This window comes from Streptosporangium sp. NPDC002721, from assembly GCF_042888905.1.
GTDB lineage: Bacteria > Actinomycetota > Actinomycetes > Streptosporangiales > Streptosporangiaceae > Streptosporangium.
Genome location: NZ_JBIAQI010000015.1, coordinates 1 through 114,192 on the forward strand (window position 1 = coordinate 1; position 114,192 = coordinate 114,192).

Consider the following 114,192-nt stretch of genomic DNA (forward strand, 5'->3'; position numbering starts at 1 on the left):
CAAGAGATACAGAAGGTCTTCACACAATGGCCACGATGCCACCGCAATAACGTTCCGTCATCCCATCACGAAAATCTTGCCAGATCCCACTTCTCCACCAAGTCGCGCCGCTACTCCACCACCCTCGGCGACCTCCGGCAGGTACGCACCGCGCACAGGGCCACCGAAGCACGCGAACGGCACGGACTCGCGGCCCTCGGCGACGAGACGACCCTCGTACTCGGTCACTGGCGGTTCGCCGGATCGGGCTACTCCCCCGGTGAGGCGATCATGGCCGAGCACATCCGCCAGAAGGTCGCCACCGCTCGGAAGATCGCCACCGAGCGGGAGGACGGGTGACAGCACCCGGACCGCCCGGCGAACGGCGGCTCTACCGCATATGCGACGCCATGCACCTGCTCAGCATGAGTCGCAGCGTGATCTACGAGCAGATCAGGGCGGGCCGTCTGCGCTCCGTCACCCAGGGTCGTACCCGGCTCATCCCGGCCTCGGCCATCTCCGACTACATCGCTCTACTCGAACGGGAAGCGAGGGCATCATGACCGCACGACGCAGCCGGGGAGACGGCGGCCTGCACTGGGACGAACAGCGAGAGCGCTGGATCGCCTCGGTGACGGTCGGCTACACCCCCGCCGGGAAGCGCATCGTCAAGAAGGCCAGCGGCAAGAGCAAGACGGAGGCCAAGGAGAAGCTCAAAGAGATCATCCGCGACTACGACGACGGCCTGGCCATCGCACCGGCGAACTACACGGTGACCGACGCCGTGAAGTACTGGCTGCAACATGGCCTGGCCGGACGCTCGGCGACCACGGTGAAGATGTACACCACGTTCGCCGACAAGCACGTGATCCCGGCGGTGGGAGCGCGCAAGCTGCGTGACCTGTCGGTGGAGGACGTCGACCGGTGGCTGGCCAGCAAGACGGGTGAGCTGAGCACCCGTTCTCTCAAGCTGATTCACGGCATCCTCAACCGGTCGGTGAAGAGCGCCATGCGCCGCGACAAGGTGAAGCGGAACGTCGTCGATCTCTGCGAGATCCCGGAGGGGCGCGAGGGTCGTACCTCCAAGGCACTCACGCTCGCGCAGGCCGGCTCCATCATCGCCCTGGCGGAGCAAGCCAATCCGCGCATGCGGGCGTACGTGGTGCTGTCGCTGCTGATCGGTGCTCGTACGGAAGAACTCCGCGCGCTTCTCTGGTCTCACGTCGTCGCGTTCGACGAAGAGCGCAAGGCGTGGTTGCCGGTCACCGAGACGGGCTGGGAGAACGAGCAGTTTGCGATCTACGTGTGGCGGTCCGTGCGGCAGAAGGGAGACACCAAGACCGTCAAGTCGCGTCGTTCTCTCAAGCTCCCTCGGCGGTGCGTGGACGCACTGCGGACTCTCCGGGAGGAGCAGGAGAAGGCTGGGACGGAAGCGGATCTTGTCTTCTCCACCTCGAAGGGCACCGCCATGAGCGCGGGCAACGTGCGCCGCGACGTGCGGAAGATCATTGAGAAGGCGGGACTCCGTGGCACCGACTGGACCCCTCGCGAGATGCGGCACAGCTTCGTCTCGCTGCTGTCGGACTCCGGCGTCCCGATCGAGGACATCTCCCGGCTCGTCGGGCACCGCAACACGGTGGTCACGGAGACGGTCTATCGGAAGCAGATCCGGCCGGTGCTCATGCAGGGGGCGGAGGCCATGGACGACATCTTCGGGAGTTAGTCACCCAGTTAGTCACTCACGCCCCGTCCTGAAGATCAGGAACGGGGCGTTTTGGCTGGTGGGCACTACTGGGTTCGAACCAGTGACATCTCGCTTGTAAGGCGAGCGCTCTACCGCTGAGCTAAGCGCCCGGGGAAATCCCGTTGGACAGACGGGATAACACTTTACGGCACCCGGGGGGACTTCAGTACATCGAGAGACCACGTGGTTCCCGCGTCGGTGAAGCCGGCGGCGCGCCAGCCGAGGAGGGCGGCGCCGAGCATGCCCGCTGACATGCCGAGGGCGGCCTGGCGCAGGGGTGGGGCCTGGCGGAAGGTGAGGCGTTCCTGGAGCCGTTCGGCCAGGGGGTCGGAGAGCAGGGGGCCTGCTTCGGCGAGGCCGCCGCCGAGGACGACGGCGGAGGGGTCGAGGAGAAGTGTGTAGGTGGCCAGGGCGAGGGAGAGCGCCTCGACCGCGTCTCCCCACACCTCCATGGCGAGAGGGTCACCGGAGGCGGTCAGGGCGGCGACCCGCTCGGCGGTGACAAAGACGGCGGCGGGAGAAGAGACAGCGGGAGAAGAGGAGGCGGCGGCGCGGGTGGAGTAGCGGCGGGCCACGGCGGAGGCGGAGGCGTAGGTCTCCAGGCAGCCGATCTGGCCGCAGGCGCACGGTTCGCCCTGCGGGAAGACCGGGATGTGGCCGATCTCGCCGCCCCAGCCGGCGCTCCCGCCGTACGGCTCGCCGTGCAGGATCGTGGCGCCCGCGATGCCGGTGCCGATGGGCAGGAACAGGAAGTCGGAGAGCTCGCGGCCGGCGCCGAGGACGCTCTCGGCGAGACCGCCGGTGCGGACGTCGTGCCCGAGCATGACGGGGACGTCCAGCGGGACGAGATCCGTCGCCGGGACGTCGCGCCAGCCGATGTTGGCGGAGTAGAGGGCCGCTTCGGCGGTGACCAGGCCGGGTACGGCGAGGCCGACCCCCTCCGGCGTGCCGCCCCCCGCGGCGGCGAGGTCGTCGATGAAGGAGCGGATCGTCGCGATGACGGCCGCCGGCCCCCTGTCGCGCGGGGTGGCGCGGCGGTCGGTGCGGAGGATCTCGCCGGAACGGGTGACGAGGCCGCCCTTCATCGATGTTCCACCGACGTCAAGGGCCACAACGAAGGAGCTCATGCACCTGTCCAGCGGATCGAAGGGGCGGGCCGAGCCCGACCCTAGCGCACGCCTGGCAGGCCGGAATGAGGGGATCTCCCCTCGCGTGAGGGATGCGTGAGTTACGCCGGATGAGCCGGATACGTGAGTGACGGCGGTGAGTCGCGCATCGCACCGGGGGCCTGTCTCGTCCGACCGGGACACGCCCGTGTTCGACGCGCGCGGCCAGGGGACCTCGAAACGGCCGACAGCTCAGGAAAGGGCTCGGGTGGCTCCAGGAAGAACGGCCGGGACGAACAAGATCCTTCAGGGGACCCGGCGCAGGACCCTGGCCAGGGCGGCCTCCACCTCGTCGGCCAGGCCGGGCGCGCAGGAGGCGGCCAGCCTGCCGTCGCCTCGCGCGAGCCGCACCGACCCGCAGGAGCGGCACTCCACCTCGCCCAGCCGGCAGATGAGCGCGACGGAGCCGCACGAGGAGCACCTGTCGAGGTCGGTTTCGTGGGTGCGCCGGCAGTCCGGGCAGATCAGCACCTGCGTCTCGTCGCGCACCCCGCGCGTCCACGGGCTGGCGCCACGGATCGGGTCGGTCTGCCTGGCCCCGCAGGAGAAGCAGGGCATGATCGCCTCCGAGAGGTCGGACCGGCAGGCACCTCGCGAATGGGCGTCCGCCGGATCACCGCTTAGGGAAGTTCGGCGAGCACCTTGTGGTACTCGGCGACGTCACGGGCCCGCGAGATCGGGTTCATGACGCGCCAGCGGACCACGCCCTCGCCGTCGATGACGAAGGTCCCGCGTCCCGCGCAGCCCTTCTCGTCATCGAACACACCGTATGCCCGCGCGACCTGTCCGTGCGGCCAGAAGTCGGAGAGCAGCGAGAAGGTGTAGCCCTTCTGGTCCGCCCACGCGCGGTGAGCGAAGATCGAGTCAACCGAGATCGTAAGAACTTTAACGTCTTCGGGCAGGTCGGCGACGAACTCGTCGCGGACGGCGTCGAGCTCGCTGCCGCAGACGCCGCTGAAGGCGAAAGGGTAGAAAATCAGCACGATCTTTTTGCCCCGATGCTCGGAAAGCTTGACCGGGGTGCCGTGCTGATCCCTCAGCTCGAAGTCGGGGGCCTGGCCACCCACCTCGATCGCCATGATCGGGGATCCTTTCGTCGGCTGACGGCAGGCGTCATCATCCTGCCGTACGGCCCGCGCGAGCCGTACGGCAGGGCGGACCCTTAGCGGCGCGCCTTGGGCGTCGCCAGACGCGTCCCCGACCAGTCGGGAGCGGCACTGATGCTGCTGGTCTGCGAAAGACCCGCAGTGGTCGCGTCTTCCCCGATGTCGCTCGGCTCCACGTGCCCGTCCCGGCCGGCTTTGGGAGTGAGCAGCCAGATCTGGCCGCCGTCGGTGAGGTTGGTCACCACGCTGCTCAGAGCGTCGAACAGATCGCCGTCACCGTCACGCCACCAGAGCAGCACGACGTCGACGACGTCCTCGAAGTCTTCATCGACCAGCTCGTTGCCGGTCAACTCCTCGATGGAGTCGCGCAGATCGTCGTCGGTGTCCTCATCCCATCCGACCTCCTGCACCACCTGACCCGGCTTGAGGCCGAGTCGTTCGGCCAGGCCGCGTTCGCCCTGCGCCTGACCCGCGGTCGCGCTCACGTTTGTCCCTCCTGCTTGAATGGCCCCGCAATCACACGGTGCTCAGAGTGCTTCGGCACAGTCCACACGCTGTGACCCTCAGTCGTCAACGGTCGCCACGGCAACGACTGGGCTACGTATGAATTAGTCCGACAAAAATGACAAACGGACCTGGCGTTCCCGATTGTCGACGTTGAGATCCACCACGGCGATGGACTGCCAGGTTCCCAGCGCGAGCCGCCCGGCGAGAACCGGGACGGTGGCGTACGGCGGAATGAGGGCGGGCATGACATGCGACCGTCCATGCCCTCGTGATCCGTGCGCATGCCTCCATCTGTCGTCGGCCGGAAGCAGATCCTCCAGGGCCGCGAGCAGATCGTCGTCGCTGCCTGAGCCCAGCTCCAGCAGCGCGACCCCCGCGGTCGCGTGGGGCACGAAGACGTTCAACAGGCCGTCGCCCCCACATGACCGGACGAAGCTCTCGCACTCGGAGGTGATGTCGTGCACCCGTTCCCGGGAACCCGTTACCACCTCGATCGTCTGAGATCTCACATACCGATCCTACGATCCATCGTGAGCTGCGATGACGGCCGCACCCGGTCCCGGGGACGCCGGGCGCCTCCGCCGCCGCCCGATCTCCCGCCGGCACGGAGACAAGATCGCTGTGTCCGGCTCCCGGAATGTCCCGGCCTGGACCGTTCCTCCGGTGGGAGAGGGCAGGGGGACGGTTTCTGAACATTCCACATGTCCTGGCCACGAGGGCGGGTGGTGACCTCGCGGACGGGCCGGTGCCCGCGGTTCCCGATCTCGCGTCACGCGGCGCCGTCCCCGGCCGGTGCGGGCGCGCCGGACCGGAGGTCTCTCCGCGACCGGAAGCGGCCGGGGAACGGCCGGGGAGCGGCCGGGGAGCGCCTCGCGGCCTTCCCGTCCCGGTGCGGGCCGGGGATCCCGGTGCGAGCGGGGGATCCCGGTGCGGGCCGAAGATCCCGGTGCGGGCCGGGGATCCCGGCACGAGCCGGGGATCGTCCTCCTGGCAGGGGGGCGAATCGTTACCACTTCGGCACGCAGCCCCACGGCCCCGGGCACCTTCCCCGCCTCCCGCCGCGTTCCTCCCCGTGAGAAGCCCTGTGAGAAGCCCCGTGAGAAGCCCCGGAGAAAGCCGATGCCCCCTCCCCGGGAAAACAGTGGGAAACAGGGCGAAAGCCGGTGTGGAAGGCTCCCGGTGGGCACTTCGGGAGAGGGTCGTACGTTGCGTGTGGGAAGGGTCTCGACCACGATGTCCGGACACGTCGCGCGACGGCGAGAGGTGCTTCCCCGATCCCGGGAGGACCCCGTAGGGGTCGCCCCCAGGACCCGCGGGACGGGCGCCGGGACAGGCGAGACGCGGGTCCCGGATTCCTAGGGGGTGGGGAACCTGTAAAAAGGGTGGAACCTCGATGTAACCTTTGGTGGCGATTCGTCCTACCATCGGTGGTCTAGGCCACTTTCGTATCACTGCCAGCAGGGATCTCCTGGTTACCGGTAAGTAGAGATGCACTTTCCGGGGTAAGCGACCAGGATGGAAGACGACCTACACCAGACAAAAGTCCATCCTCGGAAGGCGAGACCCAGTGGCTTCCGGACGCCAGCGTTTCTCGATCATCAGCGACGGCCTACCCAGCCAGCTTCCTGATGTCGACCCCAGCGAGACCCAGGAGTGGCTCGAGTCGCTCGACAACGTCATCAAGACGGAAGGTCGCACTCGGGCCCGTTATCTGATGCTCCGGCTCTTGGAGCGCGCCCGCGAACACCAGGTCGGGGTCCCCGGCCTGCGCAGCACCGACTACATCAACACCATCCCGCCGGAGCGCGAGCCCTGGTTCCCCGGCGACGAGTACGTCGAGCGCCGGATCCGCGCCTACACGCGCTGGAACGCGGCCGTGATGGTGACCCGGGCCAACGCCCGCACCAACGTCGGTGGGCACATTGCCACCTACGCCTCCGCCGCCTCGCTCTACGAGGTGGGTTTCAACCACTTCTTCCGCGGCAAGGACCACGGCGAGTCCGGCGACCAGGTCTTCTTCCAGGGCCACGCCGCACCGGGCATCTATGCCCGAGCCTTCCTGGAGGGCCGCCTCAACGAGGGCCAGCTCGACGCCTTCAGGCAGGAGCTCTCGCACGGGTTCAAGGGACTGCCCTCCTACCCCCACCCGCGCCTGATGCCCGACTTCTGGGAGTTCCCCACGGTCTCCATGGGTCTCGGCCCGATCGGGGCGATCTACCAGGCCCGGTTCAACCGCTACCTGCTGAACCGGAAGATCAAGGACACCAGCCGCAGCCACGTCTGGTGCTACCTCGGCGACGGCGAGATGGACGAGCCCGAGTCGCTCGGCGCGATCGGCCTGGCCGCCCGCGAGGAGCTCGACAACCTCACCTTCGTCATCAACTGCAACCTGCAGCGTCTCGACGGCCCGGTACGCGGCAACGGCAAGATCATCCAGGAGCTGGAGTCCTACTTCAGGGGCGCCGGCTGGAACGTCATCAAGGTCGTCTGGGGCCGCGACTGGGACCCGCTGCTCGCGGCCGACGTCGACGGCGTGCTGGTCAACAAGATGAACACCGTCCCCGACGGCCAGTTCCAGACCTACTCCGTCGAGGCCGGCGGATACATCCGCGAGAACTTCTTCGGTGACGACCCGCGCCTGCGCAAGATGGTCGAGCACCTGTCGGACGAGGACATCCGCAAGCTGTCGCGCGGCGGCCACGACTACCGCAAGGTGTACGCGGCCTACAAGGCGGCCCGCGAGCACGTCGGCCAGCCGACGGTCATCCTCGCCCAGACCATCAAGGGCTGGACCCTCGGCAAGGACTTCGAGGCGCGCAACGCGACGCACCAGATGAAGAAGATGTCGAAGGCCGACCTGAAGGAGTTCCGCGACCGGCTCTACCTGCCGATCCCCGACTCCGCGCTCGAGGGCGACCTCCCCCCGTACTTCCACCCGGGCGAGAACGACCCCGAGATCCAGTACATGAAGGAGCGGCGCGCGGCCCTGGGCGGGTTCCTGCCCAAGCGCGTGACGCGGGCCAAGCCGGTCAAGCTTCCCGGCGACGCCGCCTACGCGCAGCTGAAGAAGGGCTCGGGCAAGCAGAACGTCGCCACCACGATGGCGTTCGTCCGCCTGCTCAAGGACCTCATGCGCGACAAGGAGCTCGGCCACCGGTTCGTGCCGATCATCCCGGACGAGGCGCGCACCTTCGGTCTCGACGCGATCTTCCCGACGGCGAAGATCTACTCGCCGCACGGCCAGACGTACGAGGCGGTCGACCGCGAGCTGCTGCTGTCGTACAAGGAGTCGACCGAGGGTCAGATCCTGCACGAGGGCATCAGCGAGTCGGGCTCGATGGCCTCCACGATCGCGGTCGGCTCGTCGTACGCCACGCACGGCGAGCACATGATCCCGATCTACATCTTCTACTCGATGTTCGGCTGGCAGCGCACCGCCGACCAGATGTGGCAGCTCGCCGACCAGATGGGCCGGGGCTTCCTGCTCGGCGCCACCGCCGGCCGCACCACGCTGAACGGCGAGGGCCTGCAGCACGAGGACGGCCACACCCCGCTGATCGCCTCGACGAACCCGGCCGCGATCTCGTACGACCCCTCGTGGGGGTACGAGGTGGCCCACATCGTCAAGGACGGCCTGCGGAGGATGTACGGCGAGGAGCAGGAGAACGTCTTCTACTACCTGACCGTCTACAACGAGCCCTACCTCCAGCCCGCCGAGCCCTCGGACCTGGACGTGGCGGGCCTGCTCAAGGGCCTGTACAGGTTCGCCCCGGCTCCGTCCGTCTCCGGGCCGAAGGCCAACATCCTCGCGTCCGGCGTGGCCGGGCCGTGGGCGGTGGAGGCCCAGCGGATGCTGGCCGAGGACTGGGGCGTGGCGGCCGAGGTGTGGTCGGCCACCTCCTGGGCGGAGCTGCGCCGCGACGCGCTCGCCGCCGAGGAGCACAACCTGCTCAACCCCGAGGCCGAGAAGCGCGTGCCGTACGTCACGCAGGCGCTGTCGGCGGCCCAGGGGCCGTTCGTGGGCGTGAGCGACTACATGCGGGCGGTCCAGGACCAGATCGCCCAGTGGGTCCCCGGTGACTGGACCTCGCTCGGCACCGACGGCTTCGGCCTGTCGGACACCCGGTCGGCGCTGCGCCGCCACTTCCACGTGGACGCGGCCTCGATCACCCTGGCCGTGCTCACCCAGCTGGTCAACCGGGGCGAGCTCGACCAGGAGGTCCTGGGCGACGCCATCTCCATGTACCACCTGAAGAACGGCGTCACCGAGGCCGCGGGCGCCGAGAGCAACGACACCCAGTCCATGGGAGTTTGATCGTCCCCGGGCGGGTTCTCCTTTTCCATGGAGGGCCCGCCCGGTTAGTGTTGAATCGCTTCCCCCGGCGAACGATTCCAGGGGAGAGCTGTTCCATGGCAAGAATCCTTAGGGCGGCCGCGACGGTCACGGCCCTGTCAATCGCGCTCTCCGCCTGCGGCGGCGGTCCCGGCGAGGACGACGCCGGTGGCGGCGGTACCGGCCAGGGCAGTTCCGTCTCGGGCACCTCGGGACCGGTCGCCACCCCGACGACGACCACGGCCACCCCCGGTGAGGCGATCGCCTGGGGCCCGTGCACCGACATCAGGCGGCCCGGCGCCGAGACCCCCGCGAAGCCGGACCCCGCGCAGCAGTGCGGGAGGCTCAAGGTCCCGCTCGACTACGCCAGGCCGGACGGCGAGTCCATCGAGATCGCCGTCATCCGCGTCAGGGCCACCGACCCCGGCAGGCGGATCGGCTCGCTGGTCTTCAACTTCGGCGGTCCCGGCGCCTCGGGCGTCGACACCCTGGCCCAGGCCGCCAAGGCCTTCACCACCCTGAACGGCCGCTACGATCTGGTCAGCTTCGACCCGCGCGGGGTCGGCCGCAGCTCCGGCGTCCGGTGCGGGGACAGCGGGGTGATCGAACGGTTCACCGCGATGGACACCCTGCCCGCCAACGAGGCCGAGCGCGCCAGGAGCCGGGAGACCACCAAGGAGTTCGTGACGGCCTGCCAGCGGACCTCCGGCAGGCTGCTGCCCTACATCGGCACCGTGAACGCCGCCGCGGACATGGACCGCCTGCGCGCGGCCCTGGGCGAGCAGCGGCTGGACTACTTCGGCATCTCGTACGGGACACAGCTCGGCGCGGTCTACGCGACCAGGTTCCCGAAGAACGTGGGCCGGTTCGTGCTGGACGCCCCGCTGGACCCGAGCGTCACCCTGGCGACGCGCACGATGGTCCAGACGAAGGGGTTCCAGCACGCCTACGACGCCTTCCTGAAGGACTGCGCGAAGCAGCCCCGCGAGTGCGAGATCGGCAGCGACGCGACCATCGCCAACAAGAACGTCATCAAGCTCATGGACGACCTGAACGACAAGCCGCTCAAGGTCGGCAAGCGCCTCCTGACGCAGGGGCTGGCGGGCACCGGCATCGCCGCCGCGCTGTACTCGCGGATGACCTGGCCGCTGCTGGACCAGGCGCTGGCCCAGGCGTCGAAGGGCGACGGGCGGATCCTGCTGGCGCTGGCCGACAGCTACAGCGGCCGCCAGCCCGACGGGAGCTACACGACGCTCATGAGCAGCTTCCCGGCGATCAGCTGCGCGGACACCACGGAGCGGCCCACCCCCGAGCAGCTGAACGCGCTGGAGGACGAGACGCTGAAGGTCTCCCCGCTGTTCGGCGGCGCGGGGATGGGCCTGATCTGCTCGATGTGGCCGACCCCCGGCGACGACGCGGCCAGGCGGATCAACGCCACGGGCTCGGCGCCGATCCTGGTGGTCGGCGGCACCGGCGACCCCGCCACACCGTACGAGTGGGCCCCGAAGCTGACGGCCGAGCTCAGGACGGGCGTGCTGGCGACCTACAAGGGCGAGGGACACGGCGCCTACCTGTCGGGGAACGCGTGCATCAAGAAGGTGATCGACGCCTACCTGATCGACGGCAAGGTCCCGGAGCGGGGGGTCGTCTGCACCGGCTCGTGACCGGGCCTCCCCCGAACCGCCCGGCGGACCTCGGCAGGCCCCCGGGCGGGGCGGCCCGGTCCTGGAACGGGCGGATCCCAGCGGGCCCGGACCGGTCTCAGCAGGTCTCCAGGCGGGGCAGGTCGGTCTCGAAGCGGAAGCCGACCCTGCCGAGGTGCTTCTCGAGCAGGTCCTTCATGGTCCCGTCGGCGTACATCGAGGTGATCACTTCGTTGATCCTCCGGCAGGCCACGGGGTCCCCGGACCTGAGCGCCACGCCGTACCTCTCGGTGGTGAGCCCGAGCCCGGCGACCTCCAGCTTCACATCGCGCAGGCGGGCGCCGAAGCCGGCGATCAGCAGGTCGTCCCCGGCCATGGCGTCGGCGCGGCCGTCGGCCACCTGGGACGCGCACTGCGAGGGGTCCTTCCCCTCCACGGTGACGAAGTCGACGCCCTTCTCGCGGATCAGCGTGCCCGTGGTCTGGCCCGGGGACAGGCAGATCCTCCTGCCCCGCAGGTCCTTCAACGTGTCGATCTTCGCGCTGGCGCGGACGAGCACGTCGCGGTGGGCGATGTAGTACGGCCCGGCGAAGGCGACGCGGTCGCGGTCGGCGCCGTCGATGGAGAAGTTGGCGATCACGAGGTCGACTTTGCCCCGCTCCACCGCCTCCTCGCGGACGGTGTGCCCCACCGGCACGAACCTGAGCCCGTCGCCGGGCACCCCCAGGGCCGTGGCGAGGTGGGCGGCCACGTCGATCTCGAACCCCCGGGGCGGGTCCTCGCCCAGCGAGACCCCCGGCAGGCCCTTCCTGAACCCCACGCGGAGCCTGCCGGTCTCCCTGACCCGGTCGAGCAGGGGCGAGCCGGTGGAGACCTCCGGAGGCGAGGCGGACGGGGACGGGGAGAGGGGCGTGGGCGGGTGGGAGAGCGGGCGGGTGGGCTCGGCCCGCCCGCCCCGCGCGACGCCGAACTGGGAGAGCAGCACGGCGCCCGCCACGCCGAGGACCGCGACCCCTCCGGCGACCGCGGCGACGACCGCGGACCGGCGTCGCGCGGGCCGGACCCGCTTCTTCGGCCGCGTCAGGTCCCCGGTGGCGGCCCGCGCGCCCTCGGCCAGTTCCTCCTGCGAGGCCTCGAGAGTCTCCGCCCCGTCCACCGGGTGGCCGAGCAGGCGCTTCAGCAGCGTGTCGGAGGTGGGCCTGAGCGTCTGGTCCTTGTTCAGGCAGTCGGCGACGACCTCGCGCAGCCCGTCGGGCAGTCCGCTCAGGTCGGCCTCGTGGTTGATGACCCGGTTGAGCGTCGCCACGATCGTGTCGCTGCCGAAGGGGGCCCTGCCGGTGGCGGTGAAGACGATGGTCGAGCCCCAGGCGAACACGTCGGCGGGGAAACCCACCCGCTCTCCGGCGATCTGCTCGGGCGCCATGTAGGCGGGGGTGCCGACCGCGCGGGTGGTGATCGTACCGCTCTCGTCGATGATCTTCGCGATGCCGAAGTCGACGACGCGGGGGCCGTCGGCGGCGAGCATGACGTTGTCGGGTTTGAAGTCGCGGTGCGCGATGCCCGCGTGGTGGATGGCGGTGAGGGCGGTGGCGGTGCCGACGGCGAGGCGTTCGAGCGACTCCCCGTCGAGCGGCCCGTCGCGCTCGACGATCTCGCGCAGCGAGGGGCCCTCGATCAGCTCGCTCGCGATGTAGGGCGCCTCGCCGTCGAGGTCGGCGTCGAGCACCCTGGCGGTGCAGAAGGCGGCCACCCTGCGGGCCGCCGCCAGCTCGCGGGCGAAGCGGGAGCGCGCGTGGGTCTCCTCGGTGAAGCGCACGTGCAGCAGCTTGACGGCGGCGCGCTCGCCGTCGTCGGACTCGCCGAGGTAGACGACCCCCTGCCCGCCCTCCCCCAGTCTGCCCTTGAGCGCGTACGTCCCCAGCCGAGGCGGGTCCCCCGGCCGCAACGGTCTGATCTCCGGCACCGCGGACCCCTCGTTCCCTGTGCTTTGCCAGCACATTACACATCGGGACGGCGGTGATCGCCCCCCCTTCACCGGACGGCTGACGTGAGGACGATCCAGGCGAATTCGCTCAAGGAGTGTTCGCCATGCCCGTTCCCTCCCCGAAGGGAACTGCGCATGAGCGCCGCGCCGGCCGTCACTCGCTCCCGAAGCACTTCCGAAGCACTTCCGAAGCACTCCCTGAGCGCTCCCGGGGCGCCCGCGAGCCGCCGGGCAGGTGCGGCGCTCACGCGCCGCCCCGCGCGGGCACCTGTGGTTTCCCACGCGGACGAATTCCCGTGAAAGATTCGGATGACGGTTGAACAGACAAAACCACCTCGATAGCCTGTGGCGACGCATCTCATTGGAGCTCGATGGCCGCACGACCAAAACACCCAATGGCCTCACCACAGAGTCCTTCGGGCAAAACACCCCAGAAGTCCTCGGGTTTCAAGGCCTCTAAAGTGGTCACCCTCACCGGGATCGGTGTCGTCTCCCTGCTCCTGATCGGTTACTGCTCCGCGCAGGAGGACTACGAGGAGGTGGGCGCCGAGTGCGTCGACCTCAACAGCCGCCAGCCGGACGGCACCTACGCGGTCGTGGACGAGGACCACTGCGACGACGACCGCCACTACTACGGGTCACGCGGCGCCTACGGCTGGTACTACGGTGGCGTCAGATCCGGCACCCACATCCGGCAGGGCACCACCGTGCGTCCCTCGGACGTCCACATCACCAGCCGTAAGGGCACGGTGATCCAGCGGGGCGGCTTCGGCGGGCGCGGCGGATCGGGTGGCGGGAGCTGATCCGCCCCGATGAGCAGCAGGTGAGCAGGAGATGAGACGCGAGACCTCGCTCCCCCGCGACGACTGGGAGAGCGTCATCGAGGGCCACGGCCTGGCCTACCACCGCTCGGCCCACCCCGAGGGCCTCACCCGCCCGTACTGGGACGAGGCCGTCCAGTACGTCTTCTCCATGGACGAGGTCCTCGACCTGGAGAACCAGGTCGAGGAACTGCACCGGATGTGCCTGCACGCCGTGGAGCACGTCGTCGCCAAGGGCCGCTACGCCGACTTCGCGATCCCCGAGTGGCTCGCCCCGGAGATCGCCGCCTCCTGGGAGCGGAACGACCCGCACCTGTTCGGCCGTTTCGACCTGCGCTACGACGGCACCGGCCCCGCCAAGATGCTGGAGTACAACGCCGACACTCCCACCAGCCTCCTGGAGAGCTCGGTGGTGCAGTGGTTCTGGCTGCGCGACCGCTATCCCGACGACGACCAGTGGAACTCCATCCACGAGCGGCTGATCGCCAGGTGGCAGCAGATCTCGACCGGCCTGCCCACCGGGCCCACCCACTTCGCCTGGACCAACATGGACGAGTCGGGCGAGGAGGTGATGACCCTCGCCTACCTGCAGGAGACCGCCGACCAGGCGGGGCTCAAGACCGTCGCGGTGGCCATGGAGGACATCGGCTGGGACGACCTCAACCTCCGCTTCGTCGACATGGAGCGCAGGGTGATCCGCTCGCTCTGCAAGCTGTACCCGTGGGAGTGGGCCGTCGCCGACCCGTTCGGGACGCGGGCGGTGCGCCAGCAGGTCTCGACGACCTGGATCGAGCCGCTGTGGAAGATGCTGCTGTCCAACAAGGCGCTGCTCGCGGTGCTCTGGGAGCTGTACCCGCAGCACCCGAACCTGCTGCCCGCCTATCTCGACGGTCCCCGCGACATGTCCTCGTACATCGTCAAGCCGCTGCTCGGCCGCGAGGGCGCCAACATGCGGATCGTCACCCCCGGCGAGCACGTCGAGACCCCCGGCGGCTACGGCGCCGAGGGATACGTCTACCAGGAGTTCCGGGCACTGCCCGTCTTCGAGGGCTGGCGCCCCGTGCTCGGCGCCTGGGTCGTCCACGACGAGGCGGCGGGTGTCGGCATCCGCGAGACCTCGGGGTTCATCACCGACGACACGTCGTCATTCGTCCCGCACCGCATCGAACTCTGAGTCCCGGAAAGAGAAACAACACATGAGTCCCACCCCCGCGCCGGCCCTGACGTCCGTGCCCGCCGTGCCCGACGTGACGATCTCGCTCGCCGAGACCCTCGGGCGCGGCGCGCTCGCGATCGCCTCGTACGCCGCCCTCGGCGTGATCCTGCTGATCGTCGGCTTCTACGTGATCGACCTGGTCATCCCCGGCAAGCTCAGCAGGCTCATCAAGGAGGAGCGCAACCCCAACGCGACCCTGCTCACCGGCTCGGGGCTGGCGGCCGTCGGGCTGATCGTGGCGGCCTCCATCTGGTCCTCGGGCGGCGCCCTGCACGAGGGCCTGCTCGCGACGTTCGTCTTCGGCCTGGTCGGCATCGCCGTGCAGACCGTGGCGATGGTCGCGTTCGACAAGGTGGCGGGCATCTCGGTGCGCGAGCTGGTCACGGAGTCGGAGCTCCAGCCGGGCGCCCGGCTGCTGGCGGTCACCCACCTGGCCATCGGCCTGATCACCGCCGTCGCGGTCATCTGAGCCGCCGCACCGTCCGCACGTCCACACCCCGGCGGGCGCGCGGGACCCGTTCACGCGAGACGTGCGGAACCTGGTCGCGTGAGAGGTACGGGATCCGTTCACGCGAGACGTGCGGGGCCCGTTCGTGCGAGACGTACAGGATCCGGGTGCGCGCGCTGTTCCCGACCGCGGCTGGCGCATCTCGCGCGACCTGGCACTCTTAGTGGCGTGAGGGAGCGGAACGCACGAGGGTTCAGGAACGGCGGCGTCGTGACCGGGGAGGACGAGAGTGATCTCGACTCGGACCGGGTCCGGGAGGACACCACGCGCCGGTTGGAGCGGGCCATGGGCACGCTGGGCACGGCGGCCATGTCCCGGATGGACGACCGGCTCATGTGGTTCCGCGCGCTGTCGGCCGAGGACAGATCCTGGGTCGGGCTGGTGGCCCAGGCCGGGATCGCCGCGTTCGTGGAGTGGTTCCAGCACGCGGGCGAGGGCCGGCCGACGCCCAGCATCGAGTTCTTCGGCACCGCTCCCAGGGAGCTGAAGCGGTCCATCTCGCTGCAGCAGACCGTCGACATCGTGCGGGTCGTGGTCGAGGTGGTCGAGGCGCAGACCGGGGAGCTGGCCGCGCCGGGCGGGGAGGACCAGCTCCAGCAGGCGATGCTCCGCTACACCCGCGACGTCGCGTTCGCCGCCGCGCAGGTGTACGCGCGGGAGGCCGAGGCGCGTGGGGCCTGGGACGCGCGGCTGGAGGCTCTCATCGTGGACGCCCTGGTCCGGGGTGAGGTCGACGACGGCCTGCACTCGTGGGCCGCCGCGCTCGGCTGGACCTCCGCGCCCGTCGTGGTGCTGGCCGGGCAGACCCCCGACGACGACCCGCAGGCCGTGATCGACGCGCTGCGCGACCGGGGCCGCAGGTCGGGCCTGGACATGCTGGCCGGGGTGCAGGGGGACCGGCTGATCGTGATCGTGGGCGGGGCGGACAGCGTCGCCGCGGCGGCCAGGCACGTGGTGCCGCGCTTCGGCCCCGGCCCGATCGTGATCGGGCCCGAGGTCGCCGACCTGCACTCGGCCGCCAGCTCGGCACGGGCGGCGATGGCCGGGCTGCGGGCCGCCGCGGGGTGGCCGGACGCGCCCAGGCCGGTCCACGCCGAGGACCTGCTGGCCGAGCGGGCCATCGACGGCGACGCCGACGCCAGGGCGCAGCTGGTCGAGAACGTCTACCTGCCGCTGATCGGCACCCCGCTCCTCGACACCCTCGCGACCTACCTGGAGCAGGGCACCTCCCTGGAGGCGACGGCCCGGCTCCTGTTCGTCCATCCGAACACGGTGCGCTACCGTCTTCGTAAAATCACGGAGCTGACCGGCTACCAGCCGACCGAGGGACGGTCCGCCTTCACCCTCCAGGTGGGGCTGATTCTCGGACGTCTGTCCGAAACGCCGGCGACCTAGAGCTCTTTACTTAACCTTGACGAAACTCCCGCTGTAGCTTCCCTACAAAGAAGTAGGGACAAACTTCGTCTGGATCTCCATCCATGTAGTGAACCTCTACAGGGCAGGCTGGATTTTGTGCTCGTCATCGTCGCTCCGGGCCAGGGTGCCCAGACTCCAGGCTTTCTCAGCCCATGGCTCGAACTACCGGGCGTGGCCGATCGGCTGACCGCATGGTCGGATCTGGCCGGCCTCGATCTGATCGCCTACGGGACCACCGCCGACGCGGACGAGATCCGTGACACCGCCATCGCGCAGCCACTGCTCGTGGCCGCCGGCCTGGCCGTCGCCGAGGTTCTCGGGGCCTCCCCCGACCTCGTCGCCGGGCACAGCGTGGGCGAGTTCACCGTCGCCGCCCTGGCCGGAGTGATCACTCCCGAGCAGGCCGTCGGCCTCGTCCGCGAGCGCGGCCAGGCCATGGCCAAGGCCGCGACGATCACCGAGACCGGCATGTCCGCCGTCCTCGGCGGCGTCGAGGAGGAGGTCCTGGCGGCCATCGCCGACAAGGGCCTCACCCCCGCCAACATCAACGGCGCCGGGCAGATCGTGATCGGCGGCACGCTGGAGCAGCTGGCCGCCTTCAAGGCCGAGCCGCCCGCGCGGGCCCGGGTGATCGCACTGTCGGTCGCCGGCGCGTTCCACACCGAGCACATGGCCTCCGCGGCCGGCCACCTGCGCGAGGCCGCCGCGGGCATCACCCCGGCCGACCCCTCCGTCACGCTGCTGTCCAACAGCGACGGCGCGGTGGTCACCAGCGGCGCCGAGTTCATGGAGCGCCTGGTCACCCAGGTCGCCAACCCGGTGCGCTGGGACGCCTGCATGGCCACGATGGCCGAGCGCGGCGTCACCACGATGATCGAACTTGTCCCCGGCGGCACGCTCACCGGCCTGGCCAAGCGTGCTCTGCGCGGGGTGACGACCGTCGCCCTGAAGACCCCCGACGACCTGGAGGCCGCGCGAGCCGCCCTTGAGTCGAATGAGGAGCGGTGATCGACGAATGAGGATCTCACAGGGCTCGCCGGGCGCGAGGGTTCTGGCCTTCGGCCACTACCAGCCCTCCAACGTGGTCACCAACGACGACCTGTCGGCGACCATGGAGACCAATGACGCCTGGATCCAGAGCCGCGTCGGCATCAAGGAGCGCCGGATCGCCCCGGACAGCGAGTCCGAGATCGACCTGGCCGTGCAGGCGGGCGGCAAGGCCCTCGCCGCGAGCGGCCTGTCGGCCTCCGACATCGACCTGGTGATCGTCGCCACCTGCACGCTGGAGACGCAGATCCCCAACGCCGCGGGCCGGGTGGCCACGCGGCTCGGCATCGACGCCCCCGGCGCGTTCGACGTCAACACCGCCTGCTCTGGCTTCTGCTACGCGCTCGCGGTCGCCAACGACGCGGTCCGCGCGGGCTCGGCGACCCACGTGCTCGTCGTCGGCACCGAGAAGCTCTCCCAGTGGATCGACTGGACCGACCGGGCCACCGCGGTGATCTTCGCCGACGGCGCGGGCGCCGCGGTCGTCGGCCCCTCCGACACCCCGGGCATCGGCCCCGTGGTGTGGGGCAGCGCCGGGGACAAGTTCGACGCGATCATCATCAAGGACCGCGACTCCTTCCTGCACCAGGAGGGCCAGACCGTGTTCCGCTGGGCGACCACCACGCTTCACCCCATCGCCAAGGAGATCTGCGACCGTGCCGGGGTGGATCCGGCCGACCTCGCCGCCTTCGTACCCCACCAGGCCAACCTGCGCATCATCGAGACGATCGCCCGCAAGCTCGGCGCGGACAACGCCGTCGTCGCCAAGGACATCGTCCTGGCGGGCAACACCTCCGCCGCCTCGATCCCGCTCGCCCTGTCCCGGATGATCGAGCGTGGCGAGGTGCGGTCGGGCGGGCTCGCCCTGCTGCTGGGCTTCGGCGCGGGCCTGACCTACGCGGGCCAGGTCATCGAGATCCCCTGAAGAATCCCCCCAGAACTTCCGCGCGGCCCCGCCGCACGGGAAACAAGAAGAAACCTCATTCCAAGGAGAACACGCGACATGGCTCTCACCGAGCAGGAGATCCTCGCCGGCATCGGCAAGATCATCAATGAGATCACCGGGATCCCGGCCGCCGAGGTCACCCCGGAGAAGAGCTTCGTCGACGACCTCGACATCGACTCGCTGTCCATGGTCGAGATCGCCGTCGCCGCTCAGGACGAGTTCGGCGTCGAGATCCCGGACGACCAGCTCAAGCACCTCAAGACCGTCAAGGACGTCATCAACTTCATCCAGAACTGAGACGTCCCCGCTCTTTCCCCCGACCGATTTGACCAGCGATTCACAAGGAGCGCAGCAGTGAGTACAGACCAGGTACGTGTCGTCGTTACCGGGCTCGGCGCGACCACGCCCCTCGGTGGGGACGTCGCCTCGACCTGGTCGGCGCTCCTCGCCGGTCAGTCGGGGGTAAGCACCGTCACCGCCGACTGGGTCGACTCCGTCCCGGTGAAGTTCGCCGGTCTCGCCGCCGTGGACCCGACCGAGGTCCTGCCCCGGCCGGAGTCGCGGCGACTTGACCGGGCCGAGCAGTTCGCACTGGTCGCGGCCCGCGAGGCGTGGGCGCACGCCGCGATCGACAAGGTCGACCCCGAGCGGCTCGGCGTCGTCGTGGGCAGCGGCATCGGGGGCATCACCACGATCCTCGCCGCCTACGACACCTTCAAGGAGAAGGGCTGGCAGCGGCTCTCGCCGTTCACCGTTCCCATGCTGATGCCGAACGGCTCGGCGGGCTGGATCGGCATCGAGGTCGGCGCGCGCGCCGGCGTCCACGCCACGGTGAGCGCCTGCGCCACCGGCGCCGAGTCGATCGGGTACGCCATCGAGATGATCCGCTCCGGCCGGGCCGACGTGGTCGTGGCCGGAGGCACCGAGGCGGCCATCCACCCGCTGAACATCGGGTCCTTCGCCGCCATGCGCGCCATGTCCACCCGCAACGACGAGCCTCAGCGCGCCTCCCGTCCGTGGGACAAGGGCCGCGACGGCTTCGTCCTCGGCGAGGGCGCGGGCATCCTGGTGCTGGAGTCGGAGGAGCACGCCCTCGCGCGCGGCGCCACGATCTACGCCGTGGCCGCCGGTGTCGGCTACTCGGCCGACGCCCACCACATCGCGCAGCCCGAGCCCACCGGCGCCGGGGTCATGCTGGCCATGCGCCGCGTCCTGGAGAACGCCGGTCTCACCGGCCAGGACATCAAGCACGTGAACGCGCACGCCACCTCCACCCCCGCGGGCGACGTGGTGGAGACGATGGCCATCAAGGAGGTCATCGGCGACCACCCCCTGGTCAGCGGCACCAAGTCGATGACCGGGCACCTGCTCGGCGGCGCCGGCGGCATCGAGTCCGTCTTCACCGTCCTCGCGCTGCACGAGCGTCGCGCGCCCGCGACGATCAACGTGGACGACCTCGACGACGGCGTGGAGGTCGACATCGTGCGCGACGAGCCGCGCGCCCTGCCCGACGGCCAGATCGCCGCGATCAACAACTCCTTCGGGTTCGGCGGGCACGACGTCGCCGTGGCCTTCACCACCATCTGACGGTTCACCACGATCTGGCAGGGAGCCGGCCTGACAGGGGCCGACCCGACGAGGGCCGGCCTCCCTTCCGTGACGCGCGCCGGGGAGTTCCGGTCTCACCGGCCGGGCCTCCTCCGCTTCGCGGGTGATCGGATCGGAGGGCCGGGACCGGGATCCCACCCGGCTTCCACGGGCTTCGGGCGGCAGGTCCGGCGGCCCGGTTCTCCCCCGCCGGACGGCCGGACCCTGCCGACACCGCGCGGCGAAGCGCCGCGTTTCCCGCCCAGGACCGAGATCCAGGGTCTCCCACGCTGGAGGTAGCCGATGACCGTGCTCGACAACAGGGCGGTGAGCGAGGGGTCCGAACAGGATCCTCCCGATCCCCGTGACCCCCGGGCGCGTCTCTCCGCCCTGTTCGACGAGGGCTCGCTGCGCCTGATCTCGCCGGCCGACCGCAGCGGCGTCCTCGCCGCGACGGGCCGCGTGGAGGGGGTGCCGGTCGTCGCGTTCGCCAGCGACGCCCGCGTCCAGGGCGGCGCGATGGGCTCCGAGGGGTGCGAGCACATCGTGCACGCCTACGACGTCGCGGTCCGCGAGCGGGTTCCCGTCATCGGCGTCTGGCACTCCGGGGGCGCCCGCCTCGCCGAGGGAGTGGAGTCGCTGCACGCGGTCGGCCGCGTATTCGCCGCGATGACCCGCGCCTCCGGCGTGGTCCCGCAGCTGTCGGTGGTCGTCGGCCCCGCGGCCGGCGGTGCCGCGTACGGCCCGGCGCTGACCGACATCGTGATCCTGGCCGACGAGGGGCGCATCTTCGTCACCGGCCCCGACGTGGTGCGCAGCGTCACCGGCGAGCAGATCGACATGGCCGGTCTGGGCGGTCCCGAGCCGCACAGCAGGCGCAGCGGCGTCGTCCACGTGGTCACCAAGACCGAGACCGACGCCTACGTGCAGGCCCGCCGCCTGGCGGTGCTCCTCGGCCACCAGGGCCGGGTGCGCGCCGAGGTCGAGGAGGTCGACTTCTCCGGCCTGCTGCCCGACAACGTGCGCCGCGCCTACGACGTGAAGCCGCTCGTCACGGGACTGCTGGACGAGCCGGGTGTGGAGCTGCACGCCAAGTGGGCGCCCAACGTCGTCACCACCCTGGGCCGCCTCGGGGGCCGGACCGTGGGTGTGGTGGCCAACAACCCATTGCGCCGGGGCGGCTGCCTCGACTCCGCCTCGGCGGAGAAGGCCGCACGGTTCGTCCGGATGTGCGATGCCTTCGGGGTGCCGCTGGTCGTCCTGGTGGACGTCCCCGGCTATCTGCCGGGAGTCGGCCAGGAGCACGACGGCGTGGTCCGCCGTGGCGCCAAGCTCCTGCACGCCTTCGCCGAGGCCTCCGTGCCGCGCGTCACCCTGGTGACCAGGAAGGCGTACGGCGGCGCCTACATCGCGATGAACTCCCGCTCGCTGGGCGCGACCAGGGTGTTCGGCTGGCCGACGACCCAGATCGCGGTCATGGGCGCGGTCGCCGCGGTGCGCGTCCTCAAGCGCCGCGAGCTGGCCGCCGTCCCGGAGGAGGATCGCGCCGCCCTGGAGGCCAGGCTCGCCGAGGAGCACGAGATCCTCGCCGGCGGCCTCGACCGGGCCATCGAACTCGGCGTGGTCGACGAGGTCATCAAGCCCGAGGAGACCCGGGGCGCCATCGCCAGGGTCCTCGCCCAGGCGACCCCCGCCAGGGGCGCCCACGGCAACATCCCCCTCTGACGGTCGTTCGACGAGCCCCCGCCGGTCCCCCGGCGGGGGCTCGCCCGTTTTCCCGCCGCCCTTCCCCGCGCCGGGAAAGGGCGGCGCGCGGTGCCCCCCTTCCCGGAACGGGACGATCGTGGCCGGAGCCTTCGGGAGCTGCCCGCCCAGGAGGCCACAGGCGATCACGAAGGCCGTAGATGACCACAAAGGTCACAAAGGCCATAAAAGAGCCTGGAAGGTCACGAGAGGCCACAGAGGGCCGCGCCGAGGGTCGGCGTGACGGCTCCCGGGCACGTTCCAAAACCCCGTCCGGGGCGGCCGTCCTCCGCGAGGGAGCGGACGGCGCCGGCAGGACAGGCCCGATCAGACGGCGGCGTGCAGCCAGCGGACCGGAGCGCCCTCGCCCGCGTAACGGAACGACTCCAGCTCGGCGTCCCACTGCTTGCCCAGCAGGCGGTCGAGCTCCTCCTCCAGCACCACGCGGCCCTGGCGGGCCATCAGCATGGCGGAGCGCAGCCGGTCCTCCGGGATCAGGATGTCGCCGGTGGCCCCGACCACGGCCGTGAAGGCGCCGAGGGAGGGGGTGTAGGCGTGCCGGGTCCCGTCGGCACCCGGCGAGGCGTCCTCGGTGATCTCGAATCGGATCCGCTGCCAGCCCATCAGCGACGAGGTGATGGCCGCCGCGGTACCGACACGGGCCTCCCACTCGGCCTGCGCGCGCACGTGGCCGGGCGCGGCGGGCTGTGGCGTCCAGGTCAGGTCTACGGGCACGCCAAGGACACCTGCGACCGCCCATTCAATATGAGGGCACAGCGCAGGCTGAGCCGAGTGGACGTAAAGCACGCCACGAGCAGACACCGGACCTCCCGTTTCGTACGAGGTGCGCCTTCCCCAACGGCCTCATACCAGGATGATCACAAGTGACTGAAGGAGAGACTACCGTCGGTTGTGACGCCGCACCAGAGGGGGGTCATACCGAGATGTTGCGGCGCCGGCACTTGGCCGGGGCATCCTCGGGAATGAAGGAAACCCACCAACTGGTGATCGCCCCCCGGAGGACCAGATGCATACCGGTATCGAACGGGTCGAACCCATCCCCGATTCACCCGCCCTGATCAGGAAGGGCCAGCTGCTCACCGACGCCTCGGGGCTCGCGGCCACCGCCCGCTGGGCCGACGCCGTCACCGAGACCGGGGGAATCTACCGGGTGCGCCTCTCACCGGGCGTGGACGTCTGCGACCTGGTGGCGTCGGTGCGGGCACGGGGCGTCCGGGCCTCCCCCAACCACGTCCTGACGGGCCAGCCGCTCTATTTCGGCGGCCCGGCCTCACGCCCCTTCCCCAGCGCCGCCCTCCCAGCGCCCGAGCCCGCCCCGGCCGGGCCCCCGGCGAGCGCCGTGACCGTGGCCCTGGCCGACACCGGCCTGGCGGAGCACCCCTGGTGGCAGGAGAGCCCGTGGTTCCTGGAGCGGGGACGGGAGTCCGCCGAGGTCCCCGACTCCGACGGCGACGGAGAGATGGACCTCCAGGCGGGGCACGGCACGTTCGTCGCGGGGCTGGTCCTGCGATCGGCTCCCCTGGCACGGCTGCGGCCGATGCGGGTGCTGGACGGCCACGGGATCGGGGACGAGGCCGGGCTGCTGCACGTCCTGGGGCGGCTGCGGGCCGCGCCGCCACGGGTGCTCAACCTGTCCTTCGGCGGGCACACCTTCGACGACCAGCCCTCCCCGCTCGTGGAGGCCGCCCTGGAGGAGCTGGCCGGTACGGTCACCGTGGCCTGCGCGGGCAACACAGCCTCCGACCGCCCCTTCTGGCCCGCCGCGTCGCCCCGGGTGATCTCCGTCGGAGCGCTGGACGCCGCGGGGGAGGCGAGGGCCCCGTTCTCGGCGTACGGCCCGTGGGTGGACGCGTGCGCCCGCGGCGAGTGGCTGTCCAGCACCTTTCTCGAACACGGGGCGTTCCAGGGGTACGCGCGCTGGAGCGGAACCTCCTTCGCCACCGCCCTGGTGAGCGGGGCGATCGCCGCGGCGTGCGCGGACCGCCCCTCCCCCGAGGCCGTGAAGCACGTCCTCGCCCCGTCCGGGGTCAGGCGGATCCCCGATTTGGGAGCCGTCGTGCCCACGCCCGGCTAAAGTCTCACCCAAAGTCTTCACACGAACACTCAGAGTGTTCTACGCGGTCATGGAGGTGCCGGTGGGCGACCAGCACACGATCGACGCCGTCCTGGTGAACGACCAGGTGGCCTGGGACGAGCTGGTCGTCCGTTTCCAGGGGCTGCTGTGGTCGGCCGTGCGCGCCTACGACCTGAGCCCGGCCGACGCCGCCGACGCGGTGCAGGGCACCTGGTTGCGGCTGCTGGAGAGCCTGCACACCATCCGCGACCCCGACAGGATCGGCCCCTGGCTGTTCACCACGGCCAAGCGCGAGGCGTCCCTGCTGAGCCGGCGGCACCGGGGTGAGCGGCTGGTCGCCGACCCTGCGGACGCCGAGCACGCCCACCTCGCCCCGGCCGGTGCCGGGCACGCCCACGCCGATCCCGCACTGGCCGTGCTGAGCGCCGACGAGGGCCGCCGCCTGTGGCAGGCCGTCGACGAGATGCAGGAGCCGTGCCGCTCGCTGTTCCGGCTGATGGCCACCGCCCCCGACGCGGGCGTCCACCAGTTGGCCGGGCGTCTGGGCATGCCCAGCGGCAGCTACGGCCCCACCCGGGGCCGCTGCCTGAACCGACTCCGCACCCTGCTCACCGCCCGGGAGGCGACACCGTGACGCGACATCCGACGGCGATCGACGACGAGTCCCTGATAGCCGCGCTGCGCCTGGCCTCGGGGAGCGACCCGGTGCCCGCGCGGGTGACGGCCGCCGCGCGCGCGACCTTCGGCCTGCGGCTGCCCGACGCCGCCACGGCCCGCCCGGTGGCCACGCCCGTGCCGCGAGGTGTCCGGTCCGCCGAGGAGCCCCGGTTGCTGAGGTTCACCGCCGGCGGGCTCACGGTGGAGCTGGAGGTCACCTCCCTGGACGGCCTGGTCGACCTGGCGGGCCAGGTCTCCCCCTGTCCCGAGGCGGGCACGCTGGTCGAGATCCGCACCCTGCATCTCACCGAGTCACGCGCGCTGTCCCCGACGGGCCAGTTCGCCGTCACCGGCCTGCCGCCGGGCTGGTTCAGCGTGGTGTGCCACCGGCCCGAGGGCTCTCCCGTGGTCACCAGCTGGACCCGGATCCGCCCGTAGGTGACCGCCGACGAGGCGCTCGCCGCCGCCGAGCACGCGGTCGACCTCTCGGGCAGCGACCCGGCCCGCGCCCTCGCGCTCGCCCGCACCGTGCTCGCCGCGCTCCCCGCGTCCTGCCGGGAGGCGTCCCGCCGGGCCGTCCCGGCGGGCGCCCCGGACGGCACTTCGGATGGCGTTCTAAGTGACGGTGTCCCGGAGGGCAGCACCCCCGGCAGCGGTTACTACGGCACTCCGGGGGGCGTTCTGGACGATGGTGTTCCGGTCGGCGGTGCCCCGGAGCGCGACCCGGAGGGCAGCACCCCCGGCAGCGGTTACGACGACGGCTACGACGGCGGCCCTGGTGGCGGCGCGATCTCGGGCCGGGTCGCGGGGTGCGGGCACTGCGAGGTCGAGGTGGTGGCGCACCGGGCGGTGGCGGTGGCGGCGCGCGAGCTGGGCGACCTGCCGTTCGCCGAGGAACGGCTGGGCCGGGCGGTGCGGATCGCGCTCTCGGCGGGATTGCCGCACCGGGCGGCCCAGGCGCGGCTGTCGCTGGTCCACATCCGTACGGAACTGGGGCACCCGGAGCAGGCACTGGCCGTCGCCGCGGACGCCGAGCCCGGTCTGACCCCGGCCGAGGTGGGCAAGCTCGGCGTGCACCGGGCCGTGGCCCTGGCGCGGCTCGGCCGTTACCGCGAGGCCGTCGACCACTGCGACCTGGCCGTTCCCGTCCTCGGCGGCGACGTCAGGTTCCTGGCCGGGGCGATGCTGAACCGCGGTCTCGCCCGGGTGTTCCTCGGGGAGTTCGAGGCCGCGGAGGCCGACCTGAGCCGGTGCGCGGAGCTGGCCGGGGAGGCGGGCCTGGAACACGTTCTCGCGCTCGCCGAGGGCAACCTGCCGTTCCTGGCCGCGCGGCGCGGTGACCTGGCCGCCGCGTTCAGCGCCTACCGGCGTGCCGAGAGCATCCTGGTCGGTTATCCCGAACGGCTGGCCACGGTGCGGTGCGACCTGGCCGAGGCGCTGGTCGGCGCCCATCTGCCCGGCGAGGCGCGGGTGTTGCTGGAGATGGCGGTTCCCGAGCTGGCGGCGGCGGGCGCCGGGACGGCCCTGGCCGAGGCCCTCCTGCTGCTCGCCAGGGTCGAGCTGCGCACCGGTGATCCCCGCCGTGCCCGGGAGAGCGCGGAGCTGGCCGCCCGCGAGCTGGCCGCGCAGGGACGGACGGTCCTGGTCCCGGTCGCCGACGAGATCGTCCTGCGGGCCCGGCTCGCGCTGGCCCCGCCTTCGGCGGAGCTGCCCGCGGCGATGCTCTCGTGCGCCGACGCCCTCGACGCCGCCGGGCACCGGGACGCCTCGGCGGCGCTCAGGCTCACCGCCGCCGAGGTCTCGCTCGGCCTGGGCGACCGGCCGTCCGCCGAGGAGCAGCTGGCCCTCCTGTCCCGCCCGGGCCACGGGGTGGTCGCCCTCCAGGCGACGGCGCTGCGGCGATCCCTGGCGGGAGACCGGCGGGGGGCGTTCGCCGCGGTGCTGGCCGGGCTGGCGGAGGTGGGCGCCGGGACGAGGACGTTCGAGGATCCGGTGGTGCGCGCGCACGCCGCCAGGGCCGGTGAGCCGCTGGCCGGGTTCGGGCTGGCCCTGGCCATGCGGACCGGGCGGGGTCGCGCGGTGCTGGCCTGGGCCGAGCGGTGGCGGGCGGTCACCGGGGGTGCGGGCCGGCCGCTCGCGCCCGGCCTGGCCGCGCTGCGGGCGGCGCTCGGCGAGTCGGTCCTGGTGGAGTTCGTCCGCCACGAGGGGGATCTGGCCGCCGTCGTGGTCACCCGGGACCGTGTGACGCTGCACCGTCTCGGCCCGTTCCCCGCCGTCGCGGAGGCCACCGTCCGCCTCCGGTACGGGCTGCGCAGGACGCACCTGCTCGACGGGAGCGCCGCCGAGCCCGGCGCGGAGGCCGCGGAGCTGGAGCGGCTCCTCTTCGGCTCGCTGCGTGACCGGCTGGGCGACCGTCCGTTGGTGATCGTGCCGACGGGGACGCTGCACACCCTGCCCTGGCCGCTGCTGCCGACGAACGCCGACCGGCCGGTGACCGTGGCGGCCAGCGCCGCCGCCTGGCTGGCCGGGCGGCGGGTGCCGGCCGTACGGGCCGGGAGGGACGCGGCGGTGCCGGTGGCGGTGGCGGGACCGGGGCTGCGGTACGCGGAGGCCGAGGTCCGCATGGTCGGCGAGTGTCACGCGGGGACCGAGCGGGTGGCGGCGCGGCGGGCGGAGGTGATGGCCGCGCTGGAGCGGGCCGACATGATCCATCTGGCCGCCCACGGGATGTTCTCCCCGCGCAGCCCGCTGCTGTCGAGCATCGACCTCGACGACGGCCCGCTGATGGCGTACGACCTGCTGCGGCTGCGCACCCCGCCCGCGCTGGTGGTGCTGTCGGCGTGCGACGCGGGGATGGCGCACGCCCCCGCGGACGGCGCGCCCCTCGGGCTGGCGGGGACGTTCCTGTCGCTGGGGACGCGGTGCGTGGTGGCGAGCCTGGTGCCGGTGCGCGACGAGGAGACGCTGACGCTGATGACCGCCTTCCACCGGGCACTGGCCGCCGGCGACCCGCCCGCGCGAGCGCTGGCCCTCGCGAGCGGGAGGACCGGCGTGGCGGGCTTCGTCTGCTTCGGGTGCGGCGACGGGCCGGTGGCGACCGGCCCGGAGGAGCCGGTCGCCTAGAGCGGCAGGCCGGAAGGGACTGGTCACCTGGAACGGCCGGCCGGCGGTAACCGGCCCGGAGCGGTCAGCCTGTGGCGGGCGACACGGAGGGCCCGGTCAGCCGGTGGCGACCGGCCGGGAGGGGTCGCTCACCCAGTCCGACCATGACCCGACGTAGAGCGCGGCCGGGATGCCCGCCACCTCCAGGGCCAGCACCTGGTGGGCGGCCGTCACACCGGACCCGCAGTAGGCGCCGACCTCCACGCCGGGGACGACGCCCAGGGTGTTGAAGCGTTCGCGCAGGAAGTCGGGCAGGTGGAAGCGGCCGGCGGCGTCGACGTTCTCACCGGTGGGGGCGCTGACCGCGCCCGGGACGTGCCCGGCGACCGGGTCGATCGGCTCGACCTCGCCCCGGTAGCGCTCGGCGGCGCGGGCGTCGAGCAGCACCCCGTCGGCGGCGAGCTCACCGGCCCGCGCGGCGTCGAGCAGCGGCATCCCGCCCGGCCGCGCCTCGAAGTCGCCGGGCTCGGGACGGCTCTCCTCGGTGGAGACGGGCAGGCCCTCGGAGACCCAGGCGCGCAGGCCGCCGTCGAGGACCCGCACGTCGGGGTGGCCGAAGTAGCGCAGGAGCCACCAGGCGCGGGCGGCGGCCGCGGTGGAGTCGGCGCCGTCGTAGACGACGACGGTCCGGGAGCCGGACACGCCGAGCCGGCGCATCGCCTCCTGGAACGCCTCGGCGGAGGGCAGCGGGTGGCGGCCTCCCTCGCCTCCCGGCCCGGGGTGGGCCGTGAGGTCGGTCTCCAGGTCGCAGAAGACCGCGCCGGGGATGTGCCCCTCACGGTAGGAGTCGATCCCGGCCGGACCGGTGGGCAGGACGGCGAGCTTCCAGCGCACGTCGAGGACACTCGCCCCGGTCAGGCCCTCCAGCTCGGCGGGAGTGATCAGCGGGCTCATCGAATACCTCCGGCGTGAAGATCCCGGCTCTGGCGGTGGGGAGACGTCAACGGGTGCTCACCTCGAGAAGGGGGACGTGCTGCTCGGCGGGTGTCAGCGAGCCGTGGCAGCCGATGAACCCCGCCTCGTGCGGCTCGGCGACCGAGGCGACGAGGGCGCAGTCGGTGTACGGCACCGCGAGGACGTCGCCGATCCTGGGCAGCCATTCCGCGCGGACCCCCGGCCCGAACCAGCCGGACTCGACCGCCTCCTCCCGGGAGGCCACCCAGGCCTTCCCCGCGAGGACGTCGCGCCAGGTGTCGAGGACCGCCTCTGCGGCTCCGGGGACGGTGTAGAGGTGGCGGGCCCTGGTCTCCCCGCCGAGCAGGTCGACCCCCTCGCGCAGCTCGGGGAGGGCGTCGACGTCGACGCGGTCGGTGATGTTGATCATGCCGTGGTCGGCGGTGACGTACATCGCCGAGCCCGGCGGGAGCGTCTCCGCCAGCCGCTCGGCCATCCGGTCGACCAGGGCGAGCCGGTCGAGCCAGACCGGGGAGCCCCAGCCGGTGACGTGGCCGGCGGCGTCGAGGTCGCCGTAGTAGACCGAGACGTGGGCCCGGGGCTCGGCCAGCGCGCGGCGGACCCCGGCGATCCGGTCGTCGATCTCGTCGGCCCCGACGAAGCGCACGCCCCGGTAGACGGCCCGGTTGAAACCGGTGGTCTCGAACTTGGCCGGGCCGACGTAGCTGACCTGGACTCCGGCCGCCGCCGCGCGCTCGTAGACGGTCGGGGTCGGCTGCCACTCGCCGGGCTCGACGAGGGGGCCCGGGGCGGTCCAGCGCAGGCAGTTGAGCAGGTAACCGGCGCCGGGCACGGCGAGCTGGTAGCCGAGCATGCCGTGCCCGCCCGGCGGCAGGCCGGTGCCGAGGGTGCTCAGGCTGGTCACGGTCGTGGCGGGGAAGCCCGCGGTGAGCACCCCGCCGGACACCCCGCCGGACAGGGAGGACAGGAACGGGGCGACGCCGGGGTGGGCGCGGAGCAGCTCGGCGCCCATGCCGTCGACGAGGAACAGCAGGACCCGCCCGGCCGGGGCGAGATCCAGCGGGTTGTCGCCGTCCACCCCGACCGCGGCGAGCAGCGAGGAGGACAGGTCCGCGAGCGAGGCCGTCCCGTACGCGGGAACCAGGGGGTTCACGAGGCGGTACGGGCGGTGGCCTCCGACAGTGCCTTGGCGAAGGCCAGCACGTGGGAGACGGCCTCCGGCCCGTCGGCCGCCTCGCTCACCCGCAGGGAGAGGTCGTCGGCCGTGATGGCGCCGGTGTATCCGTGGTCGGCGTCGCAGTTCTCGTCACCGCAGGTCGCCGGTTCCAGGTCGACGTGGGAGATGGCCCCCCAGCCGATGGTGAGCGTGACCTCCGTGGGCGGCACTCCGGGCACGTAGGAGGCGGGGTCGGGGACGACCCGGGTGACCGCGACCGACTGGATCCGGCTGAGACGAACCGCCTCGGTGGTCGTGGAGGCGTGGGACGCCGACACCCCCTCCACCGGCGGGTGCTCGTCGGTGTGGCAGACGAGCAGCCGGGTGGGGGAGAGCACCAGCACGGTGACGTGCCTGCGCACCTCCATGGCCGGGTCGAAGGTGGCCTCGTGGTGCACGACGTAGGCGCCCACCTGCTCCTTGCCGAGCGCGGACTCGACCGCGTCGGCGACCAGGTCGGGATAGTAGCCACTGCGGTCGATGGCGTCGCGCAGGCCGGCGGACGAGAGTCGGGTTTCCCTCATGGGTCCATCCTGCCCTGTCCGGGGCAGCGCTTTCACCGGGAGCACGTGACCTTCGGCCGGCGGTGCAAATCGTGATGCGGCCCGCCATCGGCTTCTTCCGGCCGGGAAAACGTCATCGGGGGTGGTCGGGGAGCCCTTTCCTGCCCGCGACTTTACCTCTCGCTCGGTTTGGCGCGGCCCCATCGGGGTTACCGGGAGCAGTGGTGGTGGCGTACGTGTGCCGTCCCGAACAGCGGTAACGGGCGATTCTCGGCATACATCGCCTTGTTTTACATATCTGGGATATGCGGCGCACCGCGCCGGAATCGGAAACGGTGAATTCCTACCGGAATCAGGGGCGAGGAAATATGGCCGGTGAGGATACGGATCCAGCGGAACGGGCCGGAGTGGCTTGGCCGGGGTGGCGGGCCGGCCTCTCGCGCCTCGCGATGGCCGTCCCGGTGACCCTGGTGACGACCGCGATGACGACCGCGGCGACCGCCGTGGGCCCGCCCGCCTGGAGAGCGCACCTGCCCGTTGACCTGATCCTCACCACGGTCCACGACGGCCCGTTCGAGGCGGGTGGCGCCGGTACGTTCTCCATCGACGTCACGGCGGCCCCCGGTTCCGCCGGGATCACCCGTCCGACGGGGGTGACCTACCACTTCCCCTCGGGCCTGACCCCGGTGAGCGCCTCGGGTACGGGCTGGAGGTGCCGGATCACGGCCGGGATCGTCGGCTGCGGCACGCGTGACCTGGCCGCCCCCGGGTTCCAGCTCCCCCGGATCACGGTCGGCGTGGCCGTGTCGCCGGACGCCTCGGGGACGCTGACCGCGTCCGGCCGGGCCGTCCACTTCGCCCGGGAGGGCACGGACACGGCCGAACCCGCCGTGGAGCCCGGTCCCGCGCCCGCCACCGTCGCCAGCACCGTCCAGATCGTCCCCGCGACCCGGCGAACAGGCTAGGAGGTTCCGTCTGGATCATCGCGTACCAAGGACCGGAAAGGGATCTCGCATGCGGAGCCGGGCCGGAAGGAGGCCGGTGACCGTGACGGGTGGGGCGAGCGGGGCGCTACCTCGGCAACACGGTCCCGGACGTCGTCCAGCCCCTGCCGGGAAGCGGCGAAAACGCCGCATGTCACATCCCGCCGAGCTGTCCCGTCCGAAAGGTGTGACCACCGACAACGACAAGGAGTACGCCATGGACGCCCGCCTGAACCTCTACGACAACCCGGTCAGCGCCAAGGTCCTGAGGTACGTCACCTCCGCCAACAAGGCGGTCGTGGACTCGACGCTGCCGGCCGCGACGCAGGAGCTGGTGAAGATCCGCGCCAGCCAGATCAACGGCTGTGGCTTCTGCACCGACATGCACACCAAGGAGGCCGCGCACGCCGGGGAGACCCCGGCGCGCCTGAACCTGATCGCGGCCTGGCGGGAGGCCAAGGTGTTCACCGAGGCCGAGCGCGCCGCCCTGGAGCTGACGGAGCAGGGCACCCGCATCGCCGACGCGGCAGGGGGTGTCACGGACGACGCCTGGGCGAACGCCGCCAAGCACTACGACGAGGACCAGCTCGCCGCCCTGGTGTCGCTCATCGCCGTCATCAACGCCTTCAACCGCGTGAACGTCATCGTCCAGCAGCCCGCCGGCGACTACCAGCCCGGCCAGTTCGGATAGCGGGGAGCTGCCAACCGCCCCCCGGGACGACCTACCCGAGGCGCCGGGGGCCGCCGTCAGGACGGGGGCCCTCGTGGCTGCGGAGCACGGCCCGGGCACCCAGCACGATCACCCCGGACTCCCCCACCAGCACCGGGTCGAGGGTGAGCCGCGCCACCTCGGGGAGGTCGTCGGCCAGCCGCCCGAGCCGGATCAGCAGGTCCTCCAGGGCCTCGACCGCGACCGGCGGGTAGCCGTACTCCCCGAGGAGCAGGGGCGCGGCCCGCGGCGACCTCACCAGCGCCGCGGCGTCCTCGCGGGTCAGCGGGGCCAGCCGGTACGCCTCGTCGCGCAGCAGCCGCGCGGTGATCTCGCCGAGCCCGAAGGAGACCACCGCGCCGAAGGCCGGGTCGTCCGTCACCCCGGCCACGGTCGGCACCGCGGGCTGCGGGGCCATGCGCTGCACCGCGAGCACGGCCTCCGGTTCGAGCTGGCGCGTCAGGTCGGCGTAGGCGTCGCGCACCCCGTCGGGCCCGGACAGCCCCAGACGCACTGTCCCGGCGCGCATGGCCGCCTCGGGGCCCGCCGCCTTCAGCACGACCGGCCACCCGAGCCGCGTCGCCGCCTCGACGGCCTCCTCCGCCGACCCCACCGTCTCCGACGGCCAGACCTCCACCCCGTAGCGGGCGAGCAGCTCCGCGGCGTCGATCTCGGCCGGGGCGTCTTCGAGCGTCGCGAGCACGAGGTCGCGCGCGGCGGCGGTGTCGACGCCCTCGATCTCCTCGGGCACCCCCGCGGGCCGCTCCAGCCAGCGCGCGTGCCGCACGACGTGGGCGAGCGCGCGGACCGCCTCCTCCGGCGCCGCGTACGAGGGGATGGAGCCGCGTTCGGGCACGGTGCCGACCCGCAGCTCGTCGAGCATGCCGATCTTGCCCTCGAAGGTGGCCAGCACCGGCTTGCCGCAGTCGCGGGAGGCGCGCAGCAGCTCGGCGGCGACCTCCGCGCCGGCACCCGGGACGGGCGGCATGTAGATCGCGACCACCGCGTCCACGTCCGGGATCACCGAGGTCAGGGCCTCGCCGAACTCCCGCGCGCAGGCCCGCGCGCCGAGGTTGACCGGCGGCCGGGGCTCCAGGCCCACCCGCACGCAGGCGTCGGCCGCGAGGAGCGCCATCGCGTCGGAGTTGCTGACCAGGCCGACCCTGGACCCGGCGGGCAGCGGCTGGTAGGCCAGCAGCTGCGCCACGTCGAACTGCTGGATCAGGTCGTCGACCCTGATCACCCCGGCCTGCTCGAACAGCGCGCTGAGCGCGGTGTCGGGCAGGCCGAGCACGGGCGCGGCGTGGCCGGTGGGCACGTTCTGGGTGGTGCCGCCGCTCTTGACGACCACGATCGGCTTGCGGCGCGAGATGCGCCGCGCGAGGCGGGCGAACTTGCGGGGATTTCCCAACGACTCCAGGTAGAGCAGGATCACGTCGGTCCGCGGGTCCTCCTCCCAGTACTGCAGCAGGTCGTTGCCCGACACGTCGGCGCGGTTGCCCGCCGAGACGAACGAGGAGATGCCCATGCCCCGCTGGGCCACCCGTTGCAGCAGCGCGGTGCCCAGGGCGCCCGACTGGCTGAAGAAGCCGACCCGGCCGAGCTCGGGGAGGGTGGCGGCGAGGGTGGCGTTCAGCCGTACGGCGGGGTCGGTGTTGGCGATGCCGAGGCAGTTGGGGCCGACGACCCGCAGGCCGTACGCGCGGGCGATGCGCGCCAGCTCGTCCTGCCTGGCCCGGCCCTCGGGGCCGGTCTCGCCGAACCCCGAGGAGACGACGATCAGCCCGCGCACGCCCTTCTCCGCGCACTCCTTGACCACGTCGATCACCCCGTCGGCGGGCACGGCGAGCACGGCGAGGTCCACCTCGCCGTCGATGGCCGTCACGCTCGGGTAGGCCCGCACCCCCGCGAGGGACCGCGCCTCGCGGTGCACGGGGTAGACGGGGCCCGCGAAGTCGGCGCCGAGCAGGTTGCGCAGCACGGTCTGGCCGATGCCGCCCGGCTCGCGGCCCGCCCCCACGACCGCCACCGAGCCCGGCGAGAGCAGCCGTTCGATGGAGCGGGACTCGGCGCGGTGCTCGCGGGAGGCGGTCACCTCCTGGGCGGTCTCGGTCGGGGTGAGGTCGAGGGTCATCCTGACCACGCCGTCGGCGAAGCGGCTCTGCGCGGTGTAGCCGACCTGCTTGAGCACCGCCATCATCTTCTGGTTGGCGGGCAGGACGTCGGCGACGAAGCGGGCGATGCCCTTCTCCCTGGCGGTGGCGGCCAGGTGTTCGAGGAGCACCGAGGCGACCCCCCGGCCCTGGTGGGCGTCCTCGACGAGGAAGGCGACCTCGGCCTCGCCGGGCTCGATCCGGTCGTAGCGGATGACCGCCACCATCTCGGTGCCGATCGTGGCGATCAGCGCCACGCGGCTCTCGTAGTCGACGTTGGTGAACCAGGTGATCTCCCGCTCCGACAGCCGCGGCCGGGGACCGAAGAAGCGGAAGTAGATCGACTCGTCGGACAGCCGGCCGTAGAAGGAACGCAACCGGTCGGCGTCGGCGGGCCGAATCGGGCGTACGTGGGCGGTGCCGCCGTCCGACAGGACGACGTCCGCCTCCCAGTGAGCGGGATACTGAGCAGCCTCCACAGTCCCGAGAGTAGACGCGAATCTCATCCGGCAGACCACCCGGACGGATTCACGCAACGCTTGTGCATCGACTATGGTCCGGTGTCCGGTCAAGACCCCATACGCTGGCCGGAAGCTGTTAAGTTTTTCGCGGTTAGAGGCACGGCCAGAGGTATGGCTTGAAGCATGTCTAGAGGCACGTCGGCATCGAAGGCAGCAAGGTGGTGACATCATGACGCGGGTGGTCGTGGTGGGCGATCTCATGACCGACGCGGTCGCGCGGGCTCGCTACCCGTTGGCGAGGGCCAGCGACACACCGGCGATCGTCACCATGCACGGCGGTGGTTCGGGTGCCAACATCGCCTCCTGGCTCGCCGTCGAGGGCACCGAGGTCGCCTTCATCGGGCGGCGCGGCGCCGACATCACCGGCCGTAACCGCGACATGGAGCTGATGGGCTACGGCGTCGACGCCCGCCTCGTCATGGACCCCGAGCGCCCGACCGGCACCTGCGTGGTGCTCGTCACCCACAAGGGCGAGCGCACCATGCTGTCCGACCCCGGCGCGAACGCGGCCCTGTCCCCCGAGGACCTGCCCCGCGACCTGTTCTCCCAGGGCGGGCACCTGCACCTGTCCGGCTACACCCTGATCAACGAGGGCTCCCGCGACGCCGGGATGGCCGCCCTGGAGATGGCCCGCCGCTCGGGGATGTCCGTCTCGGTCGACTGTTCCTCCTCCGCCCCCCTGGAGCGCACCGGCGCCGAGCCGTTCCTGGAGTGGACGCAGAGCGCCAAGCTCCTGTTCGCCAACGCCGACCAGGCCAAGGTCCTCACCGGCCGCGACGACCCCGCCGCCGCCGCCAAGGTCCTCACCGCCTGGTTCCCCCAGGTCGTCGTGAAGCTCCGCGACGAGGGCGCGCTCTGGTACGCCAACAACCGCCCCGACCCGATCAAGGTCCCCGCCGAGTCCGTGGAGCGCGTGGTCGACGGCACCGGTGCCGGTGACGCCTTCACCGCCGGTTTCCTGCCCGCCTGGCTCGGCGGCAAGCCCCCGGCCGAGGCCCTCGCCTCCGGCTGCCACCTGGCCTCCCGGGCCATCTCGCACCTGGGCGCCCGTCCCCGCCTCTGACCGCCCGTCCGCGCCGGGTGCGCCCCCGGGGCTTTCTCGCTCCCCACGGCGATCCAATACTGTGGTCGGACCATGTTCGCGGCGACCCCTGGAGTGACGCATGCCGGAGCCCCGCCCCCTGCGGCCGGGCGACCCGGAGCTGATCGGCCCGCACCGGCTGGTCGGGTTCCTCGGCGAGGGCGGCCAGGGCGTGGTCTACCTCGCGCGCACGCCCTCGGGTGAACGCGTCGCGCTCAAGGTGCTGCACGCCAGGCTCTCCGACGACGCGCACGCCAAGCGGCGCTTCCAGCGGGAGGCCGACGCCGCCCGGCGGGTCGCCCCGTTCTGCACCGCCCGGGTGCTGGAGGCCGACGCCACAGGCGACCGGCCGTACATCCTGAGCGAGTACGTCGACGGCGAGTCGCTGCAGCAGATGGTGTCCAGGGAGGGGCCGCGCGACAGGTACGCGCTGTTCAGGCTGGCCGTCGCCACCGCCACCGCGCTGGCGGCGATCCACCGCGCCGGGATCGTGCACCGCGACCTCAAGCCCAGCAACGTCCTGCTCGGCCCGGACGGCCCCCGCGTCATCGACTTCGGCATCGCCAGGGCACTGGACGCCGCGTACAGCCTGACCACCGACCTGGTCGGCACGCCCGCCTACATGGCGCCCGAGCAGTTCCACGACCAGGAGGTCGGACCGGCGGGCGACGTGTTCGCCTGGGCCGGGACCATGGTGTTCGCGGCGACCGGGCAGCCGCCGTTCGGGCTGGGCAACCTGGCCGTGGTGATGCGCCGGATCCTCGTCGCGGAACCGGACCTGTCCGGGGTGCCGGAGTCGCTGCGCCCGCTGCTGGGCGCGGCCCTCACCAAGGACCCCCGGTCCCGGCCCGGCTCGGCCGAGGTGCTGGACATGCTGCTGGACGCGGGCGCTCCCGCCCCGGCCCCGGCCTCCGGAACGTTCCCTCCACCCGCGCCTCCCCCGCCGGAAACGGCCCGGCCCTCCTCCGAGGGCCGGGCTTCTTCCGTGCCGCCCCGCGCGCCGGAGAAGGCCCCGTCCTCCTCCGGAGGCCCGGTCCCCGCACCGCGCCGCACGCCGGAAACGGCCCCGTCCTCCTCCGGAGGCCCGGTCCCCGCACCGCGCCGCGTGCCGGAAACGGCCGGGTCCCCGGCGCCGTCCCCGGCGACGCCCTCCACCGGGTTCTCCTCGCCGTTCCCCGCCCGGCTCGCCCGGCTCCCCGCCCTGCTCCCCGCCCGGCTCGCCGGTACGGCCGGGGGCCGCCGGATCCTGACCGTCGCCTCGACCCTCGCGGCCGCCTGCGTGCTGGGCGTCGCCACCTGGCTGGTCCTGCCGTCCGGCGAGCCGGACGCCGTCTCGCGGGTGACGCCGAAGCCCGCGCCGACCGGCCTCGACGCGGCCTCGGCCTCGGTCGTCAACCCGTCTACACGCAGGGGCGGGACGATGCGGTTCGGCGCGGGCTTCGTCGCCGACTCCTTCGACCCGGGCAACACCTACTACCCGTCCATGTGGAACGTCGCACGGCTCTACGGGCGCTCGCTGATGATGTACCGGCCCGCTCCCGGCGCCGGGAGCCGGGAACTCGTGGGCGACCTGGCGGAGGGCCCCGGCGTGCCCGGCAACGGGGGCAGGACGTGGACGTACCGTCTCAGGGCGGGCCTGAAGTACGAGAACGGCACGCCGATCGTCGCCGCGGACGTCAAGCACGCCGTGCTCCGCGCGATCGGCAAGGACACCCTCAGCCGGGGCCCGTACCACTTCGAGCAGCTGCTGAACCTGCCCTCCGGCTACCGGGGCCACTTCGCCTCGCCGAAGGCCGACACCGACGGGGCGATCCAGACCCCGGACGACCGGACGGTCGTGTTCCACCTCAGAAAGCCCCACGGGGCGTTCGACCACGTCGCCCAGGTCACCCAGACCATGCCGGTCCCCGAGGCGAAGGACACCGGCGCGACGTACGAGAAGCACGTGCTCTCCTCGGGCCCCTACCGGTTCGAGAGCGCGGAGCGGGGCAAGCGGCTCGTCCTGGTCCGCAACCCCCACTGGTCCCCGGCGACCGACCCGAACCGCCGGGCGCTCCCCGACCGCTACGAGATCACCTTCGACATGGACCAGGACGCCGTCGACAAGGGTCTCGTCTCGGGCGACCTCGACCTGGACCTCGACTCGGGCGCGAGCGCGAGCCTGCCCGAGCGCATCGCGGCCGACCCCGCGCTGAAAGCTCGCGCCGACACGCCCACGATCGGCTGGCTGCGGTACGTCGCGATCAACCCGCAGGTGTTGCCCTTCGACAACGCGGCCTGCCGCAGGGCCGTGTTCGCCGCCGCGGACCGGGAGGCCCTGCGCGACGCCTACGGCCGCGGCCTGCGCGCGGGCACGATCGCCACCGGGCTGCTCCCGCCGACCATCTCCGGATACCGCCCGCTGAACCTGTACCAGACCGGCAAGGGGGACGTGGCCGCGGCTCGCGGGCAGCTGGCCGCGTGCGGGCGGCCCGGAGGCTTCTCGGCCACGATCGTCTTCCGGGCCGCGCAGCCCGCCGAGCGGAAGGCCGCCGAGGCCCTGAAGACGGCCCTGGAACGCGTCGGGATCCGGCTCACGCTCAAGGGCCTGTCCCCGGCCGAGCACACGGCCCAGCGCGGCGGCACCCCCTCCTATCTGAGGAAGGAGAAGATCGGCCTCTCCATCCGGGCCTGGACCGCCGACTGGCCGGAGGGCGCCAGCTATCTCCCCTACCTGGCCGACAGCCGGGAGATCCTGGAGGACGACCTGTCGTTCAACGTGGGCGTGCGCCTGCCCCAGGTCGACCACCTCATCGACCAGGCCGGCGCCGAGCTCGACCCCGCCCGGCGCGAGGAGCTGTGGTCGCGGGTCGACCGCACGGTCATGGAACAGGCTCTCGTGCTGCCCGTCCAGTGGGACACCCGCGTCCTGCTGCGCGGCAAGAGGCTGACCAACGTGCACGTCAGCCACGCCTTCTTCGACTACGACTACATCGACCTCGGGCTCTCCTGAGAGCCCGCCCTCCCCGGGAGGCGCCCTCCCGAGGGGTGTGCCCTTCTGAGAGCCCGCCCTCCCCGGGAGACGCCTTCCCGGGAGCCGGCCCCGGGTGAGCGGGTCTAGCTGGTGACCGCGAGGGCGAGGGGCAGCACGGCCGGGGCCCCGGCGTGGCGGAGCATGGCGGCTCCCAGCGTCATCGTCCAGCCGGTGTCGACCAGGTCGTCGACCAGCAGGACCGGGCCCCCGGCCCCGGCGACGGCCGCGCCCAGGGCGGCGGGCATCGCGAGGGTGCCCCTGATCGCCTGGACGCGCTGCGCGCTGTTGAACTGCCGTCCGGGCGGCCCCGACCGGTAACCGAGGTCGCCCAGGTAGGACAGTCTCCCCACCTGGGCCAGCCGCTCGGCCAGGCTGCGGACGAGCAGGGGGCGGCCGGCCGAGGGCACCGCGACGACGCCGACCGGGCGCCGAGCCCAGTCCCAGGACGACAGCACCTTGATCACGGCGGCGAAGACGTCGTCGGGGACCGGCCCGTCGGGGGCGCCGTCGGAGAGCAGGCCGCGCAGGCGGTTGCCCCAGCCGATGTCGGTGAGCCTGCCCAGCACCCGGCCGGGCTCGGCGCCCAGCTCCGGCTTGATCCGGCCCTTGAGGTCGGTGAGCCCGGTCGGCCACTGCTTGCGCGCCTCGATGTCCACGCCGGGCCGCTGGAGCCGGTCGGCGGCCGACCGTACGGCCCCCTCGTCCACCTCGGGCGAGCGGTGGGCGCCGGTGCAGTTGTCGCAGCGCCCGCAGGGGGAGGCGGTGTCGTCGTCGAGGCGGCGGCGCAGGAACTCCTCGCGGCAGCCGGTGGTGTCGAGGTATTCGAGCATGGCCCGCTGCTCGGCCTCGCGCTCGGCGGCGACCCTGGCGTAGCGCGGGGCGTCGTAGCCCCAGGGCTCGCCGGTGGACTCCCAGCCGCCCTTGACCCTGCGTACCGCGCCGTCGACGTCGAGGACCTTCAGCATGGTCTCCAGGCGGCTCCTGCTGAGGTCCACCCGGTTCTCCAGGGCGGCCGTGGACATCACGCCACCCTCCTCCAGCGCGGCCAGCACCGCGCGTACGACGGGCTCGGGCGGGAAGGCCAGCGAGGCGAAGTAGGCCCAGATGTCGCGGTCCTCGGCGCCGGGCAGCAGGATCACCTCGGCCCGCTCGACCCCTCGGCCCGCGCGGCCCACCTGCTGGTAGTAGGCCACCGGGGACTGGGGCGCGCCGACGTGCACGACGAAGCCGAGGTCGGGCTTGTCGTAGCCCATGCCGAGCGCGGAGGTCGCGACCAACGCCTTGATCTTGTTGTCGAGCAGCGCCTGCTCGGCGGCGAGCCGCTCGGCCTGCTCGGTCTGCCCGGAGTAGGCGATCACCTCGTGGCCCTGCTCGCGCAGGTAGGCGGCGATCTCCTGGGCGGCGGCCACGGTGAGCGTGTAGACGATGCCCGACCCGGGAAGCTCGTGCAGCGCCTGGGCGAGCCAGGCCAGCCGCTGCTCGGCGCCGCGCAGGCGCACGACCCCGAGGTGGAGGCTGTCGCGCTCCAGCGCGCCGCGCAGCACGAGCGTCTCCTCGCCCATCTGCTCGGCGACGTCGCGGGTGACCCTGGCGTTGGCCGTGGCGGTGGTCGCGAGGATCGGCACGCCCTCGGTGAGCTCCTCGAACAGCGTGCGCAGCCGCCGGTAGTCGGGGCGGAAGTCGTGACCCCAGTCGGAGATGCAGTGCGCCTCGTCGACCACGATCAGGCCCGCGCTCTCGGCCAGCTCGGGCAGCACGTGGTCGCGGAAGTCGGGGTTGTTGAGCCGCTCGGGGCTGACCAGCAGCACGTCGACCGCGCCCTCGGCGACCTGGTTGTAGACCTGCTCCCACTCCTCGGGGTTGGCCGAGTTGACCGTGACGGCGGTGATCCCGGCGCGCTCGGCGGCGGCGATCTGGTTGCGCATCAGGGCAAGCAGCGGCGACACGATGACGGTCGGCCCCTCGCCCAGCTCGCGCAGGAGCGCGGTGGCGATGAAGTAGACCGCCGACTTGCCCCAGCCGGTGCGCTGCACCACGAGCACCCGGCGCCGGTCCATGACCAGCGCCTTGATCGCCGCCCACTGGTCCTCGCGCAACCGGGCGTGCTCCCCGGCGAGCGCCCGCAGCCGCTCCTCGGCCTCTTCGCGCAGCATCAGCTCTTCGCTCACCCGGTCATTGGTACCAGGTCTCGCCGACTGTTTTTCCCCGGTACGGCATACACGGGCGGCACATGCCGTACCGGACAGGAGCTCGGAGGGGTGATCGGCAGTCTCCGGGCACAGGACGGGCGCCACCGGGCCCGTGGCGCCGGGAGCGGGGACCTGGGGGCCTCCGAGCCGTGATTTGATGCATCCACTATGGACGTCACCACCTGGTACCTCGAACAGACCTCGCGTTCGGACCTGTTGCCCGCCAAACCGCCGTCGATCGAGGTCGACGTCGTGCGCGCCGAGCTGCCCTCGCCCGAGTTCAGCCGGTTCCTCACCACGGCCGTCGGCGGAGACTGGCACTGGACCAACAAGCTGCCGTGGACCTGGGACGAGTGGGCCGACTGGCTGGCCGGCGGCGTGGAGACCTGGGTGGCCTACCACCGGGGCACCCCGGCGGGCTACGTCGAGCTCGTCCCGCAGGACGGCGGGACCGTCGAGATCGCCTCCTTCGGCCTCCTGGCGTGGGCGATCGGCAAGGGCGTCGGCGGTCACCTGCTGGAGACCGGCGTGGCCAGGGCCTGGGACCTGGCCGACCGGCAGCCGGAGCGGGAGCCGACCCGGCGGGTGTGGCTGCACACCTGCTCCCTCGACAGCCCGGTGGCGCTCGCCAACTACAAGGCGCGCGGCTTCAGGGTCTACGACACCAGGGTGAACGTGCCCGGCGACGAGCACGAGGGCGAGACCCCCGGCCCCTGGCCGGGAGCGGGCCCCCGGACCCGCCCTCTCCCGGGCGCCGGCGCCACGGCCGCCCCGGGAGCCCCTGCCGTCCCCGGCACCCCGCCGGAACGGCCCCGGCACCCTTAGGCAGGCCGGGGAGGGCCCGGAAGTGTCGGATGGGCTGGGTATGGTATCGAGTCTCGGTATGATGCCCGGTCGCCCCCGTCACCGGGTTCCCATCGGACATCCCGGCCAAGGCTCCCCGGAGAGCCGGCGCCGACGGTTGGACCACGAAGACAGAAGGAGGATGCGCCTCCCTCCGGCCTGACGGCCGGGGCGCGCGCGCAGGAAATCAGATGGCTCGACGGACGACCACACCCCCGACCGACGAGGGCTTCGAGGAGCGGATCGTCGACATCGACGTTTCCACCGAGATGCGCACCAGCTTCCTCGAATACGCATATTCGGTGATCTACCAGCGTGCGCTGCCGGACGCCAGGGACGGCCTCAAGCCGGTCCAGCGCCGCATTCTCTACTCGATGAGCGAGATGGGCCTGCGGCCCGACCGGGGCCACGTCAAGTCCTCGCGCGTCGTCGGCGACGTGATGGGCAAGCTCCACCCGCACGGCGACACCGCCATCTACGACGCGCTGGTCCGCATGGCCCAGCCGTTCTCGATGCGCCTGCCGCTCATCGACGGGCACGGCAACTTCGGCTCCCCCGACGACCTGCCCGCCGCGATGCGCTACACCGAGGCCCGGCTGGCCTCGGCGGCGATGGCCGTGGTCCAGTCGATCGACGAGGACACGGTCGACTTCAAGCCCAACTACGACGGCCAGGAGACCGAGCCCACGGTCATGCCGTCGGCCTTCCCCAACCTGCTGGTCAACGGTGCCACCGGCATCGCGGTCGGGATGGCCACCAACATGGCGCCGCACAACCTCGTCGAGGTCGTCGCCGCCGCCCGCCATCTGATCAAGAAGCCCGACGCGACGCTCGACGACCTGATGCGGTTCGTCCCCGGCCCCGACCTGCCCACCGGTGGCACGATCATCGGCCTCGACGGCATCCGCGACGCGTACGCCAAGGGCCGGGGCACCTTCCGGATGCGCGCCAAGTGCGCCGTCGAGCAGGTCAGCCCCCGCCGCAAGGGCATCGTCGTCACCGAGCTGCCCTTCAACGTCGGTCCCGAGCGCGTGGTCACCAAGATCAGGGAGCTGGTCACCGCCAAGAAGCTCCAGGGCATCTCCGACCTCAAGGACCTCAGCGACCGGCACAAGGGCCTGAGCCTGGTCATCGAGATCAAGAACGGCTTCATCCCCGAGGCCGTGCTGGAGGAGCTCTACCGGCTCACGCCGATGGAGGAGACCTTCGGCATCAACAACGTCGCCCTGGTCGACGGCGAGCCGCGCACGCTGGGCCTGCGCGAGCTGCTCCAGGTCTACGTCGACCACCGCATCGACGTGGTGCGCCGCCGCTCCCTCTACCGCAGGCGCAAGCGCGAGGAGCGCCTGCACCTCGTCGAGGGCCTCGTCGTCGCCCTGCTCAACATCGACGAGGTCATCCAGGTCATCCGTTCCTCCGACAACTCCGCCCAGGCCCGCGAGCGCCTGACGGAGATCTTCGAGCTGTCGGAGACCCAGGCCAACTACATCCTCGACACCCCGCTGCGCCGCCTGACCCGCTACGACAAGCTGGAGCTCGACCGCGAGAGCCAGACCCTGCGCGACGAGATCGCCGAGCTGACCGCGATCCTGTCCTCCGACGACAAGCTCCGCAAGGTCGTCTCCGACGAGCTCGCCCAGGTCTCCAAGACCTTCGGCACCCCGCGCCGCACGGTGCTGCTGGAGTCCTCCGGGGTCGCGAGGAACGTCTCGGTCCCCCTGGAGGTGGCCGACGACCCCTGCCTGGTGCTGTTCTCCTCCACCGGCCTGCTGGCCCGCACCTTCGACGCCTCGCCGCTGGCGGGCGACGGTGACCGCTCGTCCCACGACGTGCTGGTCTCCGCCGTGCGGAGCACGGTCAGGGGCGAGGTGGGCGTGGTCACCAACCAGGGCCGGATGATCAGGGTCCAGGTGGTCGACCTGCCCACGCTGCCCCGGTCGGCCAACCCGCCGTCGCTGTCCGGCGGCCACCCGGTCGCGGAGTACGTCACCTTCAACCCGGGCGAGACGGTCGTCGGCATCGGCTCGCTCGATCCCGACGGTCCCGGCCTGGCGCTGGGCACGGCGCAGGGGGTGGTCAAGCGGGTCGTGCCCGACTACCCGGCCAACCGCGACGACTTCGAGGTGATCACCCTCAAGGAGGGCGACACGGTTGTGGGCGCGGTGGAGCTGGAGAGCGAGGACCACGATCTCGTCTTCATCACCTCCGAGGCCCAGCTGCTGCGCTACTCCGCCTCCGTCGTCCGCCCGCAGGGCCGTCCCGCGGGCGGCATGGCCGGCGTGCGGCTGGACGGCGGCGCCACGGTGGTCTGGTTCGGCGCGGTCGACCCGTCGCGCGAGTCGCAGGTGGTGACCATCGCCGGTTCCTCGACGGCACTGCCCGGCACCCAGATCGGCGGCGCCAAGATCTCCGACTTCGCCGAATACCCGCCGAAGGGCCGGGGCACCGGCGGCGTCCGCGTCCAGCGGTTCCTCAAGGGCGAGGACGTCCTGCTGCTCGCCTGGGCGGGCCCCGGCCCGGCCCGCGCGGTCTCGGCCGTCGGCAAGCCGGTGCCGCTGCCCGAGGAGCTGGGCCGCCGCGACGGCTCCGGCGTGCGCCTCACCCACACCGTGTCGGCCGTGGGCGGCGCCCTCGGCGCCGGGGGCGGCGAGGAGGGCTCGGCGGCTCCCGCCCCCGAGGAGTGACCCCCATCGTGTGACAGGGCCCCGGAGGCCCCCGCCAGGACGGCGGGGGCCTCCGGGGCCCTGTCGGTGGAGTTCCCCAGGGCGGCCGCGCCGGGACCGCCCTGAACGCCCGGTCAACCCGAAAGCCCCGGCACCGCACGGGACGTCCGATCAGCGCGAAGATCCCGAGATCACGCGAGATGCCCGGCCGGCACGAGAGCCCCGGGGTCAGACCGGAGGCCCGGAGGCCCTGAGATCGATCAGGAGGGTCAGTCGACGCACAGGCAGAACGGGTGCCCGGCGGGGTCGAGATAGACCCGGAAACCCTCGTTCTCGCCCGGCTGGTACGGATGTTTGGTCGCGCCCAGCGCCAGCGTCTCCTTCTCGGCCTCGTCGAGGTTCTCGACCGTCAGGTCGAGGTGGAACTGCTGGGGCCGCTCGGTGCCGGGCCACTCCGGCGGCCGGTGGTCGAGGACCCGCTGGAAGCAGAGCCGTCCGGGCCTGCCCCCGGTGACCACCACCCAGTCGTCCTCGACGCTGGCGACCTTCCAGCCCAGGAGCGCGCTGTAGAAATCGGCCAGTTGCTTGGGGTCTGGACAGTCGAGGACGATCGACCTCAGCTGCGCGATTCCCATGTTTCCTCCCAAACTCGGCACCGACGAAGATCCTATGGCGGTGTCACCGGGAGCCTCAATGGCCGCCGTGCCGATCGGTCCGGTGCCACCCCGGCCCCGGTTCGCCTTTCCCCGGCGGACGGGCCGAAACCCGGGATCTCAGGTGAGCGCGCCCTGGAGCGCGAACCGGATCGCCATCAGCAGCTGCCAGGGCTCCCCCGACTCCCAGAAGCGGACGACCCTCGCGACCCGGTCCGTCGGCTCGAACTCGCCGGTTCCCCGGGGACCGAAACACCCCGCCTCCGCGAGAACGGCCACGAACGGGTCGTCGTCCTTGAGTGATCGCGTGTAGACCGCCGCGTCGAGCAGGGACAGCGCCGAGCGCGCGTTGCGCCCCCCGTCCCTGACCTCGACCCGGTCCAGCTTCCGCCTTCCCTGGTCACGCAGATAGTCGGCCAGCGATTCGGTCCTGCTCATCAGCCTCTCCACACTTCCGGACGTCGGGTGACGACATAATGACCCACGGTGATGAGCGGTGGTGGGATCTTGGTGAAGTCGTCACCCGGTACGCCCCCGCCCATGTTCCGGGAACGGGCATGAAGCATCATTAGTCCGTTGATCGCACCGACCGAGGGATGCGCACGTGAGTGCTTTTGACGACCTGCTGACCGCCAACGAGAAATTCTCCGCCACGTTCACGAACGCCGGACTGACCGGCACGGCCGCCCGCGGCCTCGCCCTGGTCACCTGCATGGATTCGCGGATCGACCCGCTGGGGCTCTTCGGCCTCAAGCCGGGCGACGCCAAGATCCTCCGCAACGCCGGGGCCCGGGTCACCGACGACGTCCTGCGCACGCTCGTCCTGGCGGTCAATCTGCTGGGAGTGGAGCGGGTGCTGGTCATGCCGCACACCGACTGCGGCATGACCAAGGTCACCGACGAGGAGGTGCACGCGATCGCCGCCCGGCGCGGCGTCGACACCCGCAGCCTGGACTTCCACACCGTCCCCGACCAGGACGCGGCGCTCCGTCACGATCTCGTACGGATCAGGACGAGCCCGTTCCTGCCCGTCGGCATGCCGGTCGGCGGGGCCATCTACGACGTACGCACCGGCAAGCTGATGCCGGTCGACGTCTGAACCTCGTGGTCCGGCCCCGGCCGGGGCCGGGCCACGGTTTCACGACCGGCCGTGCTTCCCGGCGTCCGAGGACGCCGGGCACGGTGAGGGACACGCGGGCACACGCGATCGGCGGCGCTTCGATCAGCCGCCCGTTGTCGTGGGAATCCGCCGGGAGATCACCCGGCGGGGGCGGTCACGCGTCGATGTGGTCGCGGTCGATCTCGGCCGCGCTGCTCACGATGAACTCCCGGCGCGGGGCCACGTCGCTGCCCATCAGGAGGGCGAAGATGCGCTCGGCCTCCTCGATGTCCTCGATGCGGACCCTGCGCAGGGTGCGGTGCCGGGGCTCCATGGTCGTCTCGGCCAGCTGGTCGGCGTCCATCTCACCCAGGCCCTTGTAACGCTGGATCGGGTCCTTCCAGCGCTTGCCCCGGCGCTCCAGGTCGCGCAGCACCCGCTGCAGCTCGGCGTCGGAGTAGCAGTAGACGTACTTGCCGTGACCGCGCGTGGGGTTGATCACCTCGATGCGGTGCAGCGGCGGCACGGCGGCGAAGACCCGCCCGGCCTCGACCATCGGCTTCATGTAGCGGTGGAACAGGGTCAGCAGGAGGCAGCGGATGTGCGCCCCGTCGACGTCGGCGTCGGCCATCAGGATGACCTTGCCGTAGCGGGCGGCCTCGATGTCGAAGGAGCGGCCCGAACCCGCGCCGATGACCTGGATGATCGCGGCGCACTCGGCGTTCTTGAGCATGTCGGCGACGGACGCCTTCTGCACGTTCAGGATCTTGCCCCGGATCGGCAGCAGCGCCTGGAACTCCGAGTTGCGGGCCGCGCGGGCGGTGCCCAGCGCCGAGTCTCCCTCGACGATGAACAGCTCGCTGCGGTCGACCTCGTCGCTGCGGCAGTCGACCAGCTTGGCGGGGAGCGCCGAGTTCTCCAGGGCGGTCTTGCGGCGCTGGTTGTCGCGGTGCTCCCGGGCGGCGATGCGGGCCTTGGCCGCCGCGACGATCTTCTCCATGACCGCGCGGAGCTGCGCCTTGGCGTTGCGCGACGGGTTGGCGAGCAGCTCCTTGAGCTCTCGCGAGACGACGTGGGCGACGATCCTGGAGGCCGCGGAGGTGCCCAGGACCTCCTTGGTCTGGCCCTCGAACTGCGGCTCGGGCACCCGGACGGTCACCACGGCGGTGAGGCCCTCCATGATGTCCTCGCGGGTCACCGGGGCGTCGCCGTTCTTGAGCAGGCGGGTCTCGCGCAGCTGCTCGTTCAGGGTGCGGACGAGGGCGCGCTCGAAGCCGTTGACGTGGGTGCCGCCCTTGGGGGTGGCGATCACGTTGACGAAGGAGCGGACGGTGCTGTCGTAGCCCTTGCCCCAGCGCACCGCCACGTCGACGGTGAGCTCGCGCTGGACCTCGGTCGGGGTCATGTGCCCCAGGTCGTCGAGGACCGGGACGGTCTCGTGGAAGTGGCCGACGCCCTGCAGGCGCAGCACCTCGCAGACGGCCTCGTCGCGGGCGAGGAACTCGGTGAACTCCGAGATGCCGCCGTCGAAGTGGAACTCCTCCTCGACGGCCTCCTCGCCGCGGCTGTCGCGCACGGCCAGGGTGAGGCCGGGGACCAGGAACGCGGTCTGGCGGAGGCGGACGTGGATCTCGTCGAGGGAGACCTCGGCCTCGGGCAGGAAGATCTGGTGGTCGACCCAGAAGCGCACGCGGGTGCCGGTGACGTTCTTCGCGACGGTGCCGCCGTCGCGCAGGCCGGACTTCTTCTTGAACTTGGCCTTGGGGCCGTCGCCGTCGAAGACGCCGGGGACGCCCCTGCGGAAGCTGATCTCGTGGACCCGGCCGTCGCGGTCGACCTCGACGTCCAGCCGCGAGGACAGGGCGTTGACGACGGAGGCGCCGACGCCGTGCAGGCCGCCCGAGGCGCCGTAGGAGCCGCCGCCGAACTTCCCGCCCGCGTGGAGCTTGGTGTAGACCAGCTCCACGCCCGCCAGGCCGCTCTTGGGCTCGACGTCGACGGGGATGCCCCGGCCGTCGTCGCGGACCTCGATGGAGCCGTCGGGGTGGAGCTCGACCTCGATGCGGCTGCAGTAACCGGCCAGGGCCTCGTCGACCCCGTTGTCCACGATCTCCCACAGGCAGTGCATGAGACCGCGGCTGTCGGTCGACCCGATGTACATGCCTGGACGCTTGCGGACGGCTTCGAGACCCTCCAGCACCGACAGGTGGCGGGCCGTATAGCCCGTCTCCGCGCTAACTGCGGTCACGCCCACTCCCACTCTGTCGAACACGTGTGCGCAGCTTACCGTTCTTCCCACCACGACGCGCACAAGCTTGCCATCCGGGGGGCGCGGGTGTTACATCCGGCGTGATCATCGTTACTTTCGGACACTTTCCGCTCTGGGCGTAGCAGGGGGTCGGTTGGGAACGTTCGTATCGGGTTAGATGTTCTCTCAAGTGACTGACGCCAGATCCTCCACCTCAGGGGATGACCTGAAAGGCGATACGTGACTGGAACCCTCGCCCCCGCCAAGCAGCTCACAGCTGCTGACCGCTGTGACCGGTGCGGCGCCCAGGCTTACATCCGCGCGACCCTGCCCGTAGGTGGGGAGCTGCTGTTCTGCGCCCATCACGGGCGGCAGCACGTGGCCGTGCTGAGAGACAAGGGCGCCAACATCCAGGACGAGTCCGCTCGTCTCAGCGACGCCCCGGCAACGGCAGGCAACGACGAACGATAACCAGACGAATGGAGCCATCATCGGACCCGATAGTGATATCGGCCCGCCACCGTGAAGCCCTGCCGCTCGTAGAGCGCCCGGGCAGCGGTGTTCGACTCCACTACGACTAAATATGCCCGCTGTGTGCCCTGCGCCCGCGCATGCGAGAGCAGGGCACGCAACATCTTCAGTCCATGACCCTTGCGCCGCGCGTGCGGCGGCACGGCCATGGAGTAGATCCCGAACCACTCCCCCTGGATCACGCCCCGTCCCACGGCCTCCCGGCCGAGCGAGGCGTATACGGCGGGCACGCCGGTGAGGATTCGCGCGGCCGTCGCAAGACCGTCGTCACCGAACCTCCCGTCCACGCTCCACCAGGCGTCCAACCACGCCTGTGAGGGCGCCTCAGCGAGCTCGACCCTTTCCCCGGGCCCCTCGTTTCCGGGTACGAGGGGCGCTGTCATGATCAGTGTGGGGTCCACCACCCGATAACCGCGCGCCCGCAGCGACGCGTCCAGGCCGGGCGTGGCGCCGCCTCCCACCGAGAAGACGCAGGGCAGGCCCCGGTCGGCGTAGAACTTCTCGGCCCTCTCGACGCCCGCTCGAAGATCCTCCGGCTCGCCCAGCGGCAGCACGGAGTTGGCCCGCTTGGTCACCCCGTCCGAGGCGCGCAGCGTCCAGCCTCCCGCGCCCACCCGCTCCAGCGCCGGCCAGGCCTGGTCGACCAGCCGGTCGAAGACCTCATCGATCATGCTCAAGGATCCTAACCTCCCGATCGCCCCACTACGCTCGGCCAGTGTGCTGATTCTGCTGCCTCCGTCCGAGGGGAAGGCCGCGCGAGGCGACGGCCCTGCCGTCGACCTGCCCCGACTGAGCTTTCCCGCTCTCGGCCCGTCCAGGGAGATCGTCCTGGACGCGCTCACCGCGCTGTGCCGCGAACCCGCCGCGCGCGACACGCTCGGCCTGTCGCCGGGGCAGGCCGACGAGGTCGGCAGGAACCTGCTCCTGCGGACCGCGCCGGCGCTGGCCGCGGCCGATCTGTACACCGGCGTGCTCTACGACAACCTCGGCCTGGCCTCGCTCTCCCCGGAAGCCTCGGCGCGGGCCTCGGAAAGCCTGCTGATCTTCTCCGGCCTCTGGGGCCTGCTGCGGATCGGCGACCGCGTGCCGCCGTACCGGCTGTCGATGGGGGTCCGGCTGCCGCCTCTCGGCGGCCTGGGCGCCTTCTGGCGCCGCTCGGTCACCCCGCTGCTCGACGCCGAGCCCGGCCTGGTCGTGGACCTGCGCTCCAGCACGTACGCCGCGGCGTGGCAGCCGGGCGGCCGGGCGGTGGCGGTACGGGTGCTCAAGGACGGCAAGGTGGTCAGCCACATGGCCAAGGCCACCCGCGGGGTGATCGCCCGCTCCCTGCTGGAGGGGGGCGTCGATCCTGGGAGCCCCGAGGAGCTCGCCAAGGTCCTGGATCACCTGGGCCACTCCGTCACCCTCTCCGCGCCGCCCACGGGGAAGCGGCCGTGGACCCTCGACGTCATGGTGTGATCTTCCGCGACCGTGCCGGGAACGTTGCGGGTACGAGGTCCGGCCGGATTCTCACGCCGCGACGAGGTGGAGCCGCCCGCAGGCCCGCTGGAACTGCTGGGCGGGATCACCGAGGTAGGACCACGGCAACCGGCTGGCCCTGCCTCCCGTCCGCATCAGGTGCCCGCGCGCGGGCCGGCGCAGGTCGGCGAGGTAGAAGGCGGCCCCGAACAGGTTGTGCGCCTCGATCGACCGGGGATGGCCGTCGCGGCCCAGCCAGCGCCCCGAGTGCGAGACGACCTCACGCAGCGCCCCGTCGGAGAACCAGCCGCCGCGCGACATCGGCGACCGCTCGGCGGCCACCCGCTCGAAGTGGGCCAACGGCACCAGGGACGCCATCGGATCCCCGTCCGGCGCCCGCGAGACGGCCCGCCTGGCGAACTCCAGCATCTCCTGGGCACTGCCGCCCCAGGCCGGGGACAACGTCATGAGCCGGGCCACGTGGGCAGGGAACAGCGTCGGATGACGGCGGACGGCCTCGTACCAAGCCGCGTCCTTCTCCTGGCGCGGCCGGTCGAGGCCGAGACAGAGCCACATGATCGACTCCCAGGGCACCGGATCGGACGGCGCGAGCGACGCCGCGGTGAGAAGCGGCCCCCTGGCCGATTCCATGGCCTCCTGGAACGCCCGCACGCGCCGCGCCTGCACGGCCCGCGCCCTGACGTCCGGCTTGATCGTCCAGGCTTCCTCGACGCGAGTGCGCCCGAGCCAGAGCCAGAGATCGGGATTGGCCCGGTCGCGTGCCGTCAGCGCCTCTATCGCGCGGCTGTGGCCGACGGCGGCCCTGGCCAGCGCCTCGATCCTGAGCGCCCGGCTCTCCGGGTCGCCGCGGGCCGCGCCGATAGCGATCGGTCCGGCCTCGAACATCTTCCGGCGCACCGCGGCGACCGCGTCGTCGAGCATCGCGTCCGCCCACGGACGATCGACGATCACCCGCAGCTCCCGGGCGCGAATCGTGTCAGCTTCGGCCACACCCATGAGGCGGCAGCCTAGGAATCCGTTTCACCCGACGTGCTACCGACCCGTTACGACCGCGTTAACGACAAAAGGTCCGCGCCGTACGGTGCGGACCTTTTGTCAGAAAAGCCTTAGTCCAGGTAGTCGCGCAGCACCTGCGACCGGGACGGGTGGCGGAGCTTGGACATCGTCTTGGACTCGATCTGCCGGATGCGCTCGCGCGTCACCCCGTAGACCTTGCCGATCTCGTCGAGCGTCTTCGGCTGGCCGTCGGTCAGGCCGAAACGCATCGAGACCACGCCCGCCTCGCGCTCGGACAGCGTGTCCAGAACGGAGTGGAGCTGCTCCTGCAGAAGGGTGAAACTCACCGCGTCCGCGGGAACGATGGCCTCGGAGTCCTCGATGAGGTCACCGAACTCGCTGTCGCCCTCCTCACCCAGCGGGGTGTGCAGGGAGATCGGCTCTCGGCCGTACTTCTGGACCTCGACGACCTTCTCGGGGGTCATGTCGAGCTCGCGCGCCAGCTCCTCCGGGGTGGGCTCGCGACCCAGATCCTGGAGCATCTGCCGCTGGACGCGGGCCAGCTTGTTGATCACTTCGACCATGTGGACCGGGATGCGGATGGTCCGCGCCTGGTCGGCCATGGCACGGGTGATCGCCTGCCGGATCCACCACGTGGCGTAGGTGGAGAACTTGTAACCCTTGGTGTAGTCGAACTTCTCGACCGCGCGGATCAGGCCCAGGTTGCCCTCCTGGATCAGGTCCAGGAAGAGCATGCCGCGCCCCGTGTAGCGCTTGGCCAGCGAGACCACGAGACGGAGGTTCGCCTCCAGCAGGTGGTTCTTGGCCCGGCGGCCGTCCTCGGCGATCCACTCCAGCTCGGCGCGGACGTCGACCGGGAGCTTCTCGCCGTCGGTGCCGAGCTGCTCCTCGGCGAACAGGCCGGCCTCGATGCGCTTGGCGAGCTCGACCTCCTGCTCGGCGTTGAGCAGGGGAACCTTGCCGATCTGCTTGAGGTAGTCCTTGACCGGGTCGGCGGTGGCACCGGCGGCGGCGACCTGGGGCACCGGGGCGTCGTCGTCGTCGTCGGTGAGGATGAGGACCTCGTCCTCGTTCACCTCGACGGCCTCGACCTTGGGCTCCTCCTCGGCCTCGGCCTCCACCTCGACCTCGGCTTCGACCTCCACCTCCACCTCGACCTCGGTCACGGCCTCGAGGTCGAAGTCCTCGATCTCGACGTCCTCGAGATCGATGACCTCGTCGTCGTCACCGGTGACCGGCTTCGGCGCGGACGCCGGAGCCGGGGCGCCGGCCTCGGCCTTCTTCGGCGGCGGGGCGGGAACCGGCTTCTTGGCAGCCGGGGCGACCTTCTTGGCCGGGGCCGCCTTGGGCGGAGCCGCCGGCTTCCTGGCCGCGGTCGCGGCGGGCTCGGAGCCGCTGACGACCGCGGTGACGGTCTCCGGCTGCTCCTTGGCCGCCGCGGCGGTCTTGGTCTTCTTGACGGCGGCGGGCGCGGCCGGGGCAGTGCGGCGCTTGGCGGGAGTGCGGGGCTTCTTGGGAGCCGCGGAGTCCTCGGCGGTCAGTCGTACTGTGATGCCCTCTTTGCTGAGGCTTCGCAGGATTCCAGCGACCTGCGCCATCGGAATGTCCGCTTCCTCGACGGCCTTGCGGACATCCTCGGACTCGAGGAACCCCTGCGAGCGCCCCCGCTCCATCAGCTGCTGAATGACGGGCTCGTTCAGCTCGGATGGCTTCGAGCGAGTCGAACTTGCAGGCGACACGAACACCTCTCGAAGGAAAGCGTGACGAGAATGGACCCAGATGCCCAACTAGGGGCAGTTTTACCTCTAGTTGTGATTAGCGAGGCCGCGCGAACCGCGACGCACCTGTCCAGCATTGTGGCATGACACCGTGATCCATACGGCCGCCTCCTGGCGGCTGCCCTCCACCCTAGGCCGACCAAGAGAGTAGTGCGTACGGAAGCGAGGCACCGATACCCGAAAGCAACCGTTATGACTGTTTCATTCAGTCACTCTTCGTGGCGAGGGGCACGTGAATCGCGAGCACCGTGACGTCGTCGTCCTGCTCATATCCGGACAACATGCGGTCGACGAGAAAATCTAGCAACATGTGGGGGCTTCCCACCACCTCGGCCGGCGCTTCGGTCACAACAGAGCAAAGATCGGCAAGTCCGGCATCGAGGCCACGCTTCCGGTTCTCCACCAGACCGTCCGAATACAGGACGGCGGTGTGGCCCGGCGGGACGCAGAACCTGAACTGCCTGCGGCTCGTGGGCCAGCCCAGCGGGGTGCCCGGCTCGCCGTCGCACAGCATCGGCACGCCCTCGGGGGAGACCAGCAGGGGCGGCGGGTGACCGGCGAGCGCCAGCGTCCCCTCCCCGGTGCCGGGCTCGACGACCATGTAGGCGAGGGTCGTGACCTGCTCCTCCTCCTCGGTCGCCTCGAAGACCCGGTCGAGGCCGGTGAGGACCGCCGCGGGCGGCGGGTTGGTCAGTGCCAGGGCCCGCATCGCGTTGCGGATGCGGCCCATCCCCGCCGCGGCCTTGACGCCCTTGCCCATGACGTCGCCGACCACCGCCGCGACCCGGCCGTCCTGGAGCACGAACGCGTCGTACCAGTCGCCACCGACCTGCACGTGGCGGCTGCCCGAGCGGAACCGCTGGGCGAGGACCAGCCCCCGGACCACCGGCAGGCGGTCGGGCAGCAGGCTGCGCTGGAGCGTCTCGGCCGTGCGGTGCTCGCGCTCGAACAGGGTGGCCCGCTCCACGGCGAGGGCGCACTGCCCCGCGAGCGCCTCCAGGAAGACCCCGTCCTCCTGGGAGATCTTCTGCGGGCGGGTGAAGGAGAACCTCAGCGCGCCGAGCGCGTGCCCGGCGGCCAGCAGCGGCAGACCCACCCAGGCCCGCTCGTCGCTGTGGGCGATGAAACCGGTGACGCTGTCGTCGTCGCCGCCCGCGTCGACCAGCTGGGCCCGCAGGCTCTCCGGCGACTCGGCGAAGACCGGGCGCCGGCTGTTGACCGCCATGGTCATCACGCTGGAGTGCGAGAGCGGGATCTCCTCGCCGGGCGCGCCGGGGACGTCGGGAATGCCGCCGCTGTTGACCAGCTTCAGCGCGGCCCGGTCGACGTCGAGCAGCGCCACGGCCGAACGGTCGGCCGCCAGCGCGGTGCGGCCCACGTCGATGATCACCTGGACCACCTGCTCGACGGTGAGCGCCTCGGCGAGCAGCGCCGTGGCGCCCTGCAGGCGCGCGGTCCGCAGGGCCGCGGCACCGAGCTGGTCGGTCAGGCGGCCCCGCATCTCCTCGGCCTCGCGCTGCGGGGTGACGTCGGTGTTGGCGCCCACCCACTCGACGACCCGGTTGTGCCGGATGATCGGGACGGCGCGCACCTCGAAGTGCCGGTAGCCGCTGGCCCGGGTGCGGACCCGGTAGCTCCACTCGAACATGGTCCGGCCGCGCAGCGCCTCGCGCCACGCCTCCTCGGTGTGCGGGCGGTCGTCGGGGTGGACGGCCTCCAGCCAGCCGTGGGTGAGGTATTCCTCGAGCCCCTGGCCGGTGATCGCCCGCCACTGCGGCGCGTCCTCCTCCACGACGCCGTTGGGCGCGGTGATCCACACGAGCTGGGACTGGGCCTCGACCAGCGAGCGGTAGCGCTCCTCGCTGCGCCTGAGGTCCTCCTCGACCTGCCTGCTGTCGGTGATGTCGACGCCGACCAGGCAGATCGCCCGGAGCGTCCCCTTGTCGTCGTGGACCGGGGAGAACGTCAGCGACCAGTGGTGGGTCTCGCCGTCGGCGGTACGCACGCGGATCCGCTGGTCTCCCCGGACCTCGGCCCCCGCGACGATGCCGCGCACCGAACCCTCGATCAGGGCGGTCAGGTCGGCGGAGAGCAGCTCGCCGGGGGAACGGCCGACCAGGCGCTCGGCGGGCAGGCCGACCACGTCGGCGAAGACCTCGTCGACGCGCTCGAAGCGGCCGCCGGGGTCGAAGAACGCGAAGGCGAACGGCGACTGTGACAGCAGGCCCTGCAGCAGGCCGGAGTCTGAGATGTCCACACCCGACTCCCGGGGACGGGGCACGGAGGTTTCGGCGCTCACGGTCGGCACCTCCGTCGCGTGCCAGGGTCTCCCACGAGGCACATCTCCAAACTTGCGAATTGGCGTAGCGCGGCTCCGGGGGACCGGATCCTGGAGTACATCATCGGCGATGGGCAGGTGCGGACGGAAGCCCCGCCCAGGATGCGGTCCGCGCACCCCGGGAACCCTGGGAAAACCGCCGCGCCGGCGCGAGGGGGCCCCCGCACGGGCGCCGACCGGCCGGCGTCGCGCCTCCGAACGTTTGCGGCCAGGACCATAGCAGGATCGGGCCGGACCGTCCCGGCAACTGCCCACCTCATCTCCGTCGGGCTTGCAGGCGAGATCAGGCTACTGACTCGCCGTCAATTCGGCTCCCTGTTCGGGGACACTCACTTACTCCGCTGTTGCAGGATTCAGTCAAGACACGGGGCCAGCTTTCCATATCACGGCGCCGAGGGTTGACACTCCCGAGATAAGTTGTGGAATGAAAACGCACGTCCTCGCCGACACATCCGGGGGATGCCCCCCGGGAAACTCCGGAGGAATGCGACATCCATGCCCGTTCTCACCACCCGCTTCGCCGGGCCTTCCCCGACCTTCGCAGCGTCTTCGACGTCTTCGGCGTCTTCGACGCCCTCGACGTCCGCGCGCTCCTCGGCGGTCCTCCACGAGCCGGTGACCTCTCACCTGGCCGCCGAGTTCCTGACGGTTCCCCTCGACACCGTCGACAGATGCGTGGCCGATGTCTGCGCCTGCGCCGAGCATCTCGGCATCGAGGCGACGGCCGAGGTCGTCGAGCGCGTCGCCCGCGAGCATTTGCTCGCCCTCGTCAACTCCGCGCCGCCGCCCCGCGGTCCCCGGTAGCATCGGGGGCACCCGGCCGTCTTCTACGCACCGTTTGGACCGGGAATGCGAGAAGGTTGGGACGTGAGCGAGGGAAGCGAGCGGGCCAATCGACACGGCGGCGGCGTCCGCGATGGGCTCGCGCGCCCGACGGGGGAGGCCGCTTGAGCCGGCGACATCGCCGAGACCCCAGGGAGAGCCAGTCCCCCGAGGCGGTCTTCTCCGAGATGTTGCTCGCCGCTCGCGAGCTGCTCGCCGTGCGCAGCCCGCTGGACGCCGAGCTCATGGTCTCCGACATGGTCGGAGCCTGGTGGGGTCGCCGGCTGCGCCGCGGGGACGCCGAGCAGGTCCTCGGCGAGGGCCTGGTCGACTACGCGGCCAAGGCGGGCTCGCCCGCCGCGCTCACCCTGCTGATCGCGCTGGCCTACCTCGGCACGGCCCGCCAGGCCGCCAAGGCCGAGGGAGCCGCGCTGGCGCTCATGGAGCGCGACGTGGCCAGGCCCCGCTGGGCCGACCGGCTGGGCGTGGTCAAGACGACCGGCTGCTTCGTCTCCCGCGACGCGTACGGCGACCAGGACACCGTGGTGTGCACCTTCGGCTACCGGGGCGCCGACAGCGTCGAGGACCGGCACGCGCTGGTGGTGATCGTCGACTACAACATGCGCGGCATCGCCCGCGACGCCTGGGTCTCCTCCCACGTCGACAAGCTGCTGGAGCAGGCCAGGGCCGAGGCCGAGGGCAACCCGATGCTCAGGTTCGGGGAGATCGAGCCGCAGCAGGCCAGGGCGCTGCTCGAATCGGCGATGAAGGCCACCGCCGAGTACGGCCAGCGCAGGACGTCCGCGCCGGTCAGCGACAGCTACAGCGCCTACCACGCCTTCGCCAGGTCCCGGATCAAGGCGCTGCCGCCCGGCAGGAAGCGGCCCGCCCCGCTGCACAGCGAGGCCCCCTACAGCCGCGACCGCCGGGCGATGCTGGCGGCCGAGTTCCTCTCCTCGGACGCGGCCGAGCACCTGTCCGACCCCTCGGCGGCCTCCCGGTGCGCCGACCACATCATCGACTACGGCTGCGACCAGGACTTCGGCCGCCCGCTCCGGGTGAGCCCGACCAAGTGCGAGACCTTCCTCCTCGACTGGCTGCCGCGCAAGGTGATGCTCACCACCGCCGAGCAGGAGGCGGTGCCGCACGTGCTGGGCGCGTGGGCGCGTTTCGCCGCCGGCCGGACCGGGCTGCCCGACGAGGGGTTGCGGGCCACGCTCGACGCGGTCTGGGAGGCGACGGGCAAGTTCGCCGAGTCCTACCGCGACCCGACGACCTTCGGGCTCGACCGCGACCTGCTCGACCGGCTGCTGCCGGACGGCGACCTGTCGGCACTGGCCAGGCGGGTGTTCGCGTTCCCCTTCCTGCAGGGCACGCACGGCGAGATCAAGCTCAGCCTGCTCAACCCCGCCGACGACACCGACCGGCGGATCCTGCTGGGCATCGACCACGCCGGCGAGCTCAACCGGCGCGACTACGACGAGCACCTCGCCTGGCACGAGGAGATCGCCGCCCGGCTCTGGGAGGGCGACCCGCCGCAGCTCTGGGAGGCGGCGCAGCGGCTGCTGGACCTGGGCCACGACCGGCACGACGTGCTGCACGTGCTGATCGAGATCGCCGAGCGCATCGGGGACGACCCCGAGGAGCTGGCCATCGCCCTCGACGACATCGCGGACATCCCCGACGAACCCCCGGTGTAGGTGAGCCATGGTGATCGATCTCAACGCCGATCTGGGCGAGGGCTTCGGGATCTGGAGGCTGGGCGACGACGAGGCCCTTCTCGACGTCGTGACCAGCGCCAACGTCGCCTGCGGGTTCCACGCGGGCGACCCGCTGACCATCCGCCGCACGTGCGCGGCGGCGGTCGACCGGGGGGTGGCGATCGGCGCCCAGGTGTCCTACCGGGACCTGGCCGGGTTCGGCCGCCGCGAGATGGACGTCGCCCCCGAGGAGCTCTGCGCCGAGGTCCTCTACCAGCTGGGGGCGGTGGACGGCATCGCCAGGGCGATGGGCGGCCGGGTCTCCTACGTCAAGCCGCACGGCGCGCTGTACAACCGGATCTGCCGCGACCCCGAGCAGGCCGGGGCCGTCGTGGCGGCGGTCGCCGACTACGACCGGAGCCTGCCGCTGCTGACCCTGCCCGGTTCGGTCGTCCACGAGATCGCCGCCGGGGAGGGGGTCGCCACCGTCGTCGAGGCCTTCGCCGACCGCGCGTACACCGGCTCGGGCACGCTGGTCTCCCGCCGCTCCCCCGGCGCGGTGCTGCACGACCCTGGCACGGTCGCGGACCGGGCCGTGCGGATGGCGACCGAGCGGGTGGTCGAGGCGGTGGACGGCTCGCGGGTCCCCGTGGAGGCGCGCTCGATCTGCGTGCACGGCGACACCCCCGGCGCCGTGCTGATGGCCCGCGCCGTCCGCGACGGCCTGGTGGACGCCGGGGTGACGCTGAGGTCCTTCACGTCAGGATCCGGAAGGTCCCCCAGGTGAGGATCCGGAAGGCCCCTCGGGTGGGGATCCGGCGGGCCGGGGAGCACGCGCTGCTGGTGGAGACCGGCTCGCTGGAGGTCTCCCACCGGCTGGACGCCCTGCTGCGGGCCGACCGGCCCGCCGGGGTGGTCGAGATCGTGCCCGGCCCCGCCACGGTCCTCGTCAGCGCTCCGGGCGCCGACCCGGCGCGCCTGCGCGACGAGCTCTCCCGCCTGCTGGACACGGCCTCCGCGGCGGACGCGACGGTGGCCGCTGAGGCGCCCGAGGTGGTCCTTCCCGTCGTGTACGACGGCGCCGACCTCGACGACGTCGCCGCGCTGAGCGGGCTCTCCCCCCGGGAGGTGGTCGAGCGGCACACCGGGCGGGAGCTGGTGGTGGGCTGGCTGGGCTTCGCTCCCGGGTTCGCCTACCTCACCGGGCTGGACCCGGCGCTGCACGTCCCCCGGCTGGACACCCCGCGGACCTCGGTGCCCGCCGGGGCGGTGGCGGTCGCGGGCCCCTACTCGGCGGTCTACCCCTCGGCCTCCCCCGGCGGCTGGCGGCTGCTCGGCCGCTCCGCGACGGCGGTGTGGGACGTGGCCGCCGACCCGCCCGCCCTGCTCACACCGGGGACGCGGGTACGGTTCCTGGCGGTCGGCGAGCCATGATCGAGGTGATCGCGCCGGGGCCGTACGCGACCGTGCAGGATCTCGGGCGGCCGGGGTACGCCCACCTCGGGGTGCCCCGCTCGGGCGCCGCGGACGAGCCGAGCCTGCGGCTGGCCAACCGCCTGGTCGGCAACCCCGAGAGCGCCGCGGGGATCGAGTTCACCCTCGGCGGCGCCCGGCTGCGCTTCACCACCGGGGCCTGGGCCGCCGTCACGGGCGCCCCCTGCCCTCTGAGCCTCGTACGACCGCCCGCGGCGGTTCCCGGCGGGCCGGGCCCGCAGGGGATGTGCGCGCCCTTCTGGGTCCCGGCGGGCGGGGAGCTGGGGCTGGGCGTGCCCGAGGGCGGCCTGCGCACCTACGTCGCCGTCCGGGGCGGTGTCGAGGCGCCCGTCACGATGGGCAGCCGCTCGACCGACTCGCTCTCCGGGCTCGGTCCCGCCCCGCTCGCCGCCGGGACGCTCCTGCCGGTGGGGCCGACCGGCGGCCTGGCGCCGATCACCGTGGACGGGGCGCCGCCCCCGGGGCCCGGGACGGGCCTCCTGCGGGTCCTGCCGGGCCCCCGGGACGACTGGTTCGTCCCCGGCGCCCTGGCCACCCTGTGCTCGGGGCCGTACGAGGTCAGCCAGGACAGCAACCGGGTGGGCGTGCGGATGCGCGGCACCCGCCTGGAGCGGGCCCGGGAGGGGGAGCTGCCCAGTGAGGGCATGGTGGCCGGGGCCGTGCAGGTGCCGCCCAGCGGCGAGCCGATCGTGTTCCTCGCCGACCATCCGCCGACCGGCGGCTACCCGGTCATCGCCGTCCTGACCCCGGCGAGTCTCGCCGGTGCCGCCCAGCTCCGCCCCGGCGACCGGGCTCGTTTCCGCCTCGCCTGACCCGGCCGGCGGACGGGCCCCGCCGGGCCGACGTGCCCCCGGACCGCGTCTCAGCGGGCCAGGTCTTAGCGAGCCGGGTCTCAGCGGGCCGCGTCTCAGCGGGCCGGGCCTTACCGGACCGCGTCTCAGCGAACCTAGGCTCAGCGGCCCGGAGGCGATCGGGCCTCGTGCGGGCGCCCCGCGCGTGACCGGGTCGAGGCGACCGATTATCGTCATCGCGACGATTGAGGAGATCACATGTCGCTCGCCGAGCTGATGGCGCCCCTCCTGCGACCGGCCTTCACCCTCGCGGGGACCCCGACCAGCTGGGCGGAGCTCCTGGGGTTCGCCACCGGCGTCCTCACGGTGTGGCTGGTGGTCCGCCGGAACATCTGGAACTGGCCGATCGGGATCGCCAACGTGATCCTGCTCGGAGCCGTCTTCCTGACCGCCGGGCTCTACGCGGACGCGGCGCTGCAGATCGTCTACGTCGCGCTGGGCCTGTACGGATGGTGGCAGTGGCGCTACGGCGGGACCGGGCGGACCCCCCTGGAGGTTCGCCGTACCGGACGCGCCGAGTGGGCGGCGCTGGCCGGTTCCGGGGTCGTGGTCACCGCCGGCCTCACCCTCGTCCTCGCCACCTGGACCGACTCGACCGTGCCGGTCTGGGACGCCCTGACCACCGCCCTCTCCCTGGCGGCGACCTACGGGCAGAGCCGAAAGCTGGTCGAGTCGTGGTGGCTGTGGATCGCGGCCGACGTGATCTACATACCCCTCTACGCCTACAAGGGCCTCCACCTGACCGCCGCCCTGTATGTGATCTTCCTGGCGCTGTGCGTCGCCGGACTGCGGGCCTGGCGCGCGGAGCTCGCGTCCCGTCCCGTCCTGGCGGCGGCGTGAACGACCGTCAGGGGCCGCGGGACGCCCTCGTGGGCGGCGGGGCCTTCGCCCACGGGCTGGTGATCGGCAAGTTCTACCCGCCGCACGCGGGACACCACCACCTGATCGACACCGCCGCCGCGCGGTGCGACCGCGTGAGCGTCGTGGTCGCCGCGTCGACCGCGGAGAGCGTCCCGCTGGCGCTGCGCGCCGCCTGGCTGCGCGAGGCGCACCCCCAGGCCCACGTGACGATCGCCCCGGTGCTCGACGACGTCGAGATCGACTACGACGACCCGGAGATCTGGTCGGCGCACGTCGAGGTGTTCCGGCACGGCCTCGCCCAGGCGCACGGCCACGTGCCGGAGATCGACGCGGTGTTCTCCTCCGAGGCGTACGGGCCTGAGCTGGCCCGCCGGTTCGGTGCCGCCCATGTCGGCGTCGACGCGGGCCGGGAACGCTTCCCGGTCAGCGGGACGATGGTCAGGAACGACCCGGTGTCGTGCTGGGACCACCTCTCCCCGGCCGTACGCGGCCATCTGGCACGGCGCGTGGTGGTGGTCGGCGCCGAGTCCAGCGGCACGACCACGCTGGCCAGGTCCCTGGCCGCCCACTACGCGGCTCGCGGCGGGCCGTGGGCGGCGACGCGGTGGGTGCCCGAGTACGGCAGGACCTACTGCGAGGAGAAGCTCGCCCTGGCCCGCCGTCGCGCCAAGCTCGGCGGGCTGCCCGAGCCGTGGCTGGACGACCTGGGGTGGGAGTCCGCGGAGTTCGGCGTGATCGCAGAGCGGCAGCTCGCCTGGGAGGACGCCGCGTCCAGGACGGGGTCGCCGCTGCTGGTGTGCGACACCGACGCCTTCACCACCTCCCTGTGGCACGAGCGCTATCTCGGCGAGCTCTCCGAGGAGGTCACCGCCGTGCACCGCCGGGCCCGGCACGACCTGTGGATCCACACCTCGGTGGAGGGCGTGCCCTTCGAGCAGGACGGCTGGCGCGACGGGGAGGCGATCCGGCACCGGATGGACGCCCGTTTCCGCGAGGAGCTGGCCGCGGGCGGGCTGCCCCACCTGGTCGTCACCGGGCCGCCGGAGGTCCGGCTGTCGCGGGCCGTACGGGCGGTGGACGCCCTGCTGGAGCGGGGCTGGGAGTTCGCGGCACCGCTGTAGACCTCCTCGGGCGAGCGGACGCCTGTCACCGCGACAGAGGCCGAGGAAACGCCTGCCACGGCGGCAGGGGCCAAGGGCTCGCGGAACCCGCCGTAGGGGCCCGTCCGGAGACCCTCGCCCCGGCAGGTCCAGCAGGTCCGGCAGGTCCGACGAGTCCGGCGTCGTGCGCCTCGCCCGGCGGGCCCGGGACAGCGCGGGAGCCTCGCCCCGCTCCGGCTTGGGATAGGCCCGGCCCCGGCCCGGGTCAGCGCAGGAGCGCGGACACCCGTTCGATCTCGGCGGCGAGGGCGGCGGCGGGGACCTCCTCCAGGAGATCGACCACGATCTTCCCGTCCTTCGCCTCCCAGACCCCGGCCACCCGGCCCCGGTAAACCACGACCGGGGAGATCCAGCCGGCGGCCCGGCTGACCTTCGCCCTCGCCTCGGCGGGAAGGAGGGGCTCCAGGTCGCGCGGGGCACCCAAAATGTACTGGTCGAAGCCGGGCAGGAGGTGGACCCCGGTGGCGGGCCGGGTCGCGGCCAGGTCGTCGAGGTGCTCGGCGAGCACGACCATCGGCCGGCCGTCCACCTCGATCTCGGCCAGCTCGGGGGCGAGGTCGCGGAACCAGCCGCGCAGCGTCGCCTTGCGGGTGGCGCCCCGGTAGAGCCAGCCGTCGAACGTCTCGGGGGCGCCGGGGCCGTGGGCGCCGAGGAAGGAACGGAGCAGGCGCACCCCGCCCTCCTCCGCCGAGGGGAGCTCGCGAGGCCAGCCGGGCACCTGGTCGCGGGGAGCGGCGAAGGTCACCCGTCCCTCGCGCGGCGGGCCGTAGCAGAGCTCGCCGAGGAAGCTCAGCGGCTTGAGCAGGGCACCCCAGCCGGAGGTGAGCGCCTCACGCAGGTGGGCGTCGCCGGTGACCTCGATGATCCCGTCGACCAGCTCCTCGCGGGTGAGGACGCGGCCCGCGAGCGCCTTGGGCGCGGCGTCGAGGATCGCGGCGACCTCGGCGGCGGTGACGCCGTGGCCGCGCTGCCAGGAGCCCCTGTCCCAGTTGCGGAGCGAGCCGAGGACGGCGGCGTAGCAGGCCAGCTCGTCGGCGGGGACGAGGTGCAGGGTGCCGCGCGCCGTCCAGGTCTTGACCAGGCCGCGCTCCCGCCACAGCGCGCGGTCGATCTCACCGGGATCCGGCCGCGCGCTGCGCACGGCCACCGCGAGCGTCGCGGAGGAGGCCACCTGCGCCTGCACCCCGGCGAGCCTTCGCACCACGGACACCGCGTCGGGCCCGTCGGCCGGGTCGACGAACTGCCGCCTCAACCGCCAGGCGAGCACCTGCGGCCAGGTCACCGAGATAGCCATGACCGACTTTCTACACTCCGCCCCCGACAGAACGCGGCCCGCCGGGGAGCGGCCGGGAACTACCGTACGAAGCCGATGTCCTGGTACCGCAGGTCGTGGAAGCCGCGGGCGCCGAAGTTGGCGAGATCGCTCTTGACCGCGACGTTCTGCGGTCGCTGGTAGAGCGTCACCACGTTGACCGCCTGCCAGATGAGCTTGTCGGCGGCGTTGGTGTCGGCGATGGCCCTGGCGTCGTCGAGGTCGGCGGTCGCCCTGTTCATGGCGGCGTCGATCTGCCGCGAGCCGATGCGGCCGAGGTTGGCGTTCCACTGCCTGGTGCCGTCGGGGAGCCTGACGGCGTCGGCGTACTGGCCGTAGGAGCTGGAGACGGGAAAGGGCGTGCCCACGTACGCGAACGCGGTGATGTCGTAATTGCCGGGAATTATGTATTTGGTGAAGTAGTCGTCCGTGGGCACCGACTGCAGGGTCACCCCGACACCGATCCGGGCGAGCATGTCCTGGACGAGCTCGGCCTCGGACTTGGCGAGCTGCAGGCCGGACGGCAGCACGAAGCGCAGCTTCAGCTCCCTGCCGTCCTTCCTGCGGGTCTGCCCCGACCGCTTCCAGCCCGCGGCGTCCAGCTCCTGCCCGGCCCTGGCGGGGTTGTACGTCCCGATGTCACCGGCGTTGTTCTGGTATCCCTCCTGGGTGTTCATGAAGAAGTGGTTGTCGAGCAGGACGATCGGCCAGTCGAGGCCCTGCAGGTCCGACTGGGCGATGGCCTGGCGGTTGATGCCCATCGCGACGGCCCTGCGGACCTTCGGGTCGGACAGGACGGCGCTCTCGCCGTTCATCGTGATGTGCCGGAAGTCGGGCCCGGCGGCCTGCCGCACGACCGCGTCCGGGGTGCTCCTGGCCCGCGCGTAGTCGGGCGCGGACGGGCCGATGTCGAAGGTGTCGAGCTCGCCGTTGCTGAAGGCGCCGACCAGCGCGTCGCTCTCCAGGGAGCGGTAGATGATCCGGTCCAGCTTGGCGCGGTCCCCCCACCAGCGGTCGTCCCTGGCGATGGTGAGGGTCTTGGCGGTCGGGTCGAACGCGACGAACCTGAACGGGCCCGCGGTGACCGGGACGCGGTTCAGCCAGGCGGTGTTGAACGCCTCGGGGGTGGCGTTGGTGCTCCGGGGGTACAGCGGCCCGAACAGCGACTGCCAGTCGCCGAAGGGCTTGGCGAAGGTCACCACGACCTGGTGGTCGTCCCTGCCCCTGGCGACCTTCTCGATGTCCTGGTAGCCGGTGGTGCTCGCCACCCGGTAACCGGGGTCGCGGCCGCTCAGCGCCTGCCACTGGGCGCGGTAGTCCTCCCAGGTGATCGGGGTGCCGTCGGACCATCTGGCGCGCGGGTTGAGGGTCAGCGTGACGACCTGCCTGGGCTCGCGCGAGGTGACCCTGCCCCCGGACAGGTAGTCGGTGTTGGGGGAGATCTTCCCCTTGGCGTCGGAGCGGAACGGGGAGGGCATCAGGGCGTCCATGACCCTCTTGACCGTCGCCAGGTTGCCGTCGATGTGGTTGAGGTTCCAGTTGGACGGATACTCGTTGATCCCCCAGCGGAGCACGCCACCGTCCGCGACCCTGTCGCGGGCGACCGGGTTGATGTCGTAGGCCTTGACCGCCCGGGCGGGCCCGCCCGGTGTCCCGCCTCCCCCGCTCCCGCTTCCGCACCCGGCGAGACCGGGCGCGACGGCCAGGGCCACGGCCAGCGCGACGGCGAGCGCGCCCACGCGCCGGATTGATATCACGGTGTTCCTCCCGGGGCATACGAATGGGCGTACGGGTGCGTGTACGGACGGCGTGCGACCGGCCCGGTCCTGGTGAGCGGCCGGGCGGGGGGACGGGCGTGCGGCCAGGTGTGACCGGGCGCGCGGCCGAGTGGCGGACGGGTGCTCGAACGGGCGCGCGGCCGGGTCATACGGCGTCGATCCTCTCGGCGAAGTGGCAGGAGACGCCGTGGTCGTCCCCCAGCGGCCGCACCCGGGGCTCCTCCTCCACGCAGCGCCGCCTGACGTTCTCGTCGAGCGCCCTGAACAGGGGGCAGCGGGTGCGGAAGCGGCACCCCGAGGGAGGGTCGGCCGGACTGGGCAGGTCCCCCTCCAGCAGGACGCGTCTCCTGGAGCGTTCCAGCACCGGGTCCGGCAGCGGGATCGCCGACAGCAGGGCCCGCGTGTAGGGGTGCAGCGGGGTGTCGTAGACCCCGTCGGCCCGGCCGATCTCGGCGATCCTCCCCAGATACATGACCGCGACCCGGTCGGCGATGTGCCGGACCACGGCCAGGTCGTGCGCCACGAACAGGTACGACAGGCCCAGGCGGGCCCTCAGCTCCTCCAGCAGGTTGAGCACCCCCGCCTGGATGGACACGTCGAGCGCCGAGACCGGCTCGTCCAGCACGACCAGCCGGGGCTCCAGCGCGAGGGCGCGGGCGATGCCGACGCGCTGGCGCTGGCCCCCGGAGAAGTCCTGCGGGTAGCGGGCGGCGTGGCCGGGCTCCAGGCCGACCAGGCCGAGCAGCTCGCCGATCCTCGGCGCCGGGTCGCGGCGGCCGTGCGCGCGCAGCGGCTCGGCGAGGATGTCGTAGACGGTCATCCTCGGGTCGAGCGAGGCCAGCGGGTCCTGGAAGACGACCTGCATGTCGCGCCGCACGGCCATCCGGTCGCGGGCGCTCATCCGCGAGGTGTCGCGGCCGAGCACCACGATCCTGCCGCGCTGCGGCGCCGCCAGTTCGAGGATCTCCATCAGGGTGGTCGTCTTGCCGCAGCCCGACTCGCCGACCAGGCCGAGCGTCTCGCCCTCGCGGACGTCGAAGCCGACGCCGTCCACCGCGCGGACCGTGCCGACCCGCCGCCGCAGGAGCGTCCCCTTGACCAGCGGGTAGTGCTTGACCAGGTCCTCGACCGCCAGCACCACGTCACGCTCGTCGCGCGGGCGCGACGGCTCCTCCCCGGCGACGGGAGCGACGGCAGCGGCGAGCCCGGCGGTGCCCGTCGAGGTGACAGGGCCGGTGAGGTCAACCGGGTCGGCGGGACCGGCCGAGGTGGGACCGGCTGCCTCGGCGGGACCGGTTGGAGCGGTCGGACCGGTCGGAGCGGTCGGAGCGACGGGAGCGACGGAGCCGGACCGGTCGGCGAGGTAGCCCCGAGCGGCCGGGCGCCGGGCGGGACCGGCCGCGGGGTCGCGTACGCCGTAGACCTGGGCGGGTGTCCAGCCCGCCGCCTCGATCTCGCCGGAGCGCACGCACGCCGCCAGGTGGCCGGGCGAGCCCACCGGCTCCGGATCCGGCTCGGCCTCGGCGCACTCCGGGACGGCGATCGGGCAGCGCGGCTCGAACGGGCAGCCCGGCGGCAGCGCCGCCGGTGACGGCGGGCTGCCCTCGATGGGCACCAGCGGCTGCTCCCGGCCCCGGTCGAGGCGCGGGATCGAGCCGAGCAGGCCCATGGTGTACGGCATGCGGCTGCGGTAGTAGACCTCGTCCACCGAGCCGACCTCGACGGGGCGCCCGGCGTACATGACGAGGACGCGGTCGGCGAACCCGGCCACCACCCCCAGGTCGTGGGTGATGACGACGATCGCCGCGCCGGTCTCGCGCTGCGCCGTCTTCAGCACCTCCAGCACCTGCGCCTGGATGGTCACGTCGAGCGCGGTGGTCGGCTCGTCGCAGAGAATCACGTCGGGGTCGTTCGCGATCGCCATCGCGATCACCGCGCGCTGGCGCATGCCGCCGGAGAACTCGTGCGGGAACGCCCTGGCCCGCTGGGCGGCGTTGGGGATGCCGACCAGGTCGAGCAGCTCGACGGCGCGCCTGGCGGCCTGACCGGCGCTCACCCGCTGGTGGACGCGGATCGCCTCGGCGATCTGGTCGCCGACCCGGTAGACGGGGGTGAGCGCGGAGAGCGGGTCCTGGAAGACCATCGAGACCGTCTTGCCGCGGAACGCGGTGAGCGTCCGCTCCGGGGCGCCCAGGATCTCCCGCCCGAGCAGCCGCACCGAGCCGGTGACGCGGGCGTGCGCCGGGAGCAGGCCCATCACGGCCAGCGAGGTGACCGACTTGCCGGAGCCGGACTCCCCGACGACGCCGAGCACCTCGCCGGGACGGATCGCGTAGCCCATGCCCCTCACCGCGCGGACCGCGCCGGGCCCCGTACCGAAGGTGACGTCGAGGTCGCGCACCTCCAGCACGGGGGCGGGCTGGTCCGGCACGGGGGCGTGCCCGCCGGTCCGGGAGGTCGTTCCCGAGGGCCGCTCGTTCGTCACCGGTCACCCGCCCCGGTGGGACGTGGGGTCGAAGGCGTCGCGCAGCGAGTCGCCGACCAGGTTCACCGCGAGCACGGTGACGATCAGCAGGCCCGCGCAGAACCAGAACGTCCAGGGGGCGTAGAGGGCCGTCTGCGCGCCGTCGGCGATGAGGCTGCCCAGCGAGACGTCGGGCGGCTGGATGCCGAACCCGAAGTAGGACAGGGACGTCTCGGTGAGGATCGCGGCGCTGACGTTGAGCGTGGCGTCGACGACCAGCAGCGAGGACATGTTGGGGATCACGTGCCGGAAGACGATCCTCGTCGGGGGCACCCCCATGAACCTGGCCGCGTGGATGAACTCCCGCTCCCTGAGCGAGATGGTCATGCTCCGGACGATCTTCGAGGTGACCATCCAGAGGAAGAGCGCCAGCACCAGCACGAACACCGGCCACTGCCCCCCGGCGAAGAGCGGAGACATGATCGCCAGGATCAGGAAGGCCGGGAGCACCAGCAGCAGGTCGGTCAGCCAGGTCAGCGCGCGGTCGGTCCAGCCCCCGAAGTATCCGGCGAAGGCGCCCACCACGGCCGCGAGCGCGGTGCCGACCACCGCGGCGAGCAGGCCGACGAGCAGGGACCTCTGCAGGCCGCGCAGCGTGACGGCGTACACGTCGGCTCCGGTCTGCAGGGTGCCCCACCAGTGCGCGGCGGAGGGCGGCGCGAGGAAGGCCGTGTAGTCCTTCGAGGCGTACGTCCAGCGGGTGAGGTGAGGTCCGGCGAAGGCGAGCAGGAAGATCAGCGCGAGCAGCGCGAAGCCGGTCCTGCCCCGGCCCGAGCGCAGCAGGCGGCCCGCGACCACCCGCAGCCGCGAGGGCGCCTTGATCCTGTCGACGGACGCCCGCTGTTCGGCGAGCTCCTCGTCGGCGATGGTCATCCCCGGCTCACCCCACCCGGACGCGCGGGTCGAGGACGGCGTGCAGCACGTCGGAGGCGAGCGAGGCCAGCAGCACGGCCAGCGCGGCGAAGCAGCTGATCGCCGCGACGGTGTTGACGTCGTTGGTGGAGATCGAGTCGACCAGCTGCTCCCCCATGCCGTGCCAGCCGAAGATCTTCTCGGTGAAGGTGGTGCCGACCAGCAGCGACCCGAAGGTGAAGGCGAAGTAGGTGACCGCGGGGATCAGCGCGGTGCGCAGCGCGTGGCGGGTCAGCGCGGCGCGGCGGCTCAGCCCCTTGGCCATCGCCGTGCGGATGAAGTCGGCGCCGAGCACGTCGAGCATCATGTTGCGCTGGTAGCGGCTGTAGACGGCGACCAGCCCGAGCGACAGCGACAGCGTGGGCAGGACCAAATGCCGGACCCGGTCGAGAACGGCGGCGGCGAACCCACCCTCCAGGCCCGGGGTCGCCTCGCCGCTGACGAGGAGGATCTGGGTCCCGGCCGCCTCGTTGAGCCGGATCGCGGCGATGATCAGGATGTTGGCCAGCACCACCGTGGGGATCGCGAGGACGACGAAGGACAGGCCGGTCGAGAGCCGGTCGAAGAGGCCGTACTGCCTGACCGCGGCGTAGGCGCCGATGAGCACGCCGGTGACGCTGCCGAGGATCAGGCCGATCGTGATCAGCCGCAGCGTGACGCCGATCCGGCGCCCGAGGTCGTCGCCGACCGAGCCCCCGGCCACCGTCTTGCCGAGGTCGCCGCGCACGAGGCCGGACGCCCAGGTCAGGTAGCGGTCGAACAGCGGGGTGCGATCGTTCAGGTTGAGGTCGCTGAGGCGCGCGTCGACGACGGCCGGGGGGATCGGGGGGTTGCGGCCCTCGTAGTTGGACCGCGGGTTGAGTGCGGAGGCGGCCAGCATGTAGGCCAGGCTGGTGGCCACGACGATCAGCACCAGGTAGTTGAGCAGCCTGCGGGCAAGGAATCCCGCCATCTTTCCTCCTCCGGAGCCCCGCCGCTGTCGGTGACCATCTTGCTACACTCGGCGACCGGTGGGCTGCATAGCGTACCGAATCGGAGGGATCTCGGTGAGAGATGACGTCACCGGTCCCGCGAACCGGCCGGTCGGGCCCGCAGGTCAGCGGGCCGGGCCCGCGAGCCGGCCGGGCGGGCTCACGGGTCGGCCGATCGGGTACGCGAGCCGGCCGGGCGGGTCCGGGCAGGGGCCTGTCCGGTCCGGAGCGCGGGCGATCGGAGCCGGGAGGACGCCCGTCGGGTCCGGGATCATCTTCCGGGGAGCCGGAGACGCCTTTCGTAATGCCCCGGCCGCCTCCGGGGGAGCCGGGTCACTTCCCGGCGAGCTCGTCCACGGCGGCGCGCAGGTCGGCGCTGGTGATGGTGGTCAGGTCGGCGGCGCTGGCGGTGGCGCCGCCGAGGGCGGCCAGGCGCACGTCCCTGCGCATCGCGGCGCGTTCGAAGAGCGAGCGCGCGAACCTGCCGTTGCCGAGACCGTCGATCAGGCCCTCGTCGCAGACCCAGGTGAAGACCTCGGCCAGGTCGCGGCAGGCGGCGTCGTCGAACCGGTCGCCCGACTCGTCGGCGAGCAGCACCGCGATCTCGGTGAGCTCCCCCGGGGAGTACGAGGGGAACTGCACCCGCTGGTTGAACCTGCTGCCCAGGCCCGGGTTGGACGACAGGAAGGCGTCCATCTCCCGCTCGTACCCCGCCAGGATGATCACCAGCCGGTCGCGGTCGTCCTCGGCCCGCTTGAGCAGCGTCTGCACGGCCTCGGTGCCGAAGGCGTCGCCCCCGCTGTAGCCGGAGTTGACCAGGCCGTAGGCCTCGTCGACGAACAGCACCCCGCCGAGCGCCCGGTCGACCAGCTCGTTCGTCTTGATCGCGGTGGCCCCGAGGTGCTGGCCGACCAGGTCGGCCCGCTGGGCCTCGACCACGTCGGGCTGGGCGAGCAGGCCCAGCGCGGCGAAGATGCGGCCCAGGATGCGGGCCACGGTGGTCTTGCCGGTGCCGGGCGGCCCGGCGAAGACGAAGTGCCGCATCTGCGGCGGGGTCGGCAGCCCGCGCTCCTGGCGCATCTTCGCCACCCTGAGCTGCGCGGCGATCGCGTGCACCTGCCGCTTGACGGGCTCCAGACCGGCCATGCGGTCGAGGTCGGCGAGCGCCTCCTCGAGGGAGGGGGCGGCCTGGTAGCCCCGATAGCGGGCGGTGAGCTCGTCGAAGGCCTTGACGACGTCGCCCCCGACCGTGGTGACCAGGTCCTCGGTGGTGGGCGCGCCGCCCGCCCCGACCACGCGCACGTCCCTGGCCTGCGCGGCGGCCTCCACGAGGCTGCGGACGAACCGGGCGTTGCCCAGCTCGTCGACGATCGCGCGCCGGTGGATGTCCTCGAAGCGGGCGAGCAGGGCGGGCGCGGCCTCGGGCGCCATCCGGTCGCCCCGGCGCGCCTGCAGCAGCTCGGTGATCCGGAGCAGCTCGTCCGGAGCGTAGCTGGGGAAGCGGACCCTGCTGGAGAACCGGCTGGACAGGCCGGGGTTGGAGGCCAGGAAGGTGGCCATCTCCTTTTCGTATCCGGCCAGGATGACGATCAGCCGGTCACGGTCGTCCTCGGCCCGCTTGAGCAGCGTCTGCACGGCCTCGGCGCCGAACCTGTCGGGCTGGCCGTCACCGGGGTTGATCAGGCCGTACGCCTCGTCGACGAACAGCACCCCGCCCAGCGCCCGGTCGACCAGCTCGTTCGTCTTGATCGCGGTGGCCCCGAGGAACTCCCCCACCAGGTCGGCCCGCTGGGCCTCCACCACGTAGGGGGTCTCCAGCAGGCCGAAGGCGTAGAAGATCTTCGCGACGGTCCTGGCCACGCTGGTCTTGCCGGTGCCCGGCGGGCCGACGAACACGAAGTGCCGCATCGGCGGCTCGGTGGAGTATCCGGCCTCCCTGCGTAACCTGGCCGCCTCGATCGAGGCGGCGATCGAGCGGACCTGCTCCTTCACCGGGGCGAGGCCGATCATGGCGTCCAGCTCGCCGAGCGCCTCCTCCACCGAGATGGGCGGCGGCGCGTCCCGCTCTCCGCTCCCCTGGGCGGGGGGGAAATGCCCGCCCTCGCGGACCGGGAGCCCGGTCTGGCGCCGCTCCCCCGGCTCCAGCGCCGCCTCCCGCACCCGGCGGGCCTGCAGGAACCGGTAGACCAGCACCCCGGCCGCCACGGCGTACGTGACCCAGATGGCCGGGTACGGCCCGAACCCGGTGACGGCCACGCCGAGCAGGAGGGCCGTCATCCCGGCGGGCACCAGCGCCATGACCGTGGTCACCCACGGGGGGACCCAGCGGATGAGGTGGGCGGCTCCGGCGACCAGGGGGCCGAGGAGCATCAGCGCCGTCGGGATCGGTGAGTTCAGGCCGAAGAGGACGGTCTGGAAGATCAGGTTTCCCGCCAGCCAGGCGAGCACCACGAGCAGGGTGGCGGCGGCGCGGGGGAAGCTCAGGGTCAGCGCCGCGAAGCCGAGCAGCGTCAGGGTGACGAAGATCGTGCTGAGGATCGACCAGCCGAGGGCCAGCGCCAGCCCGACCGCCCCGGCCAGCACCGCGAGGTAGATCAGCCTGCGCAGCGGCGGCGAGAGCCGGAAGTAGCCCAGCCGCACCTGCTCGAACAGATCCCGTGCCGCCGCGCGCCCCGCCGGACGGGCCCTGCTGGATTCCCGCATCACGCCTCCCCGGTCCGCCCCCGGTTATACCGCAACAAGGGGACGTTTGCGCGTGCCTGAGGGGCGCGCCACGCCGTCGTGCGGGCACGATCAGATATCCGGATGAGAACGGATGAAACCAACGTCCGAGGCGGCAAGCTCGGCGCGCGCCGTCTCTCCGGTCCCACGCTTCCCTGTGCCGCCGCCGAGCCCCGCGCGCGGCGGCCCGCGCCCGCGTTCCCGGCGGGTGGTACGCCCCTGTCCCTGCCGCCTCCCGCCGCCCGTCCGCGCGGGGGCACGCGCCGGTGAGCGGGCAGGGAAATGTCACTGCCCGGCAAGGCGGCTCATGGCCGCCGCGTCCGCGCGAGGCCGCTCATGACCACTGCGGACCGTGCGAAGCGGACCGTGCGAAGCGGCCCGTGGCTGCTGCGGACCACGCGAAGCGGCCCATGACCACCGCGACTGACCCGTACCCCGGCGGGACGGGTCAGTCGCGGTGGGCCCGGCCCTGGTGGCGGCCGGGGTACTCGCCGACCACGACCTCCTTGGGGGTGATCCTCAGCAGGTCGGCCTCGGTGTCGCCGATGGCGATGCCGCGTACCTCGGCCCAGAAGCGGCGGTCGAGCGGGTCGGCGACGAAGACCGCCACCCTGGGGTCGCGCTCGGCGGCCTCCCAGGCGTCGGAGGCGGCGATCAGGCGCAGCTCGCCGCCCGGGCCGACCGAGCTCACCGCGCCCACGGCCAGCGCGCGCGGGCCGCCGGCGTCGGCGTAGGCGAGCACCACCCCCCGCGCGTAGGTGAAGGCCGCGCGCACCTCCCCGCTGAGTCCCACCGGCGGCCCGGCGTCGCCGGAAAGGCGGCTCCCGCGGTCGTCGTACATGACCAGCGAGGCCCGCCACGGGCCGGGCGCGCCGCGCCACCACGCCCGCACCGACCTGGTGGCGAAGATCGCCACCGGTACGGCGAGCAGCGCGATCCCGGCCCGCCAGGCCCACTCCCCCGCCGTCTCCCCCACCGTGGCGAGCCCGAGGGCCGGTGCCGCCCCGGCCGCGCCGAGCAGGACCGACGCCGAGACGGACAGGGCCAGCACCGCCGCCAGCCCTCGGTCCGAGGCCGGCGCGAGGGTGAGGCCGGGGCCCGGCCCGGCCCGGCCGCGCGCCCAGCCGAGCGCGAGCGGCACGACGAGAGCTGCCGTCGCCCAGCTCCGCTCGTCCAGCACGACGACCGCCACCACGATCGCCACCGGCACCGACCAGACCCGGCCCGCCACCAGCCAGAGGGTCACGTTCACGTCGCGCCTGGCCGTGCGCTCGTCACCGGCGGCGGCGAACTCGGCCAGCGCCCTGACCGGCCGCCCGCGCCACGCCTCGACGAGCACACGCAGGAAGAGCAGCACGGTCCCGTTGAGGAGCACCAGCCCGGCGAGGGCCGCCCAGACCGCCCCGGGCGCGCCCGGCGGCGGGCCGGACGGGAACGGCGGGGCCTCGGCCGGGAGGGTGGCCACGGCGGCGACGTACGCGGCCACGGCGGCCAGGGTGATCGCGATCGACGCGCTGAGCCACAGGTCGCGGGCGAGCATGCCGGGCACGTACGACCAGAGCCTGACCCGCTGAGCCTGCCTGAGGGTGATCGCCAGGACCGCGAGCGGCACCAGCCCGCCGCCGATCCTCGCCGCTGAGGCCAGGCCGAGCCCGAACTCCGCGGCGCAGACCACGACGAGGGCGACGGCCAGCAGGATCCGGGTCTGCCGCGACCACCGCTCCAGGGCCCGCCTGGCCCGGCCCGTCTCGCGCGGGTCGACCGGCCAGGCGGGGTCGTGGTGGGCGCGCGGGCGCTCCCAGCGCAGCCGGGCCAGGCCGAGGTTGACCCTGGCGCCCGGGTGGCCGGGCAGGCGGCGCAGCGCCTCGCGGTAGGCGGTCTCCGCGAGGTCGTACTCGCCGCGCAGCAGCGCGAGGTCTCCGGCGAGGACGTGCGGGTCCGGCTCCTCGGGCGCGTAGCGGACGGCCCTGTCCGCCTGCGCCCGCGACTCGCGCCAGCGACCCGGCACCCGGCGCAGCGCGGCTCCCAGCCGCATCCGCGCGGCCCAGGAGCCCGGCGCGAGGCGAACGGCCTCCTCGGCGGCGGCCACGGCCTCCGCGTCGCGGCCGAGCCGCTCGAACGCGAGGCTGGCCAGGCGGTACCCCCAGTCTGTGACCGACTCGGAGCGGGGGTCGAGGTCCAGCGCCCTGCGGGCGGCCTCCAGCGCCGCCTCGGGCCGGTCGCGGCCCAGCCACGCGGCGGCCACGGCGCACCACTGCCGGGGGTCGGACGGGTCCCTGGGCGGCGGCACGGGGACCGGGGCGGGGTCGCGTCCGTGCCGGGGGTCGGTGGGATCGCGCGGCGGCGGGACCGGGGCGGGGTCGTCCCCGCCGGGCCCGCTCACCACGGCGGCTCACGGACCTCGCGCTGGCTCCCCACGATCGCCATGGTCGATGCGAGATCACTTTTTGCCTAGACGACGGTATATGCCTGTATCTCTCTAGAGAGGTTGCCAACAGCCCGGAGCGCCGCCCGATCGAGGGCGTAAAACGGACATAGCTATGCGAATCAATCGTTCAATGCCGCCCCGGACACTGCCCGACTTCGCCTAAGCTGCGACGCATGTTCGTCCAGGCCGGCAGATTCTGAGCGGCCCATGACCACCGTCATGGCCAGACGCGCGGACGGCGACCCTCGGGCATCCGGGGCCGGCCGGTGGTCGGTCCTCGCCGTTCTCTGCTTCAGTCTGCTGCTGATCGCGGTGGACGCCACGGTGCTGCACATCGCGGTACCGGCGCTGACGGCCGCCCTCGAACCCTCCTCCGTGGAGCTGTTGTGGATCATCGACGTCTACTCGCTGATGGTCGCGCCGCTGCTGCTGACCTTCGGCACCCTCGGTGACCGCTACGGGCGCAAGCGCCTGGTGCTGGCCGGATACCTGGTCTTCGGCGTCGCCTCGGCCGCGGCGGCGTTCGCGCCGACCCCGCTCGCGCTGATCTCCGCGCGCGCGCTGCTCGGCCTCGGCGGGGCGATGATCATGCCCGCCACGCTCTCGATCATCCGGCAGGTCTTCACCGACCGGCACGAGCGGGCGATCGCGCTGGGCGTGTGGAGCGCGGTGGCCGCGGCCGGGGCCGCGGTCGGCCCGATCGTCGGAGGGGTGCTCGTCGAGCACTTCTGGTGGGGCGCCGTCTTCCTGATCAACGTTCCCATCCTGCTGGTCCTGCTGCCCGTCGCGGCCAGGCTCCTGCCCGAGTCCCGCAGGCGCGCCGACCGGCCGTGGGACGCCCTCAGCGCGCTGCTGTCGGTGCTGGGCATCCTCGGGGTGGCCTTCGGCCTGAAGGAGGCCGGGGCGGGGCACCTGGGCGGCCTGGCGGCGTTCCTGGGGGGTGCCTGGCTGCTGGTCTGGTTCGTCCGCAGGCAGCGGCGGCTGGCCTTCCCCCTGCTGGACCTGAGCCTGTTCCGGCGGCGGGCGTTCCGCGCGGGGGTGGGCGCCGTGCTGCTCACGGTCTTCGCCCTGGTCGGGCTGGAGCTCATGCTCGCCCAGTATCTCCAGCTGGTCCTCGGCGACAGCCCGCTCCAGGCGGCCGTACGGATGCTCCCCCTCATGATCGCCTCGATCGCGGGCGGCCTGGCCGGGGCGCGGCTGCTGCGCCGGTTCGGGCTGCGCGCCACGATGGGCGGCGGGCTGGCGCTGACCGCCCTCTCCCTCGCCCCCACCCTGACCTGGCACACCGAGGGGCATCCGGTGGCCCTGACGCTGTGCTTCGTCGGTATCGGCTTCGGCATCCAGGTCACCCTGCTCGCCGCCTCCGACACGATCATGTCGTCCACCCCGGAGTCCCACGCGGGCGGGGCCGCCGCGGTCGAGGAGACCGCCTACGAACTGGGCGCCGGGCTCGGGGTCGCGGTGCTCGGCACGATCACCACGATCGTGTACGCCCCCTCGCTGGCCACGGTCCACGGTGTCGCGCCCGCGATGATGGACGAGGCCCGCCAGTCGCTCGCCTCCGCCGCGCACGTGGCGCGCGAGATCGGCGGCGGCGTGGGGGACGCCCTGCTCGGCGCGGCCCGCGTCGCGTTCGTCTCCGGCCTGCACGTGACGGTTCTGGTGAGCGTGTTCCTGCTCGTCACCACCGCGCTGGCCGTGACACTGCTGGTGCCCCGCCGCCCCGACAGACAGGGGAACGACCCCTCGTGAGGGGTTTGGAAGGTCTAAGCTCGGTCATTTATCGGTCAAGCATGGGCAAGAACGGGGAATCTAACCAGAATGAGGAACCGTGCGAAAAACCCTTCATGATCTTGCCTCCCTGGCCGCCAGGCTGGGCGTGGGAGGGATCTTCTTCGCCAACGGCTGGCACAAGCTCGAAGCGGGCCTGAACGCCACCGCCGAGCAGTTCACGAGCCTGGGAGCCTCCGGGCCCTACGTGTGGGCCGCCACCACCATGCTCACGGAACTCATCGGCGGCGCGCTGCTGGTCGCGGGTCTGGCGGTGGCCGCGTGCGGGCTGCTGCTGTTCGCCGAGGCCCTCGCCGTGTTCATCCTGGCCAGCGGCGAGGTGGGCCTGCCGCTCACCGGCGGCGACGCCAAGCTGATCGTCGCGCTCGGCGCCGCCTCCATCCTGCTCGCGGTCGGCGGCGCGGGCCGCCTGTCGGTCGACCACATGGTGGTGATCAAGCGCCGCGAGGCGGAGGCGGCCGAGGACTTCGCCGCCGAGACCGAGGCCGACGACGTCATCGCCGCGCTGCGCGAGCCCGAGACCCACGCGGCGCCCGCCCCGGGCAGAAGGCCCGCCACCCCGGACGAGCCCACTTGGGCGGAGTCCCCCTCGAAGAGGCCCTCGACGGGATCCACCCCGGCAGGGTCCACCTCGCCGGGATCCACTTCGGCGGGGCCCGCCTCTGCGGGGTCCACTTCGGCGGGGCCCACTTCGGCGGGGCCCACCCCGGAGGGCGCCACCGACACCGCGGAGTTCCCCGCCGCCGCCCGGCCCCGTACGCGCACCCGCAAGCCCCCGTCCGGCGCCGCGACCTCGGTGCCCCCGGCGCCCCCGGCGACCCCCGCGACCACGCCCACGCCGGTCGCGGCGCCCGCGCCCGGCAAGCCCGGCGACACGCTCGTGGCCGGGAAGAAGGACCGGCCCTCCAGCGAGAGCTGATTATTTAAGCCGCATATCTCCCATCGGGAACAGAAGGTCTTTTTCCGACTTTTATTGAGATTCGCGGGCGGGTGCCGTACCCGCACAATGATCGGATGCGTCTTCCCGGCTGGTTCGCGGAGCGGGCCGAACCCGCTCCGCCGGAGACCGAGCTCCGCGTCTCCACCCTCGAACTCTTCTTCGACCTGGTCTTCGTCTTCACCGTCACCCAGCTCACCGGCCTGATGGTGGACGGCCTGCAGGACGGCAGGCCCGCCGAGAGCGCGCTGCGGGCGCTGCTGGTCTTCGGCGCCATCTGGTGGATGTACGCCGGTTACGCCTGGCTGACCAACGCCGTCCCCCCGACGCGGCCCGCCCGCAGGGTGCTGATCCTGCTGGGCATGGCCGGATTCATGATCGTGGCCCTGTCGATCCCCTCGGCGTTCGACGGCGACGGCGTGGCGTTCGCGGTCGGGTACCTGCTGCTGATCGTCGTGCACGCCGGGCTGTACCTGCAGGTCACCTCGGCCTTCGCCCGGGTGCTGCCGTTCAACCTCGGCGGGGTCGCGCTCATCGGCCTGGCCGCCCTGGTCCCCGCGCCGTACACCTATCTGCTGTGGGCGGGCGCGGTGGTCCTGCTGTGGGGCAGCCCGTACTTCATCGGGCAGAAGGGCTTCGACCTGCGGGCCGGGCACATCGTGGAGCGGCACGGCCTGCTGGTGATCGTGGCGCTCGGCGAGTCGATCGTGGCGATCGGCATCGGCGCCAAGGGGCTCCACGTCGGCCTCGCCCTCGGCCTGGCGGCGGTGCTCGGTCTCGCGCTGGCGGCCTGCCTGTGGTGGCTCTACTTCGGCGGCGACGACGAGACGCGCGCCGAGCACGTCCTGGAGGCGGCCGAGCCGGTGCGGCGCACCCGGCTGATCCTCGGCGCCTACTTCTACGCGCACATCCCGATGCTGCTGGGCATCGTCGCGGTCGCCGCGGGCGTGAAGAAGGCGATCGGTCACCCGGCCGACCCGCTGAAGTTCGGCGCGGCCCTCACCCTGGCCGCGGGCGTCGCCCTGTTCATGGCGGGCGACGCCTGGTTCCGGCGCGTCCTCGGCATCGCGGGCAACGGCCTGCGGGCCGCCGGTGCCCTGGTCTCGCTCCTGACGGTCGCGCTCGGCCTCTGGTCGGCCCTCGCGCAGCTCGTCGCGCTGACCGCGCTGGTGATCGCGGTCATCGTCCTGGAACGACGCCGGGTCGCCACCGTCTCCGTGCCGTAGCGCGTCTCGCCTACTCCTGAAACGCCCTTTGAATACAAAATTTAATATGGGTGGGCCGGATATCCCCGCGGGTTCACCGAGCCGGAACCTCCATTCACGGAGGGTGCGCGCGCAGTGTTCGCATTGGGGCGACAATCCAACCGTTGTTGTGATCCCATAACAAAAACGGGCCGTCGCATCGCACCTCAAATGTGACGGGAAAAATGAGGGCCATGGCCGACTTCGGAGAACTCGACCGCCCCCGGAACCAGCCGATCCCCTGGCCGGGATCGAACCTCCCCTCCCGAGGCCGGGAAGGGAGGGTCGACCGGCCGCCGACCTATCCGGCGGGCGACGTCCCCACCGTCCCGGACATGGCCGGTCGGGAACGCGCGTGGGAGATGCTCAATCCGGTCGTACGGCAGAAGATGGAGGCGCGCGCCGGCGAGGTGCTGGAATGGTGGGCCCACCAGTGGAGCGCCGAGCAGATCTACGGGGTCGTCCTCGGCAGCCACGCGCTCTGCGAGGCCACCCCGATCGTGTCGGCGGCCGGACGCCGCCAGCACGAGATCACCTACCTGCCCCTCGACCCCGCGTCCTTCCGCTTCGAGGAGATCCACGACCGTACCCCTCCCGCCGGAGCGGGCGGGGGCGGGACGGGAGCGGCGGGCGCGGCGGCGACCGGCCGGGAGAGCGGGTTCAGCCAGGAGTTCCGGGACTTCCTCGGCCACCTGCCGCACCGCGCCCAGGTTCTCCTTCAGGAGCCTTTCGGCGGCGGGGAAAAGCCAAGGTCCTTCTGGTACTACGAGGATTCCGACAATCTCGTTAATTCCGGATGGAGCATCTGGTGTTACATCACCGACGGCCGCAAGGTGACGTTCGCGTCGGGAACGCGCTCGCAACCGAGAGGGTACGCGGGGAGCCCTTTCACCTGGCGTCTCATCTGCCGGATCGCCCACGTGGCCAGAAGGCACTGAGGGAATGACGGACCGGCGGTTCGACGGTCTGGCAGCCCACAACGCCTACGACGTCCTCAACCTCCCGCACGACGCGGACGCCCGCGACATCAGGGCGTCGTACCTGCGCCTGGCCCAGGCCACCCACCCCGACAAGACGGGGACGAAGGACAGCCGGGCGTTCAATCTGGCGCGCCGCGCCTACGAGATCCTGTCGGACGCCGACACCAGAGCCGCCTACGACGCGTTCCTGACGGAACGTCTCACCGGACCGCCGGTGACGGAACACCATCCCCACACCCCTGAGGCCTCTCCCGACGAAGCCGGTGCCTCGGACGGCGAGTGGACCCGCGCCCAGCCCGGCTTCGGCCCGTCCGGTGACCGGACCGGCCCCGGCCGGAGCCACGGGTACGACGAGCCTGCCCATGAGACCCCGCGGTGGGAGGAGCACCCGGGATTCGGGCAACCTGAGCAGCCTGAGCAGTATCGGCGGCCCGATCAGTACTGGGAGCCCGAACACCCGCGAACCGGCTACAGCCAGCCCGGCTACGGTCGGCCTGACTATGGCCGTCCCGAATACGACCGACCTGGCTACGGTCGGCCTGAACACGGTCGGCGGCCATGGACGGACCGGCCCGGCCCATGGCCCGCGCCCCCGGCCCCGATTCCCGACCTGGGAGCCCTGCCTTTCGTACTCGGCGTCATCGGCATGCTCGGCTGCTCGCCGCTCGGAATGACGGCGATCGTCTTCGGGGTCCTGGCCCACGTCGAGAAGGGCAGAGGCAACTACCGCGAGGCGGAGGCGATGCAACATCGCGGGACCGTGTGCGGATGGTGGGCACTCGCACTGACCGTGGTCATCGTGACCGTCGCGACCCTCGCCCTCACCCGCGGCTCCTCATAGGCGGACTGGCTCATGGACGGGCCGACTCACGGACGGGCCGACTCACGGACGGGCCGACTCACGGACGGACCGACTCACGGACGGACCGACTCACGGACGGACCGGCGAGAACCGCTCCCTTGATCTGGAAGATTCTCGGCGCTCGGCGGATCCTTCCGTGGCTGTGACACTCACGGTCGTCCGGAGACCGGTCCCGCCACGGAGGCGAAACGTTCGGCGAACGCGGCCCGGTTGGCGGAGTCGGGTGAACGGTCCCAGACCGCGAACACCACCCGTTCGAACATCGCCGAGAACGCGCCGCCCGCGGTGAGGTGGGTGTGGAACGCCTCGGCGACCTCGCGGGGGTCGTTGCGGAACACCCCGCATCCCCAGGCGCCGAGGACCAGCTCGCACGCGCCGTGATGGGCGGCCACGGCCAGCACCCTTTCCGCGCGCTCGTGGAGCACGCGCCGGATCCGGTCCCGCACGCCCGGGTCACGGCGTAGCGCCTCTCCGGCGTTGGGAGCGGGAGAGGTCAGGAAGGAGACAGGGTACGGCTCGCTCAGCAGCCGGCCGTCGTCGCCGCGGTGCACGGGAACGTCGGGAGACCAGATGACGCGATGGCTGTAGAGCAGGTCGGAGGAGGCGCGGTGGGCGGCGTAGTAGTCGGGAGCCCGCAGGAGGCAGGGATACAGCAGGGCGTTGCGGCAGAGATCCTCCTCCTGGGCCTTGGCGCCGCCGAGGTAGCCGCCTCCGGGGTTACGGGCCGAGGCGAAGTTCAGGACGGCGATCCGCCCGGCCCCGGCGAGGTGCAGCCGTAGCGCGGCCTGGAGACTGCCCTCGGCGGTCACCTCGAAGGACGTCCGGCGGTGGTCGGGCGCCGGGTGGGGCACGTCGATGTGCCCGTCCGCCGGGTGGCTCACGGTGCCGGAGAGCGCCGCCTTCAGCGCCGGGCCCACGACGACGGTGCCGTCGTCGGCCGGATACTCGCCCTCGGCGGCGATCCGCTCGTTGACGGCCGCGATCCCGCGCAATCTTCTGCTCACGCGTCCGCATGGTAGGCCGTGACCGTCCCACCGGCCGAACGGTTTTCCCGGCTACGCGGCCCACCCACCGCGGCTTCGGGGCGGGAACCGCCCGGTTTTCTCACCTGCCCGCCGAAATGATGCGCGTACTCGTACCGGCTGCGGTTTTCCACACGCCGACCATCAAGGTGCGGGGGCGCGGGTCCCTCCAGATCCCGCGCCACCGCACCCGTTCCTACCGGGCCCTACCGGACAGCAGTGCCGTCCAGATCGCCCGAGCCTCTCCGACCGGCCATGTGGAGGTCTCGTGGACCTCGTCGTCCCCGTCGTCGCGCTGGACGGTCCGCCGCAGGAACGCACGTCCCGCGCCCTCGCACAACTCGTAGACCGTGGCCCGGCAGAAACAGGTCCAGGCCACCGAACGCACTCGTCCCAGCGCCGGGTACGGCCTTCGCCACTCCAGCCGTACATGATCACGCTGGGCCATCACCACGTGCGGGCTCAGGCACGCGTCCAGAACGATCACGACATGCTCTCGGCGATCAGTTCCGACAGCGGATGCGTCTCCCTCAACTCCCGGTAGCGGAACGTTATGCGCCGAGCGGCACGGCCGGGCTCGGTCACCGGATGCCAGGCATAGACGAACCGCCCCCGCCGGGCGTCCCCCCCCCGGTACGCCACCAGAACCGCGCCCCGTCACACCACACCACCAGCCCCACCCAGACCGACACCAGCGCCAGCCCGTAACCGTCGTGAACGTCGGAGGCGATGCCGTGCTCGCCCAGAGCCGTTCGCAGGCTTTCAGCCGCATGACAAGGATCGACCGTAATCAGGACCGGGACGGTCGGCCGGGTGTGCCGCCGAAGGTCCGCGCCCGTTTCGAAGCTGTTCACAGTGCCGCCCTCAACCGTAGTCATTGACCGCGTCCCCGCACCGGAGCCACCATGAACTGCGCCGTATTCACGTGACGGCGGTTACTCCTGATGATTACCGAACAGAGAAACCACATTTCACGACAAGGGAAACAATTGATGTCCGCTGGTTCCCTGCCTGTGTAAAGCATGAGGGGCGACAACCGGCAATTCACTGTTGCGCCGGTGCCGCAACGATCGTTGCCGCACCGGCTGGAGGAGGCGTTCAGCGTGGTCAGTGGCCCGGACCTGCGGGCAGCACGGCTTGGAGCGAAGGTCAGCCTCGACGTGCTCTCCGAGCGAATCGGCATATCAAAAGGACACCTCAGCCGGGTGGAACGCGGACAACGCGAGGCCACTCCAGCCTTACTTCGCAGCTACCAACAGGCACTGGGCGTGCATGTTGCGGCAACGGACAGGGAATCTCTTTTACCGGACACTATGGACACCGAGGAAGATATGAAACGCAGAAGTGTTCTGGGAATCATCGCGGCGGCCTCCGTGGGGGCGGCCCCGCTGGAGCCGCTCGCCCGGCTGCTGGACGGTCCGGGCGACGAGGACCCGGCCGGTGTCGGCATCGCCGAGGTCCAGGCGGTCGAGGCCGCCGCCGACCTCTACACCCGCATGGACCTGGCCCACGGCGGGAGCATGGCGGCGGCGATGGCGCGCGGCTCCCTCGGCTGGGCGATGGAGCTGCTGGACAGGCCGATGACAACGCCGGTTCGCGAACGCCTGTCCTCGGCCATCGGTCTGTTGGCCGATCGCCTCGGCTGGGCCGTCTACGACGCGGGCGACACCGCCAGGGCCACCAAGGTGCTCACGCTCGCGCTGGACACCTCCGCACGCGGCGCCGACCGGGACCTGCGCGCCCACGTCATGCTGGACCTGTCGACCGTCGTCACCGATTCGGGCCGCCCTCGGGAAGGGGTGGAGATCCTTCGTCTGGCCCTGGGAGACGAGCGGATCGGGTCGGCCGAACGCGCCAACCTGCACGCGGTCGCCGCCCGCCACTGCGCGGCCGCCCACGACCGCCAGGCAGGGCTGCGACATGTGTACCTGGCCGAGGAGGCACTGACCAGACCGCGCTCGGCGTCGTCTCCCGAATGGGCACGGCGTATCACCGTCTCCCCCGGGCACCACGACAGCGCCCTGGGCCTGGCCCTGTTCTCCCTGGGCGAGGACACCCGGGCGCGTGAACGCCTCTCCTCCACCCTGAACCGGCTGGATTCCGGCCGCACCCGGACCGGGCTGCGCTGCCGTACCCGGCTGGCCGTCCTGCACATGCGCGCCGGAGACCGCGAAGCCGGTGAACACGAGGCGCGCCAGGCCGTACGGGACGCCACCGGTGTTCGATCCCGGCGCGTGGCGAGCGACCTGCGGATGATGCTCGCCGACGCCCGCGCCCACCACCTGAACGGGCTCGCCGACGAGCTGACTCACGCGATGACGGAGCAGACGGCGACATCGGCAGACGGGGTGTGAAAGGAAAATCCCACCACGGGCAGGTGGCGGATCAGAGCCAGAAGACCACCAGAAGGGTGAGGCCGAAGCTCAGTGCCACGAACGGGAGCGTTCTGGGCCGCTGGGCCGCCTCCCGCCGCGAGGAGATCACCAGGGTGGTGCCCACGGCCAGGGCCGTCAGCAGGTGCAGGCCGTACCACAGGGGAACGGGCAGCCTTCCGAGGAAGGTCCCTGACAGCAGGTCGTCGGTGGCCCCGTAGCCGGAGAGCCCGGCGAGCGCGCCCAGACCCAGCACCGCGAGCGCGTACCGGAACCGGCCGAGCATGAGCCAGACGACGGTTCCCAGGCCGAGCAGGACAGCGGAATGGTGGTGCAGCCCCCGCACGAACAGGCCGCCGCGCACATCGAAGCTGATCTTCAGCAACGAGTCGTAGGCGGCACTCATGGGGACGCCCCGCAGCGGCCCGTAGAGGCCGTCGTAGGCCACGATCCGGCCGCTGGGCGTGAAGAAGAACGCCAGGAAGCCGCCGGTGAGCAGGACGATCACGAAGCAGTGGATCAGCATCTCGCCCACCAGCTGCCTTGCTCTCTCCATTCGGCATATTTCACCACAGAGAGCGGCCCGGGTCCGCGGTATTCGATCATCGTTTCGGGGGCGACCCGGCCTCCGCCCCCGGGGGCGAACAGGGATCAGAGCTCGAAGCGGGCCACCCGGCGGAGCTTGTTCATGGCGTCCAGGGCGGCGACCTTGTAGGATTCGGCCAGGGTGGGGTAGTTGAAGACGGCGTCGACCAGGTAGTCGATGGTGCCGCCGCAGCCCATGACGGCCTGGCCGATGTGCAGGAGTTCGGTGGCGCCGGTGCCGAAGACGTGCACGCCGAGCAGGGCGCGGGTGTCCGGGGAGACCAGGAGCTTCAGCATGCCGTAGGTGTCGCCGATGATCTGGCCCCTGGCCAGCTCGCGGTAGCGGGAGATGCCGACCTCGAAGGGAACGTGGGAGGCGGTCAGCTCGTCCTCGGTGGGACCGATGAAGCTGATCTCGGGGATCGTGTAGATGCCGATCGGCTGCAGGTGGTGGATGCCGCGCAGCGGCTCCCCGCAGGCGTGGTGGGCGGCGATGCGGCCCTGCTCCATGGAGGTGGCGGCCAGGGAGGGGAACCCGATGACGTCGCCGACGGCGTAGATGTGCGGCACGGTGGTGCGGTAGTGCTCGTCGACCTGGATGCGGCCCCGGGCGTCGGCGGCGAGCTCCGCGGCCTCCAGAGCGAGCTCGTCGGTCATGCCGTGGCGTCCGGCCGAGTACATCACCGTCTCGGCGGGGATCCGCTTGCCGCTCTCCAGCACGGTCAGCGCGCCCCGGGGACGGCGCTCCACGGCGGCGACGGTCTCGCCGAAGCGGAAGGTCACCGCGAGGTCGCGCAGGTGGTACTTGAGCGCCTCGACGATCTCCAGGTCGCAGAAGTCGAGCATCCGGTCACGGCGCTCGACCACCGTCACCTTGGTGCCCAGCGCGGCGAACATGGAGGCGTACTCGATGCCGATCACCCCGGCGCCCACGACCACCATCGAGTCGGGGATGTCCTGCAGCTGCAGGATGCCGTCCGAGTCGATGATGGTGTGGCCGTCGAACTCCACGGTGTCGGGGCGGGCCGGGCGGGTGCCGGTGGCGATGACGATCTTGTCGGCGGTGACCTTGGTCTCGTGGCCGTGCTCGTCGACGACACCGATCGTGTGCGGGTCCACGAAGTGGCCGTGCCCGTTGAGCGTCGTCACGTGGTTGCGCGACAGCTGGCTGCGGATCACGTCGATCTCGCGGCCGATCACGTGCTGGGTGCGGATCCCCAGGTCGGCCGCGGTGATCTCGTCCTTCACCCGGTAGCTCTGGCCGTACATGCCGCGCTGGTTGAGGCCCGTCAGGTGCAGGACGGCCTCGCGCAGTGTCTTGGAGGGGATGGTGCCGGTGTTGATGCAGACCCCGCCGAGCATGTTGCGCCGCTCGACGAGCGCGACACGCCGTTCGAGTTTCGCAGCGGCGATCGCGGCCTTCTGCCCGCCCGGCCCGGACCCGAGAACGAGGACGTCAAAATCCCACATAGGCCCCAGTGTGAGGGCAGGAGGCGATCTCAGCCAGACTCATGGAACACCGGATCGTGTCAGTCTCGTTAACACCGCCTCACGCCGGATGTCTCACACCTCCGCGCCGACCTTGTCCACGATCGCGGTCGCCCCCTCCTTCCTCGCGCAGTGGGCGCAGCAGAACCAGCGCTGCCCGGCCTCGACGCCGTGCCCGACGATCCGGACCCCGCAGTGCTCGCAGATGGGCGCCATCCGCTGGATCGCGCACTCGAAGCTGTCGAAGATGTGCACCTTGCCCTGGGCGTGCACCTCGAAGCTCATGTCGTAGTCGTTACCGCACGTCTCACAGCTCGCCATGTTTCCCCCGAAGACCAATGGCATTCCCGGTGAAGGTTCTACCCAGGTATCCGCAGGTCAGACCACCCGTCCCGCCATGAGTGCCCCGGCGACCACCACGAGTGCCAGTATCAGCGCGACCGGCAGCAGGGGAAGCAGCCGGTCGAACCTGTCGCGCGCCGCGAGGCGGGCGCGGTTGGCCTCGACCCACTCCCCCAGGCGCGGCCAGGCGTACGGGAGCGCCTGGTGGACCAGGCGCGCCTCGTCCCCCTCGTGGGCGACCAGCCCCGCGAAGCCGCGCAGGACGCGCTCGGATCCGGCGGGCACCCTGGCCTCGCGGGCGACCGGCTGCCCGTCGGGGGCGAGGGCGACGAGCCTGAGGAACACCGCGGGCGCGCGCTCCCGGTCCGCGGGGCCGAGCGCGGCGTACGCGGACTCGGCCAGCGCCCCCAGCCCGGGGTCGTCGCAGGCCGTACGGATCCCGGCGGCCACCTCGGTCCCCGCCCGAAGCAGCGCCGCGGTGCCGGGGTCCGGGGCGCCTCCGGGGAGCAGGGCGATCAGCAGGTCGCGGGCGGCGGGCCTGGCGCGGGGGTCCTTGGCGAGCGCCGCGGCGGCCAGCGGCCGCAGGAAGCCGGGCAGCGAGCCCAGGTCGGGGTCGAGCGAGAGGATGCGGTGCATCACCGCGCCCAGGCTGCCCGCGGCGAACGGGTCCTCTCCGGTCGCGGCGTACAGCACGATCCCGCCCCAGGCGAACACGTCGGCGGCCGGGCCCGCCGCGCCGCCGGTGAAGACCTCGGGCGCCGTGTACGACGGCACGCGCGTCCTGAGCTTGCCGGCCGTCAGCGACGTCATCCGCCCGGGGGCCATCCCGAACCCGGTGACCCTGGGACCGTCCCCGCCGAGGATCACGTTGTCGGGCGTGAGGTCGCGGTGGACCACCCCGGCGTCGTGGAGGGCGGTCAGCGCGGTGGCGACCGCGGCCGCGAGACCGCGCAGGTCGTCGTCGCCGAAGACCCGCCCGGCCCGGCGCAGGCTGGGGCCCTCCACGTACTCGCTCACGATGTACGGCCTGGGCCCGTCGAGGTCGGCGTCCAGCACGTTCGCCGTGCAGGACGAGGTGACGAGGCGGGCGGCGGCGGCCTCGGCCGGGGCACCGTCCCCCGGGCGGCCGTGCAGGACCCGCACGGCGACCCGTCCCCCGCCCTGGTCGTACCCCTCGTAGACCACGCCCAGGACACCCGTCCCCAGCCGCCCGGCGAGACGGTAGCCGCCCAGCCGCCACGGGTCGCCCACGATCAAGTCCTTCGCCACTCTCATGCGGTGTTTGATGCGACCCGCGGAAAGAATGTTTCCTTTGACGAGGGGCGAGTGACGGGGACGCACATCGAGGCGAGGCGAGGCGCGGCTACGGCCGCGGTCCCGGCCGGGCCGGATCGGATCGCCGCCGCGCTGTCAGCGCGTCGCCGTCCTCGGAGGCCGGGGACGGTCTCGCGTTCGCGTCCGGGCGGGACCCCGCCGCGCACGACGTACGGGCCGTCGCGAGGCACGACGATCCGTCGCCGGTCGCCGGGACCTCGCGGAGTTCGGGTGCCACGTACTCGAAGGTCGGACCGGCCGTCCTGCCTCCCTCGTCGGGCATCCGCATCAGGGCCAGGGCCTGCGTCTTGAGCGCGTACATGGTGCCGGTCGCGACCGTGAGCGTCTCCGGGCTGCCGTTGAAGGCCTGTTCGAGCTGGTGCAGGACGGCGCAGTAGGTGTGGTTGAACCTCTCCTGGGCGATCCGGATCGGGCTGCCCGGAGCGTGGTCGGAGAGACGTGGGTTGCGCCGCATCGGACGGACGCCGGCGAGGTCCATGGGGATCGCCGCGCCGGTGGGCCCCGAGCGCGGGGTGTCGCCACGCCGGTAGCGCCGGCCCACCCTGAGTTCCTCGAACCGGTAGTAGTGCGCGACCTCCTCCCGGCCGGGATGGAGGACGTCCTGGTCCCCGTCCCAGACCTCGGCGTGAGCCATGCCCTCGCCCTGCTCGACGATCTCCTCCAGCGCCGCCAGCGCCGACGCCAGGTCCCTGACCGCGACCAGCCGCCCGGCGCTGTGCCGGAAGTGCTCGGCGGTCGCCTGGCGGGCCGGGTCGCCGCGGAAGACCTCCCGCTCGCCGAGCCGGGCGCACAGGTGGCGCAGCCCTTCCTCGATCGCGCCGTAGAACTGCCCGATCGTCTCGTAGCCGTCGCCCTCCACGGGGGCGCCGGGCGGCGCGGGCCGTTCGATCCGGAGGAACATCCCGAGCGCCTCCGCGCCGAACGGGACCAGTGACAGCTGCAGGGAACGGTCCCCGTGGGGCATCGGCCGGGGATGGGGCGGCAGCATCTGCGGGGTGTCCAGCAGCGGCCGCCCGCCGACGGCGTTGAGCAGGTTCGCGGCCAGCGCCAGGTGGAGCATCTCCTCGACGAAGACGCCGCTCACCAGCTCGACCGCTTCGGGGTTCCGCTCCGGGTCGAGCGAGTAGAGGGCGTAGAGGTACGGGGGCAGGGTCGCGTGTTCCAGCTCGATCGCCCACTGGAGGTGTCCGCGCAGGCTTTCGAGCGTGTCGATCCGTGCTGACGAGGGAGCAGCGGCTGTCTCCTGCGATTCTGAGGGATTCATGAGTGTCTCGCTTCGGCTGTCGAAGAGGTCGGTTCCACCGGCGCCGGGCCGGCTCGGGACGGGCTCCCGCCAGGCCGGCTCGGAGCGGGGGCCGCCGGACCGGCTCGGGGCGGGGATCGCTGGGCCGGCTCGGGGCGGGTTTCTCAGGCGCGTCCGTCCGGGGGAGGACCGTCGAGGTGGGAGCCGTCGAGGTGGGAGCCATCGAGGTGGGGGCCGCCCTCCAGCGCCTCGACCGCGCCGAGAAGGCCGCGCAGGCCGATCTCGTCGCGCTGGGCGTCGGCCGGATCGAACAGCCACTCGGTGACCGGCAGGTCCATGGCCTCCTCCGGGTGGCTCGACTCGACCAGGGTGAGTTCCTCCTCGACCTCGACCTCCAGCTCGTACAGGAAGCCGTTCTCGCCGGTCGGGGTGCCCATCTTTTCCTCCGTTGTGGTTCAGGTGAACGTCATGGTGGTTCAGGGGAACGTCATGGTGGTTCGGGTGAACGTCATGGTGGTTCGGGTGGATGTCCAGCCGGACGGGTCGCCGGCGGCGGCGCCGCGGCGGGGGCCCGTCCGTGGCTCAGGCGCCGCGGGGGGCGCGGCGGTCCTCGCGCCGGGCGAGTTCCTCGTCGTCCACCAGGGTGAGCATCGGCTTGCCGGGGTCGCACAGCATCGTGACGGTGAAACGGACCCGGACGTCGTCGCGGTTGTTGCCGTCCTGGTAGTGGATGACGTCACCGCCCGGCTCCCAGAAAACCTCCCCTGCCCGGATGACGCGCTCGGGCTCGCCTTCCAGCTCGAACAGCATCTCGCCCTCCAGCACGTAGCCGAACGCCGGGCCGGAGTGCCGGTGCGGCGGCGTGCCCGGATCCCCGGGCGGGTACTCGATGACGATCGTCATCGCGTGCGCCCCCTCGGGGATGAACGGAGGCTCCGCCTCCTGCAGCGTGGTGACCGCCGTCTGCCACACGGTCGATCTCGGCCTCTGCCCGGTGTGCGGCGCGTCGTTGTCCGGCATGGGAAGTACCTCCGTGACGAAGTGACGAAGTGACGAATGGGTGGTGGAGCCGGGCCGGTGCCCGGCGGGGCGCTACTTTCCGGTGGCGGGACGGCTCTGCCAGTCGCCGTAGCGGATCTCGCCGAGCAGCGCGTCCTTGCTCTGCGGCACGAGGGTCGCCTCGTCCAGCTCGGCGCCGAAGTAGCGGGCGTGCGGGTCGGTGACGACCTCGCGAGGGTCGCCCCAGCCGGCCAGGGCGTCCAGGAAGAAGCCGTCCATCCGGAAGCGCTCGGGCCCGGCGACCTCGACCCTGCCGTTCAGCGGGGTGCCCACCGCGACCCTGCCGACCGTCCGGGCGACGTCGTCGCCCGCGACGGGCTGGAAGAAGACCGGCGCCATCCGGACCGTGCCGCCGTCGGTGGCCGCGTCGGCCATGCTGTGTGCGAACTCGAAGAACTGCGTCGCGTGCACGATCGAGTACGGGATCGACGAGTTCTCGATCAGCTTCTCCTGGGCGATCTTCGCCCGGAAGTAGCCGCTCTCGGCCAGGAGCTCGGTGCCCACCACCGACAGCGCGACATGGTGCCCCACCCCCGCGGCCGCCTCGGCGGCGAGCAGGTTGCGGGTGGAGGTCTCGAAGAACTCCAGCACCGCGGCGGCCTCGAAGGAGGGGGAGTTCGACACGTCGACCACCACCTGGGCGCCGGCCAGCACCTCGGCGAGCCCCTCGCCGGTCAGGGTGTTGACCCCGGTGTTGGGCGAGGCCGCCACCGCCTCGTGCCCCTGCTCGCCGAGCCTGGCCACGAGCTTGGATCCGATCAGACCGGTGCCGCCGATTACCACGATCCTCATGAGATGCCTTCCTGTCCCCCGAGAGCGTCCCTCGCCATCCGGTAACCAGCTAAGACAGGACAGCTTCCGCGCCTGTGACAGCTCCCTGGCAAAATCCCCCTGATCGTGAAATTCCCGGCGGAGAGCCGTCACAGGGCAGGCTCTCGCCCAAGTAACTCCAAAACCCGCGCCGGGACGGGCGGGCGAGGCGGGAAGCCCCGGCCTCGTCCCGCCCTGCGAAGATCGTTCAGGCCGGGCAGACGTCCCGGTAGGGCAGGTCCTCCAGATAGGTGCGCCACTCCTCGCGCGTCAGGGTGCGGCCCGCGCGCTCGCAGACCGCCCGCGCCATCGCCTCCGGCTCGACCGGATACTCGCTCAGGGTGCCCGCCGAGTCGACGGCGATCAGCCGGGCACCGTCGGGGCTGAACACCAGCGCCTTGAGATCGCCGGTCTGGGCGGCGACCGGCGGGCCGAGACGGCGCCCGGTCCCGACGTCCCAGATCCCCACCGACCGCTCGGTCACCGCCGCGGCGATGACGTCGCCGCGAGGTGAGTACGTCAGGCCGACCCCGGTCCCCTCCTCGCCCCGGATCATCTCGCCCACCCGCTTCCTGCCCCGGGTCTCGAACACCGAGATCCGCCCTTCCTGGTCGGCGACGGTGAAGCGGGCACCGTCCGCGCCGAAGGCGAACGCGACCGCCGGGATGCGGATGGTGGACGAGCCGTAGGTGTCGCCGAACGGCTTGCCGGTGCCCGCGTCCAGCAGCCGGTGCTCGCCTCCCGCGACCGCGAGCGCCGCGCCGTCCGGGGTGAACGCCAGCTTCTCGACCGTCTCCTGGGGCCGCGACCAGCGGAGCCGCCCGCTGGGCACGTCCCAGACGTGGATCTCCCCCTCGGGCTGCGTCGCGGCGTCGTAGTAGCGGGTGTACGAGGCCACGGCGGTGCCGTCGGCGCTCATCGCCACCGCCTCCGCCGAACCGCTGCGGGTGAGGGTGGCGACGGTGATCCGCTTGGAGGTGGAGGTGTCCCAGACGGTGAGCCAGGGTTTGTCCATGCCGCCGTTGACCGCCAGCCGCCCGCCGTCGGCGCTGAAGGCCATCCTGAAGTAGCCGTCGTCGCCCTCGGGCCCGACGTCCAGCGAGCCCAGGCGTTCGCGCCGCCGGACGTCGCGGATCACGACCTCGCTCGCCCCGTCCGCCCTGGAGGCGAGGAACCGCCCGTCGGGGCTGAGGGCCGCCCAGTGGGTCCCCGGCCCCTTCAGGGTGACGGGTCTGGTCAGCGCGGAGACGTCGAGGCTCGTCACCGCGTCCTCCGTGAGGTAGCGCAGGGTGCGCCCGTCCGGGTCGAAGGCCACGACGGGCTCGTACGCGTCGATCCGCTGGGTGAGCAGCAGCCTGCCGTCCTGGACCCGCCAGAGCCGCAGGGCCGTATTCGTCGCCGTGGCCAGGAAGCGCCCGTCGGAGCTGAAGACGAGTTCGTCGGTCGCGCCCTCCTCGAAGCCGGTGTCCCGCTTCTCCCCGGTGAACGCGTCACGCAGCTCGATGTTTCTCCCCCTGCCGACGGCGACGGTCGCGCCGTCCGGGCTGTAGGCCACCCTCGGGGAGCAGAGGCCGCAGAGGCCCCCCAGCGGGATCCTGCGCAGGTCTCCCAGGGTGAAGGCCACCGCCTCGCGGCTGATGCCCCCGGCCGCGAGCCCGCGCCCGTCCGCCGAGACGTCGGCGCTGATGACTCCCCCGATCGGGGAGCGCCTCTGGCCGGTCACGATGTTCCAGGCGATGAACCCCTCTCCCTGCCTGACCAGCAGCCAGTCCTCCGACCGTCCGAAGAACGCGACGGTGTCGCCGCCCGCGGTCAGGCCCTGGACCCGCATGACGGCGCCGGTCGGCCTGCCGGTCCGCACGTCCCAGATCCTCAGCCTCTCGCCGCTGATCACGGCGAGCCTTCCGCCCTCCGGGCTCAGCGCGATCCCGCGCAGTTCGCCGCCGATCCCGGTGAGGCCGCCGGTGCGCCTGCCGGTGCGCACGTCCCAGACGCGTGCCTCGCCGTCGCTCGCGCTGACGAGGGTGCGCCCGTCGGCGCTCAGCTCCCTGAGGGTCTGTATCCCCGTCGCCGGGTCGCGGAAGGTCGCCGTCTCCCGCTGGGCCAGCGAACCGGCCAGGCTCGCCCTCGCCTCGACCACCGGCGACAGCCGCCAGGCGGCCACGCTGAGCAGCATCGCCGTGACCGGCTCGGCGACCCGCAGCGTCTCGGCCGTCGCGGCGAGCCCGGCGGCCGTCGCCTGGTCGCGCTGGGAGGCGATGACGGCGCTGCGCGCGTCGGCCACCCTGCTCTGCTGCACCGCGAACGCCCCGGCGGCCAGCGCGACGACCAGCAGCACCGCCAGCGTGCCCGAGAGCATCCTGCCCCTGCGGGCGCGGCGCCGGGTGAGGGCGGCGCCCGCCTCCAGGAAGTCGCGCTCGACCGGGCTGAGCGTGATGTTGCGCCGCCCGGTGGCCGCCCAGCGCATCGCGTTCTCCAGGCTGCCGCCCTGGAACAGGTCCCCGTCCCTGCGCCCCTGGAGCTGCCAGCGCCGCGCGGCGGTGAGGATGCCCCGGTGCACGGCCAGGCCGTCCCGGTTGGCCTGGACCCACGCGCGCAGCCTGGGCCAGGCCTGCGGCAGCGCGGGCCGCGACAGCCACACCTCCCGGTCGTCGTGGGCGAGCAGGTACGCGAAGACCTCCACCAGGCGTCGTACCGCGGCGGCCTCGCCCTCCCGGCGCCCGTCGAGGAGCTCGGCCCACTGCGCCTGGCGCACGATCAGCTGGTCCTCGTCGGTCACGGTGACCAGCCGCAGGAAGATCTCGGGGGCCAGCTCCCGCTCGGCGGGGCCGAGCGCGACGTAGGCGTCCTCGGCGAGGGTGCCGAGCGCGGGGTCGGCCGAGGTCGCGCGGATCCGGGCTCCGGCGTCGCTGCCCGCCGCGAGCAGCCTCGGGGTGTCGGCGGTGCCGTCACCGCTGACCAGGGCGAGCAGCAGGTCCCTCGCGGTGGGCCTCGCCCCGGGGTCCTTGGCGAGCGAGGCGGCGACGAACGGCCGCAGGTGCTCGGGGAGCATGTCCAGCTGGGGCTGCACCGACAGCACGCGGTGCATGATCCCGCCCAGGCTCTCGGCGCGGAACGGGTCGGCGCCCGTCGCGGCGAAGACCATGATCCCGCCCCAGGCGAAGACGTCGACGGCCGCAGTCGCGCGCTGGCCCATGAAGATCTCGGGGGCCATGTAGGTCGGGGTGCCCGCCACCATGCCGGTCGCGGTCAGCGACATGTCCTCGGTGCGGGCGACACCGAAGTCGATCACCCGCGGGCCGTCCGGGCCCAGCAGGACGTTGTCGGGCTTGAGGTCGCGGTGGATCACCCCGGCCTCGTGGACGGCGGTCAGCGCGGTGGCGATCGCGGTCGCGAGGCGGTGCAGGTCGCCCCCGGTGAAGCGGCGGCCCTCCGCGACGGCCTTGCGCAGGCTGGGGCCCTCCACGTACTCGCTGACGATGTAGGGCCTGGGCCCGTCGAGGTCGGCGTCCAGCACGCCCGCCGTGCAGAACGAGGCCACCCGGCGAGCGGCGGCGGCCTCGCGGCCGAACCGGTCGCGCAGCTCGGGGTCGGTCCCGGCGTCGCCGTGCAGGACCTTCACCGCGACCCGCGTGCCCTCGGCGTCGTACGCCTCGTAGACCACGCCCTGGCCGCCCGCGCCCAGCCGCCCGGCCAGCCAGTAGCCGCCCAGCCGCTGCGGGTCACCGTCGATAAGTGTCGTACTCAAACTCACTCTCCGTTCGCCGGTGGGTTGGACGCCCGGGAAGACGGCGAGGTTCGGGCGATGTCACACACTTGGAACATGTCTCGTCCTCCTTACGTGAACGGTGACGAAGCTCTCGCGGCGGAGTTCGCGGCCATCCGGCCACGGCTGGTCGGCGTGGCCTACGGCCTGCTCGGCAGCGTCCACGAGGCCGAGGACGTGGTCCAGGATGCCTGGTTCAGGCTGGGCAGGGCGGCGCGTTCGGAGATCGAGGACGTCACGGGCTGGCTGGTGATCACAGTATCGAGACTCGCGCTGGACGTACTGCGTTCGGCGCGCGTACGGCGCGAGAAGTACGTCGGGCCGTGGCTGCCGGAGCCGGTGGTGGGCGAGGGCGACCCCGCCGACAGGGTGACCCTGGACGAGTCGATGAGCCTGGCGATGCTGGTGGTGCTGGAGTCGCTCAGCCCCGCCGAGCGCACCTCCTTCGTCCTGCACGACGTGTTCGGGCTGTCGTTCGAGGAGGTGGCGCGCGCGGTCGGGCGCTCCGCCGCCGCGTGCCGGCAGCTCGCCGCCCGTGCCCGCCGGCACGTCGCGGCGCGGGCGCCCCGCTTCGAGGTCGACGAGGCCGAGCACCGCAGGGTGGTCGAGGCCTTCGCGCGGATCGTCCGCGACGACGGCGACGACGGCGACGGCGGCGGCATCGACGCGCTGATGGCGCTGCTCGATCCGGACGTGGTGCTGCGCAGCGACGGCGGCGGGGTGGTCGGCTCGGCCCGGAGGCCGGTCCGCGGCTCCGACCGGGTGGGCCGCTTCATGCTCGGGGTCATCAGGAAGTCCGGCGACCCCGAGGGTCTGGCGGTGACCACGGTCAACGGCCGGGCCGGACTGCTGTGGGTGCGGGGCAAGGGGCTCGTCGTCTACGGGCTGACCGTCTCCGAGGGCCGGATCACCGAGATCGACATCGTGATGAACCCGGAGAAACTGAGGAGTGTTCGATGAAAGAGCGGATGAACGTCGCCGAGCTCGCCCCCGAGGCCTATCGGGCCATGCTGAGGCTGGAGAGGTACCTGACGGAGAGCGGGCTGCCGCACGCCACGAAGGAGCTGGTCAAGCTGCGGGTCAGCCAGATCAACGGCTGCGGCTTCTGCGTCGACATGCACTCCCACGACGCGAAGGCGGCCGGGGAGAGCGACGAGCGGCTGTTCGCGGTGGCGGCCTGGCGCGAGACCCCCTTCTTCAGTGACGCCGAGCGGGCGGCCCTCGCCCTGGCCGAGGAGGCCACCCGGCTCAGCGACCGCGGCGAGACGGTGCCGGACGAGGTGTGGGACGAGGCCGCCCGGCACTACGAGCCGGAGGTGCTGGCCGCGCTGGTCGTGACGATCTCGACGATCAACGCGTGGAACCGGATCGCCGTCACCACCCGCATGGTCGCGGGAACCCTGCGTAGCCGAAACGGTTGATCGGGAGGGGCGGGGCGGACTAGGTTTGGCTCGCACGGGCGACCGTGCGGGCCGGGCGTCCGAGCGACCGGCGGACAGGCGTCACAGGACGCGGAGCACGGCGAGCCCCGGAAGGGGGAAGATCATGCGGCGACGCACCAGGATCACCCGGCGGCGGAGACCGCACCGCCGCGACCGCGCCTCCGGCCTGGATCTGCGATCCCCCTCGGGGCGCCCACTCCCCTACTGACCTGGTCTTTACGGCAGTCTTATGCGGCGATCTGTAGATACTTCTTATAACGGAACAATCACGCCGGGGGGCTCAATGAAGAGACTTGTGGTCGTGCCACCATATGTCGCACGGCTCAAGATCAGGGACATTCGTTCCGCGACACGCCGGGGGGTCACCGGCGATGCCAAGGTCGTCGACCTCAGCGCCTACACGGGCCGTAACGTCCTGCGCTTTCCACGGACGAGCGGCCCCACCTCCGCCGCCTGACCCGTCCGGCCTCCTCGCGAAAGACCCGCCACGGCGGGTCTTTCTCCGTTCGGGCCACGGGTTGGCCGCAGATCCTCCCGCGACGGCCCCGACCGGTGACGTCCGGGTTACGTACGGGTTGTGCGAGGCGTCCTGACGCCCAGGTCACCTGGTTGAATACTGCTCCATGAGCGAATTGTCCGCGACCGAGCGCACCCGGCACCGGCGCCTGCGGCACAAGGGCCGCACCGACCGCGCCGCCCTGTACGAAGTGCTGGGCGCCGGGTTCGTCTGCCACCTGGGAGTGATCTCGGAAGGCGTGCCCATGGTGGTCCCCACGGTCTACGGCTTCGACACCGACCACCTCTACGTGCACGGTTCGGTGACCAGCAGGAGCCTGACCGGCCGGGTGCCCGCGCGGCGGTCCGCCGGACCCGAGTCCGAGTCCGGATCCGGGTCCGGGTCCGGATCCGAAGACGCGGACACCGACACCGACGCCGACGCCGACACCGACGCGGACGTGTCAGGGGCCGCGGCGGGCGCGGGCCTGGGGACGGTCTGCGTGACCGTCACCCACGTGGACGGCCTCGTCCTGGCCAGGTCGGTGTTCGAGCACGGCGTCAACTACCGCTCCGCGATGGTCTACGGCGTGCCCAGGGTCCTGGAGGGCGAGGAGAAACTGTCCGCGCTGCGGACCCTGACCGAGCACGCCGCCCCCGGCCAGTGGGACTACGCCAGGCGGCCCAGCCGCAAGGAGCTCGCCGCGACGACGATCCTCGCGATCTCCCTGGCCGAGGCGTCGGTCAAGGTGAGTTCGGGGCCCCCCGACGACGGCGAGGGGCCCGACGCCGAGCTGGGGCTCTGGGCGGGCCGGCTGCCCCTGGCCACCACCTGGCTGGCCCCGGTCGCCGACCCCCTGCTCCCGGCCGGGATCGCCCCGCCCGACCACATCGCCGCCCGGGCGGGCACACGGGCCACCTGACCTGCCTGTCCGGGCGGGACGTTCGCGGACTCCGAGCTCAGCGCCCCGGCGCCTTGGACCCGTACCCGCTCCGGCCCGAGGTCGCCGACACGAAGTCCGCGAACGTCCCGCGCCCGTCGGGGTGGTCCGGCGCGAGGTGGGCGTCCCCCCGGAAGGCGGCGGCCACCCGGCCCGGCAGGGGCAGCGACACGACGGGCCTGCGCCGGCCGGTGACGCGCAGGTAGGTCCGTGCGAGCCCTGCGACGCTCACGATCTCGGGGCCGCCCATGTCGGGCACCCTCCCGGCGGGCGCGCCCAGCGCCAGCTCCACCAGCCGCTCCGCGACCTCCTCGACCTCCACCGGCTGGAGCCTCGTCCCGCCGGGAACGGGCATGACCGGCGCCTTCGCCAGCGTCTCCAGCGCGAACAGGACCAGGTTGTGGAACTGCGTCGTGCGCAGCACGGTGTACGGCAGCCCCGACTCCTCGACGACCCTCTCGGCCTCGTACTTGCGCCGGTAGTACGAGTACGGGTGCCCCTCGACACCGACGATGGAGATGTAGAGCAGGTGGGTGCCCGGGGACGCCGCGGCGACCAGCCGGCGGGTGCCCTCGACGTCCACCGAGGGGTCGCGCGGGTCGCTGGCGAGGTGGACGACCGTGCCGACCCCGTCGAGGGCGGCGGTGAGCCCCTCCCCCGTCCCCAGGTTTCCGATGTGGGATCCGCGCGTGCGGCTCAGCACGCGGGCGGGGTGACCGGCCGCGCCGAGCCGGTCCACGACATGGCGGCCGAGAGCGCCCGTACCGCCGGTGACAAGGATGTTTTCCGTCATGCCCCTAAGAACCGGTGAGCCCCCGCAGATGTGACAGCTTCTCCGGGTTGAGCACGGTGCGCACCCCGGCGATCAGCCCGCCGGAGACCTCGAACACGAAGACCGCGACGAGCTCTCCCTCACGCCAGGCGATGATCGCCTCCTGGCCGTTGAGGTCGGCGCGGCCGAACTCCACGCCCTCCCCGAACTTGACGGCGACCCCGGCGAGGTAGCGGACGACCCGCTCCCGGCCCGTGACCGGCCGCAGCGCGGCCTTCACCCTGCCTCCGCCGTCGGCCCAGGAGACCACGTCCTCGGCGAGCAGCCGCTCCAGCCCGGCCAGGTCACCGCTCGTGGCGGCCGTCAGGAACCCCTCGACGATCCTGCGCCGCTGCTCGCCTGGGGCGTCGAACCTCGGAGCCTCGCCGACCCTGCGCCGGGCCCTGCCGTACAGCTGGCGGCAGTTGGCCTCGGACAGGTCCAGCACGTCGGCGATCTCGCGGTACCCGTACGAGAAGGCCTCGCGCAGCACGAACACGGCCCGCTCGGCGGGGGTGAGCCGTTCCAGCAGGAGCATGAAGGCCATCGACACCGCGTCACGCTGCTCGGCGCTCTCCAGCGGGCCGAGCGCGCCGGTCGGCGCGGGCTCGGGGAGCCAGAAGCCGACGTAGCGCTCGCGGGTGGCGCGGGCGGCGGACAGCCGGTTGAGGCAGAGGTTGGTGACCACCTTGGCCAGCCAGGCCCCGGGCGTGACGATGCTCGCGCGCTCGGCGCCGCTCCAGCGCAGGTAGGCGTCCTGGACGACGTCCTCGGCCTCGCCGGCCGACCCGAGCATCCGGTACGCCAGGCCGAACATCTTCGGCCGCTCCGCCTCGAACTCCTCGAACTCCTCGCTCACCCGACCAGGGTGCCAGAAGGGCGCGGGCGGGCGGTGCGCCCGCGTCACCCGGCTGGTCCGCTGGCTCGCCTCCGACGACGACGCCTGGATCACCGGCCAGGTGCTCAACTCCGAGGGCGGCTTCCGCCGCTGGGCGATGTGACGCTTCGGACGGCGAGCCGTCCTGGGCTCATGACGACCTCATGACGCCCCGAACCGCCTGCCGCCGGGACGCGACCTCGTGGCGACCGCGTGACACCCCGAACGGCGAGCGGGCTGCCCGGAGACGACCTCCGGGCAGCCGCGATCGTCACTTCTCGCCGGCCTTCTCCGGCGTCTGCGACAGCGCGCTGGCCGCGGCGGACTTCTCCGTGGCGCCCTGGTCCGGGTCCGACAGCGTCCTGGACGAGGCCGACGCCGCCTCCTGGCCGGTCTCCCCGTGGCTCTCCGGGGCCTGCGACAGCGCGCTGGCGGCGGCGGACCTCTCCTCCTCGGTCGCGTTGGGGTCGGCCAGCGTCTTGGCCGCGGCCGACGCCGCCTCGGAACCGGTCTGTCCGGAGTTGCTCGTCACGATCTCACCCTTCGTCGAAACGTGTCCGCGTCCCCCACCTCCCGGCCCGGGCGGTGGGATCGTGCGGGCTCCCGCGCCGCGCGCGATCTCGCCGTCCGTGCCGCGGCGGGCGCCGGCCCCTCACAAGGATCGGGCACCCGCCGTTCCGGCCGGTGATGACGACAGCCAGACCCGGCTACCCCGGTGATCGGGTTCCAAGCGTGAATCCTTGGATATGCGGTGATTCAGCCGGCGGCGGTGTCGCGGATCCGGCCGTGGGCGTCGTGCGGCAGGTCGGCGTAGTGCCACTGGTGGTCGCGGGCGTGCTTGCAGGCCGTCTCCAGGTCGCCGCGCTCGATCACCGCGAGCAGCTCGGCGTGGTCGCGGGCGATGTCGTGGAGGTCCACGCCGGTGGCGAGCATCGTGACCGACGTGCGCGCCTCGATCTGCAGGCCCTCCCAGGAGAGCCTGAGCAGCTCGTTGCGGGCGGCCTCGACGATGCGCCGGTGGAAGGACACGCTCGCCCGCATGGACGCCTCCCCGTCGCCCGCGACGGCCGCGGCCCGCATCGCCGCCACGTCCGATCCGAGCGCCTCCACCGGAACGGTCCCGGCGAGCAGCGCCAGCCGGATGGCCGTCTCCTCCAGCGCGGCCCGCACGACGTAGCTCTCCCTGAGAGTCTCGTGGACGAACGGGCGCACGAACGTGCCCCTGCGCGGCAGCGTCTCCACCAGCCGCATGACCTCCAGCTCGCGCAGCGCCTCGCGGACGGGGGCCTGGCTCGTGCCGTACGTCGCCGCGAGACGCGTCTCCACCAGCCGCTCACCGGGCCTGAACTGGCCTGAGACGATCCGGCTGACCAGCGAGTCACGGATCTGCCGCGACAGCGTCAGCCGCGGCAGCATGGCGGGCTCCCCGGTCGTCTCCCCCGTCGTCTCCTCGGTCATGGAGCGCATCCTACCGAGTATCGATTCTCGCTCATCGATCTCCTCTTGACCTCCCCTTGACTCCAGGACAGATCTCAGCCTACGGTTCCGATAATCAATTATCGATAGTTAACCCGCTTGTAACGCAGGGGGTCCGGACATGATGATCCAGGCGGTCCACGTGCCAGAGTCCGCCGAGGCCGTGGCGGTCCACTCGGCGAGGGGCGGTTGGATCATGGGCGGCGGCACCGTCGTGATGCCGCTGGTCAGCGGCGGGGCCGCGACCGGGAGCGAGCTGATCAGCCTGCGAAGGGCCGGGCTGTCCGGGATCGAGGTCCGCGACGGCGTGGCCAGGATCGGCGCGGCGGCTCCCCTGTCGTCCATCGAGGAGCACCCCGGCCTCGCCTTCCTGCGTCCGGCGCTGCGCACCATCGCCTCCCCGACGATCCGCAACCTGGCGACCGTGGGCGGCAACCTGTTCGTCGCGCAGCCGTACGGCGACCTGGCGGTCTGCCTGCTCGCCCTCGACGCGGTGTGCGAGATCGCCGGGCCGGACGGGCGGCGCGACGCCCCGGTGGCCGAGGTGCTCGCCTCGGGGGTCGGCGCGGGCGAGTTCGTCACGGCGGTGACGGCGGCCCTGCCCGAACCGGGGACCTGGTACTACCACAAGGCCATGCGCCGCAGGCTGAACTCGGCGTCCATCGTGACCGTCGCCTCCGTGACCCGCGTCGAGGACGGCGTGGTGGCCTCGACCAGGATCGCGCTCGGCGGCGTCGCCCCGCGCCCGGTGCGCGCGGTGTCGGCCGAGCGGCTGCTGGCTGGCCGCCCGCTGAGCCCCGAGGTCCTGACCGAGGCCGGGGAGGCGGCCCGCGCCGACACGGCGCCCTTCGACGACGCCTACGCCAGTGCCTGGTACCGGGCACGCGTCCTGCCCGTACACCTGCGCCGGGCCTTCATCCCCTAGCCTTCCCCGCGCGCCTTCCCCCGCCTCCCCGCGCCGAGCCTTCCCCCGACCGTCCCCGCGCCCGCCTCCCCATCACGTGCCCACCCCCCAGAAAGGGCCGGACAATGTCGTCACAGATCGTCTCGCTCGTCGTCAACGGCGAACCCCGGGAGTTCATCGCCAGGCCGGGGACCACCCTCCTGGCGGCCCTGCGCGACTCGCTGGGGCTCACCGCGGCCAAGCGCGGCTGCTCGCAGGGCAGCTGCGGCACCTGCACCGTGCTGGTCGACGACCGGCCCGTGACGGCGTGCCTGGTCGCCGTGGAAACGGTCTCGGACTGCTCGGTCCGCACCCTTGAGGGGGTCGCCGCGAACGGGGACCTCGACGAGGTGCAGAGCGCCTTCGTCGACAACTTCGCCACCCAGTGCGGGTTCTGCACGGCAGGGATGATCATGGTCGCCGAGGACCTGCTGGACCGCAACCCGGACCCGAGCCGGGAGGAGGTCGCCGAGGCGATCTCGGGCAACGTCTGCCGGTGCACCGGCTACCAGCCCATCATGATCGCCATCCTGGACGCGGCCAGGCGCAGGCGCGAGGAGAGCGCCGAAGGGACGGTGTCGCGATGACCTACCGGCTCGCCCCCATCGACAAGGGCTCCTTCGCCACCGAGCGCGAGGACGACGGCTTCACCGTCATCGGCTCGGTCGTCCAGCGCTCCGACGCGCTGGGGCACGTCACCGGCAGGACCGAGTTCTTCGAGGACGTCGCCCCGCGCGGGATGCTGCACCTGAAGATGCACCGCTCGGCCCGCCACCACGCCAGGATCAGGAGCGTCGACCTGAGCGGCGCCCTGGAGGTGCCCGGCGTCACGCGCGTCCTCACCCACGCCGACATCCCGAACAACATCTACACCCCGCTCAAGCTGATCGGCGTCGGGCCGGACGACGAGCCGATCCTCGCCGTGGACAAGGTCCGCTACCTCGGCGAGCCGATCTGCGCGGTGGTCGCCGAGACCGAGGCGGCGGCCCTGGAGGGCGCGGCCAGGATCAGGGTCGACTACGAGGACCTGCCCCCGGTCTTCGACGTCGAGGAGGCCCTGGCGGAGGGGGCGCCGATCGTCAACGAGTACCACGGCCGCAACTACTTCACCTACGAGGGACACCACTGCCGGCGGATCCGGTTCGGCGACGTGGAGAAGGCGTTCGCGGAGGCCGACCACGTCTTCGAGTGGCGCTACGAGTCCGCGCCGATCGAGCAGGCGCCCACCGAGACCACCGGCTGCGTGGTGGTCCCGCAGGCCGACGGCCGGTTGCGCATCCACTCCGACACCCAGGCGTGCTTCTTCACCCTCGACAACACCGCGCTCATCCTGGAGACCCCGTTCAACAAGCTGCGCGTCGTCGGCGGGACGGTCGGCGGGGGCTTCGGCGGCAAGGTCGACGTCGTCGTCGAGCCGGTCGCGTGCGTGGCCGCCATGGTGACCAACCGCCCGGTCAGGTTCGTCTACAGCAGGTACGAGGAGATGCAGGTCTCCTCCCCGCGCGCGGCCGAGCGCATCTACATCAAGGACGCCGTGATGGACGACGGCCGGATCGTCGGCCGCAAGGTCACGCTGTACGTCGACTCCGGCGCCTACGCCCGGCACACCCCGTACGGCACCACCAAGGCCGCCGCCCACCTGCCGGGCCCGTACTCGATCCCGAACGTGTGGGCCGACTGCCACTGCGTGTTCACCAACCGCACGCCGTCCAGCGCGATGCGCGGGTTCGGCGTGACCATCGGCGACTTCGCGCTGGAGTCGCAGATGGACCGGGTCGCCAGGACCCTGTCCATGGACCCGCTGCAGCTGCGCCTCCTCAACGCCTACCGCGACGGGGACCTCAAGGCCCACCGCAAGGTCGCCGAGGGCACCGCGCTGGTCGAAGTGATCCAGAAGGCCGCGGAGATGTCCGGGCACGAGCTGCCCGAGGCGTACCGCCGGATGTCCTCCACGACGCGAGAGGGGCTGTAGGCCATGGCCAGGCTGCGCGGGCGCGGATACGCGTCGGTCAACTACCCGACAGGCATGAACCTCGGCGGCGACCCCTCACAGGCGCTGATCCACGCCACGACCACGGGCACGTTCGTGATCACGCTCTCCTCGGTGGACCTCGGCCAGGGCATCAAGACGATCGCCGCGCAGTGCGCCGCCGAGACCCTCGGCCTGCCGATCGAGAACGTCCTGGTCAACACCGCCGACACCGACACCGGACCGCACTGCATGGGGACCTTCGCCAGCCGGGGCACCCACCGCGTCGGCAACGCCGTCATCATGGCGGCGGCCGAGGCGCGCGGCGTGATGCTGGAGGTCGCCGCCGAGGAGCTGGAGGTCGACGCCGGGGACCTGGAGACCGACGGCACCGGCCTCATCAAGCTCAAGGGCTCGGAGGAGCCGAGCATCCACATCACCGACCTCGCCCTGGCCGCGCACTTCAAGCACGGCCGCACGATCTCCGGACGCGGCATCTTCCTCAAGGAGCCGAGCACCCCGGTGCCCGAGACGGGAGAGATGGACCCCGACTCCTGCCAGGCGCACGCGTGCACGGTCGCCGTCGTCGAGGTGGACGACGAGACCGGGACGGTCGAGGTGCTGGAGCTGTACAACGCCTACGAGATCGGCCGGGCGCTCAACCCGGCGATGGCGACCCAGCAGGTCGAGGGCGGGGCCTGGATGGGCATGTCGCACGCCCTGTTCGAGACGACCGAGCCCTACTACCCGCGGCGCGACCACGGGCCCCGCGACTTCGCCGACTATCTCATGCCGGGACCGGCCGACATCCCCGTACAGCACAGCCTGTTCCTGGAACGCCCGGCGGGCAACGGCCCCTACGGCGCCAAGGGCATCGGCGAGATGACCGCCAACGCGCCGATCCCGGCCATCGCCAACGCCATCTTCGACGCCTGTGGCGTGCGCATCACGGCGATGCCCTTCACCCCCGAACGCGTCCTGCGCGGGCTGGACGCCCTGCGCGGGAACGCCTGAACACCCGAGTACCCGAACACCTGAGAACCCATCCGATCCGGAGGAACCGATACCCATGCTGAAAGTCGTCTCGCTGCTCAAGCGCGCGGAGCACCTGTCCCACGAGGAGTTCGCGAAGTGGGTCGTGGAGGACCACGTCGAGTTCGCCAGGAAGCTTCCCGGGCTGCGCAAGTACACGGTGAGCGTCAGCAACGGCGAGGACGCCGCGTTCGACTCGGTGAACGAGCTCTACTTCGACGACGACGCCGCCCGAGTGGCCGCGTTCGGCTCCGAGCACGGCAAGGCCGCCGCGGCCGACGCCGCCGCGCACACCACCCAGCGGATCCACCTGCTCACGACCGAGCACGCGCAACTGTGACGCCCGTCGGGGCCTCCCCGGTACCCGGCGGATCTCCGGTGGGCACCGGGGCCTCCTCGCCGGGCCGTCTCCTGGACGAGCGCGCGCTCGCCTCGGCGCTCGAACGGGAGGGGTACTTCGCCGACGAGGGCCTCTGCACGGCCGTCCACCTGGCGCTGCGGCTGGGCCGCCCGCTGCTGCTGGAGGGAGAGCCCGGCGTCGGGAAGACCGAGGTCGCCAGGGTGCTCTCGCGCGTCGTCGGCCGGGAGCTCATCCGGCTCCAGTGCTTCGAGGGGCTGGACTCCGGACAGGCTCTGTACGAGTGGGACTATCCCAAGCAGCTCCTGCAGGTCCGGGTGGCCGAGAGCCGGGGCCAGGAGGTCGGCGACCTCTACCGCGAGGAGTTCCTGCTGCGGCGGCCGCTGCTGCGAGCCCTGGAGGCCGATCGCGGCGCGGTCCTGCTGATCGACGAGATCGACCGCGCCGACAGCGAGTTCGAGGCGTTCCTGCTGGAGTTCCTGGGCGACTTCCAGATCACCGTCCCGGAGCTGGGCACCATCGGGGCGCGCACGCCGCCGGTCGTGGTGCTGACCTCCAACCGGACTCGCGAGCTGCACGACGCGCTCAAGCGGCGATGTCTCTACCACTGGATCGCCTTCCCCGAGGTCGACCGCGAGCGGGCGATCCTGCGCGCGGCCGTGCCCGGCCTGGAGGAGCGGGCCGCGGAGGGGCTGGTACGAGCCGTCCAGCGGGTACGCGCGTTGCCGCTGCTCAAACGGCCCGGCATCGCCGAGTCCGTGGAGTGGGCCAGGGGCGCGGTGGCCCTGGCCGAGGGCGGCAGCCCCTGGCCCGTGGCGCTGCGCCGCGCCCTCGGCCTGCTCATCAAGGACGAGGAGGACACCCGGCTGCTCCTCGGGCACGCGGAGGAGCTGTTCGGCGATGCCTGACCCCACCGCCCTCGCGGGAAGACCCTCCGGCGATGCCTGAGTCCGTCCCCCTCGCGGGGGAGCCTTCCGGTGACACCGGGTCCGCCGCCCTCGCGGGGAGGCCACCCGGCGCCCCCGAGCCCGTCGCCCTCGCGGCCGGGCACGTGTGGGGGTTCCTGTCCGCGCTGCGCGCCGCGGGTGTGACCACCGCGCTGCCGAAACAGGCCGACCTGCTGCGGATCGTCGGCGAGTCGCCGCCGCGTGACCTGACCGCCCTGTACTGGTACGCCCGGATCACCCTGCTGCACGACATCGGGGAACTCGCCGCGTTCGACCGGGTCTTCACCGCGTGGTTCCGGCGGGGCGGCCCCCAGGACGACGTACCCCCACCCCCCGCCGGGGAGAGCGAGGCCCCCGCCCCCCAGGGGCCGGGCGAGGACGACCCCGCCCCGCGGGAGGTGCGGCCCGGCGACGGCGTCGAGGCCAGCACGACCAGCACGTACGGCAGGCGGGACTTCGACGCGGACGGCGACCGGTGGCGCTCGGTCACCCGGGCCCTGGAGGCCGCCTGGCCCGCCGCGCTGCCCTCGACCCCGTCGAGACGGCGGCGACCGGCGCGGACCGGCGACCGGCTGGACGTGCGGCACGCCTGGCGGCGGGCGCACCGCCACGACGGGGAGATCGTCGAGCTGCGCCGCCGCGCCCGGCCCCCGCGCCCGCGCCGCCTGCTCATCCTGGTCGACGTCTCCGGCTCGCTGCGGCGGCACACCCCCGACCTGCTCCGCCTGGCGCACACGGCGCTGCGCGCGGCCCCGGCCCGCACCGAGGTCTTCACCTTCGGCACCCGGCTCACCAGGATCACCTCCGCGCTGTCTCACCCCCACACCGGGCGGGCACTGCGGGCGGTGTCCGAGCGGGTGACGGACGCCGACGGCGGCACCGCGATCGGGGCGGCGCTGCGGGAGTTCCTGGACGTCCCGCGGTTCGTGGCGCTCGCGAGGGGCGCGCTGGTGATCGTGCTGTCCGACGGGCTCGAACGCGGTGACTGCGCCCCCATGGTCCGCGCGACCGCGCGCCTGTCCCGGCTGGGGCACCGGCTCGTCTGGTGGTCGCCGCTGGCGTGCTCCCCCGGCTACAGCCCGGTCACCCGCGCCATGGCCGCCCAGCTCCCCCACCTCGACCACCTCGGCGGCGTACGCGACCTGCCCACCGCCCTCGCGGAGGTCCGCCGCCTCCCGGCGGTGCTGTCCGGCCCCCGGCGCGCGGCGGCCAGGCGGTGGCCCGCCCCGGGACCCGGGGGAATCCGCTCATGACGTCCCCCTCGACCAAGCTCCTCCCCGGGGCCGAGACCGGGGACATCCACGCCGGAGGTATCCGATGAACGACACCACCGCCCGTCCCCCCGCAGGGATCGTCGACGCCCACCACCACATCTGGCGCGCCGCCGACCTGCCCTGGCTCCAGGGCGAGATGATCCCGCGCATCTTCGGCCCCTACGAACCGATCCGCCGCGACTACCCGGTGTCGGAGTACGTCGAGGAGGCCACCGCCTGCGGCATCACCTCCGCGGTCTACGTGCAGGCCAACTGGTCACTCGACCGCTCCCTGGACGAGGTGCGCTGGTTGCGCGAGACGCACGAGGAGACCGGCTGGCCCACGGCCGTGATCGGTTCGGCGGACCTCTTCGACGAGGGCGCGGCCGACGTGATGCGCCGCCAGGCCGCGCTCACCCCGCTCATGCGGGGCACCCGGCTGCAGCTGCACTGGCACGAGCGGCCGGAGTTCCGTTTCGCCTCCGCCCCCGACCGCATGAAGGACCCCGTCTTCCGCCGCAACATCGCCTCGCTCGCCGACCTCGGCTGGCTGTTCGAGCTCCAGGTGTTCGCCGGCCAGATGGCCGACGCCGCGAGCTTCGTCGACGACTTCCCCGACGTCACGTTCGTGCTGGTCCACGCGGGGATGCTCGACAGCCCCGAGGCGTCCCGGGTGGCGGAGTGGAAGCGCGGCATGAGGCTGCTGGCCGAGCGGCCCAACGTCGTGGTGAAGCTCACCGGCCAGGGCACGTTCGTGCACCGCGTGGACCGCCCGCTGATCGAGACGGTCGCGGACACCTGCCTGGAGGCCTTCGGCTCGCACCGCTGCATGTGGGGGAGCAACTTCCCGATCGAGAAGCTCTGGACCGACTTCCCCACCCTGGTCTCCACCTGGCAGGAGGTCCTCGCCGACCGCTCCCCCCAGGTCGTCCAGAACGTCTTCGCCGCCACCGCCCGCCGGGTCTACCGCCTCTGAGGGCCGGACGGGGCCGGAGCCGACCCTCGAAAGGCGGTGGCCGCGCGGGCTCGGGACGACGTACGTTCGCTCGCATGGTTGACGCGATGTTCGGGCATCCGCGCCTCGCCGCCATCTACGACCCGCTCGATCCGGACCGCGGCGATCTCGACGCGTACCTCGCGATGGCGGAGGAGTTCGGCGCGCGCTCCGTGCTGGACGTCGGGTGCGGTACGGGCGTGTTCGCGCTGCTGCTCGCCGGGCGCGGGATCACGGTCACCGGGATCGATCCCGCGCGAGCGTCCGTCGACGTCGCACGGGGCAAGCCGGGCGCGGAACGGGTGCGCTGGCTCGACGGCGACGCGGGGAACCTGCCGCCCATGCGGGTCGACCTGGTGACGATGACCGGGAACGTCGCCCAGGCGATCGCCGATCCGCGGGCCTGGCGCGGGACGCTGCGCGGCGCCTACGAGGCGCTGCGGCCCGGCGGACGACTCGTCTTCGAGACACGCGATCCGGCGCGACGGGTGTGGGAGGAGTGGGCGGGGTGGACGCGCGAGACCACGTACCGCGTGACGGACATCCCGGGCGTCGGCCCCGTCGAGACCTGGGCCGAAATGACGGACGTGAGCCTGCCGCTGGTGAGCTTCCGGGGTACGCACGTGTTCGCGGACGGGGAGGTACTGATCTCGGAATCGACCCTTCGCTTCCGCGAACGCGGGGAGGCCGAGCGGGACCTGCGCGAGCACGGCTTCGTCATCGAGGACGTACGCGACGCACCCGACCGGCCGGGCATGGAGTTCGTGTTCGTGGCGCGGCGCGACACCGCGAAGCCCGCCCCTCCCGGAACGCCCTAAGCCCCGCGCACAGACGGGACTGTGAAGACACTCCCTAGGACCGCTGCCAGACAGAGATGTGACTCGTGCTGTCGCCGGTGAAGGGCTCGCGCCTCCAGCCGGCCCACCGCTCGCGCAGGGTCATCCCGGCGAGCCTCGCCATGAGGTCCAGCTCGGACGGCCACACGTAGCGGTGCGGCGACGAGCGGGTCTCAAGCCGGCCGTCCACCACCCAGTAGTGGTGGGAGAACGCGATCTGCGTCGCGACTCGTACCGGCCGGGCAGAACTCGGCGGCGAGCGCGTCGGTGAAGACGCTGAGCGGGGCCCAGTCGCCGTTGATCTGGGTGGTGAGGCGGTGCTCGCCGTCGCGGGTGCCCATGGCGTAGCTCCAGGAGCCGTAGGTGGCGCCGGCGTTGCCCCAGACACTGGTCCCGCAGGGCAGCTCCTGTTCGAAGACGCCCAGGCCGTACCGGGTGCCGGGGATCCAGTTCGCTCCCTCGGTGGGGACGGTGGTGAGCATCTCGCGCAGTTGCGCGGGAGGCAGGACACGCCCGCCGAACAGGGCGGCGAAGAACCGGTTGAGGTCGGCGGTGGTGGAGATGACGCCACCGGCGGACCAGGCGAAGGACTGGTTCATCCGGGTGGCGTCGTGGATGGTGGGCCGGGGGTCGCGGGAGAACAGGATGGAGTAGTGCACCGGGTGCGGGCCCCGGATCCCGGGATCGGTACGGGGCAGGGAGGTGCCGGTCAGGCGCAGGGGCCGGATGACGGTCCGGATGAGCTCCCGCTCGAACGTCCTGCCTGCCGCCTTTTCGACGATCATCGCGGCGAGGATGTAGTTGGTGTTGGAGTACTTGAAACGCTCGCCCGGCTCGCCGGTGGGCGGGTGGGCGAGGGCGATCCTCACCAGCTCTTCCGGGGTGTGGGTGTCGTAGCGGTGCTCGAACCACGCGGGACCGACGCCCGTGGCGAAGAACGCCGGGTCGTCGGAGTAGGCGTAAATGCCGCTGGTCTGGTTGAGCAGTTGCCTGACGGTGATCCTGCCAGGCTCGTAGGCGCTGCCGTCGAACAGGCCGGGAAGATACTCGTCCAGGGTGTCGTCGAGGCTCAGCCTGCCTTCGGCCGCGAGCTTGAGCACCACGGTGGCGGTGAAGGCCTTGGAAGCGCTGCCGATGCGGAACCGCTCGTTCCGCCGGCGCTCGCGTCCGGTCCCGGTGTCGGACACGCCCGCCGAGCCGAACCAGGAGCGGCGGCCGTCGCGGACGTCGGCGACCATGCCGGGAGCGAGCTTGGCGGCCACCGTCCGGTCAAGCACCCGCCGCACCTCGGGATGCCCGGGAGCGGACGACACGGTGCCAGACGATGCGGTGGCGGGCAGGGTCATGCTGGCCAGGGTCGCGGCGGCGAGTAGCGCCGCCTTGGCGGACTGCGATGCGATCACGTCGGTTCCCTTTCGAGGGGTGGGTTGGCGGGACGCCCCCCCGCCGGGGCGGGTCGAGGCCGGCGGTCCATCAGGCGGCCGTGAACCTCACCCGTCGCGCCGCCCGCGCGCGCTCGTCTGCCGGGAGGGCCGCCCGGAACGACGGCGGGACAGTGCCGGGACTTCGTGGGGACTCCCGTCGGGGACTTCGGAAGCCGCAAAATTCGATCTTCGCAACATACAAAAAGCTAACTTGCATTCGCAAAACTGTCAATCGCCATAGCTACTCTCAGCAGGCATTTCGTCGAACTTGCAACGACAATGACCGTGAATGCAAGCAGAACGACTTGCAATGAGATGGACGCGAATGCAAGACTGCACCGTCCTCGCGCGCATGACGTCCTCGCGCGCATGACGTCCTCGCGCGCATGACGTCCTCGCGCGCATGACCAGGAAGGTGCCGCCCGTGCCCGGAGGCAGGCTGACCCACCAGGAACGCCGGCAGATCGCCGACGGACTGGCCGGAGGGCTCACCCACACCGAGATCGCCACCCGCCTGAACCGGCCGCTGTCCACCGTCTCGCGAGAGGTGGCCCGCAACGGCGGCCCCGATCGCTACCGGGCCGACCAGGCGCACCAGGCCACCCGGGAACGCGCCCGCAGACGTCCACCGGCCCCCGGGGAACGTGGCCGTGAAGCGGTCGGCGACCTGGAGGAGCGGTTCACCGAAATCATGATCAACACCGGGTTGTCGCGGATGAGCGCCCGCGTCCTCGCCGGCCTCTACCTCACCGACAGCGGCAGCCTCACCGCGGCCGAGCTCGCCCGCAAGCTGCGGGTCAGTCCCGCCTCCATCTCCAAGGCCGTCGGCGAGCTCGAACGGCAGGAGCTGATCCGCCGCGAACGCGACCCCCGCCGGCGGCGCGACCGCTACGTCATCGACGCCGACGCCTGGTTCCGCGGCTGGATGGCCAGCGCCCGCCAGAACACGCTGCTCGCCGACCTCGCCCGCGAGGGGGCGGCGACGCTCGGAGCCGCCTCACCCGCCGGGACCCGGCTACGGGACATCGGCGACTTCTTCGACCACGTCGGCCACGCGATGCTGCGGGCGGCCGAGCAGTGGCGCCAGGCCCACGGCGCCAGGTGAACACCCACGTTCGAAATCAGTCACATCGAGACGAGAGGGCATACCGGCCGAAGCGCCATGTCGTCGGTTCCGGCACCCCAGGTTCCGGCACCCCATAGAGCCTCGAAGGCTCCCCGCACCCCCGTGGACAGAAAAGCTCCTCGAACCTGGAGGGAATCCCGTTCCTCGCTCCAGGCCTGTTCACGATCGTCCGCATGACCTCCCGCGAACGCCGGAAGGGGGCCGGAGTCGACTCCGGCCCCCTTCGTCACCAGGCACTACACGGGCGCTGCTCTCTCGCCCGGGAGGATCAGCTGCAGCCGCTGGTGGAGCCGCAGCCCTCGCAGACGTAGCAGCTGCCGGCGGGGCGCATCTTGGTGCCGCAGGTCATGCAGAGCGGCGCGTCGGCGGTGCGGCCCTGGTGGGACTCCAGGGAGCCGGTGCGGCGCGGGGTCTCCACGGGCACCGCCTCGGGGCGGGCCTTCGGCTCCTCGACGGGGGCCGATTCGATGGAGGCCGTCTCGATGGGGGCCGAGGTGGCGAGTTCGGCGATGACCTCGTCGGTGGTGTGGATCGGGGCCGGGTCCTCGCCGCGCTGCTGGGCGGCGCGCTCGGAGGCGGAGAAGATCCCGAGGGCGGCGCGGTCGTCGTAGGGCAGGTGGTCCAGGGCCAGACGGCGGAAGATGTAGTCCATCACCGAGGCGGCGATACGCACATCCGGGTCGTCGGTCATGCCGGCCGGGTCGAAACGCATGTTGACGAACTTGCCGACGTACGTCTCCAGCGGCACCCCGTACTGCAGGCCGATGGAGATGGCCACCGAGAACGCGTCCATGACGCCCGCGAGGGTCGAGCCCTGCTTGGACATCTTCAGGAAGACCTCGCCGAGACCGTCGTCGGGGTAGGACGAGGCGGTCATGTAGCCCTTGGCGCCTCCCACGGTGAAGCGGGTGGTGGTGCTGGGGCGCTGGTTCGGCATCCGGCGCCGGGTCGGGCGGCTGATCTCCACGACCTGGATCTCCGGCTCGGCCGGAGCCGCCTTCTCCTCGGTCTTCTTGCCCGAGCCCGAGGCCGAGAGGGGCTGGCCGACCTTGCAGTTGTCGCGGTAGACGGCCAGGGCCTTCAGGCCGAGCTTCCAGCCCTCCATGTAGACCTGCTCGATGTCCTCGATCGTCGCGGACTCGGGAAGGTTCACCGTCTTGGAGATCGCTCCGGACAGGAACGGCTGGGCCGCGGCCATCATGCGGACGTGGCCCATCGGGGCGATCGCGCGCTCGCCCATCGCGCAGTCGAACACCTCGTAGTGCTCGCGCCGCAGCCCGGGGGCGTCGACGACGTGGCCGTGCTCGGCGATGAACTCGACGATCGCCTCGACCTGCTCCTCCTGGTAGCCCAGCCGGCGCAGCGCGCGGGGGATCGTCTGGTTGACGATCTGCATGGAGCCGCCGCCCACGAGCTTCTTGAACTTGACCAGGGCGAGGTCGGGCTCGATGCCGGTGGTGTCGCAGTCCATCATCAGGCCGATGGTGCCGGTCGGCGCGAGGAGCGAGGCCTGGGCGTTGCGGTAGCCGTTCCGGTCGCCGAGCCGCAGGCACTCGGTCCACTGCCGGGAGGCCTCGCGGTGGATGGCCCCGTCGATCTCGTCGAACGTGCGCAGGGCGTCGTTCGCGTCGTTGTGCTTGCGCATGACCCGCTTGTGCGCGTCGGCGTTGCGGGCGTAGCCGTCGTACGGGCCCACGACCGCGGCCAGCTCGGCGCTGCGGCGGTAGGAGACGCCGGTCATCAGCGAGGTGATGGCCCCGGCGACCGCCCGGCCGCCGTCGGAGTCGTAGGCGTGGCCGGTGGCCATGAGCAGCGCGCCGAGGTTGGCGTAGCCGATGCCCAGCTGGCGGTAGGCGCGGGTGGTCTCGTCGATCTTCTGGGTCGGGAAGTCGGCGAAGGTGATGGAGACGTCCATCGCGGTGATGACCAGCTCAGTGATCTTCACGAAGTTCGCGATGTCGAAGGTGTCGTCGTCCCTCAGGAACTTCAGCAGGTTGATGCTCGCCAGGTTGCACGAGGAGTTGTCGAGGTGCAGGTACTCCGAGCAGGGGTTGCTGGCGGTGATGCGGCCCGTCTCCGGGCTGGTGTGCCAGTCGTTGATCGTGTCGTCGTACTGGACACCGGGGTCGGCGCACTCCCAGGCGGCCTTGCCCATCTTGCGGAACAGCTCCCTGGCGTCGATCTTCTCGATGACCTCGCCGGTGAGGCGGGCGCGCAGGCCGAACTCCTCGCCGTTCTCCACCGCGCGCATGAACTCGTCGGAGACGCGCACGGAGTTGTTGGCGTTCTGGTACTGGACGGAGACG

At 72.1% G+C, this 114,192-nt stretch carries 98 protein-coding genes, 1 tRNA gene and 1 pseudogene (1 of these 100 only partly in view); 55 read left to right on the top strand and 45 right to left on the bottom strand.

Features of this window, described 5'->3' with window-relative positions; all coding sequences use genetic code 11:
- The 3 genes from ACFYWM_RS22145 to xerC form a co-directional block, all read left to right on the top strand.
- Positions 1–339, top strand: a 339-nt coding sequence (locus ACFYWM_RS22145) for a replication initiator (protein WP_389917328.1), incomplete at its 5' end; no start/stop codon positions are given.
- On the top strand, positions 336–542 hold the full coding sequence (locus ACFYWM_RS22150; protein WP_030926264.1) for a helix-turn-helix domain-containing protein: 207 nt from the start codon (positions 336–338) through the stop codon (positions 540–542). The genes ACFYWM_RS22145 and ACFYWM_RS22150, both read left to right, overlap by 4 nt.
- Positions 539–1,702, top strand: a complete 1,164-nt coding sequence (xerC, locus tag ACFYWM_RS22155) for a tyrosine recombinase XerC (protein ID WP_389917329.1) — start codon at positions 539–541, stop codon at positions 1,700–1,702. Before ACFYWM_RS22150 ends, xerC begins: the two co-directional genes overlap by 4 nt.
- A 56-nt stretch (positions 1,703–1,758) precedes the next feature.
- Here xerC and ACFYWM_RS22160 read toward each other — a convergent pair.
- From ACFYWM_RS22160 to ACFYWM_RS22185, 6 genes are all read right to left on the bottom strand, one after another.
- Positions 1,759–1,833, bottom strand: a tRNA-Val gene (locus ACFYWM_RS22160).
- Positions 1,834–1,866: 33 nt separating this feature from the next.
- Complete coding sequence (locus tag ACFYWM_RS22165) at positions 1,867–2,850, bottom strand: ROK family protein (RefSeq protein ID WP_389917330.1); 984 nt, start codon at positions 2,848–2,850, stop codon at positions 1,867–1,869.
- A gap of 285 nt (positions 2,851–3,135) precedes the next feature.
- Entirely contained in the window at positions 3,136–3,447 is a 312-nt protein-coding gene (locus tag ACFYWM_RS22170; protein WP_389917331.1) for a hypothetical protein, read from the bottom strand.
- Between the two features lie 62 nt (positions 3,448–3,509).
- The gene (locus tag ACFYWM_RS22175; RefSeq protein WP_389917332.1) at positions 3,510–3,968 is read right to left on the bottom strand and encodes a peroxiredoxin; all 459 of its coding nucleotides are present in this window, start codon (positions 3,966–3,968) and stop codon (positions 3,510–3,512) included.
- Between the two features lie 83 nt (positions 3,969–4,051).
- Entirely contained in the window at positions 4,052–4,480 is a 429-nt protein-coding gene (locus ACFYWM_RS22180) for a DUF3052 domain-containing protein (RefSeq protein WP_329084203.1), read from the bottom strand.
- 123 nt (positions 4,481–4,603) lie between these two features.
- The gene (locus ACFYWM_RS22185) at positions 4,604–5,011 is read right to left on the bottom strand and encodes a secondary thiamine-phosphate synthase enzyme YjbQ (protein ID WP_389917333.1); all 408 of its coding nucleotides are present in this window, start codon (positions 5,009–5,011) and stop codon (positions 4,604–4,606) included.
- Between the two features lie 1,058 nt (positions 5,012–6,069).
- Between ACFYWM_RS22185 and aceE the strand changes: the two genes are divergently transcribed.
- On the top strand, positions 6,070–8,817 hold the full coding sequence (gene aceE, locus ACFYWM_RS22190; RefSeq protein ID WP_389917334.1) for a pyruvate dehydrogenase (acetyl-transferring), homodimeric type: 2,748 nt from the start codon (positions 6,070–6,072) through the stop codon (positions 8,815–8,817).
- A 95-nt stretch (positions 8,818–8,912) separates the two neighbouring features.
- Positions 8,913–10,499 carry an alpha/beta hydrolase gene (locus tag ACFYWM_RS22195; protein ID WP_389917335.1) on the top strand — a complete coding sequence of 529 codons (1,587 nt, stop codon included), beginning with the start codon at positions 8,913–8,915 and terminating at the stop codon, positions 10,497–10,499.
- A gap of 97 nt (positions 10,500–10,596) precedes the next feature.
- Here the strand turns inward: ACFYWM_RS22195 and ACFYWM_RS22200 are convergent, their stop codons facing one another.
- A complete protein-coding gene (locus ACFYWM_RS22200; protein WP_389917336.1) occupies positions 10,597–12,441 on the bottom strand; it encodes a serine/threonine-protein kinase in 1,845 nt (614 codons plus the stop codon).
- A 482-nt stretch (positions 12,442–12,923) separates the two neighbouring features.
- Here ACFYWM_RS22200 and ACFYWM_RS22205 point away from each other — a divergent pair, with 482 nt between their 5' ends.
- The 9 genes from ACFYWM_RS22205 to ACFYWM_RS22245 all read left to right on the top strand — a co-directional run bounded on the left by ACFYWM_RS22205 (position 12,924) and on the right by ACFYWM_RS22245 (position 21,728).
- Positions 12,924–13,265: a hypothetical protein gene (locus ACFYWM_RS22205; protein ID WP_389917337.1), complete on the top strand. Its 342-nt coding sequence runs from the start codon at positions 12,924–12,926 to the stop codon at positions 13,263–13,265.
- 31 nt (positions 13,266–13,296) lie between these two features.
- A complete protein-coding gene (locus tag ACFYWM_RS22210) occupies positions 13,297–14,457 on the top strand; it encodes a glutathionylspermidine synthase family protein (protein WP_389917338.1) in 1,161 nt (386 codons plus the stop codon).
- A gap of 22 nt (positions 14,458–14,479) precedes the next feature.
- Entirely contained in the window at positions 14,480–14,968 is a 489-nt protein-coding gene (locus tag ACFYWM_RS22215) for a DUF350 domain-containing protein (protein ID WP_389917339.1), read from the top strand.
- 324 nt (positions 14,969–15,292) lie between these two features.
- Entirely contained in the window at positions 15,293–16,402 is a 1,110-nt protein-coding gene (locus tag ACFYWM_RS22220; RefSeq protein ID WP_389917529.1) for a PucR family transcriptional regulator, read from the top strand.
- A gap of 117 nt (positions 16,403–16,519) precedes the next feature.
- On the top strand, positions 16,520–17,431 hold the full coding sequence (locus ACFYWM_RS22225; RefSeq protein WP_389917340.1) for an ACP S-malonyltransferase: 912 nt from the start codon (positions 16,520–16,522) through the stop codon (positions 17,429–17,431).
- A gap of 7 nt (positions 17,432–17,438) precedes the next feature.
- Positions 17,439–18,395, top strand: coding sequence for a beta-ketoacyl-ACP synthase III (locus ACFYWM_RS22230; RefSeq protein WP_389917341.1), 957 nt, complete (start codon positions 17,439–17,441; stop codon positions 18,393–18,395).
- Positions 18,396–18,473: 78 nt separating this feature from the next.
- Positions 18,474–18,713, top strand: coding sequence for an acyl carrier protein (locus tag ACFYWM_RS22235; protein WP_362516552.1), 240 nt, complete (start codon positions 18,474–18,476; stop codon positions 18,711–18,713).
- 57 nt (positions 18,714–18,770) lie between these two features.
- A complete protein-coding gene (gene fabF / locus ACFYWM_RS22240) occupies positions 18,771–20,003 on the top strand; it encodes a beta-ketoacyl-ACP synthase II (protein WP_389917342.1) in 1,233 nt (410 codons plus the stop codon).
- Between the two features lie 303 nt (positions 20,004–20,306).
- Positions 20,307–21,728: an acyl-CoA carboxylase subunit beta gene (locus ACFYWM_RS22245; RefSeq protein WP_389917343.1), complete on the top strand. Its 1,422-nt coding sequence runs from the start codon at positions 20,307–20,309 to the stop codon at positions 21,726–21,728.
- Positions 21,729–22,073: 345 nt separating this feature from the next.
- Here ACFYWM_RS22245 and ACFYWM_RS22250 read toward each other — a convergent pair whose 3' ends face one another.
- Positions 22,074–22,568: a DUF3145 domain-containing protein gene (locus ACFYWM_RS22250; protein WP_344747901.1), complete on the bottom strand. Its 495-nt coding sequence runs from the start codon at positions 22,566–22,568 to the stop codon at positions 22,074–22,076.
- Between the two features lie 205 nt (positions 22,569–22,773).
- Between ACFYWM_RS22250 and ACFYWM_RS22255 the strand changes: the two genes are divergently transcribed.
- From ACFYWM_RS22255 to ACFYWM_RS22270, 4 genes are all read left to right on the top strand, one after another.
- Positions 22,774–23,841, top strand: coding sequence for a S8 family serine peptidase (locus ACFYWM_RS22255; protein ID WP_389917344.1), 1,068 nt, complete (start codon positions 22,774–22,776; stop codon positions 23,839–23,841).
- 61 nt (positions 23,842–23,902) lie between these two features.
- Positions 23,903–24,475 (top strand): RNA polymerase sigma factor, encoded by a 573-nt coding sequence (locus ACFYWM_RS22260; protein ID WP_389917345.1) that lies wholly within the window; start codon positions 23,903–23,905, stop codon positions 24,473–24,475.
- On the top strand, positions 24,472–24,936 hold the full coding sequence (locus ACFYWM_RS22265; RefSeq protein WP_389917346.1) for a hypothetical protein: 465 nt from the start codon (positions 24,472–24,474) through the stop codon (positions 24,934–24,936). The genes ACFYWM_RS22260 and ACFYWM_RS22265 overlap by 4 nt, the downstream gene beginning before the upstream one ends.
- Positions 24,937–27,621 (top strand): CHAT domain-containing protein, encoded by a 2,685-nt coding sequence (locus ACFYWM_RS22270; protein WP_389917347.1) that lies wholly within the window; start codon positions 24,937–24,939, stop codon positions 27,619–27,621.
- 96 nt (positions 27,622–27,717) lie between these two features.
- Here the strand turns inward: ACFYWM_RS22270 and ACFYWM_RS22275 are convergent, their stop codons facing one another.
- The 3 genes from ACFYWM_RS22275 to ACFYWM_RS22285 are packed head-to-tail and all read right to left on the bottom strand — an operon-like array spanning position 27,718 to position 30,315.
- The gene (locus tag ACFYWM_RS22275) at positions 27,718–28,554 is read right to left on the bottom strand and encodes a sulfurtransferase (protein ID WP_389917348.1); all 837 of its coding nucleotides are present in this window, start codon (positions 28,552–28,554) and stop codon (positions 27,718–27,720) included.
- 46 nt (positions 28,555–28,600) lie between these two features.
- Positions 28,601–29,728, bottom strand: a complete 1,128-nt coding sequence (locus ACFYWM_RS22280) for an alkaline phosphatase family protein (RefSeq protein WP_389917349.1) — start codon at positions 29,726–29,728, stop codon at positions 28,601–28,603.
- Entirely contained in the window at positions 29,725–30,315 is a 591-nt protein-coding gene (locus ACFYWM_RS22285) for a DUF5998 family protein (protein WP_362874374.1), read from the bottom strand. Before ACFYWM_RS22285 ends, ACFYWM_RS22280 begins: the two co-directional genes overlap by 4 nt.
- A 428-nt stretch (positions 30,316–30,743) precedes the next feature.
- Here ACFYWM_RS22285 and ACFYWM_RS22290 point away from each other — a divergent pair, with 428 nt between their 5' ends.
- Positions 30,744–31,259, top strand: coding sequence for a hypothetical protein (locus ACFYWM_RS22290; protein ID WP_389917350.1), 516 nt, complete (start codon positions 30,744–30,746; stop codon positions 31,257–31,259).
- Between the two features lie 235 nt (positions 31,260–31,494).
- Entirely contained in the window at positions 31,495–31,968 is a 474-nt protein-coding gene (locus ACFYWM_RS22295; RefSeq protein ID WP_389917530.1) for a carboxymuconolactone decarboxylase family protein, read from the top strand.
- Between the two features lie 31 nt (positions 31,969–31,999).
- Here the strand turns inward: ACFYWM_RS22295 and ACFYWM_RS22300 are convergent, their stop codons facing one another.
- Positions 32,000–34,645: a GNAT family N-acetyltransferase gene (locus ACFYWM_RS22300; RefSeq protein WP_389917351.1), complete on the bottom strand. Its 2,646-nt coding sequence runs from the start codon at positions 34,643–34,645 to the stop codon at positions 32,000–32,002.
- 184 nt (positions 34,646–34,829) lie between these two features.
- Here ACFYWM_RS22300 and ACFYWM_RS22305 point away from each other — a divergent pair, with 184 nt between their 5' ends.
- Both ACFYWM_RS22305 and ACFYWM_RS22310 read left to right on the top strand, forming a co-directional pair.
- Positions 34,830–35,723: a carbohydrate kinase family protein gene (locus tag ACFYWM_RS22305; RefSeq protein WP_389917352.1), complete on the top strand. Its 894-nt coding sequence runs from the start codon at positions 34,830–34,832 to the stop codon at positions 35,721–35,723.
- Positions 35,724–35,823: 100 nt separating this feature from the next.
- Positions 35,824–38,733 (top strand): ABC transporter substrate-binding protein, encoded by a 2,910-nt coding sequence (locus ACFYWM_RS22310; RefSeq protein WP_389917353.1) that lies wholly within the window; start codon positions 35,824–35,826, stop codon positions 38,731–38,733.
- A gap of 104 nt (positions 38,734–38,837) precedes the next feature.
- On the opposite strand, the gene ACFYWM_RS22315 is transcribed toward ACFYWM_RS22310, so the two are convergent.
- Entirely contained in the window at positions 38,838–40,907 is a 2,070-nt protein-coding gene (locus ACFYWM_RS22315; RefSeq protein WP_389917531.1) for a RecQ family ATP-dependent DNA helicase, read from the bottom strand.
- Between the two features lie 204 nt (positions 40,908–41,111).
- Here ACFYWM_RS22315 and ACFYWM_RS22320 point away from each other — a divergent pair, with 204 nt between their 5' ends.
- The gene (locus ACFYWM_RS22320; protein WP_389917354.1) at positions 41,112–41,768 is read left to right on the top strand and encodes a GNAT family N-acetyltransferase; all 657 of its coding nucleotides are present in this window, start codon (positions 41,112–41,114) and stop codon (positions 41,766–41,768) included.
- Positions 41,769–41,977: 209 nt separating this feature from the next.
- On the top strand, positions 41,978–44,470 hold the full coding sequence (locus ACFYWM_RS22325; protein ID WP_389917355.1) for a DNA topoisomerase (ATP-hydrolyzing) subunit A: 2,493 nt from the start codon (positions 41,978–41,980) through the stop codon (positions 44,468–44,470).
- Positions 44,471–44,718: 248 nt separating this feature from the next.
- On the opposite strand, the gene ACFYWM_RS22330 is transcribed toward ACFYWM_RS22325, so the two are convergent.
- Both ACFYWM_RS22330 and ACFYWM_RS22335 read right to left on the bottom strand, forming a co-directional pair.
- On the bottom strand, positions 44,719–45,084 hold the full coding sequence (locus ACFYWM_RS22330) for a VOC family protein (RefSeq protein ID WP_389917356.1): 366 nt from the start codon (positions 45,082–45,084) through the stop codon (positions 44,719–44,721).
- A gap of 138 nt (positions 45,085–45,222) precedes the next feature.
- Entirely contained in the window at positions 45,223–45,540 is a 318-nt protein-coding gene (locus ACFYWM_RS22335; protein ID WP_389917357.1) for a hypothetical protein, read from the bottom strand.
- Between the two features lie 166 nt (positions 45,541–45,706).
- Here ACFYWM_RS22335 and ACFYWM_RS22340 point away from each other — a divergent pair, with 166 nt between their 5' ends.
- Positions 45,707–46,201: a beta-class carbonic anhydrase gene (locus ACFYWM_RS22340; protein ID WP_389917358.1), complete on the top strand. Its 495-nt coding sequence runs from the start codon at positions 45,707–45,709 to the stop codon at positions 46,199–46,201.
- A gap of 175 nt (positions 46,202–46,376) precedes the next feature.
- Here ACFYWM_RS22340 and ACFYWM_RS22345 read toward each other — a convergent pair whose 3' ends face one another.
- Positions 46,377–48,449 carry a type IIA DNA topoisomerase subunit B gene (locus tag ACFYWM_RS22345; RefSeq protein WP_389917359.1) on the bottom strand — a complete coding sequence of 691 codons (2,073 nt, stop codon included), beginning with the start codon at positions 48,447–48,449 and terminating at the stop codon, positions 46,377–46,379.
- A gap of 240 nt (positions 48,450–48,689) precedes the next feature.
- On the opposite strand from ACFYWM_RS22345, the gene ACFYWM_RS22350 reads away from it, so the two are divergent.
- Positions 48,690–48,920: a hypothetical protein gene (locus ACFYWM_RS22350; RefSeq protein ID WP_030920243.1), complete on the top strand. Its 231-nt coding sequence runs from the start codon at positions 48,690–48,692 to the stop codon at positions 48,918–48,920.
- Between the two features lie 17 nt (positions 48,921–48,937).
- On the opposite strand, the gene ACFYWM_RS22355 is transcribed toward ACFYWM_RS22350, so the two are convergent.
- The gene (locus ACFYWM_RS22355) at positions 48,938–49,651 is read right to left on the bottom strand and encodes a GNAT family N-acetyltransferase (protein ID WP_389917360.1); all 714 of its coding nucleotides are present in this window, start codon (positions 49,649–49,651) and stop codon (positions 48,938–48,940) included.
- 46 nt (positions 49,652–49,697) lie between these two features.
- Here ACFYWM_RS22355 and ACFYWM_RS22360 point away from each other — a divergent pair, with 46 nt between their 5' ends.
- Entirely contained in the window at positions 49,698–50,438 is a 741-nt protein-coding gene (locus tag ACFYWM_RS22360) for a YaaA family protein (protein ID WP_389917361.1), read from the top strand.
- 51 nt (positions 50,439–50,489) lie between these two features.
- On the opposite strand, the gene ACFYWM_RS22365 is transcribed toward ACFYWM_RS22360, so the two are convergent.
- The 3 genes from ACFYWM_RS22365 to ACFYWM_RS22375 all read right to left on the bottom strand — a co-directional run bounded on the left by ACFYWM_RS22365 (position 50,490) and on the right by ACFYWM_RS22375 (position 55,553).
- The gene (locus ACFYWM_RS22365) at positions 50,490–51,455 is read right to left on the bottom strand and encodes a hypothetical protein (protein ID WP_389917362.1); all 966 of its coding nucleotides are present in this window, start codon (positions 51,453–51,455) and stop codon (positions 50,490–50,492) included.
- Positions 51,456–51,565: 110 nt separating this feature from the next.
- Entirely contained in the window at positions 51,566–53,215 is a 1,650-nt protein-coding gene (locus ACFYWM_RS22370; RefSeq protein WP_389917363.1) for an RNA polymerase sigma factor, read from the bottom strand.
- Between the two features lie 244 nt (positions 53,216–53,459).
- The gene (locus ACFYWM_RS22375) at positions 53,460–55,553 is read right to left on the bottom strand and encodes a SpoIIE family protein phosphatase (RefSeq protein WP_389917364.1); all 2,094 of its coding nucleotides are present in this window, start codon (positions 55,551–55,553) and stop codon (positions 53,460–53,462) included.
- Between the two features lie 654 nt (positions 55,554–56,207).
- On the opposite strand from ACFYWM_RS22375, the gene ACFYWM_RS22380 reads away from it, so the two are divergent.
- The 7 genes from ACFYWM_RS22380 (at position 56,208) to ACFYWM_RS22410 (ending at position 62,441) form a co-directional block, all read left to right on the top strand.
- The gene (locus tag ACFYWM_RS22380; protein ID WP_389917365.1) at positions 56,208–56,396 is read left to right on the top strand and encodes a hypothetical protein; all 189 of its coding nucleotides are present in this window, start codon (positions 56,208–56,210) and stop codon (positions 56,394–56,396) included.
- 206 nt (positions 56,397–56,602) lie between these two features.
- Positions 56,603–58,114 (top strand): hypothetical protein, encoded by a 1,512-nt coding sequence (locus ACFYWM_RS22385; protein ID WP_389917532.1) that lies wholly within the window; start codon positions 56,603–56,605, stop codon positions 58,112–58,114.
- 7 nt (positions 58,115–58,121) lie between these two features.
- Positions 58,122–58,901 carry a LamB/YcsF family protein gene (locus tag ACFYWM_RS22390; protein WP_389917366.1) on the top strand — a complete coding sequence of 260 codons (780 nt, stop codon included), beginning with the start codon at positions 58,122–58,124 and terminating at the stop codon, positions 58,899–58,901.
- Entirely contained in the window at positions 58,898–59,548 is a 651-nt protein-coding gene (locus ACFYWM_RS22395) for an allophanate hydrolase subunit 1 (RefSeq protein ID WP_389917367.1), read from the top strand. The genes ACFYWM_RS22390 and ACFYWM_RS22395 overlap by 4 nt, the downstream gene beginning before the upstream one ends.
- Entirely contained in the window at positions 59,545–60,420 is an 876-nt protein-coding gene (locus tag ACFYWM_RS22400) for a biotin-dependent carboxyltransferase family protein (protein ID WP_389917368.1), read from the top strand. The genes ACFYWM_RS22395 and ACFYWM_RS22400 overlap by 4 nt, the downstream gene beginning before the upstream one ends.
- A 237-nt stretch (positions 60,421–60,657) precedes the next feature.
- Positions 60,658–61,299, top strand: a complete 642-nt coding sequence (gene pnuC, locus ACFYWM_RS22405) for a nicotinamide riboside transporter PnuC (RefSeq protein WP_389917369.1) — start codon at positions 60,658–60,660, stop codon at positions 61,297–61,299.
- Positions 61,296–62,441: an AAA family ATPase gene (locus ACFYWM_RS22410; protein WP_389917370.1), complete on the top strand. Its 1,146-nt coding sequence runs from the start codon at positions 61,296–61,298 to the stop codon at positions 62,439–62,441. The genes pnuC and ACFYWM_RS22410 overlap by 4 nt, the downstream gene beginning before the upstream one ends.
- Positions 62,442–62,685: 244 nt before the next feature.
- Here ACFYWM_RS22410 and ACFYWM_RS22415 read toward each other — a convergent pair whose 3' ends face one another.
- The 7 genes from ACFYWM_RS22415 to ACFYWM_RS22445 all read right to left on the bottom strand — a co-directional run bounded on the left by ACFYWM_RS22415 (position 62,686) and on the right by ACFYWM_RS22445 (position 75,084).
- On the bottom strand, positions 62,686–63,774 hold the full coding sequence (locus ACFYWM_RS22415) for a winged helix DNA-binding domain-containing protein (RefSeq protein WP_389917371.1): 1,089 nt from the start codon (positions 63,772–63,774) through the stop codon (positions 62,686–62,688).
- 59 nt (positions 63,775–63,833) lie between these two features.
- Positions 63,834–65,531: an ABC transporter family substrate-binding protein gene (locus ACFYWM_RS22420; RefSeq protein ID WP_389917372.1), complete on the bottom strand. Its 1,698-nt coding sequence runs from the start codon at positions 65,529–65,531 to the stop codon at positions 63,834–63,836.
- A 184-nt stretch (positions 65,532–65,715) separates the two neighbouring features.
- A complete protein-coding gene (locus tag ACFYWM_RS22425) occupies positions 65,716–68,055 on the bottom strand; it encodes a dipeptide ABC transporter ATP-binding protein (protein ID WP_389917373.1) in 2,340 nt (779 codons plus the stop codon).
- A gap of 3 nt (positions 68,056–68,058) precedes the next feature.
- Entirely contained in the window at positions 68,059–68,967 is a 909-nt protein-coding gene (locus tag ACFYWM_RS22430) for an ABC transporter permease (RefSeq protein ID WP_389917374.1), read from the bottom strand.
- A 7-nt stretch (positions 68,968–68,974) separates the two neighbouring features.
- A complete protein-coding gene (locus ACFYWM_RS22435) occupies positions 68,975–69,958 on the bottom strand; it encodes an ABC transporter permease (protein WP_389917375.1) in 984 nt (327 codons plus the stop codon).
- A gap of 352 nt (positions 69,959–70,310) precedes the next feature.
- Complete coding sequence (locus ACFYWM_RS22440) at positions 70,311–72,680, bottom strand: AAA family ATPase (protein WP_389917376.1); 2,370 nt, start codon at positions 72,678–72,680, stop codon at positions 70,311–70,313.
- A gap of 466 nt (positions 72,681–73,146) precedes the next feature.
- A complete protein-coding gene (locus ACFYWM_RS22445) occupies positions 73,147–75,084 on the bottom strand; it encodes a tetratricopeptide repeat protein (protein ID WP_389917377.1) in 1,938 nt (645 codons plus the stop codon).
- 261 nt (positions 75,085–75,345) lie between these two features.
- Here ACFYWM_RS22445 and ACFYWM_RS22450 point away from each other — a divergent pair, with 261 nt between their 5' ends.
- The 5 genes from ACFYWM_RS22450 to ACFYWM_RS22470 all read left to right on the top strand — a co-directional run bounded on the left by ACFYWM_RS22450 (position 75,346) and on the right by ACFYWM_RS22470 (position 80,919).
- Positions 75,346–76,878: an MFS transporter gene (locus tag ACFYWM_RS22450; RefSeq protein WP_389917378.1), complete on the top strand. Its 1,533-nt coding sequence runs from the start codon at positions 75,346–75,348 to the stop codon at positions 76,876–76,878.
- A 79-nt stretch (positions 76,879–76,957) separates the two neighbouring features.
- Positions 76,958–77,836, top strand: a complete 879-nt coding sequence (locus tag ACFYWM_RS22455; RefSeq protein ID WP_389917379.1) for a DoxX family membrane protein — start codon at positions 76,958–76,960, stop codon at positions 77,834–77,836.
- Positions 77,837–77,931: 95 nt separating this feature from the next.
- Entirely contained in the window at positions 77,932–79,080 is a 1,149-nt protein-coding gene (locus ACFYWM_RS22460; protein ID WP_389917380.1) for a low temperature requirement protein A, read from the top strand.
- A 212-nt stretch (positions 79,081–79,292) separates the two neighbouring features.
- Entirely contained in the window at positions 79,293–80,036 is a 744-nt protein-coding gene (locus ACFYWM_RS22465) for a hypothetical protein (RefSeq protein ID WP_389917381.1), read from the top strand.
- Between the two features lie 4 nt (positions 80,037–80,040).
- Positions 80,041–80,919 (top strand): DnaJ domain-containing protein, encoded by an 879-nt coding sequence (locus tag ACFYWM_RS22470; RefSeq protein WP_389917382.1) that lies wholly within the window; start codon positions 80,041–80,043, stop codon positions 80,917–80,919.
- A gap of 170 nt (positions 80,920–81,089) precedes the next feature.
- Here ACFYWM_RS22470 and ACFYWM_RS22475 read toward each other — a convergent pair whose 3' ends face one another.
- Positions 81,090–81,944 (bottom strand): TIGR02452 family protein, encoded by an 855-nt coding sequence (locus tag ACFYWM_RS22475; protein ID WP_389917383.1) that lies wholly within the window; start codon positions 81,942–81,944, stop codon positions 81,090–81,092.
- A gap of 214 nt (positions 81,945–82,158) precedes the next feature.
- Positions 82,159–82,449, bottom strand: coding sequence for a hypothetical protein (locus ACFYWM_RS22480; RefSeq protein WP_389917384.1), 291 nt, complete (start codon positions 82,447–82,449; stop codon positions 82,159–82,161).
- 535 nt (positions 82,450–82,984) lie between these two features.
- Here ACFYWM_RS22480 and ACFYWM_RS22485 point away from each other — a divergent pair.
- Positions 82,985–83,239: pseudogene (locus ACFYWM_RS22485) on the top strand (helix-turn-helix domain-containing protein); the annotation flags it as partial.
- 54 nt (positions 83,240–83,293) lie between these two features.
- A complete protein-coding gene (locus ACFYWM_RS22490; protein ID WP_389917535.1) occupies positions 83,294–84,316 on the top strand; it encodes a hypothetical protein in 1,023 nt (340 codons plus the stop codon).
- 31 nt (positions 84,317–84,347) lie between these two features.
- Here ACFYWM_RS22490 and ACFYWM_RS22495 read toward each other — a convergent pair whose 3' ends face one another.
- From ACFYWM_RS22495 to ACFYWM_RS22535, 9 genes are all read right to left on the bottom strand, one after another.
- A complete protein-coding gene (locus tag ACFYWM_RS22495; RefSeq protein ID WP_389917385.1) occupies positions 84,348–84,890 on the bottom strand; it encodes a hypothetical protein in 543 nt (180 codons plus the stop codon).
- Between the two features lie 95 nt (positions 84,891–84,985).
- A complete protein-coding gene (gene sthA / locus ACFYWM_RS22500) occupies positions 84,986–86,389 on the bottom strand; it encodes a Si-specific NAD(P)(+) transhydrogenase (protein ID WP_389917386.1) in 1,404 nt (467 codons plus the stop codon).
- 93 nt (positions 86,390–86,482) lie between these two features.
- Entirely contained in the window at positions 86,483–86,728 is a 246-nt protein-coding gene (locus tag ACFYWM_RS22505; protein WP_389917387.1) for a hypothetical protein, read from the bottom strand.
- 57 nt (positions 86,729–86,785) lie between these two features.
- Positions 86,786–88,024, bottom strand: coding sequence for a protein kinase (locus ACFYWM_RS22510; protein ID WP_389917388.1), 1,239 nt, complete (start codon positions 88,022–88,024; stop codon positions 86,786–86,788).
- An 88-nt stretch (positions 88,025–88,112) separates the two neighbouring features.
- On the bottom strand, positions 88,113–89,348 hold the full coding sequence (locus tag ACFYWM_RS22515) for a ferritin-like protein (RefSeq protein WP_389917389.1): 1,236 nt from the start codon (positions 89,346–89,348) through the stop codon (positions 88,113–88,115).
- A 143-nt stretch (positions 89,349–89,491) separates the two neighbouring features.
- Positions 89,492–89,764, bottom strand: coding sequence for a hypothetical protein (locus ACFYWM_RS22520; RefSeq protein WP_389917390.1), 273 nt, complete (start codon positions 89,762–89,764; stop codon positions 89,492–89,494).
- Positions 89,765–89,909: 145 nt separating this feature from the next.
- On the bottom strand, positions 89,910–90,347 hold the full coding sequence (locus ACFYWM_RS22525) for a cupin domain-containing protein (RefSeq protein WP_389917391.1): 438 nt from the start codon (positions 90,345–90,347) through the stop codon (positions 89,910–89,912).
- A gap of 72 nt (positions 90,348–90,419) precedes the next feature.
- The gene (locus ACFYWM_RS22530; protein ID WP_389917392.1) at positions 90,420–91,178 is read right to left on the bottom strand and encodes an SDR family oxidoreductase; all 759 of its coding nucleotides are present in this window, start codon (positions 91,176–91,178) and stop codon (positions 90,420–90,422) included.
- Between the two features lie 226 nt (positions 91,179–91,404).
- Positions 91,405–94,944: a protein kinase gene (locus tag ACFYWM_RS22535; RefSeq protein ID WP_389917393.1), complete on the bottom strand. Its 3,540-nt coding sequence runs from the start codon at positions 94,942–94,944 to the stop codon at positions 91,405–91,407.
- Between the two features lie 75 nt (positions 94,945–95,019).
- Between ACFYWM_RS22535 and sigJ the strand changes: the two genes are divergently transcribed.
- The 4 genes from sigJ to ACFYWM_RS22555 all read left to right on the top strand — a co-directional run bounded on the left by sigJ (position 95,020) and on the right by ACFYWM_RS22555 (position 97,822).
- Positions 95,020–95,922, top strand: coding sequence for an RNA polymerase sigma factor SigJ (sigJ, locus tag ACFYWM_RS22540; RefSeq protein WP_389917394.1), 903 nt, complete (start codon positions 95,020–95,022; stop codon positions 95,920–95,922).
- A complete protein-coding gene (locus tag ACFYWM_RS22545; RefSeq protein ID WP_389917395.1) occupies positions 95,919–96,383 on the top strand; it encodes a carboxymuconolactone decarboxylase family protein in 465 nt (154 codons plus the stop codon). Before sigJ ends, ACFYWM_RS22545 begins: the two co-directional genes overlap by 4 nt.
- Before the next feature lie 322 nt (positions 96,384–96,705).
- Positions 96,706–96,861 carry a hypothetical protein gene (locus ACFYWM_RS22550; protein WP_386264473.1) on the top strand — a complete coding sequence of 52 codons (156 nt, stop codon included), beginning with the start codon at positions 96,706–96,708 and terminating at the stop codon, positions 96,859–96,861.
- 166 nt (positions 96,862–97,027) lie between these two features.
- On the top strand, positions 97,028–97,822 hold the full coding sequence (locus ACFYWM_RS22555; protein ID WP_389917396.1) for a pyridoxamine 5'-phosphate oxidase family protein: 795 nt from the start codon (positions 97,028–97,030) through the stop codon (positions 97,820–97,822).
- A gap of 37 nt (positions 97,823–97,859) precedes the next feature.
- Here ACFYWM_RS22555 and ACFYWM_RS22560 read toward each other — a convergent pair whose 3' ends face one another.
- The 4 genes from ACFYWM_RS22560 to ACFYWM_RS22575 all read right to left on the bottom strand — a co-directional run bounded on the left by ACFYWM_RS22560 (position 97,860) and on the right by ACFYWM_RS22575 (position 100,986).
- Complete coding sequence (locus tag ACFYWM_RS22560; RefSeq protein ID WP_389917397.1) at positions 97,860–98,633, bottom strand: SDR family oxidoreductase; 774 nt, start codon at positions 98,631–98,633, stop codon at positions 97,860–97,862.
- Between the two features lie 4 nt (positions 98,634–98,637).
- Positions 98,638–99,618 (bottom strand): RNA polymerase sigma-70 factor, encoded by a 981-nt coding sequence (locus ACFYWM_RS22565; protein WP_389917398.1) that lies wholly within the window; start codon positions 99,616–99,618, stop codon positions 98,638–98,640.
- Between the two features lie 181 nt (positions 99,619–99,799).
- Positions 99,800–100,060 (bottom strand): hypothetical protein, encoded by a 261-nt coding sequence (locus tag ACFYWM_RS22570; RefSeq protein ID WP_389917399.1) that lies wholly within the window; start codon positions 100,058–100,060, stop codon positions 99,800–99,802.
- Between the two features lie 224 nt (positions 100,061–100,284).
- A complete protein-coding gene (locus tag ACFYWM_RS22575) occupies positions 100,285–100,986 on the bottom strand; it encodes a GntR family transcriptional regulator (protein ID WP_389917400.1) in 702 nt (233 codons plus the stop codon).
- A gap of 139 nt (positions 100,987–101,125) precedes the next feature.
- Here ACFYWM_RS22575 and ACFYWM_RS22580 point away from each other — a divergent pair, with 139 nt between their 5' ends.
- The 9 genes from ACFYWM_RS22580 to ACFYWM_RS22620 all read left to right on the top strand — a co-directional run bounded on the left by ACFYWM_RS22580 (position 101,126) and on the right by ACFYWM_RS22620 (position 109,318).
- Positions 101,126–101,929, top strand: coding sequence for an FAD binding domain-containing protein (locus ACFYWM_RS22580; protein ID WP_389917401.1), 804 nt, complete (start codon positions 101,126–101,128; stop codon positions 101,927–101,929).
- Positions 101,930–102,033: 104 nt separating this feature from the next.
- Entirely contained in the window at positions 102,034–102,534 is a 501-nt protein-coding gene (locus ACFYWM_RS22585; protein WP_389917402.1) for a (2Fe-2S)-binding protein, read from the top strand.
- Positions 102,531–103,919 carry a xanthine dehydrogenase family protein molybdopterin-binding subunit gene (locus ACFYWM_RS22590; RefSeq protein ID WP_389917403.1) on the top strand — a complete coding sequence of 463 codons (1,389 nt, stop codon included), beginning with the start codon at positions 102,531–102,533 and terminating at the stop codon, positions 103,917–103,919. The genes ACFYWM_RS22585 and ACFYWM_RS22590 overlap by 4 nt, the downstream gene beginning before the upstream one ends.
- 3 nt (positions 103,920–103,922) lie before the next feature.
- Positions 103,923–104,930: a xanthine dehydrogenase family protein molybdopterin-binding subunit gene (locus ACFYWM_RS22595; protein WP_389917404.1), complete on the top strand. Its 1,008-nt coding sequence runs from the start codon at positions 103,923–103,925 to the stop codon at positions 104,928–104,930.
- A gap of 55 nt (positions 104,931–104,985) precedes the next feature.
- Positions 104,986–105,288, top strand: coding sequence for an EthD family reductase (locus ACFYWM_RS22600; protein WP_389917405.1), 303 nt, complete (start codon positions 104,986–104,988; stop codon positions 105,286–105,288).
- A 38-nt stretch (positions 105,289–105,326) separates the two neighbouring features.
- Complete coding sequence (locus tag ACFYWM_RS22605) at positions 105,327–106,214, top strand: AAA family ATPase (RefSeq protein WP_389917406.1); 888 nt, start codon at positions 105,327–105,329, stop codon at positions 106,212–106,214.
- A gap of 32 nt (positions 106,215–106,246) precedes the next feature.
- Positions 106,247–107,506: a VWA domain-containing protein gene (locus ACFYWM_RS22610; protein WP_389917407.1), complete on the top strand. Its 1,260-nt coding sequence runs from the start codon at positions 106,247–106,249 to the stop codon at positions 107,504–107,506.
- Positions 107,507–107,570: 64 nt separating this feature from the next.
- Positions 107,571–108,482, top strand: coding sequence for an amidohydrolase family protein (locus tag ACFYWM_RS22615; protein ID WP_389917408.1), 912 nt, complete (start codon positions 107,571–107,573; stop codon positions 108,480–108,482).
- Between the two features lie 74 nt (positions 108,483–108,556).
- Positions 108,557–109,318, top strand: a complete 762-nt coding sequence (locus tag ACFYWM_RS22620; protein ID WP_389917409.1) for a class I SAM-dependent methyltransferase — start codon at positions 108,557–108,559, stop codon at positions 109,316–109,318.
- 34 nt (positions 109,319–109,352) lie between these two features.
- On the opposite strand, the gene ACFYWM_RS22625 is transcribed toward ACFYWM_RS22620, so the two are convergent.
- Both ACFYWM_RS22625 and ACFYWM_RS22630 read right to left on the bottom strand, forming a co-directional pair.
- Positions 109,353–109,526 carry a hypothetical protein gene (locus ACFYWM_RS22625; protein ID WP_389917410.1) on the bottom strand — a complete coding sequence of 58 codons (174 nt, stop codon included), beginning with the start codon at positions 109,524–109,526 and terminating at the stop codon, positions 109,353–109,355.
- Positions 109,510–110,739, bottom strand: a complete 1,230-nt coding sequence (locus tag ACFYWM_RS22630) for a serine hydrolase domain-containing protein (protein ID WP_389917411.1) — start codon at positions 110,737–110,739, stop codon at positions 109,510–109,512. Before ACFYWM_RS22630 ends, ACFYWM_RS22625 begins: the two co-directional genes overlap by 17 nt.
- Before the next feature lie 424 nt (positions 110,740–111,163).
- On the opposite strand from ACFYWM_RS22630, the gene ACFYWM_RS22635 reads away from it, so the two are divergent.
- The gene (locus ACFYWM_RS22635) at positions 111,164–111,865 is read left to right on the top strand and encodes a MarR family transcriptional regulator (protein ID WP_389917412.1); all 702 of its coding nucleotides are present in this window, start codon (positions 111,164–111,166) and stop codon (positions 111,863–111,865) included.
- 289 nt (positions 111,866–112,154) lie between these two features.
- Here the strand turns inward: ACFYWM_RS22635 and ACFYWM_RS22640 are convergent, their stop codons facing one another.
- A protein-coding gene (locus ACFYWM_RS22640) for a vitamin B12-dependent ribonucleotide reductase (protein WP_389917413.1) crosses the window boundary here: on the bottom strand, positions 112,155–114,192 show its 3' portion. Its footprint extends 824 nt past the window's final position; the window shows 2,038 of its 2,862 coding nt (coding positions 825–2,862); the start codon falls outside the window, past its right edge; the stop codon is at positions 112,155–112,157.

What these genes read in the sequence shown, in the direction of transcription:
- ACFYWM_RS22355 (WP_389917360.1), bottom strand. Translation starts at nt 49,651, where the DNA reads ATGATCGATGAGGTCTTCGACCGGCTGGTCGACCAGGCCTGGCCGGCG.
- ACFYWM_RS22440 (WP_389917376.1), bottom strand. Translation starts at nt 72,680, where the DNA reads ATGCGGGAATCCAGCAGGGCCCGTCCGGCGGGGCGCGCGGCGGCACGG.
- ACFYWM_RS22330 (WP_389917356.1), bottom strand. Translation starts at nt 45,084, where the DNA reads ATGGGAATCGCGCAGCTGAGGTCGATCGTCCTCGACTGTCCAGACCCC.
- ACFYWM_RS22300 (WP_389917351.1), bottom strand. Translation starts at nt 34,645, where the DNA reads ATGAGATTCGCGTCTACTCTCGGGACTGTGGAGGCTGCTCAGTATCCC.
- ACFYWM_RS22215 (WP_389917339.1), top strand. Translation starts at nt 14,480, where the DNA reads ATGAGTCCCACCCCCGCGCCGGCCCTGACGTCCGTGCCCGCCGTGCCC.
- ACFYWM_RS22390 (WP_389917366.1), top strand. Translation starts at nt 58,122, where the DNA reads ATGGTGATCGATCTCAACGCCGATCTGGGCGAGGGCTTCGGGATCTGG.
- ACFYWM_RS22310 (WP_389917353.1), top strand. Translation starts at nt 35,824, where the DNA reads ATGCCGGAGCCCCGCCCCCTGCGGCCGGGCGACCCGGAGCTGATCGGC.
- ACFYWM_RS22585 (WP_389917402.1), top strand. Translation starts at nt 102,034, where the DNA reads ATGTCGTCACAGATCGTCTCGCTCGTCGTCAACGGCGAACCCCGGGAG.
- ACFYWM_RS22290 (WP_389917350.1), top strand. Translation starts at nt 30,744, where the DNA reads ATGGCCGTCCCGGTGACCCTGGTGACGACCGCGATGACGACCGCGGCG.
- ACFYWM_RS22450 (WP_389917378.1), top strand. Translation starts at nt 75,346, where the DNA reads ATGGCCAGACGCGCGGACGGCGACCCTCGGGCATCCGGGGCCGGCCGG.
- ACFYWM_RS22505 (WP_389917387.1), bottom strand. Translation starts at nt 86,728, where the DNA reads ATGGCGAGCTGTGAGACGTGCGGTAACGACTACGACATGAGCTTCGAG.
- ACFYWM_RS22175 (WP_389917332.1), bottom strand. Translation starts at nt 3,968, where the DNA reads ATGGCGATCGAGGTGGGTGGCCAGGCCCCCGACTTCGAGCTGAGGGAT.
- ACFYWM_RS22335 (WP_389917357.1), bottom strand. Translation starts at nt 45,540, where the DNA reads ATGAGCAGGACCGAATCGCTGGCCGACTATCTGCGTGACCAGGGAAGG.
- ACFYWM_RS22365 (WP_389917362.1), bottom strand. Translation starts at nt 51,455, where the DNA reads ATGGGTGTGGCCGAAGCTGACACGATTCGCGCCCGGGAGCTGCGGGTG.
- ACFYWM_RS22515 (WP_389917389.1), bottom strand. Translation starts at nt 89,348, where the DNA reads ATGAATCCCTCAGAATCGCAGGAGACAGCCGCTGCTCCCTCGTCAGCA.
- ACFYWM_RS22490 (WP_389917535.1), top strand. Translation starts at nt 83,294, where the DNA reads ATGAAACGCAGAAGTGTTCTGGGAATCATCGCGGCGGCCTCCGTGGGG.
- ACFYWM_RS22595 (WP_389917404.1), top strand. Translation starts at nt 103,923, where the DNA reads ATGGCCAGGCTGCGCGGGCGCGGATACGCGTCGGTCAACTACCCGACA.
- ACFYWM_RS22615 (WP_389917408.1), top strand. Translation starts at nt 107,571, where the DNA reads ATGAACGACACCACCGCCCGTCCCCCCGCAGGGATCGTCGACGCCCAC.
- ACFYWM_RS22235 (WP_362516552.1), top strand. Translation starts at nt 18,474, where the DNA reads ATGGCTCTCACCGAGCAGGAGATCCTCGCCGGCATCGGCAAGATCATC.
- ACFYWM_RS22195 (WP_389917335.1), top strand. Translation starts at nt 8,913, where the DNA reads ATGGCAAGAATCCTTAGGGCGGCCGCGACGGTCACGGCCCTGTCAATC.
- ACFYWM_RS22245 (WP_389917343.1), top strand. Translation starts at nt 20,307, where the DNA reads ATGACCGTGCTCGACAACAGGGCGGTGAGCGAGGGGTCCGAACAGGAT.
- ACFYWM_RS22165 (WP_389917330.1), bottom strand. Translation starts at nt 2,850, where the DNA reads ATGAGCTCCTTCGTTGTGGCCCTTGACGTCGGTGGAACATCGATGAAG.
- ACFYWM_RS22460 (WP_389917380.1), top strand. Translation starts at nt 77,932, where the DNA reads ATGCGTCTTCCCGGCTGGTTCGCGGAGCGGGCCGAACCCGCTCCGCCG.
- ACFYWM_RS22530 (WP_389917392.1), bottom strand. Translation starts at nt 91,178, where the DNA reads ATGAGGATCGTGGTAATCGGCGGCACCGGTCTGATCGGATCCAAGCTC.
- ACFYWM_RS22275 (WP_389917348.1), bottom strand. Translation starts at nt 28,554, where the DNA reads ATGAGCCCGCTGATCACTCCCGCCGAGCTGGAGGGCCTGACCGGGGCG.
- ACFYWM_RS22600 (WP_389917405.1), top strand. Translation starts at nt 104,986, where the DNA reads ATGCTGAAAGTCGTCTCGCTGCTCAAGCGCGCGGAGCACCTGTCCCAC.
- ACFYWM_RS22495 (WP_389917385.1), bottom strand. Translation starts at nt 84,890, where the DNA reads ATGGAGAGAGCAAGGCAGCTGGTGGGCGAGATGCTGATCCACTGCTTC.
- sigJ (WP_389917394.1), top strand. Translation starts at nt 95,020, where the DNA reads ATGTCTCGTCCTCCTTACGTGAACGGTGACGAAGCTCTCGCGGCGGAG.
- ACFYWM_RS22620 (WP_389917409.1), top strand. Translation starts at nt 108,557, where the DNA reads ATGGTTGACGCGATGTTCGGGCATCCGCGCCTCGCCGCCATCTACGAC.
- sthA (WP_389917386.1), bottom strand. Translation starts at nt 86,389, where the DNA reads ATGTGGGATTTTGACGTCCTCGTTCTCGGGTCCGGGCCGGGCGGGCAG.
- ACFYWM_RS22435 (WP_389917375.1), bottom strand. Translation starts at nt 69,958, where the DNA reads ATGGCGGGATTCCTTGCCCGCAGGCTGCTCAACTACCTGGTGCTGATC.
- ACFYWM_RS22580 (WP_389917401.1), top strand. Translation starts at nt 101,126, where the DNA reads ATGATGATCCAGGCGGTCCACGTGCCAGAGTCCGCCGAGGCCGTGGCG.
- ACFYWM_RS22510 (WP_389917388.1), bottom strand. Translation starts at nt 88,024, where the DNA reads ATGAGAGTGGCGAAGGACTTGATCGTGGGCGACCCGTGGCGGCTGGGC.
- xerC (WP_389917329.1), top strand. Translation starts at nt 539, where the DNA reads ATGACCGCACGACGCAGCCGGGGAGACGGCGGCCTGCACTGGGACGAA.
- ACFYWM_RS22305 (WP_389917352.1), top strand. Translation starts at nt 34,830, where the DNA reads ATGACGCGGGTGGTCGTGGTGGGCGATCTCATGACCGACGCGGTCGCG.
- ACFYWM_RS22555 (WP_389917396.1), top strand. Translation starts at nt 97,028, where the DNA reads ATGAGCGAATTGTCCGCGACCGAGCGCACCCGGCACCGGCGCCTGCGG.
- ACFYWM_RS22230 (WP_389917341.1), top strand. Translation starts at nt 17,439, where the DNA reads ATGAGGATCTCACAGGGCTCGCCGGGCGCGAGGGTTCTGGCCTTCGGC.
- ACFYWM_RS22430 (WP_389917374.1), bottom strand. Translation starts at nt 68,967, where the DNA reads ATGACCATCGCCGACGAGGAGCTCGCCGAACAGCGGGCGTCCGTCGAC.
- ACFYWM_RS22520 (WP_389917390.1), bottom strand. Translation starts at nt 89,764, where the DNA reads ATGGGCACCCCGACCGGCGAGAACGGCTTCCTGTACGAGCTGGAGGTC.
- ACFYWM_RS22400 (WP_389917368.1), top strand. Translation starts at nt 59,545, where the DNA reads ATGATCGAGGTGATCGCGCCGGGGCCGTACGCGACCGTGCAGGATCTC.
- ACFYWM_RS22170 (WP_389917331.1), bottom strand. Translation starts at nt 3,447, where the DNA reads ATGCCCTGCTTCTCCTGCGGGGCCAGGCAGACCGACCCGATCCGTGGC.
- ACFYWM_RS22610 (WP_389917407.1), top strand. Translation starts at nt 106,247, where the DNA reads ATGCCTGAGTCCGTCCCCCTCGCGGGGGAGCCTTCCGGTGACACCGGG.
- ACFYWM_RS22470 (WP_389917382.1), top strand. Translation starts at nt 80,041, where the DNA reads ATGACGGACCGGCGGTTCGACGGTCTGGCAGCCCACAACGCCTACGAC.
- ACFYWM_RS22465 (WP_389917381.1), top strand. Translation starts at nt 79,293, where the DNA reads ATGGCCGACTTCGGAGAACTCGACCGCCCCCGGAACCAGCCGATCCCC.
- ACFYWM_RS22545 (WP_389917395.1), top strand. Translation starts at nt 95,919, where the DNA reads ATGAAAGAGCGGATGAACGTCGCCGAGCTCGCCCCCGAGGCCTATCGG.
- pnuC (WP_389917369.1), top strand. Translation starts at nt 60,658, where the DNA reads ATGTCGCTCGCCGAGCTGATGGCGCCCCTCCTGCGACCGGCCTTCACC.
- ACFYWM_RS22575 (WP_389917400.1), bottom strand. Translation starts at nt 100,986, where the DNA reads ATGACCGAGGAGACGACGGGGGAGACGACCGGGGAGCCCGCCATGCTG.
- ACFYWM_RS22525 (WP_389917391.1), bottom strand. Translation starts at nt 90,347, where the DNA reads ATGCCGGACAACGACGCGCCGCACACCGGGCAGAGGCCGAGATCGACC.
- ACFYWM_RS22590 (WP_389917403.1), top strand. Translation starts at nt 102,531, where the DNA reads ATGACCTACCGGCTCGCCCCCATCGACAAGGGCTCCTTCGCCACCGAG.
- ACFYWM_RS22295 (WP_389917530.1), top strand. Translation starts at nt 31,495, where the DNA reads ATGGACGCCCGCCTGAACCTCTACGACAACCCGGTCAGCGCCAAGGTC.
- ACFYWM_RS22385 (WP_389917532.1), top strand. Translation starts at nt 56,603, where the DNA reads ATGTTGCTCGCCGCTCGCGAGCTGCTCGCCGTGCGCAGCCCGCTGGAC.
- ACFYWM_RS22635 (WP_389917412.1), top strand. Translation starts at nt 111,164, where the DNA reads ATGACCAGGAAGGTGCCGCCCGTGCCCGGAGGCAGGCTGACCCACCAG.
- ACFYWM_RS22560 (WP_389917397.1), bottom strand. Translation starts at nt 98,633, where the DNA reads ATGACGGAAAACATCCTTGTCACCGGCGGTACGGGCGCTCTCGGCCGC.
- ACFYWM_RS22320 (WP_389917354.1), top strand. Translation starts at nt 41,112, where the DNA reads ATGGACGTCACCACCTGGTACCTCGAACAGACCTCGCGTTCGGACCTG.
- ACFYWM_RS22220 (WP_389917529.1), top strand. Translation starts at nt 15,293, where the DNA reads ATGGGCACGCTGGGCACGGCGGCCATGTCCCGGATGGACGACCGGCTC.
- ACFYWM_RS22285 (WP_362874374.1), bottom strand. Translation starts at nt 30,315, where the DNA reads ATGAGGGAAACCCGACTCTCGTCCGCCGGCCTGCGCGACGCCATCGAC.
- ACFYWM_RS22255 (WP_389917344.1), top strand. Translation starts at nt 22,774, where the DNA reads ATGCATACCGGTATCGAACGGGTCGAACCCATCCCCGATTCACCCGCC.
- ACFYWM_RS22415 (WP_389917371.1), bottom strand. Translation starts at nt 63,774, where the DNA reads ATGGCTATCTCGGTGACCTGGCCGCAGGTGCTCGCCTGGCGGTTGAGG.
- ACFYWM_RS22325 (WP_389917355.1), top strand. Translation starts at nt 41,978, where the DNA reads ATGGCTCGACGGACGACCACACCCCCGACCGACGAGGGCTTCGAGGAG.
- ACFYWM_RS22210 (WP_389917338.1), top strand. Translation starts at nt 13,297, where the DNA reads ATGAGACGCGAGACCTCGCTCCCCCGCGACGACTGGGAGAGCGTCATC.
- ACFYWM_RS22315 (WP_389917531.1), bottom strand. Translation starts at nt 40,907, where the DNA reads ATGCTGCGCGAAGAGGCCGAGGAGCGGCTGCGGGCGCTCGCCGGGGAG.